General features: G+C 62.6%; 83 protein-coding genes (1 of these 83 cut by a window edge). 49 read left to right on the forward strand and 34 right to left on the reverse strand.

From position 1 onward, the window contains the following. From EB812_RS06995 to flgB, 8 genes are all read right to left on the reverse strand, one after another. Positions 1–377, reverse strand: partial view of a FliI/YscN family ATPase gene (locus EB812_RS06995; RefSeq protein ID WP_130957963.1) — the start only. 1,090 nt of this gene lie to the left of the window's left edge; 377 of the gene's 1,467 nt are visible here — the first part of the coding sequence; the start codon lies at positions 375–377; its stop codon lies off the left edge, out of view. A 9-nt stretch (positions 378–386) separates the two neighbouring features. Beyond that, positions 387–2,063 carry a FliH/SctL family protein gene (locus tag EB812_RS07000; protein WP_118228812.1) on the reverse strand — a complete coding sequence of 559 codons (1,677 nt, stop codon included), beginning with the start codon at positions 2,061–2,063 and terminating at the stop codon, positions 387–389. Positions 2,064–2,097: 34 nt separating this feature from the next. Further along, positions 2,098–3,093: a flagellar motor switch protein FliG gene (fliG, locus tag EB812_RS07005; RefSeq protein ID WP_118228811.1), complete on the reverse strand. Its 996-nt coding sequence runs from the start codon at positions 3,091–3,093 to the stop codon at positions 2,098–2,100. Between the two features lie 43 nt (positions 3,094–3,136). Continuing rightward, on the reverse strand, positions 3,137–3,349 hold the full coding sequence (locus tag EB812_RS07010) for a flagellar M-ring protein FliF (protein WP_236031341.1): 213 nt from the start codon (positions 3,347–3,349) through the stop codon (positions 3,137–3,139). Continuing rightward, positions 3,336–4,973: a flagellar basal-body MS-ring/collar protein FliF gene (gene fliF / locus EB812_RS07015; protein WP_118228810.1), complete on the reverse strand. Its 1,638-nt coding sequence runs from the start codon at positions 4,971–4,973 to the stop codon at positions 3,336–3,338. The genes EB812_RS07010 and fliF overlap by 14 nt, the downstream gene beginning before the upstream one ends. A 285-nt stretch (positions 4,974–5,258) precedes the next feature. Further along, positions 5,259–5,705: a flagellar hook-basal body complex protein FliE gene (gene fliE / locus EB812_RS11910; RefSeq protein ID WP_118228809.1), complete on the reverse strand. Its 447-nt coding sequence runs from the start codon at positions 5,703–5,705 to the stop codon at positions 5,259–5,261. A gap of 35 nt (positions 5,706–5,740) precedes the next feature. Next, positions 5,741–6,178 (reverse strand): flagellar basal body rod protein FlgC, encoded by a 438-nt coding sequence (gene flgC / locus EB812_RS07025; protein ID WP_118228808.1) that lies wholly within the window; start codon positions 6,176–6,178, stop codon positions 5,741–5,743. 24 nt (positions 6,179–6,202) lie between these two features. Then, complete coding sequence (flgB, locus tag EB812_RS07030; protein WP_118228807.1) at positions 6,203–6,616, reverse strand: flagellar basal body rod protein FlgB; 414 nt, start codon at positions 6,614–6,616, stop codon at positions 6,203–6,205. Between the two features lie 314 nt (positions 6,617–6,930). Here flgB and EB812_RS07035 point away from each other — a divergent pair, with 314 nt between their 5' ends. The 11 genes from EB812_RS07035 (at position 6,931) to EB812_RS07085 (ending at position 18,249) form a co-directional block, all read left to right on the forward strand. Beyond that, complete coding sequence (locus EB812_RS07035; protein WP_118228806.1) at positions 6,931–7,617, forward strand: precorrin-2 dehydrogenase/sirohydrochlorin ferrochelatase family protein; 687 nt, start codon at positions 6,931–6,933, stop codon at positions 7,615–7,617. Continuing rightward, positions 7,604–8,431, forward strand: coding sequence for a cytochrome c biogenesis protein CcsA (gene ccsA, locus EB812_RS07040; protein WP_118228805.1), 828 nt, complete (start codon positions 7,604–7,606; stop codon positions 8,429–8,431). Before EB812_RS07035 ends, ccsA begins: the two co-directional genes overlap by 14 nt. A 13-nt stretch (positions 8,432–8,444) precedes the next feature. Further along, positions 8,445–9,737 (forward strand): glutamyl-tRNA reductase, encoded by a 1,293-nt coding sequence (gene hemA, locus EB812_RS07045; protein WP_130957964.1) that lies wholly within the window; start codon positions 8,445–8,447, stop codon positions 9,735–9,737. After that, positions 9,737–10,072: a hypothetical protein gene (locus tag EB812_RS07050; RefSeq protein WP_118228803.1), complete on the forward strand. Its 336-nt coding sequence runs from the start codon at positions 9,737–9,739 to the stop codon at positions 10,070–10,072. The genes hemA and EB812_RS07050 overlap by 1 nt, the downstream gene beginning before the upstream one ends. A gap of 149 nt (positions 10,073–10,221) precedes the next feature. Next, positions 10,222–11,451, forward strand: a complete 1,230-nt coding sequence (gene tilS / locus EB812_RS07055) for a tRNA lysidine(34) synthetase TilS (protein ID WP_118228802.1) — start codon at positions 10,222–10,224, stop codon at positions 11,449–11,451. Positions 11,452–11,642: 191 nt separating this feature from the next. Then, a complete protein-coding gene (locus EB812_RS07060) occupies positions 11,643–12,170 on the forward strand; it encodes an FmdE family protein (protein ID WP_118228801.1) in 528 nt (175 codons plus the stop codon). 148 nt (positions 12,171–12,318) lie between these two features. Continuing rightward, positions 12,319–14,535, forward strand: coding sequence for a TonB-dependent receptor plug domain-containing protein (locus EB812_RS07065; protein ID WP_118228800.1), 2,217 nt, complete (start codon positions 12,319–12,321; stop codon positions 14,533–14,535). Further along, on the forward strand, positions 14,535–15,287 hold the full coding sequence (locus EB812_RS07070) for a class I SAM-dependent methyltransferase (protein ID WP_236031344.1): 753 nt from the start codon (positions 14,535–14,537) through the stop codon (positions 15,285–15,287). Before EB812_RS07065 ends, EB812_RS07070 begins: the two co-directional genes overlap by 1 nt. After that, positions 15,272–16,420, forward strand: a complete 1,149-nt coding sequence (locus EB812_RS07075) for an ABC transporter substrate-binding protein (RefSeq protein ID WP_242621232.1) — start codon at positions 15,272–15,274, stop codon at positions 16,418–16,420. The genes EB812_RS07070 and EB812_RS07075 overlap by 16 nt, the downstream gene beginning before the upstream one ends. Continuing rightward, positions 16,404–17,516 (forward strand): FecCD family ABC transporter permease, encoded by a 1,113-nt coding sequence (locus tag EB812_RS07080; protein WP_242621233.1) that lies wholly within the window; start codon positions 16,404–16,406, stop codon positions 17,514–17,516. Before EB812_RS07075 ends, EB812_RS07080 begins: the two co-directional genes overlap by 17 nt. Then, positions 17,500–18,249: an ABC transporter ATP-binding protein gene (locus EB812_RS07085; RefSeq protein ID WP_118228798.1), complete on the forward strand. Its 750-nt coding sequence runs from the start codon at positions 17,500–17,502 to the stop codon at positions 18,247–18,249. Before EB812_RS07080 ends, EB812_RS07085 begins: the two co-directional genes overlap by 17 nt. Before the next feature lie 266 nt (positions 18,250–18,515). On the opposite strand, the gene EB812_RS07090 is transcribed toward EB812_RS07085, so the two are convergent. The 3 genes from EB812_RS07090 to EB812_RS07100 form a co-directional block, all read right to left on the reverse strand. Continuing rightward, a complete protein-coding gene (locus EB812_RS07090) occupies positions 18,516–19,235 on the reverse strand; it encodes a hypothetical protein (RefSeq protein WP_236031354.1) in 720 nt (239 codons plus the stop codon). Between the two features lie 77 nt (positions 19,236–19,312). After that, positions 19,313–19,657, reverse strand: a complete 345-nt coding sequence (locus EB812_RS07095) for a hypothetical protein (RefSeq protein ID WP_118228797.1) — start codon at positions 19,655–19,657, stop codon at positions 19,313–19,315. Positions 19,658–19,664: 7 nt separating this feature from the next. Next, positions 19,665–20,741, reverse strand: coding sequence for a YIP1 family protein (locus EB812_RS07100; protein ID WP_118228796.1), 1,077 nt, complete (start codon positions 20,739–20,741; stop codon positions 19,665–19,667). A gap of 440 nt (positions 20,742–21,181) precedes the next feature. Here EB812_RS07100 and EB812_RS07105 point away from each other — a divergent pair, with 440 nt between their 5' ends. The 8 genes from EB812_RS07105 to EB812_RS07140 all read left to right on the forward strand — a co-directional run bounded on the left by EB812_RS07105 (position 21,182) and on the right by EB812_RS07140 (position 31,861). Next, complete coding sequence (locus EB812_RS07105) at positions 21,182–22,405, forward strand: sodium:calcium antiporter (RefSeq protein ID WP_118228795.1); 1,224 nt, start codon at positions 21,182–21,184, stop codon at positions 22,403–22,405. 90 nt (positions 22,406–22,495) lie between these two features. Further along, positions 22,496–23,383 (forward strand): DUF3298 and DUF4163 domain-containing protein, encoded by an 888-nt coding sequence (locus tag EB812_RS07110; RefSeq protein WP_130957965.1) that lies wholly within the window; start codon positions 22,496–22,498, stop codon positions 23,381–23,383. Positions 23,384–23,386: 3 nt separating this feature from the next. Continuing rightward, complete coding sequence (locus tag EB812_RS07115) at positions 23,387–26,509, forward strand: hypothetical protein (protein ID WP_207287329.1); 3,123 nt, start codon at positions 23,387–23,389, stop codon at positions 26,507–26,509. Positions 26,510–26,775: 266 nt separating this feature from the next. Then, positions 26,776–27,063, forward strand: coding sequence for a co-chaperone GroES (groES, locus tag EB812_RS07120; RefSeq protein WP_130957966.1), 288 nt, complete (start codon positions 26,776–26,778; stop codon positions 27,061–27,063). 42 nt (positions 27,064–27,105) lie between these two features. Next, positions 27,106–28,749 carry a chaperonin GroEL gene (gene groL, locus EB812_RS07125; RefSeq protein ID WP_130957967.1) on the forward strand — a complete coding sequence of 548 codons (1,644 nt, stop codon included), beginning with the start codon at positions 27,106–27,108 and terminating at the stop codon, positions 28,747–28,749. Positions 28,750–28,986: 237 nt separating this feature from the next. Next, positions 28,987–29,598 carry a rhodanese-like domain-containing protein gene (locus tag EB812_RS07130; protein ID WP_130957968.1) on the forward strand — a complete coding sequence of 204 codons (612 nt, stop codon included), beginning with the start codon at positions 28,987–28,989 and terminating at the stop codon, positions 29,596–29,598. 31 nt (positions 29,599–29,629) lie between these two features. Beyond that, entirely contained in the window at positions 29,630–30,499 is an 870-nt protein-coding gene (locus EB812_RS07135; protein ID WP_130957969.1) for an MBL fold metallo-hydrolase, read from the forward strand. Positions 30,500–30,760: 261 nt separating this feature from the next. Continuing rightward, positions 30,761–31,861, forward strand: coding sequence for an NADH:flavin oxidoreductase/NADH oxidase (locus tag EB812_RS07140; protein ID WP_130957970.1), 1,101 nt, complete (start codon positions 30,761–30,763; stop codon positions 31,859–31,861). Positions 31,862–32,133: 272 nt separating this feature from the next. Here the strand turns inward: EB812_RS07140 and EB812_RS07145 are convergent, their stop codons facing one another. The 5 genes from EB812_RS07145 to EB812_RS07165 all read right to left on the reverse strand — a co-directional run bounded on the left by EB812_RS07145 (position 32,134) and on the right by EB812_RS07165 (position 37,343). Continuing rightward, positions 32,134–32,439, reverse strand: coding sequence for a hypothetical protein (locus tag EB812_RS07145; protein WP_130957971.1), 306 nt, complete (start codon positions 32,437–32,439; stop codon positions 32,134–32,136). Positions 32,440–32,693: 254 nt separating this feature from the next. After that, complete coding sequence (locus EB812_RS07150; protein ID WP_130957972.1) at positions 32,694–33,230, reverse strand: hypothetical protein; 537 nt, start codon at positions 33,228–33,230, stop codon at positions 32,694–32,696. 134 nt (positions 33,231–33,364) lie between these two features. Beyond that, on the reverse strand, positions 33,365–34,531 hold the full coding sequence (locus EB812_RS07155) for a sulfite exporter TauE/SafE family protein (RefSeq protein ID WP_130957973.1): 1,167 nt from the start codon (positions 34,529–34,531) through the stop codon (positions 33,365–33,367). A gap of 221 nt (positions 34,532–34,752) precedes the next feature. Next, a complete protein-coding gene (locus tag EB812_RS07160) occupies positions 34,753–35,211 on the reverse strand; it encodes a 4Fe-4S dicluster domain-containing protein (protein WP_207287331.1) in 459 nt (152 codons plus the stop codon). A 35-nt stretch (positions 35,212–35,246) separates the two neighbouring features. Further along, complete coding sequence (locus EB812_RS07165) at positions 35,247–37,343, reverse strand: molybdopterin-dependent oxidoreductase (RefSeq protein ID WP_118228785.1); 2,097 nt, start codon at positions 37,341–37,343, stop codon at positions 35,247–35,249. A 489-nt stretch (positions 37,344–37,832) separates the two neighbouring features. Here EB812_RS07165 and EB812_RS07170 point away from each other — a divergent pair, with 489 nt between their 5' ends. After that, positions 37,833–39,116, forward strand: a complete 1,284-nt coding sequence (locus EB812_RS07170) for a metallophosphoesterase family protein (protein WP_118228784.1) — start codon at positions 37,833–37,835, stop codon at positions 39,114–39,116. Further along, positions 39,116–43,093, forward strand: coding sequence for an AAA family ATPase (locus tag EB812_RS07175; RefSeq protein ID WP_130957974.1), 3,978 nt, complete (start codon positions 39,116–39,118; stop codon positions 43,091–43,093). Before EB812_RS07170 ends, EB812_RS07175 begins: the two co-directional genes overlap by 1 nt. 151 nt (positions 43,094–43,244) lie before the next feature. On the opposite strand, the gene EB812_RS07180 is transcribed toward EB812_RS07175, so the two are convergent. Then, the gene (locus EB812_RS07180; protein WP_130957975.1) at positions 43,245–44,243 is read right to left on the reverse strand and encodes an Ldh family oxidoreductase; all 999 of its coding nucleotides are present in this window, start codon (positions 44,241–44,243) and stop codon (positions 43,245–43,247) included. Positions 44,244–44,466: 223 nt separating this feature from the next. On the opposite strand from EB812_RS07180, the gene EB812_RS07185 reads away from it, so the two are divergent. From EB812_RS07185 to EB812_RS07235, 11 genes are all read left to right on the forward strand, one after another. After that, positions 44,467–46,359: a sigma 54-interacting transcriptional regulator gene (locus EB812_RS07185; protein WP_165450913.1), complete on the forward strand. Its 1,893-nt coding sequence runs from the start codon at positions 44,467–44,469 to the stop codon at positions 46,357–46,359. Between the two features lie 274 nt (positions 46,360–46,633). Next, a complete protein-coding gene (locus EB812_RS07190; protein WP_207287333.1) occupies positions 46,634–46,852 on the forward strand; it encodes an indolepyruvate ferredoxin oxidoreductase subunit alpha in 219 nt (72 codons plus the stop codon). Continuing rightward, a complete protein-coding gene (locus tag EB812_RS07195; protein ID WP_118228780.1) occupies positions 46,849–48,000 on the forward strand; it encodes a 2-oxoacid:acceptor oxidoreductase subunit alpha in 1,152 nt (383 codons plus the stop codon). Before EB812_RS07190 ends, EB812_RS07195 begins: the two co-directional genes overlap by 4 nt. A gap of 1 nt (position 48,001) precedes the next feature. Beyond that, on the forward strand, positions 48,002–48,799 hold the full coding sequence (locus EB812_RS07200) for a 2-oxoacid:ferredoxin oxidoreductase subunit beta (protein ID WP_118228779.1): 798 nt from the start codon (positions 48,002–48,004) through the stop codon (positions 48,797–48,799). A 4-nt stretch (positions 48,800–48,803) separates the two neighbouring features. Then, positions 48,804–49,358, forward strand: a complete 555-nt coding sequence (locus EB812_RS07205) for a 2-oxoacid:acceptor oxidoreductase family protein (protein ID WP_118228778.1) — start codon at positions 48,804–48,806, stop codon at positions 49,356–49,358. Between the two features lie 336 nt (positions 49,359–49,694). Continuing rightward, positions 49,695–50,891 (forward strand): ADP-forming succinate--CoA ligase subunit beta, encoded by a 1,197-nt coding sequence (gene sucC / locus EB812_RS07210; protein WP_130957977.1) that lies wholly within the window; start codon positions 49,695–49,697, stop codon positions 50,889–50,891. After that, positions 50,888–51,763 (forward strand): succinate--CoA ligase subunit alpha, encoded by an 876-nt coding sequence (gene sucD, locus EB812_RS07215; RefSeq protein ID WP_118228776.1) that lies wholly within the window; start codon positions 50,888–50,890, stop codon positions 51,761–51,763. Before sucC ends, sucD begins: the two co-directional genes overlap by 4 nt. Positions 51,764–51,792: 29 nt before the next feature. Next, complete coding sequence (locus EB812_RS07220) at positions 51,793–53,172, forward strand: FAD-binding oxidoreductase (protein ID WP_118228772.1); 1,380 nt, start codon at positions 51,793–51,795, stop codon at positions 53,170–53,172. 1 nt (position 53,173) lies between these two features. After that, on the forward strand, positions 53,174–54,325 hold the full coding sequence (locus EB812_RS07225) for a (Fe-S)-binding protein (protein WP_118228771.1): 1,152 nt from the start codon (positions 53,174–53,176) through the stop codon (positions 54,323–54,325). A gap of 68 nt (positions 54,326–54,393) precedes the next feature. Then, a complete protein-coding gene (locus EB812_RS07230) occupies positions 54,394–55,857 on the forward strand; it encodes an SLC13 family permease (protein ID WP_118228770.1) in 1,464 nt (487 codons plus the stop codon). 18 nt (positions 55,858–55,875) lie between these two features. Continuing rightward, entirely contained in the window at positions 55,876–57,156 is a 1,281-nt protein-coding gene (locus EB812_RS07235) for a nickel pincer cofactor-dependent isomerase, group 22 (RefSeq protein ID WP_130957978.1), read from the forward strand. A 101-nt stretch (positions 57,157–57,257) separates the two neighbouring features. Here the strand turns inward: EB812_RS07235 and EB812_RS07240 are convergent, their stop codons facing one another. Then, positions 57,258–59,357, reverse strand: a complete 2,100-nt coding sequence (locus EB812_RS07240; protein ID WP_130957979.1) for a methyl-accepting chemotaxis protein — start codon at positions 59,355–59,357, stop codon at positions 57,258–57,260. A gap of 430 nt (positions 59,358–59,787) precedes the next feature. Here EB812_RS07240 and nifH point away from each other — a divergent pair, with 430 nt between their 5' ends. The 11 genes from nifH to EB812_RS07295 all read left to right on the forward strand — a co-directional run bounded on the left by nifH (position 59,788) and on the right by EB812_RS07295 (position 72,351). Continuing rightward, a complete protein-coding gene (gene nifH, locus EB812_RS07245; protein ID WP_118228767.1) occupies positions 59,788–60,609 on the forward strand; it encodes a nitrogenase iron protein in 822 nt (273 codons plus the stop codon). Positions 60,610–60,637: 28 nt separating this feature from the next. Beyond that, positions 60,638–60,961 (forward strand): P-II family nitrogen regulator, encoded by a 324-nt coding sequence (locus EB812_RS07250; protein WP_130957980.1) that lies wholly within the window; start codon positions 60,638–60,640, stop codon positions 60,959–60,961. A gap of 9 nt (positions 60,962–60,970) precedes the next feature. After that, positions 60,971–61,348 (forward strand): P-II family nitrogen regulator, encoded by a 378-nt coding sequence (locus EB812_RS07255; RefSeq protein WP_130957981.1) that lies wholly within the window; start codon positions 60,971–60,973, stop codon positions 61,346–61,348. 14 nt (positions 61,349–61,362) lie between these two features. Continuing rightward, positions 61,363–62,955 (forward strand): nitrogenase component I subunit alpha, encoded by a 1,593-nt coding sequence (locus tag EB812_RS07260; protein WP_207287335.1) that lies wholly within the window; start codon positions 61,363–61,365, stop codon positions 62,953–62,955. Further along, complete coding sequence (locus tag EB812_RS07265) at positions 62,955–64,319, forward strand: nitrogenase component 1 (RefSeq protein WP_130957982.1); 1,365 nt, start codon at positions 62,955–62,957, stop codon at positions 64,317–64,319. The genes EB812_RS07260 and EB812_RS07265 overlap by 1 nt, the downstream gene beginning before the upstream one ends. Positions 64,320–64,397: 78 nt before the next feature. Continuing rightward, positions 64,398–65,807, forward strand: coding sequence for a nitrogenase iron-molybdenum cofactor biosynthesis protein NifE (nifE, locus tag EB812_RS07270; protein ID WP_130957983.1), 1,410 nt, complete (start codon positions 64,398–64,400; stop codon positions 65,805–65,807). A 70-nt stretch (positions 65,808–65,877) separates the two neighbouring features. Next, complete coding sequence (gene nifB / locus EB812_RS07275) at positions 65,878–68,586, forward strand: nitrogenase cofactor biosynthesis protein NifB (RefSeq protein ID WP_130957984.1); 2,709 nt, start codon at positions 65,878–65,880, stop codon at positions 68,584–68,586. Positions 68,587–68,675: 89 nt separating this feature from the next. Further along, positions 68,676–69,596 (forward strand): homocitrate synthase/isopropylmalate synthase family protein, encoded by a 921-nt coding sequence (locus tag EB812_RS07280; RefSeq protein ID WP_130957985.1) that lies wholly within the window; start codon positions 68,676–68,678, stop codon positions 69,594–69,596. Continuing rightward, on the forward strand, positions 69,589–70,437 hold the full coding sequence (locus EB812_RS07285; protein ID WP_130957986.1) for a beta/alpha barrel domain-containing protein: 849 nt from the start codon (positions 69,589–69,591) through the stop codon (positions 70,435–70,437). The genes EB812_RS07280 and EB812_RS07285 overlap by 8 nt, the downstream gene beginning before the upstream one ends. A gap of 303 nt (positions 70,438–70,740) precedes the next feature. Next, complete coding sequence (locus EB812_RS07290; protein WP_165450914.1) at positions 70,741–71,385, forward strand: Fe-only nitrogenase accessory AnfO family protein; 645 nt, start codon at positions 70,741–70,743, stop codon at positions 71,383–71,385. 12 nt (positions 71,386–71,397) lie between these two features. After that, positions 71,398–72,351, forward strand: coding sequence for a hypothetical protein (locus tag EB812_RS07295; RefSeq protein WP_130957988.1), 954 nt, complete (start codon positions 71,398–71,400; stop codon positions 72,349–72,351). Between the two features lie 214 nt (positions 72,352–72,565). Here EB812_RS07295 and EB812_RS11915 read toward each other — a convergent pair whose 3' ends face one another. The 3 genes from EB812_RS11915 to EB812_RS07305 all read right to left on the reverse strand — a co-directional run bounded on the left by EB812_RS11915 (position 72,566) and on the right by EB812_RS07305 (position 74,287). Next, a complete protein-coding gene (locus tag EB812_RS11915; RefSeq protein ID WP_278184285.1) occupies positions 72,566–72,700 on the reverse strand; it encodes a hypothetical protein in 135 nt (44 codons plus the stop codon). Beyond that, the gene (locus EB812_RS07300; RefSeq protein WP_130957989.1) at positions 72,690–73,310 is read right to left on the reverse strand and encodes a lysozyme inhibitor LprI family protein; all 621 of its coding nucleotides are present in this window, start codon (positions 73,308–73,310) and stop codon (positions 72,690–72,692) included. The genes EB812_RS11915 and EB812_RS07300 overlap by 11 nt, the downstream gene beginning before the upstream one ends. Before the next feature lie 281 nt (positions 73,311–73,591). Further along, a complete protein-coding gene (locus tag EB812_RS07305) occupies positions 73,592–74,287 on the reverse strand; it encodes a LexA family transcriptional regulator (protein ID WP_118228756.1) in 696 nt (231 codons plus the stop codon). 758 nt (positions 74,288–75,045) lie between these two features. Between EB812_RS07305 and EB812_RS07310 the strand changes: the two genes are divergently transcribed. The 3 genes from EB812_RS07310 (at position 75,046) to EB812_RS07320 (ending at position 78,022) form a co-directional block, all read left to right on the forward strand. Then, positions 75,046–76,257 (forward strand): quaternary amine ABC transporter ATP-binding protein, encoded by a 1,212-nt coding sequence (locus EB812_RS07310; protein WP_118228754.1) that lies wholly within the window; start codon positions 75,046–75,048, stop codon positions 76,255–76,257. Then, entirely contained in the window at positions 76,247–77,089 is an 843-nt protein-coding gene (locus tag EB812_RS07315) for an ABC transporter permease (RefSeq protein WP_118228753.1), read from the forward strand. Before EB812_RS07310 ends, EB812_RS07315 begins: the two co-directional genes overlap by 11 nt. Before the next feature lie 72 nt (positions 77,090–77,161). Then, the gene (locus EB812_RS07320; RefSeq protein WP_118228752.1) at positions 77,162–78,022 is read left to right on the forward strand and encodes a glycine betaine ABC transporter substrate-binding protein; all 861 of its coding nucleotides are present in this window, start codon (positions 77,162–77,164) and stop codon (positions 78,020–78,022) included. Between the two features lie 114 nt (positions 78,023–78,136). Here the strand turns inward: EB812_RS07320 and EB812_RS07325 are convergent, their stop codons facing one another. The 7 genes from EB812_RS07325 to dapF all read right to left on the reverse strand — a co-directional run bounded on the left by EB812_RS07325 (position 78,137) and on the right by dapF (position 88,209). Continuing rightward, complete coding sequence (locus EB812_RS07325; RefSeq protein WP_118228751.1) at positions 78,137–79,093, reverse strand: UDP-glucuronic acid decarboxylase family protein; 957 nt, start codon at positions 79,091–79,093, stop codon at positions 78,137–78,139. Between the two features lie 436 nt (positions 79,094–79,529). Next, entirely contained in the window at positions 79,530–80,039 is a 510-nt protein-coding gene (locus EB812_RS07330) for a nitroreductase family protein (protein ID WP_118228750.1), read from the reverse strand. Positions 80,040–80,484: 445 nt separating this feature from the next. Further along, positions 80,485–82,785 carry an FAD-dependent oxidoreductase gene (locus EB812_RS07335; protein ID WP_130957990.1) on the reverse strand — a complete coding sequence of 767 codons (2,301 nt, stop codon included), beginning with the start codon at positions 82,783–82,785 and terminating at the stop codon, positions 80,485–80,487. A gap of 45 nt (positions 82,786–82,830) precedes the next feature. Then, positions 82,831–84,462 carry a glutamate synthase-related protein gene (locus EB812_RS07340; protein WP_118228748.1) on the reverse strand — a complete coding sequence of 544 codons (1,632 nt, stop codon included), beginning with the start codon at positions 84,460–84,462 and terminating at the stop codon, positions 82,831–82,833. After that, positions 84,450–85,556: a class II glutamine amidotransferase domain-containing protein gene (locus tag EB812_RS07345; RefSeq protein WP_118228747.1), complete on the reverse strand. Its 1,107-nt coding sequence runs from the start codon at positions 85,554–85,556 to the stop codon at positions 84,450–84,452. Before EB812_RS07345 ends, EB812_RS07340 begins: the two co-directional genes overlap by 13 nt. Before the next feature lie 467 nt (positions 85,557–86,023). Beyond that, complete coding sequence (locus tag EB812_RS07350) at positions 86,024–87,253, reverse strand: LL-diaminopimelate aminotransferase (RefSeq protein ID WP_130957991.1); 1,230 nt, start codon at positions 87,251–87,253, stop codon at positions 86,024–86,026. A 98-nt stretch (positions 87,254–87,351) separates the two neighbouring features. Beyond that, a complete protein-coding gene (gene dapF, locus EB812_RS07355; RefSeq protein WP_118228745.1) occupies positions 87,352–88,209 on the reverse strand; it encodes a diaminopimelate epimerase in 858 nt (285 codons plus the stop codon). Between the two features lie 763 nt (positions 88,210–88,972). Between dapF and EB812_RS07360 the strand changes: the two genes are divergently transcribed. Together EB812_RS07360 and EB812_RS07365 are read left to right on the forward strand one after the other, a co-directional pair. Next, on the forward strand, positions 88,973–89,911 hold the full coding sequence (locus EB812_RS07360; protein ID WP_118228744.1) for a respiratory nitrate reductase subunit gamma: 939 nt from the start codon (positions 88,973–88,975) through the stop codon (positions 89,909–89,911). A 10-nt stretch (positions 89,912–89,921) separates the two neighbouring features. Then, on the forward strand, positions 89,922–91,529 hold the full coding sequence (locus EB812_RS07365) for a (Fe-S)-binding protein (RefSeq protein ID WP_118228743.1): 1,608 nt from the start codon (positions 89,922–89,924) through the stop codon (positions 91,527–91,529). A 324-nt stretch (positions 91,530–91,853) separates the two neighbouring features. Here EB812_RS07365 and panD read toward each other — a convergent pair whose 3' ends face one another. Both panD and EB812_RS07375 read right to left on the reverse strand, forming a co-directional pair. Further along, a complete protein-coding gene (gene panD, locus EB812_RS07370) occupies positions 91,854–92,279 on the reverse strand; it encodes an aspartate 1-decarboxylase (RefSeq protein ID WP_118228742.1) in 426 nt (141 codons plus the stop codon). 129 nt (positions 92,280–92,408) lie between these two features. Next, entirely contained in the window at positions 92,409–92,831 is a 423-nt protein-coding gene (locus tag EB812_RS07375) for a hypothetical protein (protein ID WP_118228741.1), read from the reverse strand. Between the two features lie 352 nt (positions 92,832–93,183). Between EB812_RS07375 and EB812_RS07380 the strand changes: the two genes are divergently transcribed. Continuing rightward, positions 93,184–94,062 carry a DMT family transporter gene (locus EB812_RS07380; RefSeq protein ID WP_130957992.1) on the forward strand — a complete coding sequence of 293 codons (879 nt, stop codon included), beginning with the start codon at positions 93,184–93,186 and terminating at the stop codon, positions 94,060–94,062. A 21-nt stretch (positions 94,063–94,083) separates the two neighbouring features. Here EB812_RS07380 and dapB read toward each other — a convergent pair whose 3' ends face one another. The 4 genes from dapB to aat form a co-directional block, all read right to left on the reverse strand. Then, positions 94,084–94,863, reverse strand: coding sequence for a 4-hydroxy-tetrahydrodipicolinate reductase (gene dapB / locus EB812_RS07385; RefSeq protein WP_130957993.1), 780 nt, complete (start codon positions 94,861–94,863; stop codon positions 94,084–94,086). Positions 94,864–94,878: 15 nt separating this feature from the next. After that, positions 94,879–96,993 carry an NAD-dependent DNA ligase LigA gene (gene ligA / locus EB812_RS07390; RefSeq protein WP_130957994.1) on the reverse strand — a complete coding sequence of 705 codons (2,115 nt, stop codon included), beginning with the start codon at positions 96,991–96,993 and terminating at the stop codon, positions 94,879–94,881. 74 nt (positions 96,994–97,067) lie between these two features. After that, positions 97,068–99,101, reverse strand: coding sequence for an excinuclease ABC subunit UvrB (gene uvrB / locus EB812_RS07395; protein WP_118228737.1), 2,034 nt, complete (start codon positions 99,099–99,101; stop codon positions 97,068–97,070). Between the two features lie 207 nt (positions 99,102–99,308). Next, the gene (gene aat / locus EB812_RS07400) at positions 99,309–100,118 is read right to left on the reverse strand and encodes a leucyl/phenylalanyl-tRNA--protein transferase (RefSeq protein ID WP_118228736.1); all 810 of its coding nucleotides are present in this window, start codon (positions 100,116–100,118) and stop codon (positions 99,309–99,311) included. Positions 100,119–100,443: the final 325 nt, after the last annotated feature.

The raw sequence follows: 100,443 nt of genomic DNA on the forward strand, positions 1-100,443 counted from the left end.
GAGGTGTATATTTCCGCGCTCACGGGCGGCCCGGCGTCCAGGGGCGTGCCAAAGGCGTCAAAAGCCCGGCCCAGCAAATCCGGCCCTACGGGAAAGACCGGAGGAAGGCTGGTGTTGCGGATGCGGCTGCCGGGGCGGATACCGCGCATGTCCCCATAGGGCATGAATAGCAGATTGCCGTCGCGAAAGCCCACCACCTCGGCCGCAATGCCGCTTTCTTCCCCGTCGTCAGGCAACATGTGGCAGACCGCGCCCAAGGGGGCGCGCAAGCCGCTGCCCTCGGCCACCAGGCCCACCACCTTGTTGACCTTGCCGTAAAGGCGCACGGGGTCGCCGGCGCGCAGCAGTTTGGCGCAGGCTTGCGGGTCCAGCTTCATGCCGCCCCCTCAGCGTTCATGGTCCGCACCGGGCAGAAAGCCGCCCTGAGTGAGCACGTTGCGGGCCGCATCGTCTTCTTCCAGCGGAAAAAGTTCTTCTTCCAGTTCGGCGAGGCTGGGTTCGGCCGCAACCGCTGCGGCCGGATGCGCTGAGGACGGTCCCGATTGCTGCGGCGCTGCTGCGGCGGAAGGCAACACACCTGAACCGGACGACGCGGCCAGACCGGAAGGCGTGACGGTTTCCGCCGGGGCCGACGGCGCAGCGGCGTCCGCTCCGGCGGAAACAGCAGCGCCGGCACCGTCCACAGAGGGCGCGGCAGCAGGGGCCGACGGCGCAGCGCCAGCCGTTTCTGGCGCCAGAGGTTCGTCCAGAGGCGGCACACTTTGGGATTCTGCTGCTGCGGCAACGGAAGGGGACTCAGAAGGCACGGCGGATGCCGCCACAGTCGCCGTGTGAGGGTCCGGCGCGGAGGGGTCCGTGGCGGGGAGTTCTGCAGGCATAGTGCCGGATGCGGCAGGCGCGGACAAAGAGCTGTCTGCCGGGGGCGCAGCGGTCTGAGAAGTCGGTCCCGGCGCGACAGGGGGAATACCCTGTTCCAAAGAAGCCGTCGGGGCCGCAGGTTGCGACAAAGGCGCGTCGGGGGCGGAAAGTTCGCTGGCAGGTCCTTCCGGAGCTGCAGGCGCGGCCTCCGGCGCCACCGCGTGTAGGGTTGCTGCAGCAGGGGATTCTGCTCCCGCAGGGGCGTCCGGCGCGGCCAGACGCGCCGCCTCCTGAGCCACAAGGTCACCCAGGGCGGCGGCTTCCGCAGCTTCTTCGGGGCGCTGGGGCAGGGTCAGGTGGGTCAGCACGCCCGCCACCATATCGCTGAAATAGGCCCGGCGGCAATCCACGCTGCCGCTGCCGCTTTCCGCCACCAGATCGCCGGGTTCCAGGTTCGGGTCGCCCGTGACCACCCACTGACGCAGTTCGGGCGCACGCTCCCGCGCGGCCTGAAACAATCCGCCCACAGAGGCCTCGTCATCAGGGTGCACGCGCACGCTGATGCTGGTGCGATCTTCCAGCAGGTTGACGGCCTCCAGCACCAAACGGCGCAGAACGGCCTCATGCTCGCTGTGCAGCAGCCAGCCCGTGCCCGCCTCCACGGCGGCCAGGGTCAGAGCCGTCAGATCTTCGCGCCAGGAGGCGCAGAGGGCGTCCTGACGCTTTTCCAGACGGCGCAGCAGCGTGGCGAGGCTCTGGCCCAGCTCCTGCCGAAAGGCGGTCAGTTCTGCTCCGGCGGCGTCCATACCGGCCTGAAAGCCCTCGTCATGGGCGGCCTCGCGCAGGCGGGCCGCTTCTTCCCGCAGCTGTACGGCCGATTCGCGTTCCTGCCGCGCCGCTTCCTGGGCCGCACGGGCATGGTCCCGCAGCTCTGTCGCCTCATGGGTCAGCGCCTTGGCGGCGGCCACGGCTTCGTCGCGGGCCTCGTCCAGCACCTTCTGACGCTCGGCATAGGCGGCCCCCAGAATTTCCCGCGCGCGCTCCTCGGCTCTGGCGCGCACCCGCGCCAGGTAGTCTTCCTCCTGCTGCTGCCGGCGGCGCTGGCGCAGGGCCGGTTCTTGCAGGGCATCGAGCTGGGCCTCGGAGGCTTCCCGCTCGCCCATGAAGACAGTGCCCCATTTTTTGCGCAGTTGGTCCGAGGCCATGACGACGTATCCAGGTTAGAAGTGAGCGGTGGGGCTACACAAAGACGTCGCCCGCACCGCGGCTGACGACAAGTTTGTTTTCTCCTTCCAGGCGGCGCACGATCTTGACGATATCCTGCTGTGCGCCCTCTACGTCCGAAAGTTTGGTGGGGCCCATAAATTCCAGCTCTTCGCGGATCATGTTGCCGGCACGCTCCGACATGTTTTTGAAGAACTTTTCCTTCAGTTCGTCGCTGGCGCCGCGCAGGGCCAGGGTCAGCTGTTCGTTGGGCACTTCCTTGAGCAGTTCGCGCATGCCGCGGTCGTCAATATTCTTGCAGTCCTCAAAGACAAACATGAGGTTGCGGATGTCTTCAGCCATCTGGGCGGAGTCTTCTTCAATTTCCGAAAGCACTTCCTCTTCGGTGGCACGGTCCACAGCGTTGAGGATTTCTGCCACGGACTGCACGCCGCCCACCTTTTTGCCTTCCTTGCCGCCCATGGCGATGAGCTGGCTGGTGAGCACCCTGTCCACTTCCATAAGCATATCCTCAGGCACGGCCTCCAGCCGGGCCAGACGCATAAGCACTTCGGCCCGCACGCCCGCAGGCAGGTTTGTCAACAAATTGGCGGCCTGGTCGGGGTTGAGGTGCCCAAGGATGAGGGCCAGGGTCTGGGGGTGTTCGTTGCGCAGGATCTGCGCCAGCAACCGGGGGCTGACCTGCTCCAGCTCGCGGAAAGGAGCCGGTCCCGTGTCCAGATTGAGGGAATCCAGAATATACTTGGTGGTTTCGGGGTCCACGTTCTTGACCAGCAGGCGCTTGAGGGTGTCGGAACCGCCGGCGATCATGTCCACGCCCTCTACCAGGGATTCGTGAAACTCGCGCAGCACTTCCTCAACGGTTTCGCGCGGCACGGGCTCCAGCTCTACAATGGCCTTGGAGATTTCGGCAATCTCTTGCCGGTCCATGCGCTTGAACACGTCGGCCGTAAACTTGTCGCCCATGGCGAGCAAGAGCACAGCAATGCGCTGTTTGCCGGTCAACTCCATGTCCCAACTCCTTCACCGGGGGCACGCCAAAGGCCCCGGACGCTCATTCCTTGTCCGTCATCCAGCGCCGCACCAAACGTACGGCCTGGTCCATATGCTGCTCTGTAATGCGAAAAAGCCGCATTTTCAGTTCCTCAATACGCTGGTTGCTCTCTTTCTGCGCCAGGCGCAGCGCCCGCAACTGCGTGAGCGAGGGGGCCGCGCCGCTGCTAGCGGCGGGCAGACGCGCCGTTTTTTGCTGTTTAGGCTGCTGCATCGTTTTTCATCCAGCCGCGCACCAAGGTCACCACCTGCTCCATATGGTTGTCGGAAAGGGTGAAGATGTGCGCCTTGAGGGCTTCAATATCTTTGTAAATAAGCTCGTCGTCGTCCTCTTCCTGCGGGGCTTCTTCGTCGGTCTTGGCTTTTTCTTCCAGGGCCTCGTAGAGCGCAAGCTGCTCTTCGGCGGCGGGCAGGCCTTCCAGCCCCTCCACCATTTCGCCGGCCTCCACCTTGGGCCGGATCAGCGCCAGCACCACGGGCCGCACAATAAGCATGAGGAAAAGGAAGGCCAGCAGCGCCTTAAGCAGGGGCTTGCCCAGACGTTCCGCATAGTCGGCCAGCATGTCGGCGAAATTGGGATCCTTGGGCGGTTCCGAATCCGCAAAGGGAGCGGAACTTACCTCCAGGGAGTCGCCGCGCCCCGTGTCCAGCCCCACGGCGTTGGATACGAGCTGCCGCACGCGCTCAACCTCTTCAGGCTTGCGCGGCACAAAAGTCCAGGCGCCGTTGCTCTTCTCATACGTCCCATCGAGCAGAACCGCAACCGTCAGGCGGCGCACGTCGCCCACATTGGCCACGATCTGCTGCTCTTCCTTGTTTATTTCGTAGTTGGTGGTGCGGGTTTCACGGCTGCCGTTCTGGTCGGACACAGAGCCCGTGATGCCGTCGCCGCGAAAGTTCACGTCCGGGGAGCCGGCCTCCAGGTTGGCACGGCCCTGCTGGGATTCCTCACTGCGCTGTTCGCTGCGCACCACGGTTTTTTCCGGGTCGAAGAGCTCACGCCGGATGGTCTTCTGGCTGAAATCCAGCTCGGCATTAACCTTGGCGATGACCCGGCCGGGGCCGAAGATGGGCTGGAGCATTTCTTCAATGCGGCGCTCCAGGTTGCGCTGCATCTGGTTGCGGTATTCCATCTGCGTGGTGCTCATGCCGGCCAGGCTGTCTTCCTCCGGCTGATAGAGCACCTTGCCGCCGTTGTCCGTAATGGAAAGGTGGCCTTTGTCCAGCCCTTCCACGGCCATAAGCATCATGTTGACGACAGCGTTGATTTCCTTCTGGTCCGGCTTGGCGCTGGGGCGCTTGAGCTTGAGCACCACCGAGGCTGAGGGCGATTGCCGCTCTTCCACAAACAGGCTGCGCCGGGGGATGACCAGGTGCACGCGCGCGCTTTCCACACTGGGAAATTCGCTGATGGTGCGGGCCAGCTCCCCTTGCAGGGCGCGGGTGTAGTTGACCTTCTGCACAAAGTCCGTCTGGCCCACCTTGATCTTGTCAAAAATCTCAAAGCCGATGCCTTGCCCCACCAGGCCGCCTTCGCCGGCGATCTTGATGCGCTGGTCGTACACGGCTTCCTTGGGCACCATGATGGTGCCGCCTTTGTCGGCAATTTTATAGGGAACTTTGTCGGCCTGCAGAGCCTTGAGCACCACGCCGGCGTCTTCGGGTCCCAGGTTGGAATAGAGCACGCGGTAGTCCGGCCGGCTCAGCCAGACCGAAAGGCCCAGGGCCCCGGCCATGAGGGCCGTTATGCCGCCCAAAAGGGCAAAACGCTGCCATGTCTGCAGGCGCGTCCAGAAATTTTTGAAGGAGGCCAGGAGTTGGGTAAGAAAAGCCGGCATGGTCCGCTCCTGCGCAGGGGTGCGCTAATTTTTCGACACCAAGGCGTGTCCGGCAATTATTAAGCAATCTTTGTGCCAAAATACGGCAATTTCCTAGAGCCGATCACCTTTAAGGCAACGCGCAGCAACCGTTATGCGCCAACACGCCAGGCCTTCTGAAAAATCCCGACAGGGCGGCCCTCGCCTCGCTGCTGGATCAGCTCGCAGCCGCACGCAAAAAAGGCGACGCCCACCGGAGGATGGCGGGGCCGCCTTACCGTGTGTGAAGAAGCATGAAAGATGGCGTCAGAACTGCATTTTGGAAAGTTCTTTGTACGCTTCCAGCACCTTGCCGCGCACGGCGGTGGTGAGCTTCATGGCCAGGCTGGATTTCTGCATGGTGATCATAAGCTCGTGCACATTCTGGTTGCGGCCCGAGGCAAAGTCCACAATAGCCTGGTCTTTGGCCTGCTGCAGCTCATTGACGCGGTTGAGGGACTGTTTGGCCGTGTCTGTAAAGCTGTTGGCCGGAGCTGCGGGCGTGTGGGCCTGGGTGGGATAGGCGATGAAGTCGGCCTGCGCGCCGAAATTTTCCCCTTTGTCCACGGTGTCGCGCAAAAGGCTCTGGTCCAGAGTTTTGGCAAAAAGGGTTTCGCTGCTCACGGGCGCACCCTGCTGCAACGAACTCTGCACCTGGGTGAAATGCCGCAGGGCGTCGCTGTACGCCCGCATGCCCACTGTCTGGATGCTCATATGCTTTTCTCCGTCCGGCGCGGCGGCATACCGCGTTATTTGCCTATTTCCAGAGCCTTGACGTACATGCCCTTAAGCGCCTCCGCCGTGGTGACGTTGGCTTCATAGTTGCGTTGGGCGGTCATGAGGTTGGCCATCTCCTCCACCACGTTGATGTCCGGGTAGGACACATATCCCTGAGCGTCGGCATCCGGGTGCCCCGGTTCGTAGACGCGCTTGAGCGGGCGGTTGTCTACGGTCACGGCCATAACGCGCACGCCTTTGACCTCCCGGTCCAGAGCCGAACGCATATGGATGGAAAAGGGATCATCCACATCCGCGGTCTGCTGCAGCACGCTGCGCCGCCGGTAAGGGCCGCCCTGGGGCGTGCGGGTGGTTTTGGCGTTGGCCAGGTTCATGGAAATGGTATTGATGCGCGTGCGGTCCGCTGCAAGGCCCGAAGCGCTGATGTCGAATGCTGTAAGAAAATCCATGACTAACCTCCCTCAAGCGCGGCGTTACACCTGCTTGCCGTCCTGAATGACGGAGCTGATCCCTTCAAAAGACTTGGCCATGATCTGGGTCAACGCCGTGTATTGCAGCTGGTTTTTGGCGTGCCGGGCCATTTCTTTATCAATATTGACCCTGTCCTCGCCGTGGATGACGCGGGGCTTGAGCTCTTTGTCCCATTCCGGTCCAAAGGTATTGGGGTCAAAGGCCGTGGGCATGTGGGCCTTGCTGGTGAGGCTCAGTTTGCCTTCGGCATCCAGGCCCAGAGCCGCCTGCAGCTCTTTTTCAAAAGTCAGCTCGCGCGGCCTGTAGCGCGGGGTTTCCACGTTGGCGATGTTGCCGGCAATGATATTCTGCCGCTGCAACTGCATGTCCATGACCTTGCCCGTCAGATTTATGGGCATGGAAAACAGGGTCTTCATGGTTCCTCCCGCATCTTCCCGGTACATATTTCAAGTTATACTTGAATTTTTTACAAAACCCTCAGGCGCTGTCCCGCGTACACTACGGCAGGGCTGTCTGTGCCCGCAGGGTCTGCAAAGACGCTTGCCGCCAGTAAGCAAAGGATGTGCCTAAAATATTTTTTCATATAATAACAGTATATTATAGACAAATTTACAACCCAATCCGGGCTGAACGATTGTCGCCGTCAGGATGCTGACGGCCCGCCCCTTTGCAAACGGCGCTTCGTGCGCTACCCTTACGGCTGCAGCTCTTCTGCCAACCCAGGGTCGCCATGACGCACAATGCTCCGCTCTACCCCGTTTTTCTCGCTCTGGAGGGCCGCCATTGTCTGGTGGTGGGCCTGGGGCAGGTGGGCAGGCGCAAACTTGCGGGCCTGCTGGACTGCGGCCCGGCCTCGGTGCTGGTGCTGGATACGGCCCCGCCCGCGGCAGCCGCTGCCCCCCTGCTGCGCGACGCACGGGTGTGTTTTGCCCGGCGCGCCTGCACGGAAAAGGATGTGGCGGGCCGCGTTCTGGTTTTTGCCGCCACGAATAGTACCGCGGAAAACCGCCGCGTGGCCGCCTGGTGCCGTCGGGCAGGCGTGCTCTGCAACTGTGCCAGCGCGCCGGAGGAAGGCGGCTTTCAGGCACCCGCCGTGGCCCGCCGCCCCCCTCTGGGCGTAGCCCTTTCCACCGGCGGAGCCAGCCCGGCCCTGGCCCGACGCTGGCGGGGAGAGCTGGAAACCTGGCTGGTCCCGCGCGCGCGCATGGCCGTCCTTATGGGGCGGCTGCGGCCTTTGATCCTTGCCCTGGGCGCGGAAACAGGGCAGAATACCCTATTATTCCGTAAGCTGGCGGAATCCCCTTTGCAGCAGTGGCTGGAGCGGAACGAAACGGAACGTTGCCGCCTTTGGCTGCAGGAAGCGCTGCCGCCGGCCCTGCACGCGCATCTAGCGGAGTTGTTGCATGATCTCCCCTGAAATTTCCACCGGCGTCACCCTGCTGCTCTATGGCCTGGCCAGTACGGCGGGCATTGCCGGCATGCTGGCGCGCAGCGCCCTCTGGCGGCGTACGGGCTGTTGGCTGGCCGTGGCCGGTTTTCTGTGCCAGACCGGCATGCTGGTTCTGGGTTTTCACCGGGCTTTGCCCGGCGGCCTGAGCCTGGGGGCCTATCTGCAGCTCATGGCCTGGTTTGTGGTGCTCTGCGGCATAGCGGCCTGGGGCAAGCTCAAGCAGGAAGTTCCCCTGGTTTTCGCCGCGCCGCTGGGGCTCATGCTTTTTGCCATGTCCGCCCCCTATCTGGGGGCCGTAGTGCCTGTGCCGCCTTCGCTCAAGGCGCCCTTCTACGCCCTGCACATCGGCGCGCTCTTTCTGAGTCTGGCCCTGCTGGCCCTGGCCTTTGCCGCCGGAGCGCTGTTCCTGTTTATGGAAGGCCGCATCAAAAGCAAGCAATCGGTCAAAGGCTTCTGGCAGGACATGCCCGCCCTGTCCATGCTGGACAGGATCAACGCCCTTACCGTGCTCACGGCCTTTCCACTCTACACGCTGGGCATTGTGGCGGGGCTTATCTGGGCCAAGCCCGTGTTCGGCGGCGTGGTGACCGGCGACCCTAAGGAGGTTGTCAGCATCGTCATCTGGGCGCTTTTGTCCGTGCTGTTCAACAACCGTATCACCAAGGGCTGGCGGGGCCGCAAACCGGCGCAGCTGGCGGTGTTCATCTTCATCCTCTGTCTTTTTTCCATTGTGGTGGTCAACACCTTTATGGAAACGCACCACGCCTTTATCCGGCGCTGACTGGGCTATAGCTATGGACTGCGACATCTTTCTTGTGGGCCTGAACCACCGCACGGCCGGTGTTGACGTGCGCGAACGCTTTGCCCTGGTCAACTGCTGCGACCCTGAGCACTGGGCCCTGCCCTGTACGGGCGCGGTGAGCGAAAGCGTGATACTCTCCACCTGTAACCGCGTGGAGCTGCTGGCGGCGGGCACGGGCGACGTGCCCGGCCAGATGCTGGAATGCTGGGCCGGCGCGCGCGGCGCCAGGGTGGAAGAGCTGGCCCCCTATGTCTATGTGCACAAGAATCTGGAGGCAGTGCGGCATTTGTTTTCCGTGGCTTCCAGCCTTGATTCCATGGTGCTGGGCGAGCCGCAGATTCTGGGGCAGCTCAAGACCGCCTACCGCAAAGCCGTGCAGAGCCACGCCACGGGCGTCATCCTCAACCGGCTGCTGCACAAGGCCTTCTCTGTGGCCAAACGCGTGCGCACCGAAACGGCCGTGGCCTCCAGCGCTGTATCCATCAGCTATGCCGCCGTGGAGCTTGCCAAACGCATCTTCGGCGACATGCACGGGCACAAGGCCCTGCTGGTGGGCGCGGGCGAAATGGCCGAGCTGGCCGCCATGCACCTGCTGCAGGCGGGCATTGACGAAATTCTGGTGGCCAACCGCACCCTGGTTCGCGGTCAGGAGCTGGCCCGCCAGTTTCAAGGCCGCGCTGTACCCTTTGACAGCATGGCCGAACACCTCACCAGCGTGGACATCATCATCACCTCCACGGGTTCGCAGGAGCCCATCATCCGCGCCCGCGACATCCGCGCCGTGCTCAAGGCCCGTAAAAACCGGCCCATGTTCTTCATTGACATTGCCGTGCCCCGCGATATCGACCCGGACGTCAACGGCCTCGACAACGTTTACCTCTACGATATCGACGACCTTAAAGAAGTAGTTGAAGAAAACCTGGCCTCCCGCCGAGACGAGGCCGCCAAAGCGGCGGAAATCGTCAATGAGGAAGTGCTGGCCTTCTCTCACTGGCTGTCTTCGCTGGACGTGCAGCCCACCATTGTGGCGCTTATCGAACGCAGCGAACGCATGGCGCAGGAAGAGCTGGCCAAGACGCTCAAACGCCTGGGCCCGGTGGATGAGGAAACCCGCGAGGCTCTGGAGGCCCTGGTAGGCTCCCTGGTGCGCAAGATGAACCACGACCCCATCATGTTTCTCAAAAACGGGGGCATGGCCCAGGAAGGCAACGGCCAGCGCATCAGCCTGACGCGCCGGGTCTTCGGTCTGGACAAAACAGACTGTAAGTACATGGAGGAACAGTGATGCGCTGGTACGCCGTGGACGATCTGACGGAAAAGGAAACCGCGCGTATGCAATCCCTGCTTACGCAGATGGGCCTGGCTGCGGGCATGGACGGCCTGTACTGGCTGCCCCCGCCCGACGACCTGCTCTCCCCCCTGCAGCGGGAACACGCGGAAAGCTGCGGCCCCTACGTCATGGGCCTGGAACTGGAAGAAACGTCCCTGCGCCTGGAACTGCTGGTGCGGGCACGCGGACGGCTGCGCTGCGACTGCGTGCACTATGCCGGTCCGGCCCTGCGTGAGCACATGATCGCCTGGCTGGAGCGCCTGCTCAATGACGCCGTCAGCGATGCCTGACCGCACTCCCCGCGCCCTTCCGAACCACGTTGCCGCGCCCGCCTCCCTAGGGCGAATGCTGCCGCCCAGGCGGCCTTCACGTCCGCAGCCGGGTCTGGCGCCCCAGGTATCACAACCTTGCCGTCCTCGCCCCTGACCGGAAACATGGCATGACGCCCCTGACCCTGCAGTCCCTGCCGCCCGTCGCCGCCCGCCTCTGCCTTGAGGTGGAGCGCTTCTGTCGCGGCGTGCTGGCCTTGCCGCGCGGGGTTTCTCTGGTACTGGGCCTTTCCGGCGGGGCGGATTCCACGGCCCTGGCCGTGGTGCTGCACGCCCTGGCCCCCCGACTGGACCTGCGTCTGCACGGCCTGAGCGTGGATCACGGCCTGCGCCCGGAAGCCGAAGCCGACGCCGCCCAGGCCCGGTATATGGCCCACAGTCTGGGCCTGCCTTGCCGCATCCGGCAGGCGGACGTGCGTGGGCTGGCCGCACGGGAAGGACGCGGGCTGGAAGACGCGGCCCGCCGTCTGCGCTATGCCCTGCTGGAAGAAGAACGGCAGGCCTGCGGGGCGGATTTTATTGCCCTGGGGCACCACGCCGGAGATCTGAGCGAAGACGTGCTGCTGCGTCTGCTGCGGGGTGCGGGCTGGCCCGCCCTGGGCGGCATGCCCGCCCGCGACGACGCGCGCCGCCTGCTCCGCCCCCTGCTGCACACGGACCCCGCCGCCCTGCGCCAACTTTTGCGACTGTGCGGCCTGACCTGGCGCGAGGACGCCAGCAACCACGACACGCGCTTCCTCCGCAACCGCCTGCGGCATACGGTTTTGCCCCTGCTGCGGGCGGAAAACCCTTCCCTGGACCGCAGCCTGGGCAGCCTCTGGCAACTGGCGCAGCAGGACGCCGACTACTGGCGGCAGCAGACGGACGCGGCCCTGGCCAACTGCCCCTGGCAGGAAAGCAGCGCTGCGGCGGGCCGCCAGGTATACCTGCCCCCGGCTTTGCTGCAGCCGCTGCACCCAGCGGCGCGCCTGCGCCTGTATCTGCGGGCCGTACACCGCCTGTGCGGAAGCGCAGACGCTGCGCCGGACGGCAGGGCGGCTGGAGCGCTTGCCGGCCTGACTGACGACGCGAAAGCCGACGGCTCCGCCCCTGCCCATCTGCACAGCGGCGCGCTGCCCACTATGGGCCAAACCTTCGCCCTCACGCCACCCCACCCCCGAACAGCTGCGCAAACCGACGGACAGGCCAGAGCCCGTACCCTGCTGGCCCTGGATGCGGCCCTGATCCAGGGCCGAGGGCAGAGCCTCTTCCAGCTGCCCGGCGGCGTCAGCGCCCGCATAGTCAAGGGCGGCGTGCGCTTTTGCGCCCCGCCGCCCCCCGAAAAACCGCGCCAACGCTGAACCCTGGCCGCACAAGGCCAACTTACCCGCCATACGCGCAATTTTGTCCCGCAGTGTCCCTGCCGGGCGACTGCAGGCTTGCCAGAATTGCCACGGTGTGCTACGTTTTTAAAAAAAATAATACCAAGTTCATCGGCTATGCCGCAGCCCCTTCTGGACGTGCGGCCCGGCGAACACCCAAAGGAAGACGCATGGACAACACCCTGTTGGAGAAAGCCGTGGCCTTTCACGGGCACCTTTGCCCCGGTCTGGTCATTGGCCTGCGCGCCGTGGAAGCTGTGCTGCAAGAGCCTGTTCTGGGCAAAGCGCCTTACGGCACACTGGTCTGCGTGACGGAAAACGACGCCTGCGGCGTAGACGCCATACAGTGCCTGCTGGGCTGCTCCGCAGGCAAAGGCAACCTGATCCTGCGCCCCGTGGCCAAACACGCCTACGCTTTTTTTGACCGCAACAGCGGCACTGCCCTGCGCCTCTGTCTGCAAAAGCAGAAAGACCCGGACCAGAACCGGGAACAATGGCAGCAAGCCCTGCTGACCCTGCCGCTGGAAGCGTTGTTCAGCCTCTCCGTACCCGCCTATGCCGTGCCGGAACCGCCCCGGCTGTTCCCCACCGTGGTCTGCGAGATCTGTGGCGAAGGCGCGGCCGAGCACGCCATCCGACTGGAAAACGGCAAAAAAGTCTGCCTGGACTGCCAGCAGGCCTACGCCCGCCGCTGGTAGCGGCAAAAGCAAAAACCCTACCGCACATGCCGCGCCGCCGGGGTTTGGCTAAGGCGCGTGCGGCCGGCTTCCACGCTTTTTTATGGCACGGTAGCACGTTTTAAAAAATATTCACTTGCAACCGCACACATCGCTCTACGGAGGCGTCATGAAAAAAACGCTCCTGCTCGGCTCCCTGCTGCTCTGCTCTCCGGCGTTCACGGCGCAAGCCGCGGACGACAACCTTATGCAGGACGTCTTTCTTCTGGATCCCGTTACGGTTACCGGCCAACTGGAAGAAGAAAAGTTGGATCGCACCACCGCCATTGTGGTAGAACGAAACCGCAGCAACAACGTGGCAGACTATCTGGTGCGCGATCCGGAAATCTCCTTCAAACGCAAGGCGGCCTTTGGCGACAGCAGCGACATCATTTCCATTCGCGGCATGGAATCCAAACGCATCATGCTCAATCTGGACGGCCGCAACATAGGCTCCACGGGCATGTCCGGCGGCAATTATATCGACTTCGGCACCATTCCGCTGGACAATATCGAACGCATTGAGGTCATCAAAGGCGGCAGCTCCGTAGAATACGGCAACAGCGCCCTGGGCGGCGTCATCAACGCCCGTACCCGCAAACCCACGGAAACCCCCTACCTGAGCGCTTACGCCACCATGGGCGGCTGGAACGACGTCTACGACTTCCACAACGTGCGTGGTTCCTATGCCCAGAAGTTTCGGGCTCTGGGGGTCAGCCTGGGCCTGAGCCACCAGCACGCCGACCCATTTTTGCGCAACAACTATTATAATTCCTTTCACTTCAATCCCAAAGTCTACCTGGATCTGCCCTGGCGGGGCGCACTTGCCCTCGGGTACAGTTACAGCGAAACAGAACGCGGCCTTATCCGCAGCAATCGCGCGGACGGCAACCCCAGCAGCGACGCCGACCCCGACCGCCCCGGCTTCAGCAATACCATCAACGGCGACTACCCCCTGGCCAACGGCGAAAGTTTTGCCGGTGGGTCGCCCACGCCGTCCATGACCGTCATCGGCGACGACGCCCACTGGACCAAGTACCGTCACCTGCTGGACGCCACCTACCGACAGGAATTTCTGGAGACGGGCTTTTTTGAACTCATGGCTTTCAAAAATTATGAAAACCGGCGCGAAAAAAACTATGCGGACGTGGCTGGCCGTATGCTGCTGGACACGGGCAAGATGCCGGCCGCCAAAAAATTTGATCCTTCCCTTACCAGAGACGGCGACCTGGTACTGGACCGCAATGTGGTGGTGGATACCTCCTACGGCTTCAAGGCCAAAACCGGCGGCACGGTCATGGGGCACCAATTGCTGGCGGGTTTTGAATACAAGCTGCTGCAGCCGGGCGACATCACGGTGGAATATGTGGACAAAAACTACAACAAAGCCGGGCCCAACAAATTTACCGGGCAGATGGATTCCCAGTCCGCCGGGCGCGCCGCCCAGGTCTACGGGGCCTTTCTGGCCGACAAGTTCAACCTTACGGACGCCTTGACCGTGGACGTGGGCCTGCGCCTGGACAGCTTTGTCTACAGCCCCGAAGGCCGCAACCGCACCCTCAACCACACGGCCCTTTCGCCCAAGCTCATGCTTACCTACGCCTTTACCGAGAGCCAGTCCGCCTCCCTGGCCCTGTACCAGAACTACCGCACCCCCACCATTCCCGAACTGTACTGGAACTCGCAGGCTTCTTCCAGCGACCCCACGGTCAACGTGCCCTACCTGAAAGGCAAGGACATCAAGCCGGAAACGGCGCGCGGCGCGGACCTGGCCTACAAATACGCCTTTGAAAACAAAGGTTTTGTCAAACTTTCCGGATTTTATTATAATATAGAGGACTATATCGTGCACAAAGCCGTATATGTGGACCGGCCCCAGAGCTACCAGGCCTGGGCCGCCTATAATACGGACGCGGAAATCTACGGGGCCACCCTCAGCGGCAGCTACGCTCTGCGCGACGACCTGCAGGCCCGCGCGGCCGTCACCTGGCAGGACAGCCGCAAGCGCAACGACCCCGCCGACCCGGACGGCGTCATGGACAAGCTGGAATATGTGCCCAACTGGAAGGCCACCCTGGGTGCGGTGTGGAAAATAACGGACGAGCTCACCCTGGATACGGCGCTCACCTATGTGGGGCCACGCCAGTACTACGTCAACACGGCCAAACTGGACAAGGGCACCCTGCACGACTACGCCACCCTGGGCGCGAGCCTGAGCTACCGGCTGGACGAGCACCTCACCCTGGAAGCCTACGCGGATAACATCACCAACACGCAATACGCCGAGTCCTGGGGCTATCCGGCCCTGGGCTTCAACGCGGGGGTAAGCCTCAAATGGGAACTGTAATGGACAAAAAAGACGGCCGCACCTACTGGAACGCCAGGGCCCGCACCTTTCCCCGCTACGAGGAAGGCGACCAGACCTATGAAGCCGGCATGCTCCGCCGGGCCAGAGACCACGGCGTGGTCTTTGCCGACAAGGACGTGCTGGATGTGGGCGCGGGCAGCGGCATGTACACCCTGCGCCTGGCGCAGGAGGCGGCGCAGGTAACAGCCGTGGACATTTCGGACGAAATGCTCCGCCTGCTGCAAGAGGATGCGGCCGCCCACGGCCTCGCCAACATCCGCACCGTGCGCTCAGACTGGGAGAATTTTACCCCTGACCGGCGCTATGAAGTGGTCTTTGCCTCCATGACCCCGGCCCTGGACAGCGAAGCCGGCAAAGAAAAACTGCTGGCCTGCGCTGCCGGTTGGGTAGTCTACATGGGCTTTCTGGACCGCATGGCTTCGGACCTCATGCAGGGCCTCTACGCGCACTATGGCATTACTCCGCGCGTGTTCAACAATGCCCAGATTATGGAGCAGTGGCTTACGACGCGCGGCATCCGCTGCACGGCCCTGCCCGTCAAGGGGCAATGGACGGTTTCCCGCAACCGGGAAGATACCCTGGACGTCTGCGTTACAACCCTGCAGCACTACGGCGTGGATCCGGACCGGAATTGTATCGCCGCCCACATGGCGGCCTTTCGCGACGCTTCCGGCGCGTATGTGGAGCGCACGGACTACACCATCGAGATGCTCCTGTGGCAAAATTCCTGAACGACCTTTGCCGCTGCTGCGCCCTGCTGCTGTGCTGTACGTTCCTGGCGGCAGGGCTGCTGGCCGCCGCAGCCCACGCCGCGCCGGAAGCGCCGGTTCAGACGGCCGCGCCGACGCGCGTCCTCACGGACGCCTTGGGGCGCACGGTTCACCTGCCCCCGGCCAACCACATCCGCCGTCTGGTGGCCCTGGGCAGCAGCATGGCCTTCATCACCTACCTGAACGCCCAGGGCCTGGTGGTGGGCGTGGAAGACTTTGATAAAAGCGACGACCTGGCCAAACCCTATGTGCTCCGCAACCGGGAGCGCTTCCGCGACCTGCCCGTGATAGGCAAGGCCGGGGCCGTGCGCCTGCCCGACTACGAACGCATTGTGGCTCTCAGGCCCGACGTGGTCTTTATCGTTTCCACCGACCCCGGCGAACCGGACCTTATCCAGCGCAAACTACGGCGGCCTGTGGTGGCCGTAAGCCAGGGGCAGCCGCGTTTTGATCAGAAAATCTTCCTCCAGTCTATCCGCCTTACGGGGCAGGTGCTGGGCCGGGAGGACCGGGCCGCCCAACTCATCCAGGGCATCCACCATCTGGCCGAGCGCCTTGCCTACCGCCCCAGCCCGCAGGAGCGGCGCAAAGCCTATGTGGGCGGCCTTTCCTACAAGGGCAATCAGGATCTGCGCAGCACTGCGGGCCGCTTTCTGCCCCTGGAACTGGCCGGGCTGGATAACGTGGCGGACAGCGCGGGCCGGGCCGGGCATTTTTTTGCGAACAAGGAATTTCTGCTGGCCGCCAACCCGCCTTTGATCTTCATCGACGCCAACGGCCTGCCCCTCATCCGCGAGGGCCTGCGCACGGATCCGGGCTACTACCGCCGGCTCAAGGCTCTGAACCAGAGCCGCGTATGGCTGGTGCTGCCCCACACGGCCTACTTCAACAATCCTGAAATTCTCTACATCAACGCCTTTTTCATGGCCAAGGCCGCCTACCCGGAACACTACGCCACGATGAATCCGGAAGCCGAGGCCGACGCCATCTTCACGCTCTTCAACGGCGCGCCGCAGTACAAGGATTTTGTACGGTTGTGCGGACGCCCCGGCAGACTGCAACTCACGGAGGCTGGGCTTGAGTCCGCTCCTTAAGCCTGCCTGCGGCCCGCATTCCCCGGCGACGCAGACGCGCCCGCACCAGGCGGACGCGCCCCCTGCGTGTGGCCTCCGGCCCACGGCCCGGGCCGTTTTTCTGGTCTTGCTGGCCCTGGCCGCCATGGTCCTGACCGCTACGGGCATGAAGTCCGGCGCCACGGACTGCGGCTGGCGCGATCTGGCCGCCGCCCTGTGGGATTCCACCGGCGACGCGGACCTGCGCTATTTTGTTCTCTATCTGCGCCTGCCCCGCGTGGCCGCTGCCCTGACCGTAGGCGCGTCCCTGGCTGTCACCGGCGTTGTCCTGCAAAACGTGCTCAACAACCCCCTGGCCTCTTCCTTCACCCTGGGACTCTCTCAGGGCGCGGCCTTTGGGGCCAGTTTTGTCATGATTGCCCTGGCCACGGCCGGTGGGCTGGCGGGCCTGAGTCTGGTGGCGTTGGGAGCCCTGGCCGGCGCGTTGGCCGCCGGGCTCTGCGTGCTGGCCTGCAGCATGGTTCCCGGCATGACGGCCCAAGGGCTGATCCTGGCGGGCGTGGCCCTTTCCTCTTTTTTCGGCGCGGCCACCATGTCCCTGCAGTATTTTGCCTCGGATAGTCAGGTGGCGGCCACCGTGTTCTGGACCTTCGGCGACCTGAGCAAGGGCGGTTGGCGCGAGGCCGCCGTGGTAGCCGTAACCTTTGCGGGCGGCCTGGCCTTTGCCCTCGGCCGCAGCCTGGACTTTGACGTGCTGCGCTGGGGCGACGCCCAGGCAACGGCCTTGGGCGTAAACGTGCGACGGCTGCGCTTTGCTGCGCTGTTCACGGCGGCGCTTATGGCCGCCGTGGCCACTGCCTTTTACGGGGTAATCGGTTTTGTGGGCCTGGTGGCCCCGCACGCCGTACGGCTCCTCTTTCCCCACGCGGGGCACGCGTATCTGCTCTGCGCCGCGGCCCTGCTGGGCGGGGTCTTTCTGCTGGCCGCCGATCTTGTGGCCCAAAGTCTGCTCTACCCCGTACTGCTGCCCATTGGCATTATCTGCGCCTTTACGGGGACGCCGGTCTTTCTCTTCCTGCTGTTCCGGGGGGCGGCGCGCCATGCTGGACGTGTGTAATCTGAACGTAACAGGCCGCCACGGCCGCGTGCTGCTGCACGACGTGAGCTTCAGCCTGCCCCCCGGCATGCTGCTGGCCGTGGTGGGCCCCAACGGCGCGGGCAAAAGCACCCTCGGCAAAACCCTGGCCGGGCTCATCCGCCCCCACAGCGGGCGCATCCTCCTTGACAACCGCCCGCTCAACAGCCTGGACCGCAAAGCCCGCGCCCGGCAAGTGGCCTGGCTACCCCAGAGCGTCACCCCGGTGCCCTGCAGCGTTTTTGACGCCGTCCTCCTGGGGCGGCGCCCCCACATGGCCTGGCTGCCCTCGGCCCAGGACCGCCGCTGCACCGCCGCCATGCTGCAGGAACTGCGCCTGGACCACCTCAGTGCGTCCTGCGTCACCGGCCTGAGCGGCGGCGAACTGCAAAAAACGCTCATTGCCCGCGCCCTGGTGCAAGAAGCGCCCGTGCTGGTCCTGGACGAACCCGTCAACCACCTGGACATCCGCAATCAGGTGGAAATCCTCCAGACCGTGCGCACGCTGACCCGCACCCGCCAGATGCGCAGTCTGGTAGTGCTGCACAACCTGAGCTTCGCCTTGCGTTACGCCGACGCCGTACTCTTGCTGCACCAGGGGCAAAGCCTCTTTCTTGGACCGCCGACAGACCTGCAGGCCCAGACCCTCAGCATCGCCTACGGCATCGCCGTGCGCCTCCAGGATGTGGACGGCATCCGTTACGCGCTGGTGTAACGCTGTTTTTTGGGTGCATACAGCGCGTCTTCCAGACCCTGGACGTCGTAAAAACGACACCAGAGGATATACAAAAAAATCAGAGGGTCTGCACAACACCAATCCCGGCAGAAGCAGGCCACTGCGCCGCTGGGACATACCCGCGCATGGCAAGCGGAAGCCCCTCCTTGCACAAAAAAAAATTTCCCCTGTGCAGGGTACGCCCGGCGCGGTGCTGTGAGAGAAAAAAGTTTTTTGATGCGGGATGGGGGCGTGGGGGCTGTTCCTCAAAAAGCGCTGCCGCCGAATACAGAATCCCACAGGGAGGTTTTGGGAGGCACGGCGTCGGGATCCACCCAGGCCAGCACCTGGCGGCCCATATCCCAGGCCAGGGAGCGGGCGATGAAGCCCGCGGGGTCGCCAGGGTTGCGTTCTTTGATGGAGAAGAGATAAAAATCGTGTACTTGCCTGGCTTCCATGAGGCCGCCCTGGGCCATGGACCAGAGCAGGGTGCCGGTGCGGGCGTCGTAGATTTCCAGAGCCAGAGAAAGGGAGCTGGTGCCGCCGGAGCCGCCGTCCATGTAGTGGTTGATGTAGCCGCCCACGACCATTTCCGCCCCGCGTCGGCGGGCCAGGGCCATGGCGCGACTGGGTTCGTAAGGGCCGGCATCGGCAGCGTATTCCAGGGTCTGGAAGGCGTTGAGCGAAAGCCAGACTTGCCATATCTGACGAGAAAACATGGTGCTGAAGCTCACGGGGTCTGCGATCTGCTGCACCATACGCAGGGGCACGAACAGCGCTCGGGGTCGACGGTTGAGACTTTCACGTGGGGCCACATAGACTGCGGGCGGCTGACGGCGCACAAAGTTGTTGACCTGCACCTGGAAGGGCGTGCTGAAGTCGCCGGAGACCTTGAGTGTCCTGCGGCTGTCGTCCGGCGCGCTGCTGCAGCCCAGGACCGGAAGGACAAACAAAAGCGCCGCCAGCAGCAGCGGCCAGGGGCACACGCCTTTCCGCAGCGGGGGGTGGGGGGAGAGTGCGGCGGCCGGATTGGGGGCATTGCGGCAAATTGGGCACCGAGCGTTCATTGGCGTTTCTCCGTCATAAGCCGCGCCTGGCCCAGGGTGGCGAGCAAGTTGGCCCTGGTCGCATTCAGGCGCATGTGCAGATCCAGCCGCCGTTGCGGCGGCAAGCGCCGGAAGGGTCTGCCTGCAGCCGCGCGGGCCACGCGGCGCAGTTCAGCCGCCACGCGGGCCAGACAGTGCAGTTCCGCTTCCGAAAACAACGCGCCCCGTCCGGCCTCCTCGGCCCAGGCGGCCAATTCAAGAGCCTGGGCGGCAATGGCGGCCGGACTGATGGCCGCGCCATATTTTCGACGGATGCAAAATGCGCGCCACCAGCTGACAAACCACTGCCGCACACGGCCCATAACGTGCTCAGAATTGCGTGGCCTGCGCCATCTGCAGCAAAAGCGGGGCCAGCAAGAGCAAAATGGGCGCGAGGCCCATGAGGGTTTGCGGCCAGTTCAGACGCAGGGCCGCGCGGCAACCCACCAGAATGCAGGCAAAGCTCCAGATAAAGCCCACCACCGAGCCCAGTAGGGGCACCACGCAAAGCAGACCCGGCGCGGCGGCGTAGGCCATCACCTGAAAGACCAGAGAAAACTCCTGTCGCTTGCCTGTGACAAAACCGTAGGTAAACTGAATGAGCGCGCTGAGAATGTAGATTTGCGCCACAGACACGGCCAGTTTGAGCAGCACAGTCATGGGCAGACTCATCTGCGGCGAAAGCAGGAGAAGCATTTTTTCCAGCTGGGGATCAGAAGCGGCGCTGGGGGCCATAAGCGAGAGAAAGACCCCGGACCAGACCCGCTCTACAGTCACCTCTACGGCGCTGATGATCAGATAAAACACCAGGGCCCGCGTCTGAGCCTCGCCGGGACGAAGACTGCCGAAAAACCGCTGGCTGCCGAACATGACCCGCATGCAGGTATGGTAGAAGGCGGCCGGCCAGCCGTCCGGCTCCGGGGCGTCAATCCAGGGGTTGTCCGCACCCGCGTCCTGCCCGAAACCCGATTCCGCAGTGCGGTTCCCGGCCCGGTCGGCAACGCCTTCTCTCTCGCGGCCGGCAGTGCGGTGCGCGCTCCGGGCCTCGCCTGCCTCTTGGCGGCGCGGGGTTTCGTCCTTCGTCGCATTGCCGGTGAGGCTGTGCTCCGGGCTGTCTGCGGGGGCGGCAGCGGCGTCCTGTGGATGCGGTTCTGATGGAGCAAGGCGGCCCGGCACAATGGCGCCGGGGGGCAGGGGGTCGTCCCCGCCGCCCGCGTCGGCGTGCGGCGCCGTTGGCGGAGTCTGGGATTCTTCCGCCGCTGGGGAAAGCACCTCCAGCACGCCCGCGTCGGGCGCAAATCGGAACCGACAGGCGCACTGCGGGCAGGTGGCAATAACCGGACGGTGCGGCAGGCGGTCGTCGGGCAGGGAGCGGCTGAAGCCGCAACGCGGACAGGTTATGTTCACAAAATTCTCCTCAAAAAGCCGCCGGAGGCTCTCGCCACAGGGCGGGCCATCCGGCAGAAAGTTTCAGGCCATAGTAGCCGCAGCCCCCGGCGCTGGCAAGAGCCCGACGGCTTGACAAGCCGCCGGGCGGCCCGTACGGTATTGCTCCACAAGGGGAGTAACTGGGTTCCTGTAACCCGGACGGCATCAACAGCATGGCCCCCCCCGGCCTGGTGCCGTCGTCGGTTTGGAGCATTCAGCCCGTGCAATGCTCCGGCATCCGCGCAAGCGGAAGCCCGCCATAAAGGCGCAGGCGCAAACCTGTTTGCGTGTCCTGCCGTGCCCATGGCGTTTTGCGGATAGTTGCGGCCACAGCGCCGCAAGGGCCGCAACCCTGACCGATGAGTGAGACCTTGGCAGCAATGCCAAGGTCTTTTTTTTATTTTTACCCGGAGAACACCATGACCATCCGTTCCTTGCGGCCTTACATCATCGCCGTGCTGCTGACCTTGCCCGGCGTGGGACTGCGTTTTATCGACCACACGGGCATGTCGCCCATTGTGGTGGCCCTGCTTTCCGGCATAGCCATTCTGGGGGCATCCTTCCTGCTCACCTGGGCCTGCGAAGTAGCCCAGATGGATATTCCGCAGGCCGTGGCCGTGGCCGTGGTGGCCTTTATTGCCGTGCTGCCGGAATACGCCGTGGACATGTACTTTACCTGGATGGCCGGGCAGCACCCCGAAAGCGCTTATTCCCACTACGCCATTGCCAATATGACCGGGGCCAACCGGCTGCTCATCGGCGTGGGCTGGTCGGCCATAGTGCTGCTCTTTGCCGGGCGCTTCCATAAAGGTGTGCACCTGCCCGACGACAAACGTACGGATGTGCTTTTTCTGGGCCTGGCCACCCTTTACGCTTTGTGCATTCCCCTTAAAGGTTCTCTGACCTGGGTGGACGGCCTTGTGCTGCTGGGCATCTATATCTGGTATATCTGCATCGTGGCCCGCCGCCCTGTGGAGGAGGAAGAGCCCGAAGGCCCGGCCGCAGTTTTGGCCCGTTTTGCCAAAAGAGTGCGCCTGCGCAGCGTCATCGCCATCTTCATTTTTGCGGCCCTGGTCATTTTGTGCAATGCTGAACCCTTCAGTGAAAATCTGGTGGCCAGCGGCAAACTGCTGGGCGTCAACGAATTTCTGCTGGTGCAGTGGCTCGCGCCCATCGCCTCGGAATCGCCGGAATTCATCATTGCCCTTATGTTCGCCTCGCGCGGCAACGCCGCCCTGGCCCTGGGCAGCCTGCTTTCGTCCAAACTCAATCAGTGGACCCTGCTGGTGGGCATGATCCCCGGCGTCTACGCCCTGTCTTCGGGCGGGCTTACTCCGCCCATCAACCTTGACACGCATCAGTTTCAAGAAATACTCTTGACAGCAGGGCAGTCCCTGTTTGCCGTGGCTCTGCTGGTGGATTTGCGGCTGCATGTGCGTGAGGCCTTCTGGCTGCTGGTTTTGTTTCTGGCGCAGCTGCTTTCGCCCCTGTACGACGCACAGCTGGAAGCGCTGCTGGGTCTGCCCCACGATCCTCTGCGTCTGCACTTTTTCTATGCTAAGGTCTATATTGTCCTGGCCGTAGTGCTGCTGCTCAGAAACTGGCGCAAGGTGCGGGATCTGCGCTTGGGCTTTAAAGTTTAATGTGATAGCATATAACCTCGCGGCCCTCGGGCGGCGCGTCGCCAACCCGACCGCCGCCCCTGAAGCGCCGCCGGGATCAAGGTACTCTTCATGCCCCGTTTGCTGCTTTTGCTCCTGTGCGTCCTGTTGCTGGGCGAACGCGCCCAGGAAGCCGCGGCCTTGACCGACGTCGCCGCCAGGGAACCGGACCGGACTGTCCCGCCCGTCGGCGGCCTGCCGCCCTCTGTAGCACTGCTCGACGCCGGGGCAGGCGCTGATATTACTGCGCCGCCCGCCGAGGAAGAAACCCCGCAAGCCAGCGAGGCCGAGCGCAGCGCCGCCGCTGCGGCTATTTCCGGTTCGCGCCGGCCGGGCATCATTGAGCACTCTCTGGTTCGCGGCGCCACGGACGCGCCCGGCCTGCAGATCCACATCAATTATCCCTCGGTAGGCAGCAAGGAAATTGATGCGGACATCCGCCAGTGGGTCACCGGCCTGGCCGACGCCTTTGCCGCCAATGCCACGGCCTTCACCCTGCCCGGCGTGGAGGATCCCCTCCCCAGCGAGCTCTGGGGATCTTACGCCATTGCTGCCCCCTCGCCTGCGGGCCTGAGTCTGACCTTTGAAATCTGGACGTATACGGGCGGCGCGCACGGCAATCTGGATGTGCTCACCCTCAACTACAGCCTGCTCACGGGGCAGCGCCTGGGCCTGGTGGATTTGTTTGAAGATCCGGACGCGGCCTTGCAGATTATGTCTGCCTGGGCCTACAAAAAGCTCTCACAGCGTTTGGGCGGCATGCGGCAGGAGCAAACCCTGCGCACGGGCCTCACCCCCGTGCCGGAAAATTTCGCCAGCCTTACCCTGGTGCCCGAAGGCGTGCGCATGAACTTCCAGCCCTACCAGGTGGCTCCTTGGGCCGCCGGGGCGCAAAAGGTCACCATCCCTCTGGAAGAACTCCTGCCCGCGCGGCCCTTGCTGCGTCTTTGGGGCCGTTAGGCCGTGTGTGCCGCGCCTATCAATTCCGAACTGCAGCCGCCCGCCCCGGAGGCCGCTGGGGCAACAGCAGCCCCACCTTCCGGCCCGCCCGCCCGCCAACGCGCGCCGGGACGTTCGCGCTGGTTTTTTGACCCCAAGGACCACAAGCTCATCAAGCTGGTCAACAGCTTTGTGGCGGCCAGGGCTCACGCCCGCGCCCTGCCGCAGCCCGAACCGGGCCTGCACCCCCACGGCATTATTGAAATGACCTCCGACCACGGCTTGCGCATGGCCAGAGCCGCTATTGTCCTGCTGGAAAGCCTGGAGGCCGGCGGGCCCAGCGAACGCCTTACCGCCCTGCGCCGTCTGCACGACGAGGTGCTTTACTCCGCCCAGTCGCCCTTGCAGAACAATACCGCGCGGGTGCTGGTGCAGATCATGAAAGACCTGGTGCGCGCCAGCCCGGACCCCGCCCGCCAGTTGCCCCTGGCCCACGATTTTCACCGCGCCGTGGAGGGCTCCCCGCGCATCGTGCGTGCCTTGCTGCGGCGCTACCATTTGCTGGAAATGCCCGAAGCCTGGAACCAGCACGCTTTTGACCACCATGTGCACGACGCCAACACCAAGGGCCGCAAAAGCCCTACGCACCTGGTTATGGACGCCTGGATCAAGGGCATCCGTTTTCTTACCGTGGTCTATTACAATACGGTGGACCCGGAGGCCGCTCGCGAACTGTTGCGGGCCGCGCGCATCATGGGCATCACGGTGCGCATCGGCATCGAATTCAGGGCCGCCTTCAAGGACAAGCTCATCGAATTCACCTGGTCGCCGCTCAATACGGAAACCTCCAAAACCTTTACGGAACTGATCCGGCGCAAAGACATAGCCGCCGTGCTGACGGCCCACGCCCCGGTCAACGCCTGGATGCGCAGCCACGTGCTGTTGCTGCTGCGCGCCTGGAATCAGCGCCATGCCCCGGCTCTGGCCGCCCGCTGGGGGCTGGAAACGCCGCCGCCCCTGGACGAAGCCGCCTTTCTGGCCTATGTGGGGCAGCGCCAGCCCTCTTCTCTGCACCTGGCCGAATACATCTATCAGGAGTGGCGCCCCCTGCTGCAGGCAAAGCGCGCGGCAACCGCCGCCGCCCTGGCCGCGGCCACAGACCCCCACCAGCGGCAGCAACTGCAGGACCGCCTGGACCAGCTGGACAATCTGGTGCCCGACGGCCTGCGCGAAGACTGGCTCGGCCCGGAAACCAACCCTGGTATTGTCTTTCCCCTTCGGCCCCATCCGACCCTGCCGACCATCCTGAGCCAGACGCCCGAAGAACTGCTGGAAAGCCTCGTCCCCCTGCATCCCTGCCAGATGATTCTTAACCTCGCCGATCTGACGGCCCAGGACGTGCTGGAGCTGCTTTGGCGCTGTCAGGGGCGCATCACCCACCTGGAGCTCTTCAATCTGCGGGAATGGAACGAAGGCCAGCTGCGCCACGTGACGGCCATCAACACCCTGCAACGAGCCATCAACGAAGGCAGCACGCCCAGGCTCAAACACGTCATCCGCCGGATCGTTCATGACGAACCGGCCCAGTCCCCCCGGCAGGCCCTGTTCCAAACCATTCTTGGGCAACTGCCCCAACTGCGGGAGTGGTACGCCCTCGCTCCCCTGGGTTCGCGCATCGGCACGGATTCCACCAGCAGTTCCCACCATACGCACGGCATGGGGCTGGTCTTTGTGGAAACCCTTCCCCCCAAGGCCCGCGCCGTGCTGCAGCGGGAGCGCAATACCCAGCGCCTGACCTTGCCCGTGCACACAGACATCTACCGCTTTGTGCAACACCATGAGCCGCCCCAGCCGCAACCCTGGTGGCAAAAGGCGCTGCGGCGGCTGCCGGGCTTGGGCAATCTGGGCTGCCAGAGCGTGCGGGGCTGGGGGCTGGAAAAAACAACCACCAGCGTAGGCCGCGACGGCAACCTGGTGACCCTGGGCGGCGTGGACAACCGGGGCATCAGCCGCGACGCCGCCGACGGCAATCTGCCGCAGGAAGAAGCCTGGACCCTGCCCCGCGCTTTGGCCTGCTGCAACAGCACGCTGGCCAATTTTTTGAAAATTCTGGCGGGCTTTCTGGCTGCGCAATGGGCCTTCTGGTATGTGGACGGCTGGTGGGTACTGACCTGGTTCGGCGCGCTGACTTGGTTTGCCATTACGGCCGTACGCAATGTGGCGCAGTCCGTGGTGGGCGGCGGGGCCTTTACCCGTTCGCTGCTCCTACCATGGAAGCGCTTTGTAAGCTGGGGCCGCATGGCCGATTCTCTGCTCTACACCGGCCTTTCCGTGCCCCTGTTGGAGGTGGGGGTGCGGCTCTGGCTCTTGCAGGATCTTCTGGGCGTCACTGTGGCCACCAATCCTCTGGTCGTGTACACGGTCATCGCCTTGGTCAACAGCGCCTATATCTCCGGTCACAATCTTTTTCGCGGGCTGCCGCGCGAGGCCGTCATCGGCAACCTCTTTCGCAGCGCCCTGTCCATCCCCCTGTCCGTGCTGCTGGGGCAGGGACTTTTGGGCGTCTTTACACTCCTCGCGCTGCCCAACCCACTGGCACTACTGCAAAACTGCGCGGCTATTGTGGCCAAATGCGCTTCCGACATGGTGGCGGCCGTCATTGAAGGTTTTGCCGACCGCAACGTCTACCTGCGCCTGCGCCAATGCGATTACGACAGCAAACTGCGCCAGATATACGCCAACCTCACCAGGCAGGAACTGCTTTTCCCCCACCGTGACCTGGAACAGATGCTGGAACACCCCGAAAGCTACTGGCAACAGCTTTTCGCCAAAGACCCGGCCGTGGCGCGCGAAGCCGTGGCCCACCTGCTGGACATGCTCTACATGTGGTACTATCAGCCACGCGCGCGTCAGGTCTTCTGGCGCAAAATGCGCGCCGCGCCGCCCGAAGAACGGGGCATAGTGCTGGGCCTGCACGCCCTGCTGGGCCTGGAGCGCCAGGTGAGCACCCTTATCCTCAACGGTCTGCTGGAGCACGATTTTGCCCGCGCCCTGGCCTTTTACCTGCAGAACAACCGCAGCTACCTGCGCGATTTGCGCGCCGACGCCGCACAAAAATGCAACTGCCCCGACGCTTGTCATTTTTAATAATAATTCCCATGTCATATACAACATATTAATTTAATTTACCAAGCCTGTTTTTTCAAAAAAAATCTTAAAAAAATTGTTTCCTCCCCCCTTCTCAAGCCGTTTGCATGTCTTATCTGTATGCCGGTGCGGGGCCGTACCACGGCGCTCTTTCGCCACGGCCCATTACGCGCAATCAATATTTCCGGCCCGGCCGCTTCAGAGCGGTCTTCGCCGTGTCCCCACAAGGGACAAGAAAAACAATATTTCCGGGAGGATTTGACGTCATGAAGCTGAAACCCCTCAACGACCGAGTGCTGGTCAAGCGCCTTGAGTCCGAAGAAAAGACCGCCGGCGGCCTGTACATTCCTGATACGGCCAAAGAAAAGCCCTCCAAGGGCGAGGTTGTGGCTGCGGGCCCGGGCAAGGTTGGGGAAAAGGGCGAGCGCGTGGCTCTGGCCGTGAAGCCCGGCGATATGGTGCTGTTCAACAAATACGCCGGCACGGAAGTGAAGCTGGACGGCGTTGACCACCTGGTCATGCGCGAAGAAGACATCCTGGCCGTTATTGAGTAGCTCTCCCCTCAGCGTTTTTCATTTTCAGGAGGAAATATCCCCATGTCTGCTAAAGAAATTCTTTTTGACGTTAAAGCCCGTGAAAAGCTCGCCCGCGGCGTGGACAAACTTGCCGACGCCGTTAAGGTGACCCTGGGCCCCAAAGGCCGCAACGTGGCCATTGAGAAATCCTTCGGCGCGCCCGTCATCACCAAGGACGGCGTGACGGTAGCCAAAGAAATCGAGCTGAGCGACAAGTTTGAAAACATGGGCGCGCAGCTGGTCAAGGAAGTGGCTTCCAAGACCTCCGACGCCGCCGGCGACGGCACCACCACCGCCACCATTCTGGCCCAGGCCATCTATCATGAAGGCATCAAGCTGGTGGCTGCCGGCCGCAACCCCATGGCCGTGAAGCGCGGCATCGACAAGGGCGTTGAAGCCCTGATCGCCGAACTCGCCAACCTGGCCAAGCCCACCCGCGACCAGAAAGAAATCGCCCAGATCGGCACCATTTCCGCCAACTCTGACGCCACCATCGGCAACATCATTGCCGAGGCCATGGCCAAGGTGGGCAAGGAAGGCGTCATCACCGTTGAAGAAGCCAAGGGCCTGGAAACCACCATGGACGTGGTGGAAGGCATGCGCTTTGACCGCGGCTACCTCTCTCCCTATTTCGTGACCAACGCCGAAAAGATGGTCTGCGAGATGGACAACCCCTACATCCTGTGCACGGAAAAGAAAATCTCCAGCATGAAAGACATGCTGCCCGTGCTGGAACAGGTTGCCAAAGTTAATCGTCCGCTCATGATCATCGCCGAGGACGTGGAAGGCGAAGCCCTGGCCACCCTGGTGGTCAACAAGCTGCGCGGCGCCCTGCAGGTGGTGGCTGTTAAGGCCCCCGGCTTCGGCGACCGCCGTAAGGCCATGCTGCAGGATATCGCCATCCTTACCGGCGGCGAAGTGGCCTCCGAAGAAACCGGCTCCAAGCTGGAGAACATGACCCTGGCCCAGCTGGGCACCGCCAAACGCATTGTGGTGGACAAAGAAAACACCACCATTGTGGACGGCGCCGGCAAGAGCGAAGACATCAAGGCCCGCGTGAAGCAGATCCGCGCCCAGGTTGAAGAAAGCACCTCCGACTACGACCGCGAGAAGCTGCAGGAACGTCTGGCCAAGCTCGTGGGCGGCGTGGCCGTCGTCCATGTGGGCGCCGCTACCGAAGTGGAGATGAAAGAAAAGAAAGACCGCGTGGAAGACGCCCTTAACGCCACCCGCGCTGCGGTGGAGGAAGGCATCGTCCCCGGCGGCGGCACGGCCCTCATCCGCGTGGGCAAGGTGCTTGGCGACATCAAGCCCGCCGACGACGACGAACTGGCCGGCGTGAACATTGTGCGCCGCGCCATTGAAGAGCCCCTGCGCCAGATCGCCCACAATGCGGGCTTTGAAGGCTCCATCGTGGTGGAAAAAGTGCGCCAGGGCAAGGACGGCTTCGGCTTTAACGCCGCCACCGGCGAATACGAAGACCTCATCAAGGCCGGCGTCATCGACCCCAAAAAGGTTACCCGTACGGCCCTGCAGAACGCCGCTTCCGTGGCCTCCCTGCTGCTGACCACCGAGTGCGCCATTGCCGAAAAGCCTGAACCCAAGAAGGACGCCCCCATGCCCGGCGGCATGGGTGGCATGGGCGGTATGGACGGCATGTACTAGGCCTCCTCTTCCCTTTGCCCCTCTCCGGCGGGGTCTCTGCTCAAGCGGAGGCCCCGCTTTTTGTACGGATTCCCCCGCCCAGACGGGGATTTTTTTGCGCCGCAGGCCTGCCCCCCACCCGTACGCTTTCCATTTCACAGTTGAAAAAGACTACAAACTTTGGCATAGTTAAAAAGAACAGGAATTGCTATCATTGTCTTATCATCCACTGCAAAGGCATATGCCCAAGGAGGCTTCATGTCCGCCGTACGCACCATCAGCGCCAAGGACCTGCACGCCCTGGATCTACAGCAGATGCTCATCGTGGACGTGCGCACCCCTATGGAGTTCGCCGAAAAACGTCTGGCCCGGCCCACAGCCTTTGCTCCGGTAGCGGAGTTGAACCCACAGGACCTGGCCCTGCGCAGCGGCGTCCTCCAGGATACCCCCATCCTCACCCTTTGCGCCAGCGGTCGGCGCGCCCAGACCGCAGCCGCCAAATTTATGGAGGCCGGCTTTACAGACGTGCGCGTCATTGAAGGCGGCCTGGCGGCTTGCCAGGAAGCGGGCCTGCCCACCACCGGCCAAGGTCAGCCCAAAACAGCCGAAACCTCCTCGGCTCTGGACCGTCAGGTGCGCCTGGCGGCCGGCGCGCTCTCTCTGCTCTTCATCCTGTTGGGCATCTTTGTCCACGGCGTCTTTTTCTTGGGCGCGTTGTTTGTGGGCGCGGGGCAGGTCTTCTCCGGTCTGACCAATTGGTGCGGCATGGCCATGCTGCTCATGCGCGCCCCCTGGAACAAAAAAACCGCCTGCACATCGGGCTCTTGCGCCATCGGCGGCGGCAAAAGCCCCGGCGCCAGCTGCCAGTAACCGTTCCACCCCCAGGCCAAAGGAGTTTACCATGTCCGCGCCTCTCGTTCGTGGTTTTTTTGATCCCATTACCGCCACCTGGACCTATGTGGTCTGGTCCGCTGAAGATTCTCAACACCGCTGCGCCGTCATCGACAGCGTGCTGGACTACGACCTGCCCTCCTGCCGCACGGCCACCACTTCCGCCGATGCGGTCATCGCCTTTGTGCGCGCCCAGGGCCTGACCGTGGAATGGATTCTCGAAACCCACATCCACGCCGACCACCTTACCGCCGCCAGCTACATCAAAGCGCAACTGGGAGGAAAAATCGCCATCAGCCGCCACATCCTGGACATCATCGCCACCTGGGTGCCCATTTTCCAGACCATGGACGACACCCCGGCCGACGGTTCCCAGTTTGACCACCTCTTCGCCAATGACGAAGAATTCAGCCTGGCCGGCATGCCCGCCAGGATCATCCACACCCCTGGGCACACACCGGCAGACACCACCTACATTGTGGGCGACGCTGCCTTTGTGGGCGACACCATTTTTCTCCCCGATGTGGGTTCCGGCCGCTGCGACTTTCCCGGCGGCAGCGCCGAGGATTCCTACGAATCCTCCCGCAAGCTCTTTGCTCTGCCGGACAACTGCCGCATCTATGTGGGCCACGACTACCCGCCCGACGGCGCGCGCGGCCCCCAGTGCATGGCCACTGTGGCCGAACAGAAAACCCACAACGTGCGCCTGCACATGGGCATAGACAAAACCGCCTTTGTCTCCCGCCGCCGGGCCGACGATACCGGCAAGGCTGTACCGCCGCTTATTTTGCCGTCTATCCAGGCCAATATGCGCACAGGCCAGTTCGGCGCGGCCGTCAACGGCATCCAGTACGTCAAACTGCCCGTGAACAAAGTGTAAAGAAAAACTTTTCGCCAGACCCGCTCCCAGCTGTTTTGCAGCGCCCGTAGCCGGAGCAGGATGGATAAAAGTTACGCGACCCCGTTTCCCGTGCCAAGGCAACGGTGCCAAAAGCTCTCCCGCCAGGACGCCTTCTGGGCGGCAAAAACCGTATGTGCCGCGTCCACAAACCCCCAAAAATATGATAACATATTGATATTAAAATGAGTTAACAAAAGAAAAGTCTTTCTGTATGATTCGGCATCAATCCCAGGAGGCACTATGAACCCTCTGTTTACCCCCATTTCCGTCGGCGGCCTCAATTTGGCCAACCGCATTGTTATCCCGCCCATGGACCAATATTCCGCCCAGGACGGACGCCCTATGCCCTGGCACAGCATGCACTACGGACATCTGGCGCTTTCCGGCGCGGGTCTGCTTATTGTGGAGGCCACGGCGGTGGAACCCGCCGGGCGCATTTCGCCCTACGACCTTGGTCTTTGGGACGAAACGCAAGAGGCGGCACACAAAACCATGCTGCAGTTTATCCGCCAGTGCGGCAGCCGCACGCCCATTGCCGTGCAATTGGGTCATTCTGGCCGCAAAGGGGCCACGGGCCGCCCCTGGGAAGGCGGCGGGCCGCTTGCCCCGGACCAGGGCGGCTGGGAAATATGTGCCCCCTCGGCCCTGCCCTACGCCCCCGGCCACCATACCCCCACGGCCCTCAGCGCCGCCGACCTGGAGCGGCTCACAGCCTCCTTTGCCCAATCGGCCCAACGCGCCGCGCAGGCGGGCTACGACGCCATTGAACTGCACGCGGCTCACGGCTATCTGATGCACCAGTTTCTTTCTCCCCTGAGCAACCAGCGTACGGACGTCTACGGCGGCAGCCTGGAAAACCGTATGCGCTTCCCCCTGGCCGTGCTGGCGGCCGTGCGCGCCGCCGTGCCGCAACTGCCCGTGGGCGTGCGCGTTTCCGGCACAGACTTTGCCGCCGGCGGCTGGGATGTGGAGGAATGCGCCGTGTTTGCCCAGGCCGTGGCCCAGGACGGTGCGGCCTATATCCATGTTTCGGGCGGCGGGCTCACGCCGGATCAGCGCATAGCGCTCGCCCCCGGCTATCAGGTGGGACTGGCCGCCCGCATCAAGGCTGCCGTGCCCGGCCTGCCGGTCATAGCCGTGGGCCTCATCACCGAAGCAGAACTGGCCTCCAGCATTGTGGGCACAGGTCAGGCGGACATGGTGGGCATTGGCCGGGCCATGCTCTATGACCCGCGCTGGCCCTGGCACGCCGCCGCTGCCCTGGGCCTGACCATCCCCGGTGCACCGCGTCCCTACCTGCGCTCCAAGCCGCACAATGTGAAGGAATTGTTTGCCGACTAGCGTTTTTGCCGTAAAACAGACGCCTCTCAAGGCCAGGCCGAACGCCCGCCCGCCTTGCGGGCATGCTTGCGTACGCACGCAGGGGCGTCTGCAATGCCCCTGAAGCCCGCCCCTGGGCTTTCAAACGCATCTCCTGTGAGCGCCCTGCAAGCGCAGACCTGTCCGTTCGTGTAACTGATGCACACGCAAAAACGGCTTGCCTTCATGAAGGCAAGCCGTTTTTGCGCCCAGCGGAGTGTTCCGCAGGGATTGTACGATGGCAAAACCGCCCTTTACCCCTTGGACCCGCGCTTGGAAGCCTTGAGGGGGTTCACCTTCTTGGTGGACACAGTCTCACTTTTGATGCGGTGCTGATTGGCGTTCAAAAGCTCCTCCGGGTCAAGCCCCAAAGCGACCAGACGCGCCTTGACGCCTTTGCGGTCAGAGCTGTAGCGGTTGCGGTCCGCCATAACGCTCCCCACATAGGTGGCTGTCGTCATGTACAGGCCGGCCTTGTCAATGGCCAGCATGTAAGTTGCGCCGTTTTCCTCAACAGGCTGGATGATCATGTCCTCTGTGGTACCGAAACGGTTGTCCATGCGGCTTCTCCTTACAAAGATCTACGGGAGCTGTCGGCTCCTGCGGTTGTCCATCTTATATGAAAAAGAATTTCATTTCAAATGGCCCGATTTTCTTACCGAAAGAAGTCGTAACCTGGATACCGTCCGCACCGCCTGAACGGAAAAAGTTTTTTGAGAATGGAAGGTGTGAGGGGAAGGGAACTTTTATTCACAAAAGTTCCCTTCCCCTCCACAAAGCATTTCTATCCCGCCCCAACAAAAAATTTCTTTCTTCAGGCCTGCGGCGCGCGCAGTTCCGGCGCGGGGCGGCTGCGACGCAGGCGACGCCAGACGCGGGTGCAGAGCATGCGCAGAGGAATATAGAGGATAAGAAACCAGAAAACCATGCCCGGTTTGTTGCCGAAGAGGGGCAGGGAGAAAGGCAGAACGGGGCTGGTCTCGCCAAAACGCAGCTGCATCCAGGCCAGGATGAGGGGCACAGGCCAGAGGGATGCCACAAACAGCGCGCCGCTCAAGGAGAAGTAGTAGCCGAAGGCTTCGTGGCCCTGACGGTTGACGACTTTGAAAGTTTCCTTGCTGCCGCCCTGCAGGGCGGTTTCGCCCAGGGCGTTGTAGTGCTGCATGTCGTTCTGATATTTTTCCAGGCGTTTTCCGTGCAGGCGCAGGGCCAGATTCAGTGTACAGACCCCCGTCACCGCGGCCAGCAGGGCCAAAGCTGCCGTGCCCAGCAGGTAGGCCGCCACAGGTTCGTCCACCAGGCGATAAGGGAGGATAAAAAAAACGTCGAGCCAGATGAGCAGTGCTTTCATGGAGATTCCGACCTGCAAAATCAGGGCGGCGAGCAACCGCAATGGTGTTCGCCCGCCGCCCTTGATCCTGACGCCTTTGCCAATGTCGGCCCAAGGCGGTGAAAAGCCTGTTGTGCGCTGCGGCGCGTCAGTGGTTAGCCGAAGATGCGGTAGTTGAAGAAGCCGCGCAACACATAGTCAATGCCCACATAAAGGGCCAGAAGAATGAAGATGCGCTTCAGCCAGAGGTCGGAGAAGAAGCGGGAGGTGTAGGGGCCCACAATGGACCCCACGGCCACGCCAGCCAGTTCTATGCCCACCAGTTGCCAGTCCACCATGACGCCGTGGAGCATCAGGGTGGTAATGCCGGTAATCATGCTCACCAGCACGGCCAGGGCGGAGGTGCCGGCGGCCAGATACATGGGCAGCTGAGTCACGCTGGTGATAAAGGGTACCAGCAGAAAACCGCCGCCCACGCCGAGAAAGGCAGCGATGCTGGCGATGACCAGACCGCCCAGGAAGGGAAGCAGCGGGTTAAATGCAAATTCCACGCCACAGAAGGTAAACTGGCAGGTGGTCGGTGTGAATTTGATGATCTGCACGCCCGTGGGGGCCGTGCCGCCATCGGTTTTTTTGCTTTTGACCGCGGCTTCAAAAGCCTTGGCGGCTTCTTTGGCCTTGCTTTTGGAGCGCTGCCCGGCGGGGGACGTTTCCCAGGTCAGGTAGAGGCCAAGCATAAGCACGAAAACGCCGAAATAGCCCTGATAGGACGAGAAATTCAGCTTGCCGGCCGTGAGCGTGGCGGAACCGAAAGCGCCGATGATGGATCCGAGACCCAGGGCAATGCCCAGGGGCAACACCAGGCGCTTCATACGGTAGTAGGTAAAGGTGCTGATGACGGAAGAAAGCCCCACCAGCATCTGGTTGGAGGCGCGTACGGAGTCCGTAACCGTGGCGTTGAGCGGCGCGTTCACCAGCTTGCCGTCGGCATTCATGATTTTGGGGAAAGACTTGGCGTAGGCGCCAAGGCCGTAAACGCTCATGTGCCCCACAGCAGCCATAACACCACCAAAGGCGCCCACAGTGGAGAAGATCCAGCCCACCCACAGGGCCCAGCCAAAGGCCAGCAAGGTGCTCACATGCGGTCCGCCGGGAATGCCCAGATAGCCGGGCGCGGCGTTGGCGTCAATACTGCCGGGCGCGGCGGCCAGCTGCTTGGCAATGGCGGCGCTGATGCCGTCGTTGCCCGCGGCAAAGGCCTGCCCTGCCATGGCGAGCAGGAACAGGGTGGTGATGCCCAGAACGAATCTCTTGCGGTTCATAAGATACGACCTCCTCGGGTTACTGTGCTATGGCGCGGGGTGCGGGCCACGCGGCTCCGGTCCCTGGGTTGCGCCTGCGGGTTGTCCCGCTCCGCCCCTGTACCGCGCGCTGCTGCCGTTGGGCGCGGTGGCGACGGGCCTGACGACGCCGCTTTGGTTGCCTTGCTATGCGGCTTGCCTTTGCGCTGTAAATCTTCTGCGCCGTGCGGCTGCTGCCCTGCCTAGTGCGGTTGTGCAGCGTCCACGCCGGAAAAGTGCAGACAACTCATGGCGCAGGTAGCCACACAGGCCGGTTCCAGGCCTTGGTCAATGCGGTCTTTGCACAGATCGCACTTTTCCACTTTGCCGGTCCGGGGGTTCCATACGGGGATGTGCCACGGGCAGGCCGCAATGCAGGCTTTGCAGCCGTCGCAGAGGTCGGCCTCCAGGTAGACAAGCCCATCGGCACGCGCACGCATGGCTCCTGTGGGGCAGGCGGGCACGCACTTGGGTTTTTTGCAGTGAAAACAGGCAAGATAAGTAAACTCCACGGCATGGGGCCGCTGCTTTTTGTGCAGCGCCTCCCGAATCTGACAAAAGGGGCTGACGATCTGATCTCCGTGAATGCTGCGGCACTGCACTTCACAGGCTTTGCAGCCTATACACTCCGCATGTATATGTGTGATGCCGACTTTATTCATGCATCTCCTCCAGCTATGAAAAAAATCTGAAAAATCTAAACCTTTTCCAGGGTGACAAAATGTTCTTGCAGGGAGAGCCCGCCACCGGCTTCGTCTTCCATGGCTAGTCCTCCGCGTAGACAAATGCTGTCGGAAACGCCCTTGTGAAACGCCCGACTTTCACAAGGCAATTTATGGCCAAAGCCGTGCACCACAAACAGGGCCTCCGGATGGATGAGATCCGTAATTTTAAGGCCCACCTCGCCCATGCTGACGCCCGTGGCGTCCAGAACGCGCACCCGGTCACCCGGCACAAGCCCGGCGGCCCTGGCCCTTTCCGTATGTATCCAGGCGGTATTTTCCGGCATCTGCTCCAGCAGCAGGGGGTTGTTGACGGTATGCCCCTGGGTGTGCACGGCGGCCCGGCCAAAGGTAATGCGAAAAGCGCCGGGCGGCGGCGGCGTGGGGGGCGTATAGGGCTGCAGCATGTTCAGGCCGGCCTTGGCCCCGTAGCCCGTGCTGGCCAGCTCAATCTTGCCGGATGCTGTGGGGAGCTTTAAGGTTTCAAGGTCGGCGTAAAGAGGTTCCTTGGTCAGGGAAACAAAGCCCTTGGCGTCAAAATCCGCGATTTTCAGCCCGGTGCCCCGCAGCTGGTAGCTCCAGACGTCTTCCACGCGGGCAAAATGCAGCGCGTCCAGCCCCAGCCTTTGGGCAAGCCCGCCGATAATCTGCCAGTCGGCCTTACTGTTGAACTTGGGGCGCACGGCCTGCCGCCGCACAAAAAACTGGGGTTTCAGGCCCTTTTTGCCCGCGATGATGCTGTCTCTGGCCAGATAGGTGGAAAGGGGCAGCACCACGTCGGCAAACCAGGCTGTGTCGGACCAGGAAAAGGTCACGCTGACCAGCAGGTCCAGACCAGAAAAGAGCTTGCGCATGGCGTCCGGGTCAGGGAAGCCCTGCAGGGGGTCGTGCCGCCAGGCAAAATAAATTTTGACGGGCGGGGTGCCTTCAGGATTGTTGATGGCCCGGAAGGCCCGGTGCAGCATGCCCTTGCCAGTGTCAAAGGCCTTGTTGTCCCGCCCCAGGCCATCGGCCCTGGGGCTCTGGGGGGCAGTGTACAGATCCGTAAATTTTTTGAGGTCCGGCTTGCCGCAGTCCTTGGGGGTACGGCCGGGCAGAATGCCGCCTGGCGTGGCAAAGCCGCCCAACAGGGCGGTAATCACCAGAGCGGTGCGGCTCACCTGAAAAGAATCGCTGTAGCGCGAGGTCATCCAGCCGGGATGCCAGATAACGTGCGGGGCTGCTTCCGCCAGCATATGGGCCAGATTTTCGATGGCCTGGGCCTCCACGCCGCATTCATTGGCGGCCCAGGCGGCCGTGTAGGGGGCGACAAAGGCGCGCAACTCCTCAAAACCGGTAGTATGGGCGGCCACATAATTCTTATCATAGAGGCCCTGGGCAATGAGGGTGTTGATGATTGCCAGATTGAAGGCGTAGTCGCTGCCGGGCCGGATGACAAAGACGTTATCGGCCTTGGAGGCCGTGACAGTATGCCGGATATCTATGACGGAAAGTTTGCAGCCGCCGCGCAGGGCCCGCATCACGGTGCGCGCCTCGCCCACATTGAGAGCTTCAAAAATGTTGCGGGTCTGCAGCACAATATGTTTGCAATTGGCGTAGTCGTAGACCATCATGCCCCGCCCGTAGCCAAACACGGCCTTGCAGGCGTGGTGCGTATTAAGGTCGCAGGAAGGGCTGTGCGTGCACACGTTGGGCGAACCCAGCCCGCGCATAAAGGCGCGGTACAGGTCGGTAAAGGGGCCTTCACGGTCTGACCAGAGGACAGTTTCTTTGCCGTACTTTTCCTGAGCTGCGGCCACCTTGCGGGCCACATAGTCAAAAGCCTCGTCCCAGGAGACCTCGCGCCACTTCCCCTCGCCGCGCTCCCCAGCGCGGATCAGCGGGCCGTGGGGCCGTTCTGCATCCTCTTCCAGGGCCTTGCCGGCAACGCCGCGCGCGCACAAGGCCCCTTTGAGGGGGCTTTGCTTGTTCCCATAGATCATGGCTATGGTATTGTTGCGTTCTTCCACAGTAATGGGACAGCGCACGCTGCACATGCCGCAGACACTGTGAATTTGATGATTCACTTCCATGCCGACCTCTCGCAATGCTTGCTCCAGACCATCTCAAGGCCGCTCCCCTGCCCGGCACTCCCCCAGCGCCGCATGGTCTGAAATTTTTCACAAGATAGAGCGTCGTTATATGCCGACGTACAAAGGACAATGAAAGCCCCCCAAAGTCGGCAACATTGCTAAGGCATTAATAGTATCAATTTTTTCTAACAAAAACCAGCCCCCTGCCGGACTTTTCTTTACTTTTTTTACTTTATCGATGTCGTATATTTTACATAACAAATTGTTATTAAACATTTTATATTTTTTTTACTCCAAAAAGCACCCGCAGGGAGAACCACGCCCCTGCGCGGCATTGTCCGCCCTCTTGTCATAGGTATTGAAAAAGTCTAGATTATGGCCTCCGGCATACCCATACGGCTTTGCCGCAGGCCCGGCACATGCGGCCCGACAGAATCACCGCGCCCCGCGCCGCGGCAACCGCCTATCCGGCACAACCCGAGGCTTGCCATGGACGTTGTACGTTATATCCACGCGGCGGACCTGCATCTGGACACGCCCTTTCTCGGCCTTGCCCGCGAAACGGCCCAGGGCGAACATCTGGCCCGCCTTCTGCGCGAGGCCACCTTCACCGCCCTGGAGCGGCTGTTTCGCCTCTGTGAAACGGAAAAACCCCACTTCCTCGTCCTGGCCGGCGACATCTATAATGAAGAGAACCACAGCGTCAAAGCCCAACTGGCCCTGCGCGACGGCTGCCGCCGTCTGGAAGCCGTGGGCGTGCGCGTGTTTCTGGCGCACGGCAACCATGACCCCCTCAACTCGCAGCTCACAACGCTTACCTGGCCGGACAACGTCACCGTGTTCGGGCCGGAGGTGGAAAGCCGCACGGTGGGACAGGACGGCCGCCCACTGGCGGTGGTCCACGGCATAAGCCACGCCCGTCTGCGCGAAAACCGCAATCTGGCCCGTCTCTTCCGCCGGGATGCAGAAAAGGACTGCTTTCAGCTGGGGGTACTCCACTGCACACTCGAAGGACAGGCCAAGGCGGACCGCTACGCGCCCTGCTCCCTGGAAGACCTCAAGGCCGCCGGGCTGGACGCCTGGGCCCTCGGCCATGTGCACGAAGGTCAGATCCTGTCCCAGACTCCCTTTGTAGCTTACAGCGGCAGTGCCCAGGGTCTGCACATCAACGAACCCGGCCCGCGCGGCTGCCTGCGGGTAAGCGCCCGCCCCACGCCGGAGGGCGGATACGTTTGCCAGGCCGAACCGGTACGCCTAGGGCCCGTGCAGTGGGCCCTTGTAGAGGCTGACCTGGACGGCGTAGAGCAGCTGGATGTGGTCGAAACGCGCCTTGCCGCCGCCCTGGAAGCGGCGGCCGAAGCCACGCCCCCCGGTTGCGAAGCCCTTATTGCCCGGCTGCGGCTGTGCGGCCGCACAGGGTTGGATACGCTGTTGCGCGACCCAACCCATCAGACCGACCTCATTGAACGCCTGGAAGCCCTGCAAACAGCCACCCCCGGCGTCTGGATCAAGGATATGCAGGCGTCCACCAGCCCGCTGCTGGATATGGAAGCCGCTCTGGCCCGCGAAGATCTGCTGGGAGAGGTGCTGCGGCTGGCCCAGAATCTGGAGGACCAACCGGAAGCTCTCGCCGCCCTGGCGGATACGGCCCTGGCCCCCCTGTACGGGCATGGCCAACTGCGCAAACTGCTCTCCCCGGTGGATGCCGCCAACCGGCGCGCCCTGCTGGAAGAAGCCCGACGCCTGTGCACCGACCTGCTGGAGGCGCGCTGATGTATATACAGTCCTTTCACATAGATGGATTCGGCATTTTTGCCGACATCGGCGTGGAAAAACTCTCTCCCGGCCTGAATATCTTTCTGGGCGAGAACGAGGCCGGCAAATCCACCTGCCTGGAATTCCTACGCACAACCCTCACGGGCTACCCCTCACCCCACAGCAATGAAGGCAAGGCCCTGCCCGGCCCTCTGCGGGGCGGCAGGGCCGGCGGCAGCCTTACTCTCAATGCCCGGGGAACCGGCCTGCTGCGTCTCACAAGGCGCCCCGGCGCGGGCGGCCTGACCCTGCTGGACAACGCGGGCCATCCGCTGGAGGCCGATGTTCTGCAGCGCCTGCTGGCCGGCGTGGATCGGGAGGTCTACCGCAAGGTCTTCGGCTTCAGCCTTACGGAACTGGAAGATCTCAAAAGCCTCACGGGCGAAGGCGTGCGCAACGCCCTCTACGGCGCCAGCTTTGGCCCCGGCCTGCGCTCGCCGGCCGAGGCGCTGAAAGCTCTTGAAACCCGGCAAGCAGCCCTGTTCAAACCCGGCGGCAGCGTGCCACAGCTCAACAAAGCCCTGCGCCAGCTCACAGACCTGCGCAAAAAAATGGCTGAACTGGAGCAAGAAAGTGCGGGCTACGACGCCCTGGCCGCAGAACTGGCCGCCAGCCGGGAACATCTGCGCCAGACCCGCCACCGCCGCACGGCTCTGGAAGCGGAACGCCGCCAGCTGGAGCGTCGCCGCAACGTCTGGCTGCAGTGGAACGAATGGCGCATGGCCGGCACGCAGCTGGAGCGCCTGGAGCCGGAAGGCGCGGCCTTTCCCGAAGACGGCCGGGCCCGACTGGCCCGCGCCCAGGAGGCAGGGGAAAGCTGCCGCCGCCAACTAGCTGCGGAAGAAGAAAAATTGCGTCTGCTGCGAGAACGGCGGGACGCCGTGACGCTGGACCCGCCCCTGCTGGCCGCCCTGCCCGCCCTACGCCGCCTGACGGAGCGCAAAAGCGGCTTCCGCCAGGCCGAAGGCGCGCTGGCCGCCCAGGAAACCGCCTGCCGACGGGCGGAAGAAAATCTTCAACGCGAGCTCGCCCGGCTGGGCCCGGACTGGACCTGCGAACGTATCCGCGCCACGGACCGCTCCCTGTTCGCCCGTGAAGATCTGGAAAAACAGGCCAGGGAAATGGACGCCGCCATGTCCGCCCACCAGGCCGCCGTAGGCACCCTGCACCAGTGCAATCAGGAAACGGCCGCAGCGAAACGCGAGGCCGCCACGGCAGCGCAGGCGCTGGAATTGCTGCCCACCCCGACGGCGGTCGTGGACGACCAGACCCGCGACGATCTGCGCCAGGCGCTTGCCCGCCATGAAGAGGCCTCCCGCCAGCGCCCGGGGCGTCTGGCTGCGGTACAGGAAGCCCGCACAACCTTTGCCCGCGCCTATGCCCCGTTGCGGCTTAGCGGCGCGACTGCGGATGAAAAGGACGAGCAGGAAGCCGGGCGCATTCTGGACAACCTGCTGGCCCGTCAGGACGAGGCTCTGCAACTGGCCGCGGCAGTCCAGACGCAGCTGGCCCAGGCCGAAACCGCCGCCCAGGACGTGCGCCGGAGCGAAGACGATGTTGCGGACGTCAGAAACCGCATGGAGCGGCTGCGTGAAGAACAACGCGCCCTCAACGGTCCGGCCCGCGAGGTGCTGGAGAGCCAGACCACAGCCCTGCGCCAGTTGCGCGCTCTTTCCTCCACGCTCGCCACAGAGCAGGAACGCCTGGCCGAGCTGGAAGGTCGCCTTATCAGCGAAACGCCCGCCCGCAGCATCAAAAACCTGCCCCTGCTGCTTCTGGGCGCCGCGTTGTTCCTGGCTGGAGCCGGCACGCTCCTGGCCGCCTGGCGGCTGGGCGTCACCAGCCTGCCTCTGACCCAAGGGCTTGAGATGCCGGTCAATCTCTGGTCAGGGTATCTGATCCTGTTCTGCGGCGTGGGCTTTCTGGCTGCGGGCCTGCCCCACGATGGGCCGGAACGCCGCCGCCGCAAGAACGAATTCGCCCACCTGCAGAGCCGCCGCGACGCCTGCGCCGCCCATGTGGCCGAGCTGAAGGAACAGGCCCGGCAACTCTGCGCCACGGCGGACGTGCCCGACCTGGATATGGTCACCCTGGAAGCCACGGAAGTGCGGCTGGAGCGGGAAAGGGAACTCTGCTTCCGAGAAGAGCGCGCCCGCAAGGATATGGAAACGCTCCGGCAGGCCCTGGACCAGGCCCGCGCGGAACTGGCCCACCTGCAGACCGTCCATGCGGCGGCCGAGGCGCAGGTGCAGCAGGTGCGCCGCCGCTGGCACGAGTTTTTACTGGCCCTGCATGTGGGCGCCGTGCCCGCCCCTGAAGGCGCAGCCGCCTTTTTCGCCAAGGTGGAGGCGGCCCGTCTGGCTCTTGGCGGGGTGGCCGCCGCCCGAACAGAACTGGAAGCGCTGGAAGCGGATATGTGCGCACAGGAAACACGCCTGCGCACCGTGCCCGCCGTGGCGGATCTTTTGCCGGAGCCGGCGGACGCGGCAGCCCTGACCCGCGCCGTGCGCCAGGTGCTGGACGCCTGCCGCGATGCTGAAGCCGCGCGGGAGCAGCGCATCAAGGCCGAAGCCGTCTTGCACAATGCCCAGAGCGAATGTCGGCGCGCCACAGACCGCCAAAACCGGGCCGCCGCCGCGCAGCAGCAGGCTGAAGAACGCCTGGCCGCCGCCCGGCAAACCTGGACCGCCAGCCTGGAGGGACTAGGGCTGGGCGCGGACCTCAATCCGGAAACCGTGCGCCAGGCTTTTGCCTCCATGGACACCTGCCTGGCCGCCGCTGCCGAACTGGAGCGCGCCCAAACGGTCCTGGCCCAGAGCCGGGCAGAACTGTCCGCTCTGCGCGAACCGCTGGAAAGTCTGCTTCATGAACTGCAGCGCCAACCGGAACGCGACGCCGACGGCACGCCCCGTTGGCTGGAAAGTCTGGACGCCGCCCTGACCGCAGCGGAAAACGCCGCCGCAGCGCAGGCCCAGCACGACGTTCTGGAACGCCGCGCCGTGGAGCAGGCGGATAGCGTAGCTGCGGCCACAGCCGCCCTGGAAGCCGCCGACCTGGCCCGGCAGAGCCTGCTGGCCCTGGCAGGCGCACAGGATGCGGAACACTTTTTGCGCCTGGCGGCCCTGCATGAAGAACGCACGGCCCTGCGCCAGCGTCGGCAATACCTGGAAGACGCCCTGAGCCAGGCTGCCGACGGCGCGCCGCTGGAAGATTTTCTGGCCGGCTTCGAGGCTGCAGATCAGGAGAGTCAGGAACGGCGCTGCGCCGCCATTGACGAAGAACTGCCCGCGCTGGTGGAGCGGGAGGATGCTTTGGTCAAAAAGACAGGGGAACTGGCGAACCGCGTGGAAGCTCTCTCCCGTGCGGACGCGCTCTCCCGCTTGCGGCAGCAGGAGGCCTCTCTGCTGGAAAGCATGGAGCGCCTGGCCGCAGGTTGGAGTCGCGCCGCCCTGGCCCGAGCCTTGCTGGAATCGGCCAAACGCGCCTTTGAACAGGAGCGCCAGCCCGAAGTCATCCGCCTGGCCTCCCAGATCTTCTGCCGTATCACGGGCCGCCGCTGGCGGGGCATCAGCGCATCACTGGAGGACGCCAGCCTGCGCATCCTGCCTGCCGAAGGAGAAGCCGCCGGGCCGGAAACCCTCAGTCGCGGCGCACGGGAGCAGGCCTACCTGGCCTTGCGCCTGGCCTACATTAAAAACCATGCGGTCCATGCCACGCCCCTGCCTGTGATCATGGACGAAGTGCTGGTCAACTTCGACCCCCAGCGCGCCGAACGCACAGCCAGAGCCTTTGTAGACCTCACGGGCGGCGACCCCGAAGCGGCCCACCAACTGCTCTACTTCACCTGCCAGCCGCACACCGTGGACCTGCTGCGCAAGGCCGACCCCGGCGCGGCGCTCTTGCTGGTGGAAGACGGCCGCATCCGCCCGGCCTGATCTGTCCGCAGACTCTTCGGCGTCCGCAGGCGTAAAAAAACGTTGCCCCCACGCGGTTGCAACGTTTTTTTACGCCTGCGACGCGGTTGACGCGCGCCTTCCGACCCTACTCCGCCATGTACAAGACAAAGGCGCACGGCAGGGCATCGCATTACTCCAGACCGCACAACTGCGCGTAAAGCTCGTCGGGCAGGGTAATGCCGCCGGCGGCCAAGGCGGCCTCCCGCCGTTGGATACGCCTGTCGCCAGGCAGGCGCGCGCCAGGCTGCTCAGTAATGGCCCGCAGCAAGCTCTCCAGCCGGTCCGCAAAATCCGCACCCGCCAGGCTGCCGGGGTCTATGGCTATAAAGCTCTGGCCCAGACGCGGCGCGGGCCCTTCGGGCGTAAACAGGGAAGAAGCCTCCATGGCCAGGGCTGCACCGGGCAACAGCCCGGCCAGAATTTCCACCATCAGGGCCAGGGCGTAGCCCTTGGGCCCGCCGAAGGGCAGCAAAGCACCGGCAAAGGCTTTAGCTGCGTCCCGCGTGGGTTTTCCTTCAGCGTCCACTGCCGCGCCTTCAGGGATGAGCTCACCTTTTTTGGCGGCCTGCAAGACCTTGCCCCTGGCCAGCAACCCCATGGAAAGATCAATGACCAGCGGCCGCGCGGCCTTGCGCGGGCAGGCCAGGGCCAGAGGGTTGGTGCCGAAAACTCCTTTGCAGCCGCCGTAGGGCGCCAGAGAGGCCGGGCTGTTGGCGAAACCAAGGGCCAGCAGCCCTTGGGCCGCCAGGTCGGCCACGGGAAAGCCCAGCACACCGGCGTGGTGCGAATTGCATACCCCCATCAGGGCTATGCCCTGTTCGCGCGCAGCGGCGGCAAGCTCCGGCAGGCCCTCGGCAAAAGCTCTGAAGGCGAAGCCGCAACGGGCGTCCACCCGCACCACGCCGGGCTTGGGACGGGTTACGGCGGGCTCGGCATGGCCGTCCACCTTGCCCGTATCTGTCTGGCCCACGTAATAGGGAATACGTGAAAAACCGTGAGAGGGAATGCCCTCCATTTCTGCCCGCAGCAGGGATTCTACCGTGGGAGCGGCATTTTTTTCACTGACCTTGTGCCGGGTAAGAAGGCGTACGCCCAGTCGGCGGGCGTCGCCCAAAGAGATGTCTGGCATGGCTGCGTTCCGTTGGTTGCTGTTCGTATGCTTTTATCAAAGGCCCCGCGGAGCGGCGTGCGCCCCGACCTGTAACAGCGCAAATACCTTGCGCTTACGCCTTCGTACCCCTTCAGATTGGCAAATCCACGCCTGGAGGTCGAGTAAAAAATCACCGACCTCCGCCGTCTTGCGCATTTGCCCGCCGCCACCTATAGTTTTCATAGCACCAGACGAGGAAACCATGCCCCCTATTGTCGTCATCGCTCCTGAAAGCGCCAGCTACCAAATAACCCAAAGGGTTGCCGTTGAACTGGGCCTGCAGGACAAAATCCGTCTGCACCTCACTGGCCTCAGCCGTTCGCTGCACGTAGCCCGTCAAGCTGAAGAGCAAGGGGCGCAGGTTATTGTGGTGCGCGGCTGGTCCGCCAATCAGATCATTGAAGCGGGCATTAAGGTTCCTGTGGTGTTTTTGCCCATCAGCATGCGCGACCTGGTCTATGTCCTGAACCAGGCGGCGGCCAAATCGCCCAAGAAGCATCCACGCCTGGGCTTTGTAGCTTACCCGCAGCTGCACAAGGAGCTGGCCGCCATCAGCACCCTGCTGCGCCCGGATCTGCGCATCTACCCCAGCGGCGGCCAACCCGAAGAGATGCGTGCGGCCATCGCCCAGGCTGCCGAAGACGGCGTGGACGTGGTCATAGGCGGCGAAACCTCTGTCAATATTGCCGAAAGCCTGGGCCTGTGCAGCCAGCTGCTGATCTGCGGCGAGACCTCCGTCCGTCAGGCCCTGCTGGAGGCCCAGCGTATTGTCTACGCCCGTGAGCTGGAGCAGGCCCAAAGCCTCAAATTCAAAACGGTCATTGACCATTCCCACGACGGCATCGTTTCTTTGGACGCCGCGGGGCGTGTGCTTCTGGTCAACCCCGTGGCCCGGCGCATGCTCCGTCTCAAAAACGACATCACCCATTATGCCTTCAAAAGTATCCTGGACCTGCCCCACCTGGATCGTTGCCTGCTGCTCGGGGCCAGCGTGGAAGACGAAATGGTGGCGGTGGAAGGCCGCAAACTGCTGTTCTCGGCCATTCCCATTCATGTGGCTGGCTTCGTGCACGGCGCTGTCATCACCTTTCAGGAACCCCGTGCCATTGCCGCCAAAGAGAGCAAAATCCGCCATGAAGACGCCGCCATGACGGCCCAGCACACCTTTGAGGATATTCTGGGCGCATCGCCAGACATCCTGGCGGCCATAGCCAGGGCGCGCAGATTCGCCACAGCGCGACAGCCCGTGCTGATTCAAGGTGAAACGGGCACCGGCAAAGAACTTTTTGCCCAGTCCATCCACAACGCCAGCCCCCGCAGTCAGGAGGCCTTTGTGGCCGTCAACTGCGGCGCTCTGCCGCAGTCGCTTCTGGAATCGGAGCTCTTCGGCTATGCGGACGGCGCCTTTACCGGCGCCAGCCGCAAGGGCAAACCCGGCCTTTTTGAAATGGCGCACATGGGCACCCTGTTTCTGGACGAAATCGGCGAAATGGACCTCCGGGCCCAGCAACGCCTGTTGCGCGTACTGGAAACCCAATGTGTGCTGCGCATCAGCGGCACCCGCAACATTCGGGTAGACGTGCGGGTCATTGCCGCCACCAATGCCGACCTGTGGGAACGGGTCCGCAAGGGACGCTTCCGCGCAGACCTGTTCTACCGCCTTTCCGTACTGGTGCTTTCCCTGCCGCCTTTGCGCCAACGCCCCGGCGACATAGAGCTGCTGGCCCGCCACTTCTTCGATCAGGACAACGAAAGTCCGCCCCTGGATGAAAAGGCCCTGGCGGTGCTGCGCGCCCACCCCTGGGCCGGGAACGTGCGCGAATTGCGCTATTTTATCCAAAGGCTGCGCATAACCAGCCCGGCCCGGCTGGACGCACAGGCCCTCAAGGCCGAGCTTCTCCCTTCCTTCCATCCACAGGCCGCGCCCTGCCCGCAGCAAGCCCCTCCCCTCTCCGTCCCGGAAGAAACCGACGAGCGTACGCGCATCCGCGCAGCACTCGCCGCCTGCCACGGCCACCAGGGCAATGCAGCCAGGCTGCTGCACATCAGCCGCAGCACCTTGTTCCGCAAAATGCGCAAGCTGGGGCTTCGCTGAACCCTCTCTTTTCTGTGTCATTCATGACACAATTTGCATCATAATGTTGCATATTGTTGCATGATGCTATCATATATGTAGCATAGCATTAAGTTGATACCACAACCTTCCCACCATCCTGCCGAAAGCCTTACTTTATTTAAAAATATTTGCCGCTTGGCACAAAGATTGCTCATCTCCTCCCAAGGAACCGAGGCGCGCAAAACATAAAGCTCGCCCGCTTGGCTTCTGAACCAGCCGCATTTGCGGCGCAACACCCAAATGGGGATTCCTGATGGTCTACATCAACCGCCAATGGTGCAAGGGCTGCGGCATCTGCGTGGCCTTCTGCCCCAAAAAGGCGCTCTCTCTGGATGACGCGGGCAAGGCCTGTCACAATCCGGAGCTGTGCGTGGAGTGTGGCATGTGCGAACAATACTGTCCCGATCTGGCCGTGACGGTGGAAAAGACCGCCAAGGCCGGTAAAGCCGGCAACGGCAAGGAGGCCGCATGAGCGAGGGTGAAATCCGTTTCGTGCAGGGCAACGAGGCCTGTGTGCGCGGCGCTCTGTACGCCGGGGTGCGTTTTTTTGCGGGCTATCCCATTACTCCGTCCACCGAGGTGGCCGAACATCTGGCGGAGCAGCTGCCCCGTGTGGGCGGCAAATTTGTGCAGATGGAAGATGAAATTGCCTCCATGTGCGCGGTCTGCGGCGCTTCTCTGGCCGGTTCCAAGGCCATGACCGCCACCAGCGGGCCGGGCTTTTCCCTCAAGCAGGAGGCCATCGGCTATGCGGTCATGGCCGAGATTCCCTGCGTGGTGGTCAATGTGCAGCGCGGCGGCCCTTCCACGGGCCTGCCCACCAAGGTGGCCCAAGGCGACGTGAACCAGGCCCGCTGGGGCACCCACGGCGACCACGCCATCATCGTGCTCACGGCTTCCACCATTCAGGACGTTTTCAGCATCACGGTAGAGGCCTTCAACCTGGCCGAAACCTACCGCACGCCGGTCATTCTGCTCTTTGACGAGGTGGTGGGCCACATGCGTGAAAAGCTCTTTGTGCCGCCGGCGGGCGAGTTGCCCGTGGTGGAGCGCCTGCACACGGACGTGGCCGCCGGGGTCAACTACCACCCCTACCTGCCGCGCGAAGACGGCCGCCTGCCCATGTCAGACTTCGGCGGCGTGCACCGCTACAACGTTACCGGCCTGTTCCACGATATCTGGGGCTTCCCCACAGAAAACCCCGAACAGGTCAGCAAACTGCTCTACCACCTGGTGGACAAGATTGAAAACCGCGCCCACCTGCTGGCCCGCTGGAAAGAATTTTACCTGGAGGACGCGGAGCACATCATCATTTCCTACGGCTCTTCAGCGCGCAGCGCCCGGCATCTGGTGGAAACCCGCCGCTCCAAGGGCGACCGCATCGGCCTGCTGGAGCTGCAGACCCTCTGGCCCTTCCCGGCCCAGCTGGTGCGGGAAAAGACCGCCAAGGCCCGCAACATTTTTGTAGTGGAGATGAACATGGGGCAGATCACCACCCAGGTAAAACAGGTGGTACAGCGGCCGGACCGCGTGTTCCTGGTCAACCGCATGGACGGCATCATGGTCACGCCCACAGACATAGGCAAAGTCATGCGGGTTATCGAAGGAAGGGGGTTCTGAGATGAGCGTGCAGAATATCCGAGAGCGGTTCTTCCCCCACATCTGGTGTCCGGGCTGCGGTCACGGCACCATTCTCAACAACCTGCTGCACACGGTGCAGGAGCTGAACATCGACCCTTCCAACATGTGCATGGTTTCGGGCATTGGCTGTTCAGCGCGCATTTCGGGCTATGTGGACTTTCACAGCATGCACACCATGCACGGCCGGGCCCTAGCCTGCGCCACGGGCATCAAGATGACCAGGCCCGAACTCAACGTGGTGGTGCCCATGGGCGACGGCGACGCCATGGCCATTGGCGGCAACCACTTTATCCACGCCTGTCGCCGCAATATCGACATGGTGGCCATTATTATGAACAACCGCATCTACGGCATGACCGGCGGGCAGTATTCGCCCCTTTCCGGTGAGGGCATCCTGGCCACCACCGCGCCCTACCACAGTATTGACCACGCCTTTGACACGGTGAAGCTGGCCGCAGGCGCGGGGGCCTCCTTTGTGGCCCGCACCACCACCTTCCACGTCAAAGAGATTGTCAGCCTGCTTAAAAAAGCCTTTGCGCACAAGGGCTTTTCCGTGGTGGAAATCCTCACCCAGTGCCCCACCTACTTCGGGCGCAAAAACAAAATGGGCGGGGCCGTGCAGATGCTGGAATGGTACCGAGACAATACCGCGCCCCTGGGCTCCAAAAAACTGGAGGAGAACCCGCACCTCATCCCCCGCGGCGTGTTTGTGGACGAAGAACGCCCCGAATACTGCGAGGAATACGCCAAAATCATCGCCAAGGCCCACAAGGAGTAGCCCCATGGAAAGATACCGTTTTCTTCTCTCCGGCTCCGGGGGCCAGGGCATCATCACCATGGCCATTCTGCTGGCTGAAGCCGCAGCCCTCTACGAAGGTCTGGTGGCTGTGCAGTCCCAGTCCTACGGGCCGGAAGCCCGTGGCGGGGCCACCCGCTCGGACGTGATCATCGCGGACAGCGAAATCTTCTTCCCCAAGGTCAATCAGCCCAACGTGCTGGTGGCCCTCACGGACGAATCCGCCACCAAATACCTGCCGCTCATCCGCCCCGGCGGCATGTGCCTTTATGACAGCGATCTGGTCCATCCCTCGGCCCGCATTGACGCCCGCCGCGTGGGTCTGCCCCTGTTCCACGCCGTGAAGGAAACCTTCAACGGCAAAACCCAGGCTTTCAACATCTGCGTACTGGGGGCCCTGGCGGCCCTGACCAAGGCCGTGCGTCTGGAATCCCTGGAAAAAGCCCTGGCCGACCGCTTTGCCCCGGCCTTCCACGAAAGCAACAAAAAAGCCCTGCACCTGGGTGCGGACATGGCCCGCGAGGCCGCGCCTTCGGCCTAGAGCAGTTTACGAATGAAATGAGTTAATTGCTCTGCAAGGATTTTCTTGAAAATCCTTGCCACGAAATGCAAGAAGGCAGGCTTTTGCCTGCCGTAAGCGAGCATTTCAAGTGTTAAATACTCTAGCGGCACAGGCGCAAAGGGGTACAAGGGCACGCCCCCTGAAACCCCTTCCCGATGTTTTCCCCCTCCCCCGGCCAGGGGATGCCCTGGGCGTTCCCTGAATGAAGAAAACGTTTTGGGGGTGGGAACGCGGGGGGAGGAGGCCTTTTTCAACAGGGCCCCCCCCTTCCGCAAGAAAGGACATCCCCAACACCAACACATAAAAGGTTTCTCCATGAATATTCACGAATACCAGGCAAAGGGCCTGCTGGCCCAGTTTGGCGTGCCCGTGCCCACGGGAGCGCTGGCGGCCACGCCGACCGAAGCCCGCGCGGCCGCCGGCGCCCTGCCCGGCCCGGTCTGGGTGGTCAAGGCGCAGATCCACGCCGGCGGCCGTGGCAAGGGCGGCGGCGTGCAGGTCTGCAAAAGTCTGAACGCGGTGGAGGCCGCTGCCCGACACATTCTGGGCATGCAGCTGGTGACGCACCAGACCGGCCCAGAAGGCAAAAAGGTCCATAAGGTCTGGGTAGAACAGGGCACGGACATTGCCCGTGAGCTGTACCTGGCCGTAGTGCTGGACCGGGGCGCACAGCGCCTGACGGTCATGGCCTCGCCCGACGGCGGCATGGACATTGAAGAGGTGGCCGCGCGCACGCCAGAGCGCATCTTTACCGCCAGACTGGACGGCGGCCACCATATCTGGCCCTTCCAGGCGCGGCAACTGCTCTTTGGCTGCGGGCTCACGCCGGAGCAGGTCAACCAGGGCGCGGCCCTGGTGCAGAACCTGGTGCGCCTGGCCGTAGAAAAAGACGCTGTGCTGGTGGAAATCAATCCGCTGGCCGTGACCGCAGCCGGAAACGTGGTGGCCCTGGACGCCAAGATGGACTTTGACGAAAGCGCCCTCAAACGCCATCCGGACGTGGCCGCCCTGGACGACCCCGAGGAGAGCGACCCCCTGGAGCGCAAGGCGCGGGAACTGGGCGTAAACTACGTGCGCCTGTCCGGTTATGTGGGCACCATGGTCAACGGCGCCGGCCTGGCCATGGCCACCATGGACGCCATCAAGCAGGCTGGAGCGGAGCCCGCCAATTTTCTGGATGCGGGCGGCGGGGCCAACGAACAGATGGTGGCCGCAGGCTTTGAGGTCATGCTTTCCGACCCGCACGTGCGGGGCATACTTATCAATATTTTCGGTGGCATCCTGCGCTGCGACATTGTGGCTCAGGGCGTGGTCAACGCGGCCCGCAAGGTGGACCTGCACCTGCCGTTGGTGGTGCGCCTGGAAGGCACCAACGTGGAGGAAGGCCGCCGCATCCTCAGGGAAAGCGGCTTAAACTTTGCAACGGCGGCCTCCATGAGCGAGGCGGCGCACAAAATTGCGGCCCTCACCGCCGGAAGCGATACGGCCCAAACCGCCGGAGGTACGGCATGAGCATTCTGGTCGACAAAAATACCCGCGTACTGGTGCAGGGCCTTACGGGACGCGAGGGCCGCTTCCATACAGAGCAGATGCAGGCCTACGGCACCACGGTGGTGGCGGGCTGCACGCCGGGCAAGGGCGGGCAAACCGTCCTGGGCGTGCCCGTGTTCAACACCGTGGCCGAGGCCGTGCGGGAAACAGGCGCGGACGTAAGCGTGGTTTTCGTGCCCGCAAGCGTGGCGGCGGACGCCGTGTGCGAAGCGGCGGACGCGGGCGTGCGCCTGGTTATCTGCATTACGGAGCACATCCCCGTGCTGGACATGGTACGGGTCAAGGCCCGGCTCAAGGACACGGGCACGCAGCTGGTGGGCCCCAACTGCCCCGGCGTCATCACGCCCGGCCAGTGCAAAATCGGCATCCAGCCCGGCTATATCCACAAACCCGGCTCTGTGGGCGTCATCAGCCGTTCCGGCACCCTGACCTATGAGGCCGTGCACCAGCTCACGGCCCAGGGCCTGGGGCAAAGCACCTGCGTGGGCATTGGCGGTGACCCGGTGCCGGGCCTGTACTTTACGGACCTGCTCAAAATGTTTCGGGATGACCCGGAAACCGAAGCCGTCTGCCTGATCGGCGAAATCGGCGGCGACGGAGAAGAAAAAGCCGCCGCCTACATCCGCGAAAGCGCCTATCCCAAGCCCGTGTTCGGCTTTATTGCCGGGCTTACGGCCCCCAAGGGCAAGCGCATGGGCCATGCCGGGGCCATCATCAGCGGCGGTAAAGGCCGCGGCGAAGACAAAATCGCCGCCCTTTCGTCCGCCGGCGTCACCATCATCCACGAACTGGGCCTCCTGGGCGAAACCGTGGCCAAAAAATTACGGGCATAAGGACGCAGGACAACGCACTGGAGGACATCATGTCAGAGGAATATAAAACCTCCCTCACGGACGAGCACAAAAATTTTCTGCAAGGTTTGTTCAAGGATGGCGCGTCTTTTGATCCGGAGGTACTGCGCGTCTACGCATCTGACGCCAGCCTGCGCGTGGGCACGGTGCTGGCCATGGTGCGGCCGGAAAATGCGGACCAACTTTGCGCCTTCATGCGCTGGGCCGATGCGGAGCGTGTGGCCGTCCACCCGCGCGGGCGCGGCACCAGTCTTTCCGGGGGCTGCGTGCCCACGGTGCCCGGCATTGTGGTTTCCATGCTGGGCATGGACCGCATTCTGGAGATCTCCAAAGAAGACTTTGTGGCTGTAGTGGAGCCCGGCGTCAACACCGCTCTGCTCCAAGCAGAGTGCGAGAAGCTGGGCATGTTCTATCCGCCGGACCCCGCCAGCGGCAAGGCCACCAGCGTGGGCGGCAACGTGATTACCTGCGCGGGCGGCCTGCGCGCCGTCAAGTACGGTGTTACCCGCGACTACGTGCTAGGGCTGGAGGCCGTGCTGCCCGGCGGCAAGCTGGTCAGGTTCGGCGGCCGCTCACACAAGGACGTCATTGGCCTGGACCTGGGACGCCTGTTTGTGGGCAGCGAAGGCAGCCTGGGCATTGTGACCAAGCTCACCCTCAAGCTCATCCCCAAACCCGAAGCCTCGGCCTCCGTGCTGGTGGGCTATCCCTCGCTGGACGCGGCGCTGGCCTCCATGGGCAAGGTCTTTGCGGCGGGCATTCTGCCCTGCGCCGTGGAATTTATGAACGAAACCGTGCTGGAAATCCTGACCAAAACGGGTGAAGTGCCCTGGCCGGACACGGTCAAATCCCTGCTGCTTTTTCAGGTGGACGGCAGCCGCGACACCGTGCCCCTGGAAAACGCCCGGCTTTCCAAACAGCTGGACGACGCCCTCTGGCGCATGGAAGGCGTGGGCAAAGAAGAGGAGGACAGACTCTGGGCCTACCGCCGCAGGGTTTCGGCAGCCTCCTATGTGCTGGGGCCGGACCGCATCGGCGGCGACATGGCCGTACCGCGCGGCTCCATCCTCAAGGCCGTACGCCGCTTTGAGGAAATAGCCGCCGCCAACGGCAAACGCCTTATCGGCTTCGGCCACGCGGGCGACGGCAACATCCACGCGAATCTGCACTACGACGCCTCAGACCCGGACGACGCCCGCCGCACCCAGAAAACCCACCACGAGCTCGACGACGCCGCTCTGGAATTTGGCGGCAGCCTTTCCGGCGAACACGGCGGCGGCTGCCTCAAGGATGTGGGCAAACAGCTGGGTCAGGAGGAACACGCCCTGATGCGCGCCGTGCGACGGGTATTTGATCCTCACGGCATCCTCAATCCCGGCAAGGGGTATTAAGATGAAACGCGGTTGCACACAGTGCGGTGAATGCCTCAACGTCTGTCCGGTCTATGCCCTGTTCAAGCGCGAAGAATACGCCCCCAAGGGCAAACGTCTGCTTATGGAACCCCTGGACGCCGAATACGGCGACGCCGCCACGGCCCAGCTCTCCTGGGAGCGCGTCCGCCAGCTGGCCCGGCTCTGCGCCGGTTGCGGACGCTGTCAGCGCGTCTGCGCGCGCAAGCTCTCCACCAGTGAGCTGCTGGCCGACGCGCGGGCCAGAAATCCCCATTGGACGCAGAACCTCTGGGAGATATGGATCCGCCGGGCCGGGCCCCTCTGGCCCCTGGCCGGAAAAATCGCCATGCTCGCGCCCGACGCGGCCGTGCCTGAAGGGCTGCGTTCCTCTCTGGCCACAGCCCGTGCCCTGGTGGATCTGCCCGCCATTAAGCCCTGGCTCATCCTGACGCCGACACAAAAAAAACCGGGCACGCCCGTGGTCTTGTTCAGCGGCTGTACCGCCGTCAACGCCCGTCCGCGCTGGATCGCCAAGGCGCGGGAGCTGCTCGCCACCTGGGGCTACCAGGTGCTGGACAGCTCCGGCTTTACCTGTTGCGGCGGCACCCTGCACCACGCGGGACGCTACAAGGCCCAGGACGAGGTGCGCCAAAAAAATATCCAGGTCTGGCGCGACCTCGGCCGCCCCCTGGTGGCGAGCTTCTGCGCCTCGTGCAAACACAGTCTGGACGAATACGCCGCGGTGCTGCCCGAAGACGAAGCCGCCCAATGGAAGGAAAAATGCCGGGGTCTGTCGGCCCTGCTAGAGCAGCCCCGCCTGCACGCCACAGCGGATGCGCCAACCGCGGTGGCCTACCACCAGCCCTGCCACTGGGGCACAGCCGACCCGGACCTGCCCTTGCTCCAACAGGGCCTGCCGGAGCTGAAAAAAGGCGCGGGCCTGTGCTGCGGCATGGGCGGCATTCTGAAAATGAGCAATCCGGATCTTTCCATGGACATGGCCCGCAAATGCCTGGAGGGCTTTGCTCCTGAGGCCCGTCACGTCATCACCGGCTGCAGCGGCTGCGTCATGCAGCTTTCTTCCGTGGCCACCGCAAAAAATAAGGAGGTACGCCACTGGCTGGATATCGTTGCCGTGGAAGCCGGAGCCTGACCGAGCCCGCGACAATGAAAAAAAATACACGCTAACCCCGCCTTCTGGGCGGATGAGGGGGCGCCTTAATGGCAAATAAATTTGAAGAATACGGTAAAAAATACGGCACTGTGGTCGCCGTGCTGGTGGCGCTGCTGGTGTGGTGTCTGCCCACACCGGAAGGCATGAACCTGACCCAGCACAAGCTGCTGAGCATCTTTTCCGGCGCGGTCATCCTCTGGGTAACACTGAGCGTATCCGTGGCCACCAGCAGCTTCATCATCGTTTCCCTGCTCTACTTCTGGGTGGGCAACGCCGAGGGCGCTCTCAAGGGCGGTTCGCTGGTCCACAATGCGGGCTTCGCCCTTTCCGGCTTCGCCTCCCCGGCCCTGTGGATGCTTATCACCGGCTTCATCATTTCCATTGCCATGACGGAAACGGGCATGGCACGCCGGGTGGCCCTGCACCTTATGCGCATGTTCGGCAAAACGCCGGGCGGGGCCATTCTCGCGCCCATGATCGCCAACCTGCTGGTGGCGCCCCTGACCCCTTCCAACACCGCCCGCACCGCCGCCATGCTGCCCATTGTGGAAGGCGTGGCCCAGGCCTACCGCGTGGAGCCCGGCAAAAGCAATTTCGGCAAAGCCCTGTTCCTCGCCAATACCTTTGCCTCCAACATTACGGCGGGCGGCTTTCTCACGGCCACCATCCCCAACCCCATTGCCATCGGCATGATTGTGGCCGCCCTGGGCACGGCCGCATCCGTGACCTCCTGGGGCTTCTGGGCGCTGGCCGCCCTACCCACCACGCTCATCGTGCTCATCGGCAGCCAGTACGTGGTGCGCTGGCTCTTCCCGCCCGAAATGAAAACCATCCCCGGCGGGCTGGAATATGTGGAAACCGAACTGCGCGCCATGGGGCCCACCAGCCCGCGCGAAAAAAAGGCCCTGCTCTTCTTCAGCCTGGCGCTCATCCTCTGGGCCTCGGATATGTGGCACCACTTCAATTCCACCATGGTGGCCTTTGTGGTCAGCACGCTCATCCTGCTGCCCAAGGTGGGCGTGCTTTCCTGGAAGGAAGCGCAAAAATCCATCCCGTGGGAGCTGTTCGTCTACTTCGGCGGCGTCATTACCCTGAGCAACGTACTGACCAAGACCAAAGCCTTTGAGTGGGTCATCAAGTCCGGCATCACGGGCCTGGGCCTGACCCATGTGGACATGATGCCTCTGATGATCGGCCTTATGGGCTTTACCATCTTCAGCCACATCATCTGGTCCACCACCACGGCCATGGCCGGCGTCATGATCCCCATCTACATCGGTCTGGCGCAGAGCTTCGGCTTTCCCGTGGCCGGCTTTGTGCTGCCCCAGGCCATCCTCATGGGCTACGCCCTGTTCCTGCCCTTCAACACTATGGGCAACATCATCATGTTCGGCGCAGGCTATTATACGGTAAGCGACCAGCTCAAGGCCGCCTTTGCCGTGGGCCTGTTTGCCTGGGCGGCCTGGGCGCTCACCGCTGTGGCCTGGTTTCCCATTATCGGCCTGTACTGACAAGGAGACAAAGCAAAAATGAGTACAACGCGCAAACCCTTACCGCCCATGGCCCGCGTGCGCCAGAGCTTCACGCGCCCCAGGGTGGACGACCCCGTTGCCGCAATGACTGCCCAGATGCGTCGCCTTGCGCCGCGCATCCAGGCCGGCGCTACAGTGGGCATTACCGCCGGCAGCCGCGGCATCCAGAACATCTGCCCCATGCTGGCAGCCGCCATCGCCGTGGTGCGCGAGTGCGGCGCAACCCCCGTGCTGCTGGCCGCCATGGGCAGCCACGGCGGTGGTACGGCCCAGGGGCAGAAAGAGGTTCTCGACAGTCTGGGCATTACCGAACAAAACATGGGCGTCAAGGTTATTACCTGCGACACCTGCCGCAGCATCGGCCAGACTCCGGACGGGCTCGTGGCCTATATGCTGGATTCGGCCTTTTCCGTGGACGCCATCATCCCTATAAACCGCGTCAAGACCCACACCTCCTTCAAGGGCTGTGTGGAAAGCGGCATGTGCAAAAAACTGGTGGTGGGTCTGGGCGGCCCTGGCGGGGCCGGGCAGTTTCACAGCCTGGGGCAATCCCAGTTGCCGCGCCTGCTGGTAGATGTGGCCAAGATCATTCTGAAAAAGATGCCCGTCATCGGCGGCGTGGCCATTGTGGAAAATGCCTATGAAGAAACAGCGCTTATTGAAGCCCTGCCCGCTGAGGCTATGATTGAGCGGGAAGTGGAGCTGCTTGCCTGGTCCAAGACCCTCATGCCCGCCCTGCCCGTGGACAGCCTGCACGGCCTGGTGGTGGAAGAAATGGGCAAAAACTTCAGCGGCACGGGGGTAGACACCAACATTATCGGCCGCCTGCGCATTACCGGCGAAGCCGAACCGGCAAGCCCGAAGATCCGTTACGTTTCCGTGCTGGACCTCACGGAGGAATCCCACGGCAACGCCACAGGCATAGGCTTGGTGGATTTCACTACCCAGAAGCTGGTGGACAAGGTGGACCGTAAGGCCACCTACCTCAACAACCTCACCACCACCTTTGTGACCCGGGCCTTTCTGCCCACGTGGTATGACACGGAGCAGGAAGCCCTGGAAACCATGATGTTCTGCCTGCGGAGCATTCCAGAGGATCAGTTGCGCCTGGTGCGGGTGCCCAACACCCTCTACCTCACAGAATTCTTTGCCACCGAGGCCGTACTGCGCGAACTTACGGATACAGAACGTTTTAGCCTGGTGCACGAGCCGCGCCCGGTACGCTTTGACGCCCAGGGAGAATTGCTGGACCGCATCGGCAGACCCCACCAGGATTGATGCCCATCCATTGACATATGCAATATAAATCGGCGTCACGTCGCACGAAGGAATGCCCGTGCGGCGTGACGCCGGTTGTGCTTTGCAAAAGCCTTGTGGGCTTAGCCCCGTTTCATATCAGCGACAAGATCGCTCAGACGGCGGGCCTGGGCCGCCAGTTCGGCCACAGCCTTGGCCGCTTCGTCCATGGCGGTGGCAGTTTGCCCGGACATGTCGTTGACCTGGACTATGGACTGGTTAATCTCCTCGCTGGCGGCGGATTGCTGCTCGCTGGCCGTGGCAATGGCGCTGACCTGGTCCGCCGCGCCGCCTACGCTCTCCACAATCTGGTGCAGGGCCGCGCCGGAATCCTGCGCATATCTGGTGGCTTTTTCCACCGCGCCCAGAGCTGAATCCATGGCCTCCACGCTCTGGGCCGTGCTTTCCTGAATGGCCTTGATGGCGTTGCCCACATCATTGGTGGAGGCCATGGTCTTTTCGGCCAATTTGCGCACTTCGTCGGCCACCACGGCAAAGCCGCGCCCCGCCTCACCGGCGCGGGCCGCCTCAATGGCCGCATTGAGGGCCAGCAGATTGGTCTGGTCCGCTATATCCGAAATGACGCCCATAATCTTGCTGATGGACAGGGCGTGCTCGTTAAGTTTGCCCATGTCGTCCTTAAGGGCCAGCGAAACGGAATGCACTTCGCCAATGCTCTCCAGAGCGCCGCGCACGATTTCGGCTCCATTGGTGGCGCTGACACGGGTGTTTTCCGCAGCGCCGGAGGCCTCAGCGGCATTTTTGGCCACTTCCTGCACGGTGGCGTTCATTTCGTTCATGGCTGTAGCGGCTTCGCCCAGGCGTTGTGCCGAGGCGGAGGCCCCCCGGTTGACCTGCTCCACCTGGGCCGCCAGCTGACTGGATGCACTGGAAATAACGCTGACCACCTCTTCCAGTTGGCCGGCGGCGGCAAGCATGCCTTCCTGCTTGGCGCTTTCGGCCTGTCGGGCCGCTTCTTCGGCCCTGGCCGTGGCCTGTCGGGCTTCTTCCCCGGCCTGCTCCGCCGCCTGGGTCTTGGCTGCGCTTTCGTCCAGCAATTGTTTGATGTTGCCCACCATGTGGCCCATGGCCTGCCCCAGCACGCTGAATTCGTCCCCGCGACGCCGGGCCGTGTCCAGCAGGGTATTTTCCTTGGCGTCCAACTCCAGACGGCCCCCGGCCACGGCTTCGGCCAAGGAGGAAATGCCGCCCAAAAGCCGCACGATGCCCCGCACGACCCAAAAAATAATAAAGCCCACCAGCAACGCGCAGCCCAGAGTCAGCAATGCGCTGTTGCCCAGCATATCGCGCACGGGGCTGAAAATTTCTTCCCGGTCAAACTCCACGCACAAAACCCAGCCTTCCACGGGCATCGTTCTGTAATAAAGGCCCTTTTCCTCCCCTTGCGCGTTGACAAAACGGGTACGGCCCTGCCCCTGCCGCAACAGTTCCTGCACATGGGGGCTGGCGCTTTCGTCCTTGCCCATGCGCTTGATGTCGGAGTGCAGCACCATATGGCCTTTGAGATCATAGGCATAGACCTGCCCTTTGCTGCCCACCTTGATCAAATTGGTGGTGCCGGCAGCCAAGTCGGCGTTGGCAATGCCCGCCATCACAATGGCCGCCACCCTGCCGTCGCGCTTGATGGGAAAAGCCACTACCGTGGCCGTCTTGCCCGTAGCAGCGCTGATGATGCCTTCAACGCAGGGCTCACCCTGCCGTGCCTTGGCATAGTAGCTCCGGTCGGCAAAGCTGGTGCCGACAAATTTTTCACTGGCCTGGGTCGCGCCTTTGAGATGGTGCCCCAGCACTGTGCCATCCGGAGCCAGCAACCCGGCAAAATAAACGCTGCGGTTGTTGTCCGTAAAGGAGCGCAGGGCCTGATCCGTGCGCTGGGCCAGCCTGCCCTGCAAAAGATCCGGATCGTCGCCGCGCTCATAGGCGTCGATGTAATCGCTGATACGCTGATTTTCTGAAAGCGTCTTCAGCGATTCCGTAAGCCCCAGGAAGACGCCGTTCAGACCAATGCTCTGACTTTCCAGCAGGGCGGTCATATCCGTACGGATCTGCCCGCGCAGGGCTTGCTCCGCCATTTTGTAGCTTACCCCCGCCACCAGAAGCAGCCCGGCAATGGCCGGCAGCAGTATTCCCAACAATATTTTTTTCAACAAACCGATTTTCACGCCCTTCTCTCCCCTTTAAATATACACGATTTCCGGGCGGCAGACGTACTCCCGCGAATCCTTTTTGACAAGGGACACCCCCCTCTCAAAATGCCGCAGATGCCGGCAATCAGGCTACACCACTCGCCCCCTCGTACCTTTTCGTAATATCGTGAAATTTCTTTAGTACCATAATCACGAAATTCGACAGTACAAAATAGTTTTGCGTAAAATGTCTGAGACTGAACTCAAAATTTTTACTGTGTTTTTACAGAATGTTATATGAAACAGCTTTTTTCAACAGTAAAGTTACTTTTTACAAAATTGTTTTAATTGCGCGCAAAAATAATAAAAATATTATTATATTTAAGTAAGTTATAATTACGGCACACTTTCTGCACAAAGCGTGAACAGCGCACAGGCGCGCAACGTTAAACCACGAGGAACCAACATGCGACAGGTAGCTATTTACGGCAAGGGCGGCATCGGCAAGTCCACCACCACACAAAACCTTAACGCCGGCTTGGCCGAGATGGGCAAGAACATCATGATCGTGGGCTGCGACCCTAAGGCCGACTCCACCCGCCTTATCCTGGGCGGCCTGGCCCAGCAGAGCGTGCTGGACACCCTGCGTGAGGAAGGCGAGGACATCGACCTTGATCTGGTTCTGAAGGAAGGCTTCAAGGGCATCCGCTGTGTGGAATCAGGCGGGCCCGAACCCGGCGTGGGCTGCGCCGGGCGCGGCATCATTACCTCCATCGGCCTGCTGGAGCGCCTGGGCGCGTACACCGACGATCTGGACTACGTTTTCTACGACGTCCTCGGCGACGTGGTCTGCGGTGGTTTTGCCATGCCCATCCGCGAAGGCAAAGCCCAGGAAATCTACATCGTGGCCTCAGGCGAGATGATGGCCCTCTACGCGGCCAACAACATCTGCAAGGGCATCAAAAAGTACGCCAACACCGGCGGCGTGCGCCTGGGCGGCATCATCTGCAACAGCCGCAACGTGGACGGCGAGGCCGACCTTGTCTCCGCCGTGGCCAAGGAGATCGGCACGCAGATGATCCACTTTGTCCCGCGCGACAACATGGTCCAGCGCGCGGAAATCAACAAGCAGACCGTCATCCAGTTCGACCCCTCCTGCACGCAGGCCGGTCAGTACCGCACCCTGGCCCAGAAGATAGACGGCAACGATATGTTTGTGGTGCCCAAGCCCCTCTCCCAGGAACGCCTGGAAGAGCTGCTTATGGAACATGGTCTGCTGGAAGCCTAACACCCCAAAGCCATTACGGAGAACCCCCATGCAAATGATCCGCACCATCATCCGCCCCGAAAAAACCACAGAAGTGCTTTCCGAGCTGCTGGCCGCGGGCTTCCCCGCCGTGACCAAGCTCGATGTGGTGGGCCGGGGCAAACAAAAGGGCATCATGGTCGGCGACATCCAGTATGACGAAATCCCCAAGCAGATGCTCATGCTGGTGGTCAGCGACGAGGATAAGGACGACGCCGTCCGCGTGATTCTGCGCACTGCCAAAACCGGCGACGGGCACTACGGCGACGGCCGCATCTTTGTGGCCCCCGTAAGCGAATCCTGGACCATCAGCAGCGGCAAGTCCGGGCTTTAGGAGGCCGTCATGCAGGAAATAGTAGCAATGGTCCGCGCCAATATGGTGGCCCCCACCAAGGAGGCCCTGGCCAAGGCGGGCTGCCCCTCCTTCACGTGCATGAAGTGCCTGGGCCGGGGCAAAAAGGGCATGGACCCCGCGACCCTGCGCATGGTCATGGAAAGCGGCGAACTGCCCCGAACCCCCGACGGCGAAGCCCTTACAGAAGTGGGCCGCCTTATCCCCAAGCGCCTGTTCAACATCTGCGTGCCCGACGACAAAGCGGCAGCCGTGGTGCAGGCCATCATCGCCGCCAACAGCACGGGCCATCCCGGCGACGGAAAGATCTTCGTCATGCCGGTGGGGGAATCCTATGTGGTCCGCACCGGTGAGCGCACCGACGCATAAGGAAGGTAACGAGTATGACAATGGACGCCAACGCCGTAGTGCTGGAGCGCTACAACGCCAAGGTTTTCAAAAATCGCAAGGAGCATATGCTCCGGGTTGATCCCGCGGCGGAACAGCAAATCATCGCCAACACCCGCGCCATTCCCGGCATCATGACCAACCGCGGCTGCTGTTACGCGGGCTGCAAAGGCGTGGTGCTGGGCCCCATCAAGGATATGGTTCTCATCACCCACGGCCCCGTGGGCTGCGGCTTCTACAGCTGGGGCACCCGTCGCAACAAAGCCAAGGCCGAAGGGGACGACCCCAACTTCATCCAGTACTGCTTCACTACCGACCTGCAGGAGCCGGACATCGTCTTCGGCGGCACCAAGAAGCTCAAGAAAGCCATTGATGAAGTCATGGAGCTTATGCACCCCAAGACCATCATGATTGCCGCCACCTGCCCCGTGGGCCTCATCGGCGACGACATCCAGGCCGTAGCCGCCGAAGCGGAAAAGGAATACGGCATCCGCTGCGTGGCCTACAGCTGTGAAGGCTACAAAGGCGTGAGCCAGTCCGCCGGCCACCATATCGCCAACAACGGCCTGATGAAAAAAGTCATCGGCACCGGCAGCTACGAACCGGCCACCAAGTACACCGTCAACATTCTTGGCGAATACAACATCGGCGGCGACGGCTGGGAACAGGAACGCGTCCTTAGGAAGATCGGCTATGAAGTGGTCTCCATCTTCACCGGCGATGGTTCGGTGGAGCGCATCGCCAGTTCCCACAAGGCCAACCTCAACCTGGTCCAGTGCCACCGCTCCATCAACTACATCGCCGAAATGATGAAAACCAAGTACGGCGTGGACTGGCTTAAGGTCAACTTCATCGGCCTTGAAGGCACCATTGAAAGCCTGCGGCACATGGCCGCCTACTTTGGCGACCCGGCCCTTATCCAGCGCACGGAAGAAGTCATCGCCGAAGAACTGGCCGAAATCCAGGACCAGATGGCCGCCTACAAAGCCCGCCTCAACGGCAAGACCGCCGCGCTCTTTGTGGGCGGCAGCCGCTCGCACCATTACCAGGGCCTGCTCAAGGAACTGGGCGTAAGCACCGTGCTGGCGGGCTACGAATTCGGCCACCGCGACGACTACGAAGGCCGCGAAATCCTCCCCAATATCAAGGAAGACGCGGACAGTAAAAACATCGAACACCTGGAAGTGAGCAAAGACGAACAAAAATACCATGCCTTCCTCACCCAGGAGCAGTACGACAAGCTGGCCGCAACCATCCCGCTGGAAAAGTACGACGGCATGATCCGCGATATGGCCGCCGGGTCCTATGTGGTGGACGACCTGAACATGTACGAGGCCGATAAGTTTGTGGAAGTGCTCAAGCCGGACATCTTCTTCTCCGGCATTAAGGATAAATACGCCCTGCAAAAGGCCGGAACCCTTTCCCGCCAGCTGCACTGCTATGACTACAGCGGGCCCTATGCGGGCTTCAAGGGCGCCGTGCAGTTCGGCCACGACGTCTGCATGGGCTACTTCACCCCCGCGTGGCACATGGTCACCCCGCCCTGGAAGACCCGCGCCACCCTGCAAGGCTCTGTGGGAGAAAAGTAATGCTTGACCTCACCCCCAAAACCCATCTGAACCGCACCGGCATCCTCATCAACCCGTGCAAGACCTGTCAGCCCGTGGGCGCGCTTTTTGCGGCCTTGGGCGTGCACAACTGCATGCCTTACAGCCACGGTTCCCAGGGCTGCGTTTCCTACCACCGCACCTACCTCACCAGACACTTTAAAGAACCGGCCATAGCCTGCACCAGCTCCTTCACCGAAGGCGCCTGCGTGTTCGGCGGCGGCCCCAACATCCGGCAGGGCGTCAAAAACGCCTTTGACGTCTACAACCCGGACATCATCGCCGTGCACACCACCTGCCTTTCCGAAACCATCGGCGACGACCTCAATACCTATATTGAGGAAATGGACATCCCCGACGGCAAATATGTGGTGCACTGCAACACGCCAAGCTATGTGGGCTCACATATCACGGGCTTCGGCAACATGATGGCGGGATTTATCAAGTACCTGGCCGCCAAAGGCACGGCCACGCAAAACGTGGCTGTGTTCCCAGGCTTCGTCAACCCCGGCGACGTGCGCGAATACAAGCACCTGCTCCGGCACATGAAGCTCAAGAGCATCATGTTTCCAGATTGCAGCAACGTCATGGACGCGCCCATGACCGGCAAGTACCAGATGTACCCCGAAGGCGGCACCACCATTGAGGAGATCAAAGCTCTGGGCTCCTGCCGCAAGGTGCTGGCCCTGGGGCGCCTCACCAGCGACGAACCCGCCGCCCAGCTCAAGCGCAAGTGTGCTGTGGACTACGACCTGCTGCCGCTGCCCATCGGTCTGGCCGATACAGACACCTTCATCATGGCCCTGGCCAACCTCAACGGTGGGGAGGTGGACGCCGCCCTGGAAGAAGAACGCGGCCGTCTGCTGGATCTCATGCTGGACGCCAACCCCTACTACTACGGCAAAAAAGTGGCCGTGTACGGCGACCCGGATACGGTGCTGGGCCTGGCCCGCCTCTGCCTGGAACTGGGCATGACGCCCAGCTACGTCCTCACGGGCACGCCCGGCGAGGCTTTTGTCAAGCTCGCCACGGCCCTGTTCAAGGAATACGGCAAGGAAGAAGAATGCAAGGCCTTTGCCGCCAAAGACCTTGTTGACCTGCACCAGCACATCAAAAATGCGCCGGTGGACCTCTTGCTGGGCAATTCGCACGGCAAACAGATAGCCAAGGCCGAGGGCATTCCGCTGGTGCGGGCGGGCTTTCCCATTCTGGACAGGTACGGCCACCCCTCCCTGCCCCTGGTGGGCTACCGGGGGGCCTTTCTGCTGGCCACCCGCATTGCCGACGCGCTCATGGACGAATACGACCGCGTCTGCGCCGACGAAGACATGGATCTGGTTATGTAAGGCCGCAAGGCCGCACGCCATACGGCACACAAACAAGGGCCGGGGGGAACCTCCCCCGCCCTCCCCAAGGGGGTTGTCATGAGCATGGAAATTCTGGAAGAACGCCGCACCTCCATACAGGAAAAAGGCCGCAGTTGCTGCAGCGGCGACGGCCTGCGCTGCGATACGGCCAGCGTGGCCGGGGCCGTGAGCCAGCGGGCCTGCGTCTACTGCGGCGCGCGCGTGGTGCTCAACCCCATTACGGACGCCTTTCACATCGTGCACGGACCCATTGGCTGCGCCAGCTACACCTGGGATATCCGGGGCAGCCTCACCAGTGGTTCGGAATTGTATCGCAACAGTTTTTCCACAGACCTGCAGGAAAAAGACATTGTCTTCGGCGGCGCGGAAAAACTCACCCGCGCCATTGACGAAGCCGTGGTTCACTACAAGCCCAGGCTGATCTTTGTCTACGCCACCTGCATTGTGGGCGTCATCGGCGACGATGTGGAGGCCGTGTGCCGCCGGGCCGAGGAGCGGCACGGCATCCGTGTCATTGCGGTCAAAGCGCCGGGCTTTTCCGGCACCAAATCCACGGGCTACCGCATGGCCTGCAACGCCCTCATACAGCTCATGCAACCCCATGCAGACCAGCCCCGCGCCAAGGGCGTGAACATCCTGGGCGATTACAACCTGGCCGGCGAAATGTGGATCATCAAAAACTACCTCAAAGAAATGGGCATCCCCGTGGTGGCCACCATGACCGGCGACGCCTCATATGCGGCCCTTACCCGCGCCCCGGCGGCCCAGCTCAACATTGTGCAGTGCGCGGGCTCCATGATGTACCTGGCCCGTCGCATGGAGGATGAAATGGGCGTGCCCTGGATGCGCGCCAGCTTCTTCGGCGTGGAAGACACCTCCACCGCCTTGCGGCAGGTGGCGGAACGCCTGGGCGACACTACAGCCAAAGCCAAGGCTGAAGCCATAATCAGGAAACGCGCGGCCAGGGCTACAGATTTTCTGGAGCGGTACAAACCCCACTTCGTCGGGAAAAAAGCCGCCATCTTTGTGGGCGGCGGCTTCAAGGCCATTTCCCTCATCCGGCAGTTCAATGAAATGGGCATCGAAACCGTGGTGGTAGGCACCCAGACGGGCAAGCCCGAAGACTACGAAGTCATTGAAAGCCTGGTCAACCCCGGCACGGTCATCCTGGACGACGCCAACCCCGCGGAGCTGGAAACCTTTATGCGCGAAAAAGGCGCGGACATCCTGGTGGGCGGCGTCAAGGAAAGGCCCCTGGCCTACAAGCTGGGCATGGCCTTCTGCGACCACAACCACGAACGCAAACACGCCCTGGGCGGCTTTGAAGGAGTGGAAAACTTCACCCGTGAAGTGAACCTTTCCCTCAACAGCCCGGTCTGGCGCTTCACTCGCGGCCGCAACAGCTATGCGGCCACAGCCGCCCGACAGGCAGCACAGGTGCGCCAGGCCCTGGCAGCCGGGATCTGAGCAACCGCAGCACAAAACAAAAGGATTTTTGAGCCCGCCTGGGGCGCCCCGCCCCCGAAGGAGAAGACACATGAGCGCCAATCTCGTCAACCTCAATACCAATCCCTGCAAGATGTGCATGCCCCTGGGCGCGGCCAGCGCCTTTTACGGCATCCGCAAAGGCATGACCATTCTGCACGGTTCGCAGGGCTGCAGCACCTACATCAGACGCCACATGGCCACGCACTATAACGAACCCGTGGACATCGCCTCCTCCTCCCTCACAGAAGAAGGCACGGTCTTCGGCGGCGCCAAAAACCTGCTCGCCGGTCTGGGCAACCTCATCAAACTCTACAACCCCGAAGTCATCGGCGTGGCCACCACCTGCCTGGCCGAAACCATCGGCGAAGACGTGCCCGCCATCATCAGGGAATTCAAGGAAAGCCACCCGGAAGTCACGGCCCACATCATCCCCGTGGCCTCACCGGGCTACGGCGGATCGCAGTACGAAGGCTTTTTCCGTGCGCTGCACGCCATTGTGCGCCACGCGCCCATGAACCCCGCGCCCAACAGCTGCGTCAACATTATCACCGGGCACCTTTCCGCCGCGGACACCCGCGCCCTCAAGGCCCTGCTGGATGCCGGCGGCCTGGACTACATCCTCTTGCCCGACCTCTCCCAGAATCTGGACGGCGGCCACGAAGAAACCTACAACCGCCTGCCCCAGCACGGCACGCCCTTTCCCCGCATCAGCCTCATGGCCGGGGCGCGCATAACCCTGGAGCTGGCCCCCCTCTGCCCGGAGGAATATTCCCCCGGCGCGTATTTGCGCGAAACCTACGGCGTGCCCCTCCTGCGCCTCAATCTGCCCATAGGCCTGGAAGATACGGACGCCTTTGCGGCCACCCTGGAAGCCCTGGGCGCAACCCTGCCCGCTTCTCTGGCCGAGGAACGCGCCCGCTATCTGGACGCCATGATCGATGCGCACAAATACAATGCCCAGTGCCGCGCCGCCCTCTTCGGCGAGCCGGACGCCGTGCTGGGCATGACGCGGGCCTGCTGTGAGCACGGGGCCGTGCCCGTGGTCGCCGCCACGGGCAGCCGCTGCCCCGGCCTGGATGCGGCCCTGCGCCCGGCCATGACCGCCGCGGCCGAAACCCAGTTCATCGCAGGCTTCGACATCCTGGACTTCGCGGACTTTACGGCTATTGAAAACGCCCTGCTGGCGCGCAAGGCCAACCTCATGCTGGGCAACTCCGACGGACGCCGCATTGAGGAGCGCCGCCATATCCCCTTGCTGCGCTACGGCTTCCCCATCCACGACCAGGTGGGCGGCCAGCGCACCCGCCTACTGCTCTACGACGGTTCTCTGAGCCTCATGGAAGCCACGGCCAACGCCATGCTGCGCCAGACCGAAAGCGCCTTCCGGCAGGAACTCTACAACAAATACTACAAAGATACGCCCGCCGGCCTGGACGCCCGCCGCATTGCTCCCGTCAGTCATGCCGACCGGCCCGCGACAGCCGCACCGGCTGCAGACCTCCAGGACGGCGCCGCATCCAGCGCCGCATCCAACGCCGCACGCACCAAAACACACCCCTGTTTTACCTGCGGGGCCTGTTCCAGCGCGGCCCGGCTGCATTTGCCCATAGCCCCGCGCTGCAACCTGAGCTGCAACTACTGCCTGCGCAAGTACGACTGTCCCAACGAAAGCCGCCCCGGCGTCACTACCGCTGTACTCACTCCGGAGCAGGCCCTGGAGCGCTTTCTCCAGGTCAAACGCGACATGCCCAACCTTACCGTGGTGGGTATTGCCGGGCCCGGTGACTCCCTGGCCAACCCCGAAGCCACCTTCCGCACCCTGGAACTGATCCGCAGGGAAGACCCGGAGATCACCTTCTGCATGTCCACCAACGGCCTGGCTCTGCCCGAATTTGTGGAAGACATGCGCCGCGTGGGCGTGAGCCACGCCACGGTTACCATCAATGCCGTGGACCCGGCCATTGGCGCGCAGATCTACCGCTATGCGGAATACTGGGGCGGGCGCTACACAGGCGAAACCGCCGCCGCCCTGCTGCTGGCCAACCAGATGGCCGGGCTGCGTGCCCTGACCCGCGCGGGCATTGTCTGCAAAGTCAACACTGTCATGCTTAAAGGCATCAACGACGCCCATATCCCACGAGTGGTGGAAACCGTGCGCGACCTGGGCGCAGAGCTGACCAACATCATGCAGCTCATCCCGGTCAAGGGCAGCGTGTTTGAAAATCTGCCCCTGGTCAGCAATAAGGAACTCATGAACCTGCGCAAAAGCTGCGAACCAACCCTACGCCAGATGTACCACTGCAAACAGTGCCGCGCCGACGCCGTGGGCCTTCTGGGCGACGACCGCTCCATAGACTACCGCCCGCCGGCAGCGACGCAGCCGACACAGGAAGCTCCGGCCACCCCGGTGGCGCGAGGCATCCGCATTGCCGTGGCCTCCAAAACGGGCGCTACGGTGGACCAGCACTTTGGCCAGACCGACCAGTTCTACATCTATGAAAGCGACGGCGCCGCCGCCCGTTACCTGGAAACCCGCAGCGTATCCCGCTACTGCCACGGCATGGACGACTGCGGATCCGGCAAAACCGGACGCATGGACGGCATTCTGGCCGCCGTGGAGGACTGCAAAGGCGTGCTGGCCCTGCGCATCGGCCAGAGCCCCCTGGAAAAGCTGCAACAAAAAGGCATCCGCGTGTTTACCCTGTACGAAACTGTGGACAAGGCCGTGAACGAGGCTGCCAAGGCGCTCTGCGGCTGAGGCCGACCTTGTCCCCCCCCGGCCCGGAGGGCAGCACGCCTTCCGGCCGGGCCTTTTCCCGGCGCTGACCGGCACTGCTGGAGGCCGCCATGCCGTATCTGGTCGATAGTACGCTTACCCTGTTCCGGGCCTCTCCCCCGCCCGGCCTGGCTATCCACGGCAACAACCGCACAGGAGACGCCTTTGCCCTCTGGGCCGGAGAATGGCTGGATTTGCTCCACAGCATGGGCTTTGTGGTGGAGGTGCCCGCAGACCTGCGCCACGCCGCCCCTCACGGACCGCGTGCCCGTAAGGCCGGAGCGGCGCCACACAGTATGTACGCCCGGCTGGGGGGCTGCTGCGACGCTCTGCGCGACGCCCCGGCCTTTCTGGCGCGCTACGCGCCGCTCAGAGAACGCGTCGAATTCTGCCCCGACGACACCACGGGCTGCGCCACGGCCCTGGCCGTGCTCTGGCTCGCCCACGGCGGCATGCGCGTGGCGGGCGCCATTGGCGGCAGCGCCGTACACGGTCCAGCCGTCGGTCCAGCCCTGGAGGAGGTGGCCCTGTGTCTGGCCGCCCAAGGGCGGGATACGGGCCTTACCCGCCTGGACCTGCTGCCCGAGGCCGCCAAGCTGCTGCGCCGGGCCGGTCTGCCCCTTTCACGCCACAAGCCCGTGCTGGGCGCGGATATCTTTACTGTGGAATCGGGCATCCATGTGGACGGCATCGCCAAGGCCCCGCATTTGTACGAACCCTTCAAGCCGGAAACCGTGGGCCTTGCCCGCCGCGTGGTCATGGGCCGCCATTCGGGCCTGGGGGCCGTGCGCCTCAAGGCCCGCCAACTGGGCCTTGCCCTGCCCGAAACGGCGGCGCGCCCGGTGCTGGAGGCCGTCCAGGCTCTGGCCCTACAACGTCAGGGCAGCCTGAACGACGCCCAGTTTGCAGCTTTGTGCCGTGCCCATCTTCCCCCCGCCATTGCCAAACCCCGGACGCCGTCGGGCGCATCAGCGGAGGCGGACCATGCCTGAAATCATTCTGGTGGATACCACCCTGCGCGACGGCGAACAGGCCCCCGGCTTTGCCTTCGCCCCCCAACTCAAAATTCGTCTGGCCCGCCTTCTGGACGCGGCGGGTGTGGGGCAGATAGAAGCCGGCGTTCCGGCCATGGGCACCACAGAACGGGATGTGGTGCGTGGCGTGCGCGCGGCCTGCGCCCAGGCCCGCGTTTCCGCCTGGAACCGCCTGCGGGAGGCGGACATCCGCCACTCTCTGGACTGCGCCCCGCACATCATCCACCTGTGCTGCCCCGTTTCGGACCGACAAATCAAAGAAAAGCTCAAGTCCACCCGGCCGCTGGTGCTGGACCTGCTGCGCCGCTGCGTGGCACTGGCCGCCAGTCGGGGCGCAGAAGTGACCGTGGGGTTTGAGGACGCCTCCCACGCCACACCGGACCAGTTGCGTCAGGCGGCCCTGACCGCACGACAGGCCGGCGTGCGGCGCGTGCGCTGCAGCGACACCGTGGGGGCCTATACGCCGGACCAGGTCTGGCGCGCTGTGCGCGTACTGCGTGAGGCGGGGCTGGATGTGGAAATCCACGCCCATAACGATCTGGGCATGGCCGTAGCCAATTCCCTCATGGCTGCCAGCGCGGGCGCGGCTTACGTAAACACAACCCTCTGGGGCATAGGAGAACGGGCCGGCAACTGTGGACTGGCCGCCTTTACCCATGCCGTGGCCCGGCTTGGAGGCGCGGCCTGCGCCGTGGCCCCCCAGGCCGCACGAAATCTGGAGCAGGAAGCCGCCGCCCTGCTGCCGCCCCACGCTTTGGACGCCTGGGGGTTCGGGCCGCGTCGGCCCTTCAGTCATTAGATCAGTTAGCGAATGAAATGAGCTAACTGATCTGCAAGGATTTTCTTGAAAATCCTTGCCACGAAATGCGAGAAGGCAGGCTTTTGCCTGCTGTAAGCGAGCATTTCAAGTGTTAAATGCTCTGGAGCAGATTACCTTTGAGAATATGGATTATCAAAGTTTAATACGCACTCGTTCCGGCGCTTAACCGCGCAAAGATATTGCGCTTACACCTGTGTGGCGGGCGTTTGTTCTCGCAGTCGCCAGACCACAACGCCATTGCCCCGGCGGAACTGTATGTTTGTTGTGCAAAAGGAGAACGCCATGCGCTGTAGTCATATTGCCGTCATGCAAACCGCTGATGCGGCCCTGGCCGGGGTGAAAACCTGCGCCGCCATCGTGCTCTGGACCCGCGCTGCCGCAGGTCGGGACTGGACACAGGGGCCCCCCCTGTCATTCTCTCTGGCAGGCTGCGACAGCATGGCCGCCCTGCGCGAGCGGCTGCGGCAACTGGCGGGACGGCTGCCCCAGGGCGCAGCCCTGGTGGCCACGGGCATTTCCGGTCTGGCCTACAATGAATTGAGCCGCCTTGGCTTCTGCCTCTGCGAACTCACCGCCTTTACCCCCGCTGTGCTGGAGCCTCTGGCAGCGGAAATAGAGGCCAAAGCGCAAGAGGACGCCCCCGTGCCCACAGGGCCGGTAGCCACGGCAACGCCCGGCGTCTACCGCATCAACCTCATGGAAGTCATGGCCGCGCATCCGGAAATCTCGTCCAAAAAGGCCCTGCGGCCCTTTCTGGCTTCCACGCCCTTTGTGGAGCTGGACCTCATCTGTGGGCACATGCCGCCCTGGCTGGAAGAACATATGCGCCAACACCGGCTCACCTGCGCGCGCAGCCATCTGCCTGACGGAAGCCTGCGGGCGCGTATCACCCACACCCTCTGCAATGAAATTCCGCAGAACTTTTAAAGGAGGCACGTCATGTCCACGTTTGACGTCCAGTCCACGGTTCTGACCCCCTACGGCGCGGTCCGCCACGTCCACATCCTCACCTGCTGGCCCGACGGCACGCCGCGCGACTGCCGCTGCCTGGGCCCGGACACCGTGGCCACCCCACAGGGCTGGCTGCCGCCTCTCTACACCACGGACGATGTGCGCCGCACCAGCGACAGGAGCTTCAGCCTCTACCCCAACGGCATGTGGTGCAGTCTGGAGCTGCAAAGCCAGTGCCCCGTGCCCACGCCCATGGGCGAACTGCCTGTGGAATGGCTGGCCTGGCACCCCAACGGCACGCTTAAGCGCGTCTTGCTGCGCAAGGGGAAGACCAGCGGCTACTGGACCGAGCAGGACGAAGGACGGCTGGCCCACATCTGCGCCCTGGACTTGCCTGCAGGGCCCGTGCGGGCCAGGGTGCAGGGCCTGCGCTTCTATCCCTCCGGGCGTTGCGCAAGCGTCACCTTCTGGCCCGGCGAACGCCTTACCCTGCCTACAGTGTTGGGGCCCCTGCCCGTGCGCAACGGCTGCGCCTTTTACGAAAGCGGCGCACTGCGCAGCTGCGAACCGGCCCGCCCCCTGCCCGTGGTTACACCGGCCGGGCTCATCACGGCTTTTGACCCCACAGCTACGGCCATCTGCGGCGACGTCAACTCTCTGCGTCTCACCGAACAGGGCACGGTCTGCGGACTTACCACCACCGCCCGCCTGCGCTGGACCGACGCTCAGGGCCCGCATACCCTGACCCCGCGCCTGGAACTGGACCAACTCACCATGCGCCGCACTGTGGTTGTGCCCCTGCGTCTGACCTTTACCCCGGACGGTCTGACGCATATGGACGACGGCCGCAGCCTGCGCACCGCGTCTACCGCATCTCTCACGGCCACGGCCTTCACCCCTCTGCCGGATTTGCGCCCGCAGTGCTCGGCCGCCCCGTGCTGACCCCATGTTGACCGCACAAACCGGCGAGAAACGCCGCCATAAACGGCTCCGGCGGCGCAGAGGGCAGGGCCCCCGGCGCACCCCGTTTTTGTCCGTTGGGCGCCTACAATGAAAATGGTTTCACTTTAAAATTGCCCTGGTATCTGCGCACGCAGACGCCCACCACACAGGTGCAGCAAGGCCTTTGCATGAGAAACGCCGGAATAAATTGCGCTTACGCCTCCACGGCGGGCAGCTGCGTACGCAACCGCCAGGGCAGTTCAACGTTGAACTGCCCCAGAACTATGGGAAAACGCCGCCACAGTTCTTCCAGAGTCATAGAAGCCAATATTTTGGTGTCATTGATCAAGATTTTCCGTCAGTCCTTCCAGCCAACGGGCCGTGCGGGCGGTCTGCTCCAGGTACCAAAGCGAGGCCATCAAAGGAGAAAGGCTGCCCCCTTCCGGCGCATACATGGCTACGGAGCCGTTCTGCCGCAAACTTTCCCAGGCTTCAAGCGCCTTGCCAAGGGCTGCGGCCCGCTCCTGCGGCAAAGCCTGCATCAGGCGTTGGCGCAGAATGGCGACGTACCGCTCCAATCGGGTCTGCTCCGTTTCCATGCAGGTCTGCATTGCTGTGGTTACGCCCGCGGCATCGTCCATACAGCTCTGGTAGGCCGGGCTGAAAAGAGAATCCTGTCCGCGCTGGGCCTCCGGGCCGGATTCCTCCGCTGCGGGCGGCGGGGCCGCAACGGCGGGTGCGGCGGGCGTGTTCCCCACCTCAGGGGCCGCGCCCGCAACGATAGCGGACGGAGAAGCCTGGTCGGCCTGGGGCGGCCCAACTCTTTGCGCAGCAGCGTCTTCCAAAGCGGCCTGCACGGGCGATCTTTCCGCCACGGCCGACGCGGCCACCGCATACAGCAACAGCAGCGCCACCACGGGCAACGTCCTGACTACCAAGGGACCACGCGACAAAGACATGGGAAAACTCCTTGCAAAAAGCAGCCTGTTCCCCGAATACAGCATTCCAATAATACAGCGTACCTTTGTGAACAGGCGCTCGCAATGTCTATACTGGCACGTCCGCACCGGCGTTGCAATACGCCAATGCGTTGCCCTTATTTCTGCGCTGCGGGTATCTGTCCACGCAGCTATCAAAACAATTTTACAGATATATTACTCTATATTATATAAAAAAATAAAATCTGCAAAACAAAATTTGTCAAAAGAAAAATCTAGTAACTGTGGTCCAGGCAACACTACTAGCGGTATTCACGTCCGGACCAGAGCACCCGGCCAATGACGCGGAACTGGTCCGCACAGTCGCCGCGCAGATCAAGGCTCACTGGCGGGTAGGCAGGGTTGACGCTATGCAGCACGATTTTGCCCGGCAGCTTGTCGATCCGCTTGATGTAAATGGCGTCTTCAAAGCCCACTGCGTAAAGGCGGCCGGGGCTGATTTCCGTCTGACCACGGTCCAGCAGCACCAGGTCGTTATCAAAAATTTCCGGCACCATGCTGTCGCCGGAAACCCGCATAAGCACCATACGCCGTGGGTTGCCCTTGCGCCGCAGAAAATCGCCGCGAAAGGCATAGCCCCCTTCACTGTGCGCGCTCACCTCAAGGCTGCCGGTTCCGGCCGAAAGCCGCGCTTCAGCCAAAGGCACGATGATCAGCTCACTTTCGCAATCCACCTGCGTGCTGGGCAGCTCCCCTTCCGCCGCTTCTGGCAGGCGCATAGGGCCACGCCCAAAAAACAGCCAATGGGCATTGACGCCGGTAGAGGCGGCGCAGGTCTGCACCCAGGCCGGGGGCACTTCACCGCGCTTTCGCGCGCCGCTGACGGACTGGGGCGTAATGCCCAAAGCACGCGCCAGTTCGGCATCGGTCTGTGCGCCAAGCGCCTGCATAAGACGCTGCAATGTAGCATTGCACTGAAAAGAAACAGTATGAGACATATGCGGTCCTCCGTCAGGAGGGAACCCGACAGGGCGCCGGACAGGGAGCGGCACCCGCAAACCGTCAGGCGCCCACAGACGCGCCGCGCGAAATTTGCACGGGTTGAACAGCTTTTATTGATAGTTAGCCAACCTCACCAGAAAAAGCAAGAAAAAACTTATCTAACTAAAGAAAATAAACTTTTTATGAATGACAGAAAGAAAAAACTTATGGCTTGCCAGAGAGATTTTTTTGCCGTAGGCTTGTTTTTCGAAAGGGATATGTGAGCTATCCGCGTGGTGCTGCCAGAGAACAAAGGCCTTTGCAATGGTCTTCAGCGCAGACTGTATTTTATATAAGGTAAATTCATCAGGATTATACAATACTGTTACATAAAAATTACAAACAATTTAAAACAATAAAAATTGTTTATAATTTTTTAAACGTATATTTTCTGCGCACAGCACAATTTTTTTATTAACTAACACAATATGCCCCCAAACGACGCAAGGGACAGCGTGTTCCGCCTGTTGTCGTGCATTATGGCATCCGTGGACAATATCGCGGCATGCAAACATTGGTATTGGCGATTACTGCAATGGTGCATACACTGTTTTATGGAAGTTCGGTAAATACCGAGGAGGCGGCGCTGTACTGGTGAGGTCAACGCTGACGGCTCCAGTACGTTCGTTTTGACGGCCTTTTTGGCTGTGCTTCCATATACTCGCTCCATCTGGGGCTACACCCGCGACATTTATGCCACGGCGAAGGAGAGTATATGGCAAAAATTTCCATCCAAAATCTTTCAAAAGTCTTCGGTCCTCACCCGGAGCACGCTCTGAAGCTGGCGCTGCAGGGCGCATCCCGCGCGGATATTTTGCGGCAGACCAAGTCCACCCTGGCCCTGCGCGACATCACCCTCGATATTTCTCCCTCAGAGCTGCTGGTGGTCATGGGACTTTCCGGCAGCGGCAAATCCACTCTGCTGCGCTGCCTCAATGGCCTGATCATGCCCAGCGCCGGCAAAGTGCTGGTGGACGATCAGGACATTACCGCCATGAGCGCCCGCAACCTGCGGCGCATGCGGCAGCGCTGCTTCGGCATGGTCTTTCAGAATTTTGCCTTGCTGCCCCACCGCACGGTGCTGCACAATGTGGCCTTTGGGCTTGAAGTTATGGGCGTGCCGGAGGCGGAACGGCTGCGTAAAAGCGCAGCCGCCCTGGAACGTGTGGGCCTGGCCCAGTGGCACAACGCCTACCCGGCGGAACTTTCCGGCGGCATGAAGCAGCGTGTGGGGCTTGCCCGCGCCCTGGCCCTGGAGCCGGAAGTACTGCTTATGGACGAAGCCTTCAGCGCGCTGGACCCGCTTATCCGTCAAGAAATGCAGGACGAACTGCTTGCCCTGCAGGAAGATATCCGCAAGACCATCGTCTTCATCACCCACGACCTTAACGAGGCCTTCAAGCTGGGCGACCGTATTGTGTTGCTGCAGGACGGCGCAGTGGTGCAGGTGGGCACGGCAGAGGACATTCTCAAGTCTCCGGCCAACGACTATGTGGCCCGCTTTGTGGCCTCGGCGGACGCCTCGCAGGTGCTTACCGCGGCCAGCGTCATGAAGCGCTCGGAAGCCTGCGCCGTGCTGGGTCTGGACGGACCGCGTTCCGCGTTGCGTAAAATGCGCGTCCACTCCCTGGCTTCGCTCTTTGTGCTGGACAGGCATCGCCGCTTTGTGGGCATACTGCACGCCGTCGAGGCCGAGCGTCTGGTGAGTGAAGGCCGTTCCGATCTGGAGGCCATCACCCACAAGGACATTGCCACTGTGCGGCCGGACGCTCCCGTCAGCGAACTCTTGCCCCTCATGGCCGATCTGCCCCATGCCCTGGCCGTGGTGGACGAAAACCGCCGTCTGCAGGGCGTTATCGTGCGGGGACTTTTGCTGGGCGCGCTGGTGGAACACCGCGACACGGGGGGAACTCTCGATGCTGCCTAGAATCCCGCTGGCCGAAACCATTGACAGCCTGGTGGAGGAACTGGTCGTTCTTTTTTCCGGCTTTACCCGCGCCGGCTCCGCCGTCATGCTCTCTCTGCTGGATCATTTTGAACACGCGCTGCTGCTGCCGCCGCCCTGGCTGTTCATTGTAGCGCTGGCCGCCTTGGGCTGGTGGGCCACCAGGCGACCGGGGTTGCCGGTATTTGTGTTGCTGGGCTTCGGGCTGCTCTGGAACCTGGGCCTCTGGGCCCCCACCATCAGCACCCTGGCCCTGGTGCTGGCGGCCACCCTGCTCTCCGTACTGCTGGGCGTGCCCTGCGGCATCCTCACGGCCATGAGCCCCTGGGTCCGCCGGGTGGTCATGCCCGTGCTGGACGTCATGCAGACCATGCCCGCCTTTGTCTATCTTATCCCGGCCATTCCCTTTTTCGGCATCGGCAAGGTCAGCGCCGTAGTGGCCACGGTCATTTTTTCCGTACCGCCGGCCATCCGGCTGACCTGCCTGGGCATCCAGCAGGTGCCCCACGATTTGGTGGAATGCGCCGAAGCCTTTGGGGCCACCCGCCTGCAGCGCCTGTGCAAGCTGGAGCTGCCCTTGGCCATGCCCACTATTGTGGCCGGCGTAAACCAGACCATCATGCTGGCCCTTTCCATGGCCGTCATCGCGGCCATGATCGGCGCGCGCGGCCTGGGCGGCGAAGTATGGAAAGCCATCCAGCGCCTGCAGGTGGGCAGCGGCTTTGAGGCCGGCCTCGGCATTGTTATTGTCGCCATCACCCTGGACCGCCTGTTCCGCGCCCTGGCCCGCAAAAGCGCAGGCCGCACCCGCTAGCCCCGACGTCTCCGCCGCCTGGGCCACAACGGGGAGACGTCCCCCCGTCAACCGTTCCTTAAGGAGGACACCATGAACAAAGCAATTCTCTGCGCCGCGCTGGCGCTCCTGTTCTGCTGGGCCTTGCCCGTACAGGCCAAGGAAAACAAAACCCTTAAAATAGTTTATGTGGAATGGGACTGCGCCACGGCTTCCAGCAACCTGGCCAAAGCCGTACTGGAAGACCGCCTGGGCTACAAGGTAGAACTTTTGCCCGTTACCCAGCCCATTCTTTGGACCAGCTTGGCCAGCGGCGACGCTGACGCCATGGTCACGGCCTGGCTGCCCGACACCCACAAAGAGATGTACGCCAAAGTCAAAAACCAGGTGGAAATGCTGGGCAAGCTCACGGGCGGCGCGCGCCTGGGCCTGGCTGTACCGGACTACGTGCCCCTTAAATCAGTGGAGGAACTGAGCGCCAACGCCGCCAAGTTCAAAAACCGCATCATAGGCATCGACCCCGGCGCGGGCATCATGCAACTGACGGAAAAACTGCTCAAAGATTACAACATCAAAAATATGGAATTGGTGGAAGGCAGCGGCACCATCATGACCTCCAGCCTGGCGGACGCCATCCGCAACAAGGAATGGATCGTGGTCACGGCCTGGTCGCCGCACTGGATGTTCGGTCGCTGGCAGCTCCACTACCTGGACGATCCCAAAGCCAGCCTGGGCAGGGAAGAGGGCATTTATAAAGTGGGTCGTAAGGGTCTGAAAAAGGACCATCCCGCAGCCTGGGCCTTCCTGACCCACTTCAGCTACACGGGCGCAGACCAGTTGCAGCAGCTTATGGCCTGGAACCAGGAAAAAGGCACGGATCCGCTGCAAAATGCCCGCCGCTTTATGAAAGCGTACCCGGAGCAGGTAAATTCCTGGCTGGAGCAGGGGAAATAGGGATTGAGCGCTCCGGCGCGCCCCACGGCCGCCGCTGACGCAAAATGGCCCGAACTGCAACGGTTCGGGCCATTTTTTTAAGGACGCGCGGCGCGCCGCGCCATAAAATGGACGTCAGGCCTGGCCCGTGCGCAGCTGCTCTTCAAAGTAGACGATGGTTTTCTTCAGGCCGTCCTGCAGCGTCACGCGAGGCTCCCAGCCCAGTTTTTCCCGCGCCAGCGAGATATCGGGCCGGCGCTGTCTGGGGTCGTCGCCGGGCAGGGGCTCGCACACAATGGCGGAGCGGCTGCCGGTCATATCCACCACCATTTCGGCCAGTTGGCGGATCGTAAATTCGCCGGGGTTGCCCATGTTCATGGGCCCCACAAAATCGGCGGGCGAAGCCATAAAACGCAGCATGCATTCGATCAGGTCGTCCACATAGCAGAAAGAACGCGTCTGGCTGCCATCGCCATAAATGGTGATGGGTTTGTTCTGCAGGGCCTGAATAATAAAATTAGAAACCACCCGGCCGTCATTGGGGTGCATCTTGGGCCCGTAGGTATTAAAGATGCGCCCCACCTTGATGGGCAGCCCTCCCTGCCGCCAGTAGGCAAAGAAAAGCGCCTCGGCGCAGCGTTTACCTTCATCGTAGCAGGAGCGGATGCCGTTGGGGTTCACATGGCCCCAATAGCTCTCCGGCTGGGGGTGCACGTCCGGGTCGCCGTAAACCTCACTGGTGGAAGCCTGATAAATGGGTGCACGCAGGCGTTTGGCCAGACCCAGCATATTGATGGCCCCGTGCACGCAGGTTTTGATGGTCTGCACCGGGTCATGCTGATAGTGGATGGGCGAGGCCGGGCAGGCCAAATTATAGATTTGGTCCACTTCCACATAGAGGGGAAAGGTCACGTCGTGGCGGATGAGTTCAAAACGGCGGTTGTCCAGAAACTCTTCCACATTGGCGCGAGCGCTGGAAAAAAAATTGTCCACGCAGAGCACTTCGTGCCCCGCCTCCAGCAGTCGCCCGCAGAGATGCGAACCCAAAAAACCGGAACCGCCGGTGACCAGAACCCGTTTGCGCAGATGCATGCTACCCCCGAAGACAGATGATTGCGGCCGCCGAAACCGGCTTTGCCTGGCGTGTCGGCTGAAAAAACAAACAGTACGGCGAAAAACTGCCGCCGCCGGAGCGCTGCCCCGACAAACGCCCGCGTGGGCGTCACTGTGGCTTAGCCGTTTCGGCCTTCAGCGTCAAACGGCCTTTTGCCGACGCATACCAACGAGGGCAGCGTACACCTTTAGACCGGCAAGAACAATAAGGAGCGCAGGCCGCAGGGCATCCGCGCCATTGCGTTGGCACGCACGCAGCAAAAATCCGCCTCTGACGCCATGAGCGCAAAAAGGCTGTTTTTGTCAAGCGGGGCGACACGCGCCGCCTGCCCCGCCAGCACTTCCGGCCATCGTGTTTCCGGGGCATCTGCTCCGGCCCAAGGCGTCCGCCTGCCCCGCCACCTGCGCACCCTGCCTACCAGCGGTCGTGATGGACCTTGGCGGGATCGAAGCGGTCCGCTTCCTTGAAGGGCTGCGCAGGGTGCCCCACCACCACCAGGCCCAGGATATTAATATCCTCCGGCACCTGCAAAAGTTCACGGATAGGGCGCACACGATCCTCAATGGGGTGCATGCCGCACCAGACCGTGCCCAGATTCCTGCCGCGCGCGGCCAGCAGAATATTTTCCAGGGCTGCGGCGCAATCCTGCTGCCAGAAGCCCGCCTCCTTAGCCTCGGCCGGATTGGCGCAGACCAGGATGACCACCGGGGCCTCGGCAGCCATTTTGGCATAGGGGTGACGCTGGGCAATGCCTTGGCGCAGAGCCTGATCGCGCACCACCACAAAGTGCCAGGAACGGGAATTGTGCGAGCTGGGCGCACACATGGCCGCCTTGAGCAGGGTGTTGACATCGTCCTCGCTCACGGGATCCGGCGTGAATTTGCGGATGCTGCGCCGAGTAAAAATGGCTTCCAACACGTCCATGATGTCTCCTCCTTGAAGCAGATTACCCTTGAGAATATTGTATATTCTCAACGTTTACGGCACGCGCGTTCCGGCGCTTAACCGCGCCAATAAATAGCGCTTGCGCCTCCACGGCGGGCGGCGGCTTACGCCAGCCGCCAAGGCATTGCCGCGTTGCAATGCCCAAGAGCAGATTACCTTTGAGAACAAGCATTCCCAAAGTCTGGTGCAACGCCCTCTCAGGCGCATCACCGCCGGCAGATTGCACGGGGCAGGTTGCAAGCGCGCTTTTGCGGCGGGCAATCGCTTTGCGCAGCAGCCGGAACACTGCAGGGATGCATGCAGCAATCCGCCTGAAGACAGCGCCGCAAAAGGGTTGTGCCCTCTTACAGCGCTGTTTTTAGAGCATGTAACACTTGAAATGTTCGCTTACGACAGGCAACAGCCTGCCTGCACACATATTTTTCTAAGACATATCCCAGTTGGGGTGCATAGTCCAGATGCCGCAAGGGCAGATGCCGGCACAGATGCCGCAGCCAATGCAGCGTTGCGGATCAGAAACATACTCAAACCCGCCGTCTTCGGTCTCCTTACGGTCAATGGCTTTTTCCGGGCAGGACTTGAGGCACATTTTGCAATCGCGGCAAGTGCCGCAGCTGACGCAGCGGGCATATTCCTCCTGCGGGCTGGGCAGATCGCTGTCATGACATTTGGCAAAATAGGCCGTGTGCAGTCTGGTGGTGGGCACCAGCGGTTTTTTCTCCGGCGTATAGGTCTCGCCCTTGAGCCATGCGGCGGCGGCAAAGGCCGCGTTACGCCCCGAACCGATGGCGTGCACCAGCAGGCCGGGCTTGATGACGTCGCCCACGGCAAACACGCCGTCCATGATGCTCTGGTCGGGCTTGGGCTTGAGCCACTGGCGGAACTTCTCCAGGCCATCGGGCAGGTAGGAGAGGTCCGGCGCTTCGCCGATGGTGATGATGACCATCTGCCCGGGGATGAGCCGACCATCCTGCACGATAATGCCTTTATCGGTGATTTCCCTGGTCTGCACGGGCCAGATCAGCTTGCCGCCCAGGTCTTCAATATGCTTGATTTCATGGGCAAAGGCCGCAGGCTGCTGCACGTCGATACAGGTCACATGCTTGGCGCCCATGGCGTAGGCCCCGGCGGCCGCGTCCATACCCGCATTGCCGCAGCCGATGACAATGACCTCGTCCGGCACGGCAGGCTTTTCGCCCTTGTTCACGGCTTTGAGGAAGTTGATGCCGGGCACGATTTTTTCTTTGCCAGGCCAGTCGAAAATGCGCGGCTCGTGCCCACCCGTGGCCACAATCAGGGCATCGTGGCTCTGGCGCAGCTCAGCGAATTTGGCGGCGTCCACCTTGCAGTTGGTAACAAAGCGCACGCCCATATCCTCAATGCGCTTGAGCTCCTTGCGCAGCAAATCGTGGTTCAGACGGGCGCGGGGGATGACCTGCTCCAGCTTGCCGCCCATGACGCTGTCGGCCTCGTACACGGTCACGTCGTGGCCCATGCGGGCCAGCTGCCAGGCTGCTGTGAGGCCGCCCACCCCGCCGCCGATGACGCCCACATGTTTGCCCGTGCGTTTGGCGGGTTTGGGCACCCGGATATCGGCCGAGCAGGACCCCAGCCTGCCGATCTGCACGGGGCTGTCTAGCAGCCCTCGCGTGCAGTCCTGCATGCAGGGATTGGGGCAGACGCTGCCGCAGACCGAGCCGGGAAAGGGCGTATAGTCCAGCACCAGACGGTAGGCTTCGTCCACCCTGCCCTCGCGCAGCAGGTTGAGCCGCCGCTGCGTGGGGATGGAGGCCGGGCAATTGAATTCGCAGGGGGCCGCGTAGTGGGCGTTCTCCCAGATAGGCACGCGCAGGCGGTAATCGCCGTGGGCCACCAAACCGTTGACCTTAAAGTCGTCCGGAGCCACATCGCTGAAGATGCCCTCCGCAATCCATTCTCTGGCGCGGAAGTCGCTCAGAGAGGGCTTATCAGCCAGATGGCTGCGCACGTCAAAGGAAAGGGGCACAATCTTTTGCCATTGCGCCCAGTTGCGCAGCCCGTCCAGCAGCTCCGGCCGACCTACGGCCGCCAGAAAGTCCTTGAGCCCCTGAGCCAGCCAGGCCTGATCGTCCGCCTCCAGCGCGGCAACCCGCACGTCGGCGGGCAGGCCGCCCACAGGGCCGTGCACATAGACTTCGCCGCCCACCATGCCCACACAGGGGCGTTCGCCCAGCACGGAAGGCAAATCCGCACAGTCACAACCGCAGACCACGGCCTTGCCGCCGCCCATGAATTCAAAGGAGAAGCTGCCCACATTTTTGAGCACCCAAAGCTCCGGGGGCTCGTACATGGGGTCGTGCTTCATGAGCGAACCCGTGCGGGTGCCCGCCCTGCCGCCAATATAGACCACGCCGGCCGCGGCGCAGTGGGCTGCGGTGTCGCCCGCATCCCCGCGCACCACAATACGGCCGCCCGCGTTGAGCCAGCCCACATCGGCCGGGGCCGATCCTTCCACCAGCACTTCCGTGTTTTCCAGACACATGGAACCCACGCGCTGACCGGGATTGCGTACGGTGAAGGTCAGCTTTTTGCCTTCCGCATTCCAGAGGGGGCCGCCGATATCGTGCTGCCCCGAGGCTTCAATATGAAAGTCCGTCTCACCGGCGGCCACTGCGGCTTCAATGGCCAGCAGCAGGTCCTGGGTGGACATGCGTTCGTGTTCGTGCACCGTGCTTACGCGCAGCATGTTCCGCTCCTCGGCGTTTCTACTCTTGTCAACCGGGACAAGGGGTCAGCAGGCATACTGGATGCCCAGTTTGTCAGCCACGGCCTTGTCCGTGGAAACCAGGGCGTCGGAACGCCCCACCGGCAGGGAGCTGTTGCCCACGGGGGCCAGCAGCTTGCGCAGTTCGTCGTCAAAGGCCAGCATATAGTCCACCACGTTCTGCGCGCCCCGGTCCACGTCCAGCCGTTTGACCAGACGGGGATCCTGCGTGCAGATGCCCGTGGGACATTTGCCCGTGTTGCAGGCGTTGCAGCGGCCGTGCTCGTTGCCCACGCAGCCCAGAAGCTGAATGAGGATCTTGCCCATAATGACGCCGTTGGCGCCCAGGCAGATCATCTTGAAGGCGTCCGCCGCGGCATTGCCGGTCATGCCGATGCCGCCGCCGGCCCAGAGGGGAATCTGGCCTTGCAACCCCTGCGCCACGGCCGCCTGGTAGCAGTCGCGCAGTTTGGAAACGATGGGGTGGCCCGTGTGCTCCAGCGAAACCTCGTTGGCCGCGCCCGTGCCGCCCTGGATGCCGTCGATAAAGAACCCGCCGCAGATTTTGTAGGGATCGCGCAGCAGGTTGTTGTATACGGAAACGGACGTGGCCGAGGCGGCGCACTTGATGGCCACGGGCACGCGGAAGCCGAAAGCGGCGTTGAGCGAAAGGTGCATTTTCTGCACCGATTCTTCAATGGAATAGAGGCCCTGGTGGTTCGGCGGCGAATGCAGGGTAGCCTTGGGTACGCCACGGATGGCCTGGATGTGCGGGGCCACCTTGGCCGCGGGCAAAAGGCCGCCGTCGCCGGGCTTGGCCCCCTGCCCTATTTTGATCAGCACGCCCGCGGGGTCAGTCTTCATGCGGGGCATGGCCTTGATGATGCGGTTCCAGCCAAAGTGGCCGGAAGCGATCTGCAGGATCATGTACTTGAGCTGTTCAGACTCCAGCAGTTTGATGGGCATGCCGCCCTCGCCGGAGCACATGCGCACGGGCATGCCGCATTTTTCGTTGAGGTAGGCCGCAGCCAGGGCCAGGGCCTCCCAGGCGCGGGTGGAAAGCGCGCCGATGCTCATATCGCTGAAAATGGCCGGATAAATCCAGTGCACTGGCGGGGTGCGCCCGTTGAGCACCAGGTTGTCGCCGTCCACAGTGAGCGGCAGCTCCTGCGCCAGCATGACGCGGCCCAGGGGCGAACGGATGTCAAAGGTGTGGCGCTCTGAATCCAGAGCCGGGTCGGTCATCTGGCTGATGCGGCCCACCACGATGGCGTCCAGGGTGCGGGGCGGGTTCAGATTGGTGCGTCCGCCGCGCTTGATGGGGCCGTGGTGCCGGGCCAACAGGGGGAAGCGGGTGTCCGGATTGCGCACCGGGCGGATAGCCCGGTTAGGGCAGATTTTTTCGCACATGCCGCAGCCCACGCAGGCTTGAGCCACACTGTGCTGCTGCTGAATGACGGGCCGGGCCATGTGCTCCTGACTGGGGTCGGGAAAAGCCTTGCGCGAAAGGGTCACACTGCGGCGCATCATGTCCACTTCAAGGGCGTTGAACGTACAGGCCGCCACACAAGAACCGCACATGGTGCACAATTCCGGGCGGTATTCGATCTTCCAGCGCAGATCGTTAACGCTCACGTCCTGGGTTCTTACTGTTTCCATCTCTGCACCGCCAGGTCGTTGTCGATGACCACCATTTCCCGCTCGTTGGGGTAGATATCGCCGGCGATGTCGCGTTGCGGCATAATGGCGTTGAGCCCACAGACTTCGGAGGTGATGGCCACCATGTTGTCGTCACAGCCCACCACAACAGGCCGCAATTTTTTGGAATCGCAGCAGGTTATCATTTTCCCGTCGGGCAAAAGCCCGATGATGGTGTTGGGCCCGTTGATCTCCAGGTGGGCCAGGGATTCACGGATAAGGCCCAGCACCTGCCGGTCTTCACGCTGCTCCGCCTCCACAAAGGGCAGGGGCGTGATGACGTGCTTGTAGTATTTGATGGGCCAGCGCAGCTCGTGCAGCACATAGTGCAGGGTGTAGAGAAAATTCTGCGAGTCGGACTCAAAGCCCACATAGCCCCGGTGCAGGGACTTCTGGAATTCTTTGTTCTTGGTGAAAAAGGTGTTTTCGCCATTGGCGCAGAGGGTGTAGCCCTGCAAAAAGAAGGGATGAGCCGCATAGCGCACAATATCATAGTTGGTGTTCTGGCGGCACTGGGTGACGATGTTGCGGGCCGTGAGGCGATCCGTATCGTCCCAGAGACGGAAGTACGTGGCAATGTCCGCCGGGTCGCCGATTTCCTTGAGGGTCAGCACGTCCGGCCAGAAGGAGTAGACAAAGCCGTTGCCGTCTTTTTCCAGCAGGGCGCGCAGGGCCAGGCGCGTGTCCAGCAGCAGGTCTTCACGCGCCTCGCGGCTCTCGTCCCGGAAACTTTCGGGGTAGTCGTAATTGCGGAAGACATAGCGCGGCATGGCCTTGATGCGCAGGCCGGGACGTTTGTCCACCTCCGGCACCCACTGGGCCACCTGCACAAAGCCGTGCTTTTCCATGTAGTCGTCCACAAGCTGCACGCCCTTGGCCGTACAGGCCAGGGAAAGCAGGGGCTTGTCCTTGTAATGCCCAAACACGCCCTCCAGGTCCTGCATGACCATAGCAAAGCCCGAATTGTCGTGCCCTTCCTGCTGCGGCAGCATAAGATTGAGCGCCAGGGCCGGGGGCACGGGCGTTCTGCTTTTGATGGAGCCGATTCTGCACATAGCGTAACCTCTGGAAGATGCGTCGCGGTCCAGCCTTTTGCATAAAGGCGGCCGAGGCGCTGGTATGCCCATTGTGGACGCGCGGTCCGCCGACGACAAAAGTGGCGGAACCACGCCCAAACGCGCGGAAAGCCGCTGACAGTCGCCCTACGACCGCAACCGGAGGGGTGTGTGCAACGAATGCGGCTGCGCAAACAGCCGCGTACTGGCGAAGTGTGCGGTCCGGCGTCCCGCAAAGACGGAGGCCCGCAGCACTGCGATGCCGTCATTCAGCCCTGGCGGAGGCTGCACTCTGGCAGAGGGGGGAAGGCAATATTGCTACAAACAAAAACGATGGGCAAGAAATAAATGCAGGTTTTTCCCGGTGCGGCCGAACCGGGCGGCGGCGCATTCTGTTAGCAGGCGGGCCGCTGCAGGCCGTGGCTTGCAGCGGCCCTGCCCGCCGGAGAAAACTGCTGTCGTTTTTCTTACCGCAACGCTTCCATCCGCCGGATGGCCTCCGCCGTGTCTTCGGCGGAGCCGAAGGCCGTGAGCCGCACATAGCCTTCGCCCGTGAGCCCGAAGCCCGCGCCCGGTGTGCAGACCAGAGCCGAGCTTTCCAGCAGATGGTCGAAAAAGCCCCAGGAGGTGCTGCCCTGCGGCACTTCTACCCAAATATACGGGGCATTCACCCCGCCGTAGACGGCAAGGCCCAGGGCGTTCACGGCGCTGCGCAACTGGGCGGCGTTGCGCTGGTAGCCGCCGATGACGCCCATGATCTGCGCCCGGCCTTCGGGGCTGTAGGTGGCGGCCGCGGCCCGCTGCACAATGTAAGGGCAGCCGTTGTACTTGGTGCACTGGCGGCGGTTCCACAGGCCGTTCAGCGCCACGGCGCCGCCCTGACCGTCGCGCAGTTTGAGGGCCTTGGGCACCACGGTATAAGCGCAACGCAGGCCCGTAAACCCGGCGGTTTTGGAAAAGCTGCGAAACTCCACGGCCACTTCCTGCGCGCCTTCCAGCTCATAAATGCTGTGGGGCACGTCCGCCTCGGTGATAAAGGCCTCGTAGGCCGAATCGTAGAGGATCACGCAGCCCTCGCGCCGGGCGTAGTCCACCCAGCCCTGCAGGGCCTGGCGAGAGAGCACCGTACCCGTGGGATTGTTGGGGTAGCACAGGTAGATGATGTCCGGCCGGGTTTTGGGAAAGTCCGGCACAAAGTCGTTTTCCTTGAGGCAGGGCAGATAGACCAGACGGTTCCACTGCTTGCCGGCCATTATGCCGGCCCGGCCCGCCATGACGTTGGAATCCACATACACGGGGTAGACCGGGTCCGTCACGGCCACCACACTCTCGGCCGCAAACAGCTCCTGAAAGTTGCCCACGTCGGACTTGGCCCCGTCGCTGACAAAAATTTCGTCCGGGCTCAGGTTCACGCCGCGCGCCTTGTAGTCATATTCCGCAATAACCTCGCGCAAAAAGGCGTAGCCCTGTTCCGGACCGTACCCGCGAAAAAGGGCCGCGTCGCCCATTTCGTCCACAGCCTTGTGCAGGGCTTCGATGACGGCGGGGACCAGCGGACGGGTCACGTCGCCTATGCCCAGGCTGATGACGCGGCGGTCGGGGTTGGCGTCCTTGAACGCGGCCACCTTGCGGGCGATGTCAGAGAAAAGATAGTTGCTCTGGAGCTTGAGAAAATTACCGTTGACCGTAGTTTGCATGGGCTGCATCCTTAATGGCTTCATGGTGACGGGAGCGGCGCGTAAAAGGCCCGCCCCCGTGTGCGGGCCGGGCGAGAGCGCGACTGACGACAGTGCAATTACAGAGGATATGTGCCGGAAAAGACGGTTTCGGCCCCCCCCGTCATGTAGACGTGGTTGGAACTCTCGTCCCAGTGCACCTTAAGGACGCCGCCCCGGAGCCGCACTTCCACCTGGCGGCCGGTGCGGCCGTTGAGCACACAAGCCACCGCCACGGCACAGGCCCCGGTGCCGCAGGCCAGGGTTTCGCCCGCCCCGCGCTCCCAGACCCGCATACGCACAGCCGTGGAAGAAAGCACTTCCACAAACTCCGTATTGGTACGCTGTGGAAAAAGCGGATGGTGCTCAAACTGCGGCCCCAGTTCCGGCAGATTGAGGGCGTCAATGCCCTCCAGAAAAACCACGGCGTGCGGATTGCCCATGGACACGGCCGTGACCGCGTAGGTTGCCCCCCCCACTGCCACGGGGCGAGCCACAAAACGCTGGCTGCCGTCGGGCTGCTCGTCCAGCACGGGGATGAGGGCCGGATTGAGCTCAGGTTCGCCCATGTCCACGGTGGCTCCGCACACTTCGCCGCCCTCTGACAGCAGCCGCACCACCTTTTCACCAGCGCGGGTTTCTACCCGGATGACGTCCTTGCTCAGGATGCCGTGGTCGTGCACATACTTGCCCACACAGCGGATGGCGTTGCCGCACATTTCCGCTTCCGTGCCGTCGGCATTAAACATACGCATGCGCACGTCCGCCGTGCCGGAAGGCAGAATGAGCACCAGGCCGTCTGATCCCACGCCGAAATGCCGGTCGCTGATGCGCCGGGCAAGCTCGCCGGGGTTTTCCACCCGGTCCTCAAAGCCGTTGATATAGACATAATCGTTGCCAATGCCCTGCATCTTGGTAAAACGCACTGCAGCGGTCATAAAAACTCCTTTGCGGACAAAAAAACGCACAGGACACAGCGTCTTGTAGGCAATTCCACAATGTACAGGGTACGCTCCATTGCGGCAAAAGTAAACCCGCGCGCCCGCCTAGAGAAGGCCGGGGCCGCGCTGTTGCGCTTTTTTGCCTGCGCTTCCCGCCCAAGGCTGCAGCCACGGCGCCCCCTCTGCCCTGCGCGCCTTGCACACGACACAACCCGCGCCGTCAGGCAGACAGTGACGGGCAGCTTTGCCGCTGCGCATCCGGTCCGCAACGCCGTGCGCAGACTGAGCCCCTTGCGGGGCGGCGTCGCTGCTAAACAAGCTGAGTAAATAATTATTTATATATTTTAGCTAATTTTACATACGGCATCCTGATGCACTCCACAATGCGCCGCACAGGCATGCCCTGTGGTGCGCTTTATCCGCCGGGAAACGTCAGCACAGAAAAAATTTTTCCAGACCACAAAAAAAATTTTTCACAGCAAATCTATCTGATTTTTTTAAATAAAATTGATTTAATCAAGATTAAAAGTTACAATTCAATCATCCTGACATCTTTGCATTTTTTCCAAATTTGGCTATCACGAGTGTTCCGCACGCCGCTTGACTTTGCCGCTTACTGTGATCAATTCCCGACTAAAGCGGTCATATTAAAGTCACGGATAAAGCAGCGCCCAAGGCGCGTGGCAGCGCCGGCAACAATCCGGTGCAGCCCGCGTTGTAAACCCAGATCAGCGGCATCACGACCCACGGGAGAAAACTCATGAGCATTGTGTTCTACGTCCTGGGCTACCTGGCGGTAGTCGGCTTCTTCTGCATGGCCTATATCAAGATCCGGGCCTACCTGGCGTCCAGCCCCCTGCATGTGCGCTGGGAGCTGTACCCCGTGCCCCATGAAGGCGTTAAAACCGTTTACGGCGGCAGCTTCATGGAAGAAAAAGACTGGTGGACAAAGCCCCGCCACGTGGCCCACCTGGGCGACGTCAAGGCCCTGCTGACCGAAGTGCTTTTTCTGCACGCCACCTTTGAGCACAACATCAAACTCTGGGTGCGCACCTACCCCTTCCATGTGGGCATGTATATGCTCATGGGCGGCACCATCATTGTGCTCTGCGCCGCCGTCGCCCAGATCTGCGGCCTGGCCCCCCAGGGCGGACTGATGATCTTTGTGGGCAACGTCATCAACGCCATGGTGCTGGTGGGTTCCGTCTGTATCATCACGGGCGGTCTTGCCCTGGTGCAGCGCCGGCGCAGCGACCCCGGCCTGCGCCGCTACAGCACCCCGGAGCACTACTTCAACCTTTTGATTTTTGTGCTCTTCGGCGCGCTGGGTCTGGCCGCCTGGGCCACCGCTCCCTCCTACTTCGAGCTGGCGCGCGGCTTTATCTACAATCTGCTCACCGCCAACTTTGTGCTGCCCCAGAACAGCCTGTTTGTGCTGCACCTGCTGGTGGGCTTTTTCCTGCTGATCTGGATCCCCATGACCCACATGGGCCATGTCTTCATGAAATATTTCACCTACCACGACATCCGCTGGGGTGACGAGCCCACCACCTACAGCGCCAAGAATCAGGAAAAAATCAGCGAAGCCCTGCAGTACAAGGTCACCTGGGCCGCCAGCCACATTGCCGGCGACGGCGCGCCCAAATCCTGGGTGGACGTGGCTACCACCAACCCCGCAGCCCCTGAAAAGAAAGACTAGGGAGTCCCACATGAAAGACAACCTGCAATTGACCGACGTTTCCACCGCCGAAGGGCAGATGGTCAGCATTGACCTCAAAGACATCCCGGAGCTGCCCGTGGACATGGCCACCATGCCCTGGAAGCCCTTTACCGAAGAGCAGAAGGCCGAGACCGCCTGTATTCTCGACGACGTCTGTGTGCTGAACATCCCCAAACCCAAGAGCAAGGAAGAAGAGGAGGAACTGGTCAACAAGTTTCTCACCGGCCTGCGCAAACTTTTCAGCAAGGAAAACAACTGGACCTTCCTGCCCATGCTGGAAACCAGCATGGACTACTGCGCCCAGTGCAACTCCTGCTCTGAGGCCTGTCATCTTTATGAGATGTCGGGCAAAAACGAAATGTACCGGCCCAACTTCCGCTCCGAGATCTTTCGCCGCATTTACAAGCAGTATGTGAAGAAGGAGCCCCTGGCCAAGTGGCGCTACGGCGACATGCACCTCAACTGGAAGACCGTGGCGCGCCTGGGCGAGCTGGCCTACCGCTGCAACCTCTGCCGCCGTTGTGCCCAGACCTGCCCCATCGGCGTGGACAACGGCCTGCTGGCCCGCGAAATCCGCAAGCTGTTCAGCCAGGAGATGGGCATCTACCCCAAGGAACTGCACGAAAAAGGCACCATGAACCAGATGAAGTGCGGTTCCTCCACGGGCATGACGCCTGAGGTGGTCAAAGACAACGTGGAGTTCATTGACGAAGACTACACAGAGATCACCGGCGTGGGCATCCACACGCCCTTCGACGTTAAGGGCGCGGACATCATGCTGCTGCACAATGCCGGCGAGATCATGGCCTGGCCCGAAAACATCGCCGCCTTCTCCCTCATCTTTCAGGAGGCCGGCCTTTCCTGGACGCTTTCCAGCCACGCCATGGCCTATGACGGCGTGAATTACGGCGTGTTTTACGACGACGCCCAGACCGCCCGCATCGCCCTGCAGCACATGATGGCCGCCAAGGAGCTGGGCGTGAAAAAGATTGTCATCGGCGAATGCGGCCACGCCCACAAGGCCCTCACCGTCATTGCCGACCGCGTCATCCCCTTTGAATACCAGGTGCCGCGCGAAAGCTGCTACGTAACCCTGCGCGACATCGTCATGAGCGGCCGCCTCAAGCTGGACCCGGCCCGCAATGACTTTCCCGTGACCCTGCACGACCCCTGCAACATCGTGCGCCTCATGGGCATTGTGGAGCCGCAGCGCGAAATCCTGCGCAAAATTGCGCCCCAGTTCCGTGAAATGCCCTGCCACGGCGTCGATAACTACTGCTGCGGCGGCGGCTCCGGCTTTGCTATCATGACCCGCAACAACATTGAGCAATGGCGCGGCAACATCTCCGGCCGCAAAAAGATGTGGCAGATCAGCGAAGCCTTCAAAGACTGCCTGGGACCGGAAACAAAAAAGTACATCTGCGCCCCCTGCTCCAACTGCAAGGGCCAGATCCGCGAAATTCTGGAGCACAACGACCTGTACACCAAAAACAACTTCGCCTACGGCGGCCTGGTGGAGCTCATCGTCAACGCCATGACCAACGTGAACCCCGGCTACATCAAGTTTGAAGGCGCCGAGGAAGAAGCCGAAGCCTAGAGCAGTTAGCGAATGAAATGAGCTAACTGCTCTGCAAGGATTTTCTTGAAAATCCTTGCCACAAAATGCGAGAAGGCAGGCTTTTGCCTGCCGTAAGCGAGCATTTCAAGTGTTAAATGCTCTAGCAGAACAAATAAAGGATCGGGACGCCCCAAGACGGCCCTGATCAGACACGGCAAAGGCCCATCCCGGAATTTCCGGAATGGGCCTTTGCCTTTGTACAGGGGGGACAGCCCCCACACGTTCACGGTTGCGCACGCGGCGCAAAACGCCCAGGCCCGCAACCGGCGGAAACCTTCACGCCAACAGACCGCCGGGCGGCGTTTACCTGTCTTGCGGCGCGCCCTGCTCCACGGCAAAGTCCAGGCCTTCCGGCCCTTCCGTAACCACATAGCGCAGGGTTTCGCGCACGCTGTTGTCCGGGTTGAAGGTCAGCACCACGGGGCTGCGCCCGGCAATCTCGTGCGGGCCGTTCACAAACTCCACGGCGCTGATGATGACCTCATCCCCTTCCTCACAGGCGCGTGCGGCGGCCCCGTTGAGCACGCAGCAGCGTGAGCCCGGCTCACCGTAAATGACGTAGGTGGAAAGGCGCTGTCCGTTGTTTTTGTTCCATATATTAACGAACTCCAAGGGGTAGATGCCGGCCGCACGGCAATGCTCCGGGTCCAAGGTCACGGATCCGTGATAGTTGAGCGCACACCCCGTGACCCGGATGCCGTGCAGTTTGGCCCGCAAAATTTGCAGCATAGTGATTCTCTCTTGAGCAAAAAGAAAAAGCGTGCCCCTGCGGACAAAGCCTCCCGGCCCTCCACAGCGCGACAACGCAGACATGTGGTCCCCAAAGGACTGTTAATGGAAAAAAGGCCGAAAACGGAACTAATACGCCTTGATGTACTCGTCAAGGTTTTCAGCCGAGCAGTTGCGGCTGACCCAGAAGGCCGAGGCCCAGACCATAAGCGCCGTGGCCTGGGTATCGTCCAGGCCCTTGAGTTTGGCCTCCAGGCTGGACTTGCTGGCCCCGTGGCGCAAATGCACGCCGTTGAGCTCGCAGGCGTCGTCCACCCGCAGCATCAGATAAGAAAGGCGCGTGTGGTCGGGCATGAGCTTCATGTCCTTGTGGGCTTCCACAATAGTCTTCAACTCCGCCGCGCTGAACATGTGCTTGATGTTGGCGATGGCCCGAAAAAATGTATCCACGGCCCAAGGCAGAATAAATTCCGCCCCGGCGCTCTTGGTGCGAAAATAGTCCTTGAGCCAGCGTTCCTGTTCATCATTAATGCGTGCGGCAACCTGCGGCATGGGGCCCCCAATCCGGCGCTGCGGGCCTGCGGCAATGGGTGCCGCGGGCCTTACGCGCGCTCTTTTTCCTTGCGCTACACCAGCTTGAATAAAAATTCAAGATAAAATCTAGACTTTACACCCAAAATATTTTCCGTCATTTCCCCGCAGGCTGTCAAGCCGTATTCCTGAAACGGACACGGCCTCAAAAATATTCTTTATAAAATAAAGGTATTATCAAAAAAATTATCCAGCACCACAGTGCTGCCCCCTGCCGACGGGCTGTTCTGCACACCACGCCTGACGCCACGCCAGCGCGTGGCACGCGCTGGCCCTTGCGTCCCGGCGAGCCGGGGAGTACAGAACAGCGACCATGTCCCAAGCGTCAGCCACTTCCCCCGCCGCTCTTTCACGTCACGCCGCTCTGGTCCGCATGCACGCGGCCACGGTGCTCTTCGGCGTTTCCGGCATTTTGGGCAAACTGTGCCAAAGCTCCGCACCGGTGCTGGTCTGCGGTCGGGCCCTCTTTGCCGTGGCGGCTCTGGGCCTGCTCTGTCTTTCGCGACACGAAGCGCCCTGGCGCGGTCTGAACCGCCGCGACCTCACGGGCCTCGCCCTGAGCGGCGCGCTGCTCACCGTACACTTTGTGACCTTCTTCCAGGCCATCAAGCTGGGCGGCGTGGCCGTGGGCACCCTGGGCTTTGCCTGCTTTCCCGCCTTCACCACCCTCTTCGAAGCCCTGGCCTACCGCGAACGCCCCACCGCTGCCGAGCTTTGGGGCCTGGCCGCCGTGAGCCTAGGGCTTATCTGCCTGACCCCCGCTTTTTCTCTGAACAGCTCCGCCACCCACGGCCTGCTCTGGGCGGTGCTCTCCGGCGCGGTCTACGCCCTGGTGGCCATAGCCAACCGGCGCACGGCCGCCGCCATATCCGGCATGCGGGCCTGCTGGTGGCAAAACGTGGTCATCCTCGCCTGCCTTTTGCCCTTCACGGCCCACGCCCTGCCCGCCGTACCGTCCCTGGACTGGCTGTGGATAGCCTGCCTGGGCCTTTTTTGCACAGCCCTCGCTTACAGCCTCTACGTGGGCAGCCTCACGGCCCTCAAGGCCCGCCAAGCCGCCACCATCATCACCTTGGAGCCCGTCTATGCCATCCTCATGGCCTGGCTGCTCTTCGGCGACGCCCCCGGCCCCCGCACCCTCTTCGGCGGCGCACTCATCCTGGGTGCGGTCCTCTACGGCAACAAGCGGTAAGGGGGGAAAAAGGAAGACGGCCTAAAACATATCCGGCATGCCGTAGAGCCTGCCGGGCTTTTTGTCCGCCAGCCAGGCGGCGGCGCGCAAAGCCCCCTGCGCAAAAGTTTCGCGCGAATGGGCATGGTGGCTTACTTCAATGCGTTCACCAGGCCCCATGAAGTACACGGTGTGCACGCCCACCACGTCCCCGCCGCGCACGGCCTGGATGCCGATCTGCGCCTTGGGCCGCGCCCCGATAATGCCGTCCCGCGAGGAGCAACGCACATCCTCCAGCTTCCAGCCGCGCGCCTGGGCCAGGCCTTCGCCCAGGGTCAGCGCCGTGCCGCTGGGGCTGTCCTTCTTGCGGTTGTGGTGCAGCTCCACAATTTCAATGTCATAGGGTTCGCCCAGAGCGCGGGCCAGCTCCGGCAGTACCTTGCGCAGCACATTGACGCCGATGCTCATGTTGGAAGACCAGAAAATGGGCGCGCGTTGGGCCAGGGCTTCCAGTTCCGCCCTTTCCGCATCGCTGAATCCCGTGGTGCCGATGACCAGGGCGCTGCCCGCGGCGGCCACGGCCTTGGCCGAATTGAGGCTCACCACCGGCGCGGTAAAATCGATGACCACAGCCCCCGGCGCCTGGGGCAGCAGGGCCGCCAGAGTGTCCGCCACCGGGCAGGCCGCGCCCGCGAGTTTGCCTAGGTGTTCCTTGCTGTCCACCATGCCCGCCAGGCTGTAGCCCGGTTCCATGGCGGCCAGATGGCTGATGGTCCGGCCCATGCGGCCGTTGGCCCCTACGACGATGATTGCCGTGCTCATGGCGTCTCCTCTCTATTATTCCGGCGCGACGCCGGATTGGTGCAACAAGTCCTTAAATGCCGCTTCATCCAAAACGGCCACACCCAGGTCGCGCGCCTTGTCCAGCTTGCTTCCCGGTTTGTCGCCTACCACCAGATAGTCCAGTTTTTTGCTCACGCTGTTGACGGCAATGGCTCCCGCGGCCTCGGCCAGTTTTTGCGCCTTGTCGCGGGGCATGTCCAGTGATCCGGTAAACAACACGCGCTTGTCCGCAAGCGGCCCGGAAGGCCGCGCCGCAGCGGCAGCGTCGCCCTCCCCGCTCTGTGGCCAGAGGCCCAGGGCCTTGAGACGGGCCAAGGTTTCCCGGTTAGCCGGGCTGTCAAAAAAATTGCGGATGGAGGAAGCCACCTCCGGCCCCACGTCGGGCAGGGCCTGCAAGGTTGCGGCCGAAGCGTTTTCCAGCGCGTCCAGATCGCAAAAATGCCCGGCCAGGGTGCGCGCCGTCTGCTCGCCCACATGGCGGATGCCCAGGGCGCTGATCAGTCGCCGCAGATCAGCCGTATGCCGAGCCGCATCCAGGGCGTCCACAAACTTCTGCGCCAGCACCTCGCCCATGCGCTCAAAGCCCAGCAATTCCTGCGCGGTCAGCGTAAAAAGATCGGCCGGGGACTGCACCCGTCCGCTGGTCACCAGCTGTTCTATCCACTTCTGCCCCACGCCCTGCACGTCCAGCCCGGCCTTGGACACAAAGTGCGTGATGGCCCGTAGGCGGATGGCCGGGCAGGTCAGATTTTCGCAACGCCAGGCGGCTTCGCCCTCTTCCCGGTATACGGGCTGCCCGCAGGCCGGGCAGGTACGGGGAAAGACAAAGGGCACAGCCCCGGCGGGCCGTTTTTCCAGCACAGGGCCCACCACTTCGGGGATGACGTCGCCGGCGCGCTGCACCATGACCGTATCCCCCACCCGGACGTCGCGGGCGCGGATTTCGTCCTCATTGTGCAGAGTGGCGCGGGAAACCAGCGCTCCGCCCACGGCCACGGGCTCAAGCACGGCCACGGGCGTGAGCGCGCCCGTGCGCCCTACCTGCACTTCAATGGTTTTGAGCAGGGTCTGCGCCTGCATGGCCGGAAACTTGAAGGCTACGGCAAAGCGCGGTGCGCGGGCCGTATAGCCCAGGGCCGCCTGCGCCTCCAGGTCGTCCAGCTTAGCCACGGCCCCGTCGATCTGCATAAGAAAGTCGGGCCGTTCCTGGCGCACCCAGGCCACATAGTCGTCCACTTCTTCCAGGCTGCGGCAGAGCCGCCCCTGGGGCGGCGTCAGGAAGCCGTAGTCCGCAAGCCGGGCCATAAGCCCGGACTGCAGCCGACAGGGCGTGGCCGGGGGCCACTGCGCCTCGCCCAGACTGTAGGCCAGGAAACGCAGCGGACGCGCCTCTGTGACGGAAAGGTCCAGCTGACGCAGGGTTCCAGCGGCGGCGTTGCGCGGGTTGGCAAAAGGCTTCTGCCCCAGCGCCTCCTGCCGGTCGTTGAGGGCGGCAAAATCCTGTTTGTACATGACCACTTCGCCGCGCACTTCCAGCCGGGCGGGAAAGGGGCCCTCTCCACGCAGCCGCAGGGGCACGGTGCGGATGGTGCGCACGGCTGCCGTGACCACCTCGCCCGTGAAGCCGTCCCCGCGGGTAAGCGCTTCGCACAGCACGCCATTTTCATAGATGATTTCCAGAGCCAGACCGTCCAGCTTGGGATCGCACCAGAAGGCCAGGGGCAGTGGCCCGTTAAGGTCCGCATCCCAGGCGCGGCGCATACGCTCCACAAATTCCCGCCATTCCGCGGAGGAAAACACGTTGTCCAGGCCGTACATGCGGCGGCTGTGGGCCTTTTTGTCCAGGCCGCCCAAAAGGCCGCCACCCACGCGCAGGGTGGGCGAATCCGGGGCGCGCAGCTCCGGCCAGCGCCCTTCCAGGGCCGTCAGCTCACGGAACAGGGCGTCGTAGGCGTCGTCGCTGATTTCTGGCGCGTCCAGCGTATGGTAGAGGTAGTTGTGGCGCTCCAGCTCTGCGGCGAGCCAACGGGCGCGTTCGCGTTCGGCCGCGCTGGGACCGGAAAGCGGCAGACTATGCTGCCGCGGCGTGGACGGGGACTGTGAAGCCATGCGGAAACCTTCCTGAGACGAGTGCTGACGGCGCTGCGTCAGTGTGTGATTTTTGAGAAGCGACCCTGTGCCGCCTATTCCGGCAGGGCAATGAGCCGGGTGCGCAACTGGCGGATGCGGTCGCGCAGCTCTGCCGCGCGTTCAAATTCCAGGTCGCGGGCGGCCTGACGCATCTCTTTTTCCAGCTTGACCACCAGGGCAGCCGTATCCTCGGCTGTAAGCGGCGTTGCGCTTTCCTGCGCCTTGCCGCGCCCTTTGCCGCGTCCGCGTCCGCGGCCCGCGCCGTCTTCCACATACAGGCTGTCCAGCGGAGATTCAAGGCCCTTGCGCGTGCTCACCGGGGTGATCTGATGTTCCGTATTGTAGGCGGCCTGGATGGCGCGGCGGCGGGCGGTTTCCCCCATGGCGGCGCGCATGGAATCCGTTTCCTTGTCCGCATAGAGAATGACCTTGCCTTGTACGTTGCGCGCGGCCCGGCCAAAGGTCTGGATAAGCGAGCCTGTGGAGCGCAGAAAACCCTCCTTGTCCGCATCCAGGATGCAGACCAGGGCGACTTCCGGAATATCCAGGCCCTCGCGCAGCAGGTTGATGCCCACCAGCACGTCAAATTCGCCCAGGCGCAGGGCCCGGATGATCTGCATGCGCTCCAGAGTGTCGATATCCGAATGCAGATAGCGGGCCTTGACGCCCATGTTGCAGCAGTATTCCGTAAGGTCTTCGGCCATGCGCTTGGTGAGCGTGGTTACCAGCACCCGCTCACCGTTTTCCACGCGCGCCTTGCATTCGCCCAACAGGTCGTCCATCTGCCCTTTGGTAGGACGCACGTCCACCTCCGGGTCCACCAAGCCCGTGGGACGGATGATTTGCTCCGCCACAATGCCCTGAGCCTGGTCCAGCTCGTACTTGCCGGGCGTGGCTGAAACGTAGACCACCTGATTGAGCAGGGCCGTGAACTCGTCAAAACGCAGGGGACGGTTGTCCAGAGCCGAGGGCAGACGGAAGCCAAAGTCCACCAGGGTCTGCTTGCGGGAGCGATCCCCCTTGTACATGCCCCCCACCTGGGGAATGGTAATGTGGGATTCATCCACAAACAATATAAAATCGTTGGGAAAATAGTTGAGCAGACAGGAAGGCGGCTCCCCGGCCTTACGGCCGTCCAGATGGCGCGAATAGTTTTCTATGCCGTTGCAGTAGCCGAGTTCCTCAATCATTTCCAGGTCAAGCTGGGTGCGCTGCTCCAGGCGCTGGGCTTCCACCAGTTTGCCGTGCTCCTGAAACCAGGCCAGACGCGCGGCCAGTTCGTCGCGGATGTCGTCCGCCGTGCGCTTAAGGTTGTCCTGAGCCGAAACATAGTGACTGGCGGGATAGAGCACGGTTTTGCCCACTTCGGCCAGCACCTCGCCCGTAAGAGGGTCAATCTCGCGCATGCTGTCGATATCGTCGCCAAAAAATTCCAGCCGCAGAGCGCGCTCGTGGTGGTAAGCCGGGATAACCTCCAGGGCGTCGCCGCGTACACGAAAGGTGCCGCGGTGGAAGTCGTAATCGTTGCGCTCGTAGTGCACTTCCACCAGCCTGGCCATGAGGGCGTCCATGGGAAAGCGCTGGCCCACCTCCACGGGAATGACCATCTTGGCGTAGTATTCTGGCGAGCCCAGGCCGTAAATGCAGGAAACAGAGGCCACAATGACCACGTCCCGTCGGGTCAGCAGAGCATGGGTGGCGGCGTGGCGCAGCTTGTCTATATTGTCGTTGATGGAGGAGTCTTTTTCAATATAGGTGTCCGAGGCGGGCACATAGGCTTCCGGCTGGTAGTAGTCGTAATAGCTGACGAAATACTCCACGGCATTGCGCGGGAACAGGGCGCGGAACTCGCCGTAAAGCTGCGCGGCCAGGGTCTTGTTGGGGGCCAGCACCAGGGCCGGACGGTTGCAGCGGGCAATGACGTTGGCCATGGTAAAGGTCTTGCCGGAGCCCGTGACGCCCAGCAGCACCTGCGCGGGCACGCCGGCTTCCAGGTTGGCGGTCAGGGCGTCAATGGCCGTGGGCTGGTCGCCTGTGGGGGTATAGGCCGTTTCCAGGCTGAACGGCGGAGAGGAAAGTGTGTCCATGACGTGTATTCTGCCTGTTGCAGGCTTGTTTGACGGCGAAAACCGTGGGCTGCGCGCCACTGCGGCGACTGCGGACGCCTGTGGCCTGGGCGCGCATACGGGCTTGTCCGCGGCTGCGGCACGACGGCGTCCTGATTATCGCTGCGCAAGTGCATTGTACAAAGAGCAGCCGCTCCAAACCACCGGGCCGCGCGTCGGCGCGGACAATCAGCGCGACACGGGGCCGCCCTGTTCCGGCGATTCGGGCAGCCAGACGCCGGCTGCGGCGTCAAAGACATAGGACGTACGCCAGGGCGCCCAGGGCATTGCGGCGGTGTCGGGCGCTGCTGCGGACAGGGCCGAAAACGGAGGGGCCGCCTCTCGGCGCTCTCCCAGAGCTTCCCGCAGCCGGGCCACAAACCTGCGGCGCGGCAGCAGCACGCCGCCCATGCCCATAATATGGGGCGTTTCCTGCTGACAGTCCAGCAGTATGGCCCCGCGCTGCCGCAAAAGAGCCACCAGACCGGCCAGGGCTGCGCGCGAGGCTTCGGCTTCGGTGTGGAACATGGATTCGCCAAAAAAAGCCCGGCCCAGAGCCACGCCGTAAAGGCCGCCCGCCAGCGCGCCGTCCCGCCAGGCTTCAACGGAGTGGGCATAGCCCAGGGCGTGCAGGCGCTCATAGGCCGCAATCATCTCCGGGATGATCCAGGTTCCGGGCGCGGCGGCGCGCGGTGCGGCGCAGGATCGGATGACCCGTCCAAAAGCCCGGTCCAGGGTAAGGGCAAACGGCCTGCGGCGCAGGGTCCGGGCGCTGCGCCGGGGCAAATGAAAGGCCTCCAGCGGCAGCACGCAACGTGGATCTGGCGACCACCAGAGCACGGGCAGGCCCTCTTCATACCAGGGGAAGATGCCCCGGCTGTAGGCCGCCAGCAGGCGTTCGGGCCGCAGGTCACCCCCCAGGCACAGGAAACCGTCCGGATGGGCCGTCTCCAGGGGCGGGAACTGTGCGGCCAGCGCCGCCACCGCGCCGTAACGCATCAAAGGACCACCCCTGGGGCCGCCCAAAAACCGGCCGACGGTGGAACAGGCAACAGGACGCTCATGCCTTTGTGTACCCACTTCGGGAGGACACTTCAAGCACGCGCGCCCCTGGAACAGATTACCGTTGAGAATATGTATTCTCAACAGTGAAGACACGCTCGTTCTGGCGCTTAACCGCGCAAATAAATTGCGCTTGCGCCTACACGGCGGGCGGCTGCTTACGCAACCGCCAGGGCATTTCATCTTTGAAATGCCCTGGAACAGATTACCGTTGAGAATATGTATTCTCAACGGTGAAGACACGCTCGTTCTGGCGCTTAAA

Origin of the sequence: Desulfovibrio legallii (genome assembly GCF_004309735.1) — a bacterium.
GTDB classification, from domain to species: Bacteria; Desulfobacterota; Desulfovibrionia; order Desulfovibrionales; family Desulfovibrionaceae; genus Desulfovibrio; species Desulfovibrio legallii.

Excerpts from the sequence above, each read along its gene's own strand:
- dapF (WP_118228745.1), bottom strand. The coding sequence starts at position 88,209 with ATGACCGCTGCAGTGCGTTTTACCAAGATGCAGGGCATTGGCAACGAT.
- EB812_RS07235 (WP_130957978.1), top strand. The coding sequence starts at position 55,876 with ATGAGTACAACGCGCAAACCCTTACCGCCCATGGCCCGCGTGCGCCAG.
- EB812_RS07365 (WP_118228743.1), top strand. The coding sequence starts at position 89,922 with ATGAAAGACAACCTGCAATTGACCGACGTTTCCACCGCCGAAGGGCAG.
- EB812_RS07310 (WP_118228754.1), top strand. The coding sequence starts at position 75,046 with ATGGCAAAAATTTCCATCCAAAATCTTTCAAAAGTCTTCGGTCCTCAC.
- EB812_RS07140 (WP_130957970.1), top strand. The coding sequence starts at position 30,761 with ATGAACCCTCTGTTTACCCCCATTTCCGTCGGCGGCCTCAATTTGGCC.
- uvrB (WP_118228737.1), bottom strand. The coding sequence starts at position 99,101 with ATGGACACACTTTCCTCTCCGCCGTTCAGCCTGGAAACGGCCTATACC.
- ccsA (WP_118228805.1), top strand. The coding sequence starts at position 7,604 with ATGATCTCCCCTGAAATTTCCACCGGCGTCACCCTGCTGCTCTATGGC.
- EB812_RS07155 (WP_130957973.1), bottom strand. The coding sequence starts at position 34,531 with ATGAACCGCAAGAGATTCGTTCTGGGCATCACCACCCTGTTCCTGCTC.
- sucD (WP_118228776.1), top strand. The coding sequence starts at position 50,888 with ATGAGCATTCTGGTCGACAAAAATACCCGCGTACTGGTGCAGGGCCTT.
- EB812_RS07255 (WP_130957981.1), top strand. The coding sequence starts at position 60,971 with ATGCAGGAAATAGTAGCAATGGTCCGCGCCAATATGGTGGCCCCCACC.
- EB812_RS07070 (WP_236031344.1), top strand. The coding sequence starts at position 14,535 with ATGGACAAAAAAGACGGCCGCACCTACTGGAACGCCAGGGCCCGCACC.
- tilS (WP_118228802.1), top strand. The coding sequence starts at position 10,222 with ATGACGCCCCTGACCCTGCAGTCCCTGCCGCCCGTCGCCGCCCGCCTC.
- EB812_RS07290 (WP_165450914.1), top strand. The coding sequence starts at position 70,741 with ATGCGCTGTAGTCATATTGCCGTCATGCAAACCGCTGATGCGGCCCTG.
- EB812_RS07170 (WP_118228784.1), top strand. The coding sequence starts at position 37,833 with ATGGACGTTGTACGTTATATCCACGCGGCGGACCTGCATCTGGACACG.
- EB812_RS07295 (WP_130957988.1), top strand. The coding sequence starts at position 71,398 with ATGTCCACGTTTGACGTCCAGTCCACGGTTCTGACCCCCTACGGCGCG.
- EB812_RS07190 (WP_207287333.1), top strand. The coding sequence starts at position 46,634 with ATGGTCTACATCAACCGCCAATGGTGCAAGGGCTGCGGCATCTGCGTG.
- EB812_RS07105 (WP_118228795.1), top strand. The coding sequence starts at position 21,182 with ATGACCATCCGTTCCTTGCGGCCTTACATCATCGCCGTGCTGCTGACC.
- EB812_RS07375 (WP_118228741.1), bottom strand. The coding sequence starts at position 92,831 with ATGCCGCAGGTTGCCGCACGCATTAATGATGAACAGGAACGCTGGCTC.
- EB812_RS07380 (WP_130957992.1), top strand. The coding sequence starts at position 93,184 with ATGTCCCAAGCGTCAGCCACTTCCCCCGCCGCTCTTTCACGTCACGCC.
- flgC (WP_118228808.1), bottom strand. The coding sequence starts at position 6,178 with ATGGATTTTCTTACAGCATTCGACATCAGCGCTTCGGGCCTTGCAGCG.
- EB812_RS07220 (WP_118228772.1), top strand. The coding sequence starts at position 51,793 with ATGTCAGAGGAATATAAAACCTCCCTCACGGACGAGCACAAAAATTTT.
- EB812_RS07305 (WP_118228756.1), bottom strand. The coding sequence starts at position 74,287 with ATGTCTCATACTGTTTCTTTTCAGTGCAATGCTACATTGCAGCGTCTT.
- EB812_RS07180 (WP_130957975.1), bottom strand. The coding sequence starts at position 44,243 with ATGCCAGACATCTCTTTGGGCGACGCCCGCCGACTGGGCGTACGCCTT.
- EB812_RS07335 (WP_130957990.1), bottom strand. The coding sequence starts at position 82,785 with ATGCTGCGCGTAAGCACGGTGCACGAACACGAACGCATGTCCACCCAG.
- EB812_RS07265 (WP_130957982.1), top strand. The coding sequence starts at position 62,955 with ATGCTTGACCTCACCCCCAAAACCCATCTGAACCGCACCGGCATCCTC.
- EB812_RS07010 (WP_236031341.1), bottom strand. The coding sequence starts at position 3,349 with ATGCAGCAGCCTAAACAGCAAAAAACGGCGCGTCTGCCCGCCGCTAGC.
- nifH (WP_118228767.1), top strand. The coding sequence starts at position 59,788 with ATGCGACAGGTAGCTATTTACGGCAAGGGCGGCATCGGCAAGTCCACC.
- EB812_RS07325 (WP_118228751.1), bottom strand. The coding sequence starts at position 79,093 with ATGCATCTGCGCAAACGGGTTCTGGTCACCGGCGGTTCCGGTTTTTTG.
- EB812_RS07230 (WP_118228770.1), top strand. The coding sequence starts at position 54,394 with ATGGCAAATAAATTTGAAGAATACGGTAAAAAATACGGCACTGTGGTC.
- EB812_RS07095 (WP_118228797.1), bottom strand. The coding sequence starts at position 19,657 with ATGGGCCGTGTGCGGCAGTGGTTTGTCAGCTGGTGGCGCGCATTTTGC.
- ligA (WP_130957994.1), bottom strand. The coding sequence starts at position 96,993 with ATGGCTTCACAGTCCCCGTCCACGCCGCGGCAGCATAGTCTGCCGCTT.
- EB812_RS07320 (WP_118228752.1), top strand. The coding sequence starts at position 77,162 with ATGAACAAAGCAATTCTCTGCGCCGCGCTGGCGCTCCTGTTCTGCTGG.
- EB812_RS07150 (WP_130957972.1), bottom strand. The coding sequence starts at position 33,230 with ATGAAAGCACTGCTCATCTGGCTCGACGTTTTTTTTATCCTCCCTTAT.
- EB812_RS07165 (WP_118228785.1), bottom strand. The coding sequence starts at position 37,343 with ATGGAAGTGAATCATCAAATTCACAGTGTCTGCGGCATGTGCAGCGTG.
- EB812_RS07285 (WP_130957986.1), top strand. The coding sequence starts at position 69,589 with ATGCCTGAAATCATTCTGGTGGATACCACCCTGCGCGACGGCGAACAG.
- EB812_RS07315 (WP_118228753.1), top strand. The coding sequence starts at position 76,247 with ATGCTGCCTAGAATCCCGCTGGCCGAAACCATTGACAGCCTGGTGGAG.
- EB812_RS07175 (WP_130957974.1), top strand. The coding sequence starts at position 39,116 with ATGTATATACAGTCCTTTCACATAGATGGATTCGGCATTTTTGCCGAC.
- EB812_RS07260 (WP_207287335.1), top strand. The coding sequence starts at position 61,363 with ATGACAATGGACGCCAACGCCGTAGTGCTGGAGCGCTACAACGCCAAG.
- EB812_RS07000 (WP_118228812.1), bottom strand. The coding sequence starts at position 2,063 with ATGGCCTCGGACCAACTGCGCAAAAAATGGGGCACTGTCTTCATGGGC.
- EB812_RS07350 (WP_130957991.1), bottom strand. The coding sequence starts at position 87,253 with ATGCAAACTACGGTCAACGGTAATTTTCTCAAGCTCCAGAGCAACTAT.
- aat (WP_118228736.1), bottom strand. The coding sequence starts at position 100,118 with ATGCGTTACGGCGCGGTGGCGGCGCTGGCCGCACAGTTCCCGCCCCTG.
- EB812_RS07300 (WP_130957989.1), bottom strand. The coding sequence starts at position 73,310 with ATGTCTTTGTCGCGTGGTCCCTTGGTAGTCAGGACGTTGCCCGTGGTG.
- hemA (WP_130957964.1), top strand. The coding sequence starts at position 8,445 with ATGGACTGCGACATCTTTCTTGTGGGCCTGAACCACCGCACGGCCGGT.
- EB812_RS07035 (WP_118228806.1), top strand. The coding sequence starts at position 6,931 with ATGACGCACAATGCTCCGCTCTACCCCGTTTTTCTCGCTCTGGAGGGC.
- EB812_RS07110 (WP_130957965.1), top strand. The coding sequence starts at position 22,496 with ATGCCCCGTTTGCTGCTTTTGCTCCTGTGCGTCCTGTTGCTGGGCGAA.
- EB812_RS07330 (WP_118228750.1), bottom strand. The coding sequence starts at position 80,039 with ATGGACGTGTTGGAAGCCATTTTTACTCGGCGCAGCATCCGCAAATTC.
- EB812_RS07160 (WP_207287331.1), bottom strand. The coding sequence starts at position 35,211 with ATGAATAAAGTCGGCATCACACATATACATGCGGAGTGTATAGGCTGC.
- sucC (WP_130957977.1), top strand. The coding sequence starts at position 49,695 with ATGAATATTCACGAATACCAGGCAAAGGGCCTGCTGGCCCAGTTTGGC.
- EB812_RS07185 (WP_165450913.1), top strand. The coding sequence starts at position 44,467 with ATGCCCCCTATTGTCGTCATCGCTCCTGAAAGCGCCAGCTACCAAATA.
- EB812_RS07195 (WP_118228780.1), top strand. The coding sequence starts at position 46,849 with ATGAGCGAGGGTGAAATCCGTTTCGTGCAGGGCAACGAGGCCTGTGTG.
- flgB (WP_118228807.1), bottom strand. The coding sequence starts at position 6,616 with ATGAAGACCCTGTTTTCCATGCCCATAAATCTGACGGGCAAGGTCATG.
- EB812_RS07145 (WP_130957971.1), bottom strand. The coding sequence starts at position 32,439 with ATGGACAACCGTTTCGGTACCACAGAGGACATGATCATCCAGCCTGTT.
- groL (WP_130957967.1), top strand. The coding sequence starts at position 27,106 with ATGTCTGCTAAAGAAATTCTTTTTGACGTTAAAGCCCGTGAAAAGCTC.
- EB812_RS07130 (WP_130957968.1), top strand. The coding sequence starts at position 28,987 with ATGTCCGCCGTACGCACCATCAGCGCCAAGGACCTGCACGCCCTGGAT.
- EB812_RS07065 (WP_118228800.1), top strand. The coding sequence starts at position 12,319 with ATGAAAAAAACGCTCCTGCTCGGCTCCCTGCTGCTCTGCTCTCCGGCG.
- EB812_RS07205 (WP_118228778.1), top strand. The coding sequence starts at position 48,804 with ATGGAAAGATACCGTTTTCTTCTCTCCGGCTCCGGGGGCCAGGGCATC.
- fliF (WP_118228810.1), bottom strand. The coding sequence starts at position 4,973 with ATGCCGGCTTTTCTTACCCAACTCCTGGCCTCCTTCAAAAATTTCTGG.
- EB812_RS07225 (WP_118228771.1), top strand. The coding sequence starts at position 53,174 with ATGAAACGCGGTTGCACACAGTGCGGTGAATGCCTCAACGTCTGTCCG.
- EB812_RS07200 (WP_118228779.1), top strand. The coding sequence starts at position 48,002 with ATGAGCGTGCAGAATATCCGAGAGCGGTTCTTCCCCCACATCTGGTGT.
- EB812_RS07135 (WP_130957969.1), top strand. The coding sequence starts at position 29,630 with ATGTCCGCGCCTCTCGTTCGTGGTTTTTTTGATCCCATTACCGCCACC.
- EB812_RS07345 (WP_118228747.1), bottom strand. The coding sequence starts at position 85,556 with ATGTGCAGAATCGGCTCCATCAAAAGCAGAACGCCCGTGCCCCCGGCC.
- nifB (WP_130957984.1), top strand. The coding sequence starts at position 65,878 with ATGAGCGCCAATCTCGTCAACCTCAATACCAATCCCTGCAAGATGTGC.
- fliE (WP_118228809.1), bottom strand. The coding sequence starts at position 5,705 with ATGAGCATCCAGACAGTGGGCATGCGGGCGTACAGCGACGCCCTGCGG.
- EB812_RS07280 (WP_130957985.1), top strand. The coding sequence starts at position 68,676 with ATGCCGTATCTGGTCGATAGTACGCTTACCCTGTTCCGGGCCTCTCCC.
- panD (WP_118228742.1), bottom strand. The coding sequence starts at position 92,279 with ATGCTGCAAATTTTGCGGGCCAAACTGCACGGCATCCGGGTCACGGGG.
- EB812_RS07060 (WP_118228801.1), top strand. The coding sequence starts at position 11,643 with ATGGACAACACCCTGTTGGAGAAAGCCGTGGCCTTTCACGGGCACCTT.
- dapB (WP_130957993.1), bottom strand. The coding sequence starts at position 94,863 with ATGAGCACGGCAATCATCGTCGTAGGGGCCAACGGCCGCATGGGCCGG.
- nifE (WP_130957983.1), top strand. The coding sequence starts at position 64,398 with ATGAGCATGGAAATTCTGGAAGAACGCCGCACCTCCATACAGGAAAAA.
- EB812_RS07085 (WP_118228798.1), top strand. The coding sequence starts at position 17,500 with ATGCTGGACGTGTGTAATCTGAACGTAACAGGCCGCCACGGCCGCGTG.
- EB812_RS07050 (WP_118228803.1), top strand. The coding sequence starts at position 9,737 with ATGCGCTGGTACGCCGTGGACGATCTGACGGAAAAGGAAACCGCGCGT.
- EB812_RS07250 (WP_130957980.1), top strand. The coding sequence starts at position 60,638 with ATGCAAATGATCCGCACCATCATCCGCCCCGAAAAAACCACAGAAGTG.
- EB812_RS07360 (WP_118228744.1), top strand. The coding sequence starts at position 88,973 with ATGAGCATTGTGTTCTACGTCCTGGGCTACCTGGCGGTAGTCGGCTTC.
- fliG (WP_118228811.1), bottom strand. The coding sequence starts at position 3,093 with ATGGAGTTGACCGGCAAACAGCGCATTGCTGTGCTCTTGCTCGCCATG.
- groES (WP_130957966.1), top strand. The coding sequence starts at position 26,776 with ATGAAGCTGAAACCCCTCAACGACCGAGTGCTGGTCAAGCGCCTTGAG.
- EB812_RS07340 (WP_118228748.1), bottom strand. The coding sequence starts at position 84,462 with ATGGAAACAGTAAGAACCCAGGACGTGAGCGTTAACGATCTGCGCTGG.